97 protein-coding genes and 2 pseudogenes are annotated in these 115,343 nt (G+C 62.5%); 61 read left to right on the top strand and 38 right to left on the bottom strand.

Annotated elements, in window-relative coordinates; translation table 11 throughout:
• Nucleotides 1-132 precede the first annotated feature (132 nt).
• The 8 genes from ABEA18_RS03010 to ABEA18_RS02975 all read left to right on the top strand — a co-directional run bounded on the left by ABEA18_RS03010 (nt 133) and on the right by ABEA18_RS02975 (nt 11,248).
• A complete protein-coding gene (locus tag ABEA18_RS03010; RefSeq protein ID WP_236815879.1) occupies nt 133-1,866 on the top strand; it encodes an ABC transporter ATP-binding protein in 1,734 nt (577 codons plus the stop codon).
• Nucleotides 1,863-3,959 carry an ABC transporter ATP-binding protein gene (locus tag ABEA18_RS03005; RefSeq protein WP_345447851.1) on the top strand — a complete coding sequence of 699 codons (2,097 nt, stop codon included), beginning with the start codon at nt 1,863-1,865 and terminating at the stop codon, nt 3,957-3,959. The genes ABEA18_RS03010 and ABEA18_RS03005 overlap by 4 nt, the downstream gene beginning before the upstream one ends.
• A gap of 26 nt (nt 3,960-3,985) precedes the next feature.
• Complete coding sequence (locus ABEA18_RS03000) at nt 3,986-4,402, top strand: acyl-CoA thioesterase (protein WP_236815881.1); 417 nt, start codon at nt 3,986-3,988, stop codon at nt 4,400-4,402.
• Nucleotides 4,403-4,454: 52 nt separating this feature from the next.
• Nucleotides 4,455-5,195 (top strand): copper homeostasis protein CutC, encoded by a 741-nt coding sequence (locus tag ABEA18_RS02995; protein WP_345447850.1) that lies wholly within the window; start codon nt 4,455-4,457, stop codon nt 5,193-5,195.
• Nucleotides 5,196-5,346: 151 nt separating this feature from the next.
• A complete protein-coding gene (locus tag ABEA18_RS02990; protein WP_345447849.1) occupies nt 5,347-7,278 on the top strand; it encodes a DUF5107 domain-containing protein in 1,932 nt (643 codons plus the stop codon).
• 142 nt (nt 7,279-7,420) lie between these two features.
• A complete protein-coding gene (locus tag ABEA18_RS02985; protein WP_345447848.1) occupies nt 7,421-9,655 on the top strand; it encodes an McrB family protein in 2,235 nt (744 codons plus the stop codon).
• Between the two features lie 91 nt (nt 9,656-9,746).
• Nucleotides 9,747-10,937, top strand: coding sequence for a 5-methylcytosine restriction system specificity protein McrC (locus tag ABEA18_RS02980; RefSeq protein WP_345447905.1), 1,191 nt, complete (start codon nt 9,747-9,749; stop codon nt 10,935-10,937).
• 74 nt (nt 10,938-11,011) lie between these two features.
• Nucleotides 11,012-11,248: a PLDc N-terminal domain-containing protein gene (locus tag ABEA18_RS02975; protein ID WP_284751463.1), complete on the top strand. Its 237-nt coding sequence runs from the start codon at nt 11,012-11,014 to the stop codon at nt 11,246-11,248.
• Here the strand turns inward: ABEA18_RS02975 and ABEA18_RS02970 are convergent.
• Both ABEA18_RS02970 and ABEA18_RS02965 read right to left on the bottom strand, forming a co-directional pair.
• Nucleotides 11,190-11,657 carry a very short patch repair endonuclease gene (locus ABEA18_RS02970; protein WP_284751464.1) on the bottom strand — a complete coding sequence of 156 codons (468 nt, stop codon included), beginning with the start codon at nt 11,655-11,657 and terminating at the stop codon, nt 11,190-11,192. The genes ABEA18_RS02975 and ABEA18_RS02970 overlap by 59 nt on opposite strands.
• Before the next feature lie 215 nt (nt 11,658-11,872).
• The gene (locus ABEA18_RS02965) at nt 11,873-12,613 is read right to left on the bottom strand and encodes a sensor histidine kinase (protein ID WP_345447904.1); all 741 of its coding nucleotides are present in this window, start codon (nt 12,611-12,613) and stop codon (nt 11,873-11,875) included.
• Nucleotides 12,614-12,645: 32 nt separating this feature from the next.
• Here ABEA18_RS02965 and ABEA18_RS02960 point away from each other — a divergent pair.
• Nucleotides 12,646-12,732: pseudogene (locus tag ABEA18_RS02960) on the top strand (DNA-binding response regulator); the annotation flags it as partial.
• A 145-nt stretch (nt 12,733-12,877) separates the two neighbouring features.
• Here the strand turns inward: ABEA18_RS02960 and ABEA18_RS02955 are convergent.
• The 6 genes from ABEA18_RS02955 to bioB form a co-directional block, all read right to left on the bottom strand.
• Complete coding sequence (locus tag ABEA18_RS02955) at nt 12,878-13,981, bottom strand: cytochrome P450 (protein ID WP_345447847.1); 1,104 nt, start codon at nt 13,979-13,981, stop codon at nt 12,878-12,880.
• Nucleotides 13,978-14,694 carry a dethiobiotin synthase gene (gene bioD / locus ABEA18_RS02950; protein ID WP_345447846.1) on the bottom strand — a complete coding sequence of 239 codons (717 nt, stop codon included), beginning with the start codon at nt 14,692-14,694 and terminating at the stop codon, nt 13,978-13,980. The genes ABEA18_RS02955 and bioD overlap by 4 nt, the downstream gene beginning before the upstream one ends.
• Nucleotides 14,691-15,881: an 8-amino-7-oxononanoate synthase gene (locus ABEA18_RS02945; protein WP_425550467.1), complete on the bottom strand. Its 1,191-nt coding sequence runs from the start codon at nt 15,879-15,881 to the stop codon at nt 14,691-14,693. The genes bioD and ABEA18_RS02945 overlap by 4 nt, the downstream gene beginning before the upstream one ends.
• An 8-nt stretch (nt 15,882-15,889) precedes the next feature.
• Nucleotides 15,890-17,200, bottom strand: a complete 1,311-nt coding sequence (locus ABEA18_RS02940) for an adenosylmethionine--8-amino-7-oxononanoate transaminase (RefSeq protein WP_345447844.1) — start codon at nt 17,198-17,200, stop codon at nt 15,890-15,892.
• Nucleotides 17,197-17,304, bottom strand: coding sequence for a biotin synthase auxiliary protein BsaP (bsaP, locus tag ABEA18_RS24775; RefSeq protein ID WP_486303807.1), 108 nt, complete (start codon nt 17,302-17,304; stop codon nt 17,197-17,199). Before bsaP ends, ABEA18_RS02940 begins: the two co-directional genes overlap by 4 nt.
• Nucleotides 17,305-17,423: 119 nt before the next feature.
• Nucleotides 17,424-18,452, bottom strand: a complete 1,029-nt coding sequence (bioB, locus tag ABEA18_RS02935; RefSeq protein ID WP_345447843.1) for a biotin synthase BioB — start codon at nt 18,450-18,452, stop codon at nt 17,424-17,426.
• 234 nt (nt 18,453-18,686) lie between these two features.
• On the opposite strand from bioB, the gene ABEA18_RS02930 reads away from it, so the two are divergent.
• The 3 genes from ABEA18_RS02930 (at nt 18,687) to ABEA18_RS02920 (ending at nt 22,255) form a co-directional block, all read left to right on the top strand.
• Nucleotides 18,687-20,438 carry a purine-cytosine permease family protein gene (locus ABEA18_RS02930; RefSeq protein ID WP_345447842.1) on the top strand — a complete coding sequence of 584 codons (1,752 nt, stop codon included), beginning with the start codon at nt 18,687-18,689 and terminating at the stop codon, nt 20,436-20,438.
• Between the two features lie 242 nt (nt 20,439-20,680).
• Nucleotides 20,681-21,313, top strand: coding sequence for a DUF6318 family protein (locus tag ABEA18_RS02925; protein ID WP_345447841.1), 633 nt, complete (start codon nt 20,681-20,683; stop codon nt 21,311-21,313).
• 21 nt (nt 21,314-21,334) lie between these two features.
• The gene (locus tag ABEA18_RS02920; protein ID WP_345447840.1) at nt 21,335-22,255 is read left to right on the top strand and encodes a hypothetical protein; all 921 of its coding nucleotides are present in this window, start codon (nt 21,335-21,337) and stop codon (nt 22,253-22,255) included.
• Between the two features lie 10 nt (nt 22,256-22,265).
• Here the strand turns inward: ABEA18_RS02920 and ABEA18_RS02915 are convergent, their stop codons facing one another.
• A complete protein-coding gene (locus ABEA18_RS02915) occupies nt 22,266-23,582 on the bottom strand; it encodes a GAF domain-containing protein (RefSeq protein ID WP_345447839.1) in 1,317 nt (438 codons plus the stop codon).
• A gap of 186 nt (nt 23,583-23,768) precedes the next feature.
• On the opposite strand from ABEA18_RS02915, the gene ABEA18_RS02910 reads away from it, so the two are divergent.
• From ABEA18_RS02910 to ABEA18_RS02855, 12 genes are all read left to right on the top strand, one after another.
• The gene (locus tag ABEA18_RS02910) at nt 23,769-25,559 is read left to right on the top strand and encodes an NAD(P)-binding domain-containing protein (RefSeq protein ID WP_345447838.1); all 1,791 of its coding nucleotides are present in this window, start codon (nt 23,769-23,771) and stop codon (nt 25,557-25,559) included.
• Between the two features lie 13 nt (nt 25,560-25,572).
• Nucleotides 25,573-26,628, top strand: a complete 1,056-nt coding sequence (locus ABEA18_RS02905; RefSeq protein ID WP_345447837.1) for a 2,3-butanediol dehydrogenase — start codon at nt 25,573-25,575, stop codon at nt 26,626-26,628.
• 148 nt (nt 26,629-26,776) lie between these two features.
• Entirely contained in the window at nt 26,777-27,847 is a 1,071-nt protein-coding gene (locus ABEA18_RS02900; RefSeq protein WP_345447836.1) for an alkene reductase, read from the top strand.
• Nucleotides 27,848-28,126: 279 nt separating this feature from the next.
• Nucleotides 28,127-28,825 (top strand): GntR family transcriptional regulator, encoded by a 699-nt coding sequence (locus ABEA18_RS02895; RefSeq protein ID WP_345447835.1) that lies wholly within the window; start codon nt 28,127-28,129, stop codon nt 28,823-28,825.
• A 137-nt stretch (nt 28,826-28,962) separates the two neighbouring features.
• Complete coding sequence (locus tag ABEA18_RS02890; protein WP_345447834.1) at nt 28,963-30,672, top strand: MFS transporter; 1,710 nt, start codon at nt 28,963-28,965, stop codon at nt 30,670-30,672.
• A gap of 190 nt (nt 30,673-30,862) precedes the next feature.
• Nucleotides 30,863-31,894 (top strand): sugar phosphate isomerase/epimerase family protein, encoded by a 1,032-nt coding sequence (locus ABEA18_RS02885; RefSeq protein ID WP_345447833.1) that lies wholly within the window; start codon nt 30,863-30,865, stop codon nt 31,892-31,894.
• A 4-nt stretch (nt 31,895-31,898) separates the two neighbouring features.
• Nucleotides 31,899-33,638, top strand: coding sequence for a dihydroxyacetone kinase subunit DhaL (dhaL, locus tag ABEA18_RS02880; RefSeq protein ID WP_345447832.1), 1,740 nt, complete (start codon nt 31,899-31,901; stop codon nt 33,636-33,638).
• Nucleotides 33,635-34,117, top strand: a complete 483-nt coding sequence (locus tag ABEA18_RS02875; protein ID WP_345447831.1) for a ribose-5-phosphate isomerase — start codon at nt 33,635-33,637, stop codon at nt 34,115-34,117. The genes dhaL and ABEA18_RS02875 overlap by 4 nt, the downstream gene beginning before the upstream one ends.
• Nucleotide 34,118: 1 nt before the next feature.
• Nucleotides 34,119-35,108, top strand: coding sequence for a 3-hydroxyacyl-CoA dehydrogenase family protein (locus ABEA18_RS02870; RefSeq protein WP_345447830.1), 990 nt, complete (start codon nt 34,119-34,121; stop codon nt 35,106-35,108).
• Nucleotides 35,109-35,133: 25 nt separating this feature from the next.
• Nucleotides 35,134-35,901, top strand: a complete 768-nt coding sequence (locus ABEA18_RS02865) for an SDR family NAD(P)-dependent oxidoreductase (RefSeq protein ID WP_345447829.1) — start codon at nt 35,134-35,136, stop codon at nt 35,899-35,901.
• 62 nt (nt 35,902-35,963) lie between these two features.
• A complete protein-coding gene (locus ABEA18_RS02860; protein WP_345447828.1) occupies nt 35,964-37,313 on the top strand; it encodes an MFS transporter in 1,350 nt (449 codons plus the stop codon).
• The gene (locus ABEA18_RS02855; RefSeq protein ID WP_345447903.1) at nt 37,297-38,061 is read left to right on the top strand and encodes a triose-phosphate isomerase family protein; all 765 of its coding nucleotides are present in this window, start codon (nt 37,297-37,299) and stop codon (nt 38,059-38,061) included. Before ABEA18_RS02860 ends, ABEA18_RS02855 begins: the two co-directional genes overlap by 17 nt.
• Nucleotides 38,062-38,099: 38 nt before the next feature.
• Here the strand turns inward: ABEA18_RS02855 and ABEA18_RS02850 are convergent, their stop codons facing one another.
• From ABEA18_RS02850 to ABEA18_RS02840, 3 genes are all read right to left on the bottom strand, one after another.
• Entirely contained in the window at nt 38,100-41,762 is a 3,663-nt protein-coding gene (locus ABEA18_RS02850; RefSeq protein WP_345447827.1) for a TM0106 family RecB-like putative nuclease, read from the bottom strand.
• Between the two features lie 83 nt (nt 41,763-41,845).
• On the bottom strand, nt 41,846-42,712 hold the full coding sequence (locus tag ABEA18_RS02845; protein ID WP_345447826.1) for a DUF1648 domain-containing protein: 867 nt from the start codon (nt 42,710-42,712) through the stop codon (nt 41,846-41,848).
• Between the two features lie 216 nt (nt 42,713-42,928).
• Nucleotides 42,929-43,321 (bottom strand): GntR family transcriptional regulator, encoded by a 393-nt coding sequence (locus ABEA18_RS02840; protein WP_345447825.1) that lies wholly within the window; start codon nt 43,319-43,321, stop codon nt 42,929-42,931.
• A gap of 77 nt (nt 43,322-43,398) precedes the next feature.
• Here ABEA18_RS02840 and ABEA18_RS02835 point away from each other — a divergent pair, with 77 nt between their 5' ends.
• The 5 genes from ABEA18_RS02835 to ABEA18_RS02815 all read left to right on the top strand — a co-directional run bounded on the left by ABEA18_RS02835 (nt 43,399) and on the right by ABEA18_RS02815 (nt 49,038).
• Nucleotides 43,399-43,857, top strand: a complete 459-nt coding sequence (locus ABEA18_RS02835) for a nucleoside deaminase (RefSeq protein WP_345447824.1) — start codon at nt 43,399-43,401, stop codon at nt 43,855-43,857.
• 132 nt (nt 43,858-43,989) lie between these two features.
• Nucleotides 43,990-44,427 (top strand): CBS domain-containing protein, encoded by a 438-nt coding sequence (locus tag ABEA18_RS02830; protein WP_284989722.1) that lies wholly within the window; start codon nt 43,990-43,992, stop codon nt 44,425-44,427.
• Nucleotides 44,428-44,535: 108 nt separating this feature from the next.
• Nucleotides 44,536-46,983 (top strand): Tex family protein, encoded by a 2,448-nt coding sequence (locus tag ABEA18_RS02825; RefSeq protein WP_345447823.1) that lies wholly within the window; start codon nt 44,536-44,538, stop codon nt 46,981-46,983.
• 201 nt (nt 46,984-47,184) lie between these two features.
• Nucleotides 47,185-48,522 carry a sensor domain-containing phosphodiesterase gene (locus ABEA18_RS02820; protein WP_345447822.1) on the top strand — a complete coding sequence of 446 codons (1,338 nt, stop codon included), beginning with the start codon at nt 47,185-47,187 and terminating at the stop codon, nt 48,520-48,522.
• A gap of 342 nt (nt 48,523-48,864) precedes the next feature.
• Nucleotides 48,865-49,038: a hypothetical protein gene (locus tag ABEA18_RS02815; RefSeq protein ID WP_345447821.1), complete on the top strand. Its 174-nt coding sequence runs from the start codon at nt 48,865-48,867 to the stop codon at nt 49,036-49,038.
• 127 nt (nt 49,039-49,165) lie between these two features.
• Here ABEA18_RS02815 and ABEA18_RS02810 read toward each other — a convergent pair whose 3' ends face one another.
• Together ABEA18_RS02810 and ABEA18_RS02805 are read right to left on the bottom strand one after the other, a co-directional pair.
• Nucleotides 49,166-49,570 (bottom strand): DUF1622 domain-containing protein, encoded by a 405-nt coding sequence (locus tag ABEA18_RS02810; protein WP_345447820.1) that lies wholly within the window; start codon nt 49,568-49,570, stop codon nt 49,166-49,168.
• A gap of 18 nt (nt 49,571-49,588) precedes the next feature.
• Nucleotides 49,589-50,494, bottom strand: coding sequence for an MSMEG_6728 family protein (locus ABEA18_RS02805; protein ID WP_345447819.1), 906 nt, complete (start codon nt 50,492-50,494; stop codon nt 49,589-49,591).
• A gap of 476 nt (nt 50,495-50,970) precedes the next feature.
• Between ABEA18_RS02805 and ABEA18_RS02800 the strand changes: the two genes are divergently transcribed.
• A complete protein-coding gene (locus ABEA18_RS02800) occupies nt 50,971-51,996 on the top strand; it encodes an adenosine deaminase (protein ID WP_345447818.1) in 1,026 nt (341 codons plus the stop codon).
• On the opposite strand, the gene ABEA18_RS02795 is transcribed toward ABEA18_RS02800, so the two are convergent.
• Nucleotides 51,989-52,147: a hypothetical protein gene (locus ABEA18_RS02795; protein ID WP_345447817.1), complete on the bottom strand. Its 159-nt coding sequence runs from the start codon at nt 52,145-52,147 to the stop codon at nt 51,989-51,991. The two genes, ABEA18_RS02800 and ABEA18_RS02795, sit on opposite strands and share 8 nt — an antisense overlap.
• A 74-nt stretch (nt 52,148-52,221) precedes the next feature.
• The gene (locus ABEA18_RS02790; RefSeq protein WP_345447816.1) at nt 52,222-52,644 is read right to left on the bottom strand and encodes a YybH family protein; all 423 of its coding nucleotides are present in this window, start codon (nt 52,642-52,644) and stop codon (nt 52,222-52,224) included.
• A 331-nt stretch (nt 52,645-52,975) separates the two neighbouring features.
• On the opposite strand from ABEA18_RS02790, the gene ABEA18_RS02785 reads away from it, so the two are divergent.
• On the top strand, nt 52,976-53,782 hold the full coding sequence (locus ABEA18_RS02785) for a pullulanase X25 domain-containing protein (RefSeq protein ID WP_345447815.1): 807 nt from the start codon (nt 52,976-52,978) through the stop codon (nt 53,780-53,782).
• A 115-nt stretch (nt 53,783-53,897) separates the two neighbouring features.
• The gene (locus ABEA18_RS02780) at nt 53,898-54,251 is read left to right on the top strand and encodes a GNAT family N-acetyltransferase (RefSeq protein ID WP_345447814.1); all 354 of its coding nucleotides are present in this window, start codon (nt 53,898-53,900) and stop codon (nt 54,249-54,251) included.
• Between the two features lie 28 nt (nt 54,252-54,279).
• Here the strand turns inward: ABEA18_RS02780 and ABEA18_RS02775 are convergent, their stop codons facing one another.
• From ABEA18_RS02775 to ABEA18_RS02765, 3 genes are all read right to left on the bottom strand, one after another.
• Nucleotides 54,280-55,035, bottom strand: coding sequence for an ArsR/SmtB family transcription factor (locus ABEA18_RS02775; RefSeq protein WP_078106162.1), 756 nt, complete (start codon nt 55,033-55,035; stop codon nt 54,280-54,282).
• Between the two features lie 66 nt (nt 55,036-55,101).
• The gene (locus tag ABEA18_RS02770) at nt 55,102-56,859 is read right to left on the bottom strand and encodes a DUF222 domain-containing protein (protein ID WP_345447813.1); all 1,758 of its coding nucleotides are present in this window, start codon (nt 56,857-56,859) and stop codon (nt 55,102-55,104) included.
• Between the two features lie 93 nt (nt 56,860-56,952).
• Nucleotides 56,953-57,276 (bottom strand): hypothetical protein, encoded by a 324-nt coding sequence (locus ABEA18_RS02765; RefSeq protein WP_345447812.1) that lies wholly within the window; start codon nt 57,274-57,276, stop codon nt 56,953-56,955.
• A 132-nt stretch (nt 57,277-57,408) separates the two neighbouring features.
• On the opposite strand from ABEA18_RS02765, the gene ABEA18_RS02760 reads away from it, so the two are divergent.
• On the top strand, nt 57,409-57,936 hold the full coding sequence (locus ABEA18_RS02760) for an AAA family ATPase (protein WP_345447811.1): 528 nt from the start codon (nt 57,409-57,411) through the stop codon (nt 57,934-57,936).
• A 30-nt stretch (nt 57,937-57,966) separates the two neighbouring features.
• Entirely contained in the window at nt 57,967-58,470 is a 504-nt protein-coding gene (locus ABEA18_RS02755) for a mycothiol transferase (RefSeq protein ID WP_345447810.1), read from the top strand.
• A 9-nt stretch (nt 58,471-58,479) separates the two neighbouring features.
• Here ABEA18_RS02755 and ABEA18_RS02750 read toward each other — a convergent pair whose 3' ends face one another.
• Complete coding sequence (locus ABEA18_RS02750) at nt 58,480-59,901, bottom strand: MFS transporter (protein ID WP_345447809.1); 1,422 nt, start codon at nt 59,899-59,901, stop codon at nt 58,480-58,482.
• A gap of 115 nt (nt 59,902-60,016) precedes the next feature.
• On the opposite strand from ABEA18_RS02750, the gene ABEA18_RS02745 reads away from it, so the two are divergent.
• From ABEA18_RS02745 to ABEA18_RS02685, 13 genes are all read left to right on the top strand, one after another.
• The gene (locus ABEA18_RS02745) at nt 60,017-60,565 is read left to right on the top strand and encodes a TetR/AcrR family transcriptional regulator (protein ID WP_345447808.1); all 549 of its coding nucleotides are present in this window, start codon (nt 60,017-60,019) and stop codon (nt 60,563-60,565) included.
• Between the two features lie 234 nt (nt 60,566-60,799).
• Entirely contained in the window at nt 60,800-61,714 is a 915-nt protein-coding gene (locus tag ABEA18_RS02740) for a glycoside hydrolase family 25 domain-containing protein (RefSeq protein WP_345447807.1), read from the top strand.
• Nucleotides 61,715-61,915: 201 nt separating this feature from the next.
• Nucleotides 61,916-62,227, top strand: a complete 312-nt coding sequence (locus ABEA18_RS02735) for a hypothetical protein (RefSeq protein ID WP_345447806.1) — start codon at nt 61,916-61,918, stop codon at nt 62,225-62,227.
• Between the two features lie 83 nt (nt 62,228-62,310).
• Complete coding sequence (locus ABEA18_RS02730; RefSeq protein WP_345447805.1) at nt 62,311-63,678, top strand: MFS transporter; 1,368 nt, start codon at nt 62,311-62,313, stop codon at nt 63,676-63,678.
• 245 nt (nt 63,679-63,923) lie between these two features.
• Nucleotides 63,924-66,485: a LuxR C-terminal-related transcriptional regulator gene (locus tag ABEA18_RS02725; protein ID WP_345447804.1), complete on the top strand. Its 2,562-nt coding sequence runs from the start codon at nt 63,924-63,926 to the stop codon at nt 66,483-66,485.
• A gap of 353 nt (nt 66,486-66,838) precedes the next feature.
• Nucleotides 66,839-67,114, top strand: coding sequence for a DUF6355 family natural product biosynthesis protein (locus tag ABEA18_RS02720; RefSeq protein WP_345447803.1), 276 nt, complete (start codon nt 66,839-66,841; stop codon nt 67,112-67,114).
• A gap of 191 nt (nt 67,115-67,305) precedes the next feature.
• Nucleotides 67,306-68,493 (top strand): glycosyltransferase 87 family protein, encoded by a 1,188-nt coding sequence (locus ABEA18_RS02715; protein WP_345447802.1) that lies wholly within the window; start codon nt 67,306-67,308, stop codon nt 68,491-68,493.
• Nucleotides 68,494-68,721: 228 nt separating this feature from the next.
• Entirely contained in the window at nt 68,722-69,162 is a 441-nt protein-coding gene (locus tag ABEA18_RS02710) for a hypothetical protein (RefSeq protein WP_345447801.1), read from the top strand.
• 252 nt (nt 69,163-69,414) lie between these two features.
• Entirely contained in the window at nt 69,415-69,969 is a 555-nt protein-coding gene (locus ABEA18_RS02705) for a hypothetical protein (RefSeq protein WP_345447800.1), read from the top strand.
• 222 nt (nt 69,970-70,191) lie between these two features.
• Nucleotides 70,192-70,809: a DUF1326 domain-containing protein gene (locus ABEA18_RS02700; protein WP_345447799.1), complete on the top strand. Its 618-nt coding sequence runs from the start codon at nt 70,192-70,194 to the stop codon at nt 70,807-70,809.
• A complete protein-coding gene (locus tag ABEA18_RS02695; RefSeq protein ID WP_345447798.1) occupies nt 70,806-71,636 on the top strand; it encodes a DUF2182 domain-containing protein in 831 nt (276 codons plus the stop codon). Before ABEA18_RS02700 ends, ABEA18_RS02695 begins: the two co-directional genes overlap by 4 nt.
• Before the next feature lie 30 nt (nt 71,637-71,666).
• A complete protein-coding gene (locus tag ABEA18_RS02690; RefSeq protein WP_345447797.1) occupies nt 71,667-72,095 on the top strand; it encodes an ester cyclase in 429 nt (142 codons plus the stop codon).
• 117 nt (nt 72,096-72,212) lie between these two features.
• The gene (locus ABEA18_RS02685; RefSeq protein WP_345447796.1) at nt 72,213-73,604 is read left to right on the top strand and encodes an APC family permease; all 1,392 of its coding nucleotides are present in this window, start codon (nt 72,213-72,215) and stop codon (nt 73,602-73,604) included.
• Between the two features lie 13 nt (nt 73,605-73,617).
• Here ABEA18_RS02685 and ABEA18_RS02680 read toward each other — a convergent pair whose 3' ends face one another.
• Nucleotides 73,618-74,961, bottom strand: coding sequence for a DUF2254 domain-containing protein (locus ABEA18_RS02680; RefSeq protein ID WP_345447795.1), 1,344 nt, complete (start codon nt 74,959-74,961; stop codon nt 73,618-73,620).
• A gap of 108 nt (nt 74,962-75,069) precedes the next feature.
• Between ABEA18_RS02680 and ABEA18_RS02675 the strand changes: the two genes are divergently transcribed.
• The gene (locus ABEA18_RS02675; RefSeq protein ID WP_345447794.1) at nt 75,070-75,609 is read left to right on the top strand and encodes a flavodoxin domain-containing protein; all 540 of its coding nucleotides are present in this window, start codon (nt 75,070-75,072) and stop codon (nt 75,607-75,609) included.
• 104 nt (nt 75,610-75,713) lie between these two features.
• Nucleotides 75,714-76,274 carry a YceI family protein gene (locus tag ABEA18_RS02670; RefSeq protein ID WP_345447793.1) on the top strand — a complete coding sequence of 187 codons (561 nt, stop codon included), beginning with the start codon at nt 75,714-75,716 and terminating at the stop codon, nt 76,272-76,274.
• Between the two features lie 37 nt (nt 76,275-76,311).
• On the opposite strand, the gene ABEA18_RS02665 is transcribed toward ABEA18_RS02670, so the two are convergent.
• Nucleotides 76,312-76,980 carry a response regulator gene (locus ABEA18_RS02665; protein WP_345447792.1) on the bottom strand — a complete coding sequence of 223 codons (669 nt, stop codon included), beginning with the start codon at nt 76,978-76,980 and terminating at the stop codon, nt 76,312-76,314.
• 213 nt (nt 76,981-77,193) lie between these two features.
• Between ABEA18_RS02665 and ABEA18_RS02660 the strand changes: the two genes are divergently transcribed.
• The 3 genes from ABEA18_RS02660 (at nt 77,194) to ABEA18_RS02650 (ending at nt 80,105) form a co-directional block, all read left to right on the top strand.
• Nucleotides 77,194-78,051 (top strand): ABC transporter ATP-binding protein, encoded by an 858-nt coding sequence (locus ABEA18_RS02660; RefSeq protein WP_345447791.1) that lies wholly within the window; start codon nt 77,194-77,196, stop codon nt 78,049-78,051.
• A gap of 26 nt (nt 78,052-78,077) precedes the next feature.
• Entirely contained in the window at nt 78,078-78,932 is an 855-nt protein-coding gene (locus tag ABEA18_RS02655) for an ABC transporter permease (protein WP_284991788.1), read from the top strand.
• A 66-nt stretch (nt 78,933-78,998) separates the two neighbouring features.
• Entirely contained in the window at nt 78,999-80,105 is a 1,107-nt protein-coding gene (locus tag ABEA18_RS02650) for an ABC transporter substrate-binding protein (RefSeq protein ID WP_345447790.1), read from the top strand.
• A gap of 490 nt (nt 80,106-80,595) precedes the next feature.
• On the opposite strand, the gene ABEA18_RS02645 is transcribed toward ABEA18_RS02650, so the two are convergent.
• Together ABEA18_RS02645 and ABEA18_RS02640 are read right to left on the bottom strand one after the other, a co-directional pair.
• Nucleotides 80,596-81,570, bottom strand: a complete 975-nt coding sequence (locus ABEA18_RS02645) for an aldo/keto reductase (RefSeq protein ID WP_345447789.1) — start codon at nt 81,568-81,570, stop codon at nt 80,596-80,598.
• A gap of 128 nt (nt 81,571-81,698) precedes the next feature.
• Nucleotides 81,699-82,262 (bottom strand): hypothetical protein, encoded by a 564-nt coding sequence (locus ABEA18_RS02640; protein WP_345447788.1) that lies wholly within the window; start codon nt 82,260-82,262, stop codon nt 81,699-81,701.
• Between the two features lie 208 nt (nt 82,263-82,470).
• Here ABEA18_RS02640 and ABEA18_RS02635 point away from each other — a divergent pair, with 208 nt between their 5' ends.
• Complete coding sequence (locus ABEA18_RS02635; protein WP_345447787.1) at nt 82,471-83,406, top strand: 2-hydroxyacid dehydrogenase; 936 nt, start codon at nt 82,471-82,473, stop codon at nt 83,404-83,406.
• 457 nt (nt 83,407-83,863) lie between these two features.
• Here the strand turns inward: ABEA18_RS02635 and ABEA18_RS02630 are convergent, their stop codons facing one another.
• Nucleotides 83,864-84,646, bottom strand: coding sequence for a hypothetical protein (locus ABEA18_RS02630; RefSeq protein WP_345447786.1), 783 nt, complete (start codon nt 84,644-84,646; stop codon nt 83,864-83,866).
• Nucleotides 84,647-84,925: 279 nt separating this feature from the next.
• Entirely contained in the window at nt 84,926-86,599 is a 1,674-nt protein-coding gene (locus ABEA18_RS02625) for a nuclease-related domain-containing DEAD/DEAH box helicase (protein WP_345447785.1), read from the bottom strand.
• A 512-nt stretch (nt 86,600-87,111) separates the two neighbouring features.
• Between ABEA18_RS02625 and ABEA18_RS02620 the strand changes: the two genes are divergently transcribed.
• The 4 genes from ABEA18_RS02620 (at nt 87,112) to ABEA18_RS02605 (ending at nt 98,783) form a co-directional block, all read left to right on the top strand.
• Nucleotides 87,112-89,397, top strand: coding sequence for a hypothetical protein (locus ABEA18_RS02620; RefSeq protein WP_345447784.1), 2,286 nt, complete (start codon nt 87,112-87,114; stop codon nt 89,395-89,397).
• Nucleotides 89,398-89,464: 67 nt separating this feature from the next.
• Nucleotides 89,465-90,175 (top strand): hypothetical protein, encoded by a 711-nt coding sequence (locus ABEA18_RS02615; RefSeq protein WP_345447783.1) that lies wholly within the window; start codon nt 89,465-89,467, stop codon nt 90,173-90,175.
• A complete protein-coding gene (locus ABEA18_RS02610) occupies nt 90,172-95,520 on the top strand; it encodes a DEAD/DEAH box helicase (RefSeq protein ID WP_345447782.1) in 5,349 nt (1,782 codons plus the stop codon). The genes ABEA18_RS02615 and ABEA18_RS02610 overlap by 4 nt, the downstream gene beginning before the upstream one ends.
• Before the next feature lie 185 nt (nt 95,521-95,705).
• On the top strand, nt 95,706-98,783 hold the full coding sequence (locus tag ABEA18_RS02605) for a DEAD/DEAH box helicase (RefSeq protein WP_345447902.1): 3,078 nt from the start codon (nt 95,706-95,708) through the stop codon (nt 98,781-98,783).
• A gap of 362 nt (nt 98,784-99,145) precedes the next feature.
• On the opposite strand, the gene ABEA18_RS02600 is transcribed toward ABEA18_RS02605, so the two are convergent.
• Nucleotides 99,146-99,787 (bottom strand): DUF6308 family protein, encoded by a 642-nt coding sequence (locus tag ABEA18_RS02600; RefSeq protein WP_345447781.1) that lies wholly within the window; start codon nt 99,785-99,787, stop codon nt 99,146-99,148.
• Nucleotides 99,788-99,939: 152 nt separating this feature from the next.
• Between ABEA18_RS02600 and ABEA18_RS02595 the strand changes: the two genes are divergently transcribed.
• The 3 genes from ABEA18_RS02595 to ABEA18_RS02585 are packed head-to-tail and all read left to right on the top strand — an operon-like array spanning nt 99,940 to nt 104,452.
• Nucleotides 99,940-100,206, top strand: a complete 267-nt coding sequence (locus ABEA18_RS02595) for a hypothetical protein (RefSeq protein ID WP_345447780.1) — start codon at nt 99,940-99,942, stop codon at nt 100,204-100,206.
• A complete protein-coding gene (locus ABEA18_RS02590) occupies nt 100,203-103,217 on the top strand; it encodes an McrB family protein (protein WP_345447779.1) in 3,015 nt (1,004 codons plus the stop codon). The genes ABEA18_RS02595 and ABEA18_RS02590 overlap by 4 nt, the downstream gene beginning before the upstream one ends.
• Complete coding sequence (locus ABEA18_RS02585) at nt 103,217-104,452, top strand: McrC family protein (RefSeq protein ID WP_345447778.1); 1,236 nt, start codon at nt 103,217-103,219, stop codon at nt 104,450-104,452. Before ABEA18_RS02590 ends, ABEA18_RS02585 begins: the two co-directional genes overlap by 1 nt.
• Nucleotides 104,453-104,719: 267 nt before the next feature.
• On the opposite strand, the gene ABEA18_RS02580 is transcribed toward ABEA18_RS02585, so the two are convergent.
• The 3 genes from ABEA18_RS02580 to ABEA18_RS02570 all read right to left on the bottom strand — a co-directional run bounded on the left by ABEA18_RS02580 (nt 104,720) and on the right by ABEA18_RS02570 (nt 107,559).
• The gene (locus ABEA18_RS02580; protein WP_345447777.1) at nt 104,720-105,460 is read right to left on the bottom strand and encodes an Rv1352/Rv1906c domain-containing protein; all 741 of its coding nucleotides are present in this window, start codon (nt 105,458-105,460) and stop codon (nt 104,720-104,722) included.
• Between the two features lie 103 nt (nt 105,461-105,563).
• Nucleotides 105,564-106,154: a hypothetical protein gene (locus ABEA18_RS02575; protein ID WP_345447776.1), complete on the bottom strand. Its 591-nt coding sequence runs from the start codon at nt 106,152-106,154 to the stop codon at nt 105,564-105,566.
• A 757-nt stretch (nt 106,155-106,911) separates the two neighbouring features.
• Nucleotides 106,912-107,559: a hypothetical protein gene (locus ABEA18_RS02570; protein WP_345447775.1), complete on the bottom strand. Its 648-nt coding sequence runs from the start codon at nt 107,557-107,559 to the stop codon at nt 106,912-106,914.
• A gap of 902 nt (nt 107,560-108,461) precedes the next feature.
• Here ABEA18_RS02570 and ABEA18_RS02565 point away from each other — a divergent pair.
• Entirely contained in the window at nt 108,462-108,668 is a 207-nt protein-coding gene (locus ABEA18_RS02565) for a DUF2283 domain-containing protein (protein ID WP_345447774.1), read from the top strand.
• Between the two features lie 293 nt (nt 108,669-108,961).
• Here ABEA18_RS02565 and ABEA18_RS02560 read toward each other — a convergent pair whose 3' ends face one another.
• From ABEA18_RS02560 to ABEA18_RS02525, 8 genes and pseudogenes are all read right to left on the bottom strand, one after another.
• The gene (locus ABEA18_RS02560) at nt 108,962-110,503 is read right to left on the bottom strand and encodes an LGFP repeat-containing protein (RefSeq protein WP_345447773.1); all 1,542 of its coding nucleotides are present in this window, start codon (nt 110,501-110,503) and stop codon (nt 108,962-108,964) included.
• Nucleotides 110,504-111,212: 709 nt separating this feature from the next.
• On the bottom strand, nt 111,213-111,374 hold the full coding sequence (locus ABEA18_RS02555; protein ID WP_345447772.1) for a hypothetical protein: 162 nt from the start codon (nt 111,372-111,374) through the stop codon (nt 111,213-111,215).
• Between the two features lie 103 nt (nt 111,375-111,477).
• Nucleotides 111,478-111,660, bottom strand: coding sequence for a hypothetical protein (locus ABEA18_RS02550; protein ID WP_345447771.1), 183 nt, complete (start codon nt 111,658-111,660; stop codon nt 111,478-111,480).
• A gap of 893 nt (nt 111,661-112,553) precedes the next feature.
• Entirely contained in the window at nt 112,554-112,784 is a 231-nt protein-coding gene (locus ABEA18_RS02545; protein ID WP_345447770.1) for a hypothetical protein, read from the bottom strand.
• A gap of 34 nt (nt 112,785-112,818) precedes the next feature.
• A complete protein-coding gene (locus ABEA18_RS02540) occupies nt 112,819-113,268 on the bottom strand; it encodes a hypothetical protein (RefSeq protein ID WP_345447769.1) in 450 nt (149 codons plus the stop codon).
• A gap of 63 nt (nt 113,269-113,331) precedes the next feature.
• Nucleotides 113,332-113,589: a hypothetical protein gene (locus ABEA18_RS02535; protein ID WP_345447768.1), complete on the bottom strand. Its 258-nt coding sequence runs from the start codon at nt 113,587-113,589 to the stop codon at nt 113,332-113,334.
• A gap of 28 nt (nt 113,590-113,617) precedes the next feature.
• Nucleotides 113,618-114,420: pseudogene (locus ABEA18_RS02530) on the bottom strand (ISL3 family transposase); the annotation flags it as partial.
• A 117-nt stretch (nt 114,421-114,537) separates the two neighbouring features.
• Nucleotides 114,538-115,272, bottom strand: coding sequence for a group II intron maturase-specific domain-containing protein (locus ABEA18_RS02525; protein ID WP_345447767.1), 735 nt, complete (start codon nt 115,270-115,272; stop codon nt 114,538-114,540).
• Nucleotides 115,273-115,343 lie beyond the last annotated feature (71 nt).

Genomic DNA, 115,343 nt, shown 5'->3' with positions numbered 1-115,343 from the left:
TAGAGTTGAGGGACTAATACTGTCAGCGCCTGCTGCTACCCATGTATTTGGTCAGCCGCAGTATTAAGTCATTCGCAGTATTAAGTCATTCGCATTAATTCATTCGCGCACTCTCATTAAGGATCCGTGGGCATGCTTGTCACCCTGATACGGCGCTACTCCAAGCCGTATTTGCCGCAGATACTGGCCGTCATCATCTTCCAGTTGGCGTCTACCATTGCCACCCTTTACCTTCCAAGCCTCAACGCAAAAATCATCGATGAAGGGGTATCCCGGGGGGATACCAACTACATCTGGCAAACCGGAGCCCTGATGCTCGCGGTCGCGCTCGGCCAGGTCATCGCGGCCATCGCCGGGGTCTATTTCGGATCCCGCGTGGCAATGGCCATGGGGCGTGACTTGCGCAGGGACGTCTTCCGCAAGGTCAGCAGCTTCTCGGCCAAGGACGTCAACAGCTTCGGCGCTCCCACGTTGATCACCCGCGGCACCAATGACGTCCAGCAAGTCCAGATGCTCATGCTCATGGGCCTGAACTTCATGGTGTCCACGCCCATCATGTGCGTAGGCGGCATCATCATGGCCTTGCGCGAAGACCTCAGCCTCTCGTGGCTCGTCTGGGTCTCCGTGCCCGTCCTCGTGGCCGTGGTTGGTTACCTCGTGGTCAGGCTCATGCCGCTCTTCCGCTCCATGCAGAAGAAGATCGACGCCATCAACGGCGTCCTGCGCGAACAGATCATCGGCATCCGCGTGGTCCGTGCCTTCGTTCGCGAACCGTACGAGGCCAAGCGCTTCGGCGACGCCAACAAGGACCTCACCCTGGTTTCGGTCAAGATCGGCAACCTGTTTGTGTTGATGTTCCCGGCCATCGGAATGATCCTGCACCTTTCCACGGCGGCGGTGCTGTGGTTCGGCGGCCAAAGGGTGGACGCGGGCAACATGCAGGTGGGTTCCTTGACGGCCTTCCTGCAGTACCTCCTGCAGATCCTCATGGCGGTCATGATGGGTACCTTCATGGCCATGATGATCCCGCGCGCTTCCGTGTGCGCGGACCGCATCGGTGAGGTCCTCGACGTCGAACCCTCCATCCACGATCCGAAGGCGCCCGTGGCGCCCGCGGAAAAGAAGGGGCGCGTCGAATTTCGCGATGTCACCTTCAAATACCCCGGCGCTGAAGCTCCCGTGCTGAGCAACATCTCCTTCACCGCGGAGCCGGGCCAGACCCTCGCCATCATCGGCTCCACCGGCGCAGGCAAGACCACTTTGGTGTCGCTCCTTCCGCGCCTGTACGACGTCGCGTCCGGCGATGTATTGCTCGACGGCGTTCCAGTCACCAGCCTGGACCGCGACGAGATCACCAGCCGCGTGGCCACCGTGCCGCAGAAGCCGTACCTATTCTCCGGAACCATCGAGCACAACCTGCGCTTCGGCAAGACCGACGCCACGGACCAGGAACTCTGGGACGCGCTGGAGACCGCACAGGCCAAGGATTTCGTCATGGAAAAGTCCTCCGGCCTCAACCGTCGGGTGGCCCAGGGCGGCACCAACGTCTCCGGTGGCCAGAGGCAGCGCCTCTGCATCGCCCGGGCACTGGTGACGCAGCCCAAGGTCTACCTCTTTGACGACTCCTTCTCGGCCTTGGACGTGGCCACGGACGCCCGCCTTCGCAGGGCGTTGAAGGAAAAGACGCAGGATGCCACGGTCATCATCGTGGCCCAGCGCGTCTCCACCATTGCGGACGCGGACCAGATCCTGGTCCTGGACAACGGCAGAATCGTTGACCGCGGCACGCATGAAGAACTCCTGGAAACGTCACCCACGTACCAGGAGATCGTCGAATCCCAGCTGAGCGCGGAGGAAGTTGCATGAGCGAACAGAATCAGCAAAAGCGCGGCTGGGCCGCGAAGGCCGAAGCAGCGAAGGCTGCCCGCGAAGCTGCGGAAGCAAAGGATGCAGCCGCAGTGGGTGCCGTAACAGCCGTGGAAGATGACGACATCGAGGAAACCGAATACACCCCGGGCGAAGCCGACGGCGGCATGTTCGGCAACCTGCCGGCCAAGAAAGCCAAGGCTTTCGGACCGTCGGCCAAGCGGCTCCTCGGGCTGCTCAAGCCGGAGGCCGCCGGCGTGGTCTTCGTCATCGGCCTCGTGGTGGTCTCGGTCGTCCTGAACGTCATCGCACCGAAGATCCTCGGCAGTGCCATGGACGTCATCTTCGGCGGCGTCATGGGCAAGCAATTGCCTCCCGGAGTGAGCCAAGCGGCCTTCGCCGAAGGTCTCCGCCAAGCAGGCCAGAACAACTTCGCGGACATGGTTTCCAAGATGGAGCTCACCAACGGGATCAACTTCTCCAAGCTCACGTTCCTGATCTCGATCGTGCTCTTGATGTACTTCGTGGCCAACATCTTCCTGTGGGCCCAGGGCTACATCCTGAACAAGATCGTCATGAAGGTCATCAACCGGCTCCGCAACGATGTCCAGGCCAAGCTCAACCGCTTGCCACTGAACTACTTCGACACCCGCCAGCGCGGCGACATCCTCTCCCGCGTAACCAACGACGTCGACAACGTCCAGCAAGGGCTGCAGCAGGCGTTCGCGCAACTGGTCAGCTCGGTGCTGACGGTCTTCGGCATCACCATCATGATGTTCATCGTGTCCTGGCAGCTCGCCCTGATCGCGCTGGTTGCCTTGCCGCTCTCCGGTGTCCTTGCCGGCGTGATCGGCTCGCGCAGCCAGAAGCTCTTCGCCGCCCAGTGGAAGAACACCGGCACGCTCAACGGCCAGATCGAGGAATCGTTCTCCGGCCACGAGCTCGTCAAGGTCTTCGGGCGTGACGCGGACATGCTGGAGCGTTTCGACGAACGCAACGAAGCCCTGTACAAGGCCTCGTTCGGGGCACAGTTTGTTTCGGGCATCATCTTCCCTGCCATGAACTTCGTCTCCTACCTCAGCTACGTGGGCATCGCCGTCGTCGGTGGTTTGCGGGTAGCTTCCGGTTCCATGAGCCTCGGCGACGCCACGGCGTTCATCCAGTACTCGCGTGAATTCACCCAGCCGCTCGGCCAGATCGCCGGCATGGCCAACATGCTCCAGTCCGGTGTGGCTTCCGCTGAGCGCGTTTTCGAGTTCCTGGATGCCGATGAGGAAATGCCCGAGAACGCGGTCCGTCACCTGCCCCCGCGCACGGACGGCCACGTCGAGTTCGAGAACGTGTCCTTCAGCTACGTTGCCGACAAGCCGCTCATCGAGAACCTTTCCCTGAGCGCAGAGCCTGGACACACCGTGGCAATTGTCGGACCAACCGGTGCGGGCAAGACCACCTTGGTCAACCTCGTCATGCGGTTCTACGAGCTCAATTCAGGGCGAATCACCTTGGACGGGGTGGACATCAAGGAGCTGAGCCGTTCCGAGCTTCGTTCCAAGGTGGGAATGGTGCTCCAGGATGCCTGGCTGTTCGGCGGCACCATTTACGACAACATCAAGTACGGCAAGCTCGACGCCACCGAGGAACAGATCATGGAGGCGGCCAAGGCCACGTACGTTGACCGCTTCGTGCGTGCCCTGCCGGATGGCTACCAGACCATCATCGACGAGGAAGGCAACAACGTCAGCGCGGGCGAGAAGCAGCTCATCACCATCGCGCGGGCCTTCGTTTCCGATCCCTCGCTGTTGATCCTCGACGAGGCCACAAGCTCCGTTGACACCCGTACCGAGCTGCTGTTGCAGAAGGCCATGGCTGCCCTCCGCACGGATCGCACCAGCTTTGTCATTGCCCACCGTTTGTCCACCATCCGCGACGCCGACACCATCCTGGTGATGGAAAACGGCAGCATCGTGGAGCAGGGCAACCACAACCAACTGCTTGCATTGCAGGGCGCTTACTACCGCCTCTACATGTCGCAGTTTGCTGGTGAGGATGCCGGGGAAGCCGTTGTGGATGACTCGACGGCGGTGCACAGCTGAGCCAGCGAATTACGGTCCAAGTGCCGATGCGTTGGGGAGACATGGACGCGTACGGGCACATCAACAACGTCCAGATCGTGCGCATGCTCGAAGAGGCCCGCATCGCGGCTTTCGGTCCGCCCCGCGGTGCAGGACTTCCCGGAGTGGAAGCGCCGGTCTCCGTCTTCGACTCGGTTGAAGACGGGGTCATGACCCTTGTAGTGGAGCACAAGGTCCGGTACGTCCGGACCTTGGAATACCGGAACATTCCGGCTGTTGTCGAGATCTGGGTAGGCGCCGTGAAGGGGGCAAGTTTTGACCTCCATTACGTCATCAAGGATCCCGTGACCGGCCAGGACTGCGTCAACGCGAGTACCCATCTGGCGTTCGTCGATGAGTCCACAGGCCGTGTCCGCAGGCTCACTCCCGAGCAGAAGGAGCAGCTGGAGCCCTATCGGGCCTAAGTGAAGCATTGCAGCAGCGCCCTGTGCATCCGGGTGGCCGTAGAGTTTCCCCATGAAACTCGAGATCGTCGCCGTCGGTGCCCAGGGCGCTGCCGTTGCCGCCGAAGAAGGCGCGGACCGGATTGAACTTTGCAGCGCCTTGGAGCTCGGGGGACTGACCCCGAGCCAAGGGCTGATGGAAGCCGCGCAGGAAGCTGCCAAAGGACGGCTGGAGATCCACCCGCTGATCCGCAGCCGGCCAGGAGACTTCTTGTACTCCGACGCAGATGTGGACACCATGGACCGCGAGATCCGGTTTCTCCTCGCCCAAGGGGCTCACGGCGTGGTGATCGGAGTCCTCACGGCCGCCGGTGACATCGACGTCCAAGCCACGCGAAAGCTCGCCGACACGGCTCTAGAGACGAACCCCAACGCCCAACTGACCTTCCACCGGGCCATCGACCAGACCCCGGACCCGGCGTCCGCCGTCGAGCAGCTCGTGGAACTTGGGTTCACGCGTGTGCTCAGCTCTGGCGGCGCCGCGACGGTGGGGGCGGGGATCGCGACGCTCGAGCGCATGGTCCAGCGGGCAGCGGGGCGGCTTGAGGTCATGGCGGGCGGCGGACTCGCCCTGGACGATATCCCCGCCCTGCACGCCGCAGGACTGAGTGCGGTCCACTTATCAGCCAAGGCCACGGTTTCCACGTTGAAGAACCGGGCCGCTGAGCTCGGTTCGCCGGACGCCTCAGACCCGACGGCGTACATGGTCACCAACCGCGACCTGGTGAGGGCCGCACGCGCCGCCTCCCGGTGACATCCCCAACTAGCTAGCAGTTAATGTCGTTCTGGGCGCTCAAAACGACATTAACTGCGAGTCGGTTGGGTGACTCCCTTTACACAGCGGCGACTTGGGTCAAAGATAGGTGAAGCATTGCGATCGAAAATAGCCTCCAGGAGTCACAAAGATGCAAAACCTGAGCTTCTCCACCATCACCCTGAACATGGCGGAGCTGGGCCCCAATAGCCCGTTGCCCGTGGTCACGGCTGAACTGGACCAGCCCTACAGAATCGGCGACGGGGTTCCGGAAGAGCTGCAGGCCGCGGCCCGCTACGGCCAGGTGCCGAACATGTTCCCGTACCTGATGCAGGACGGCTACTCGCGCGAGCGGACCGCCCACGAAGTGCCCGCCGTCGTGCTTGAGAACAGCAAACTGCGCGCCGTTGTCCTCCCCACCTTGGGCGGCCGGCTGTGGGAGCTCTTCGACAAAGGGTCGGGAAAGCAACTCCTCCACACCCACGGGACCCTGCAATTCGCCAACATCGCCCTGCGCAAGGCCTGGTTCGCCGGCGGGCTCGAATGGAACATCGGCACCCGCGGGCACTCGCCCACCACCTGCGATCCGGTGCACACGGCCATCGTCAAGACTCCCGAAGGCCACGACGTCCTGCGCATGTGGGAGTTCGAACGCCTCCGCGAGGTGGTTTTCCAAGTGGACATGTGGCTTCCGGAGGACTCGGACGTCCTCCTCACGGCGGTCCGGATCCGGAACCCCCATGACCACGAGGTCCCCATGTACTGGTGGAGCAACGCAGCCGTTCCCGAGACGCCGGAAACGCGCGTGATCGCGCCCGCGACGGAGGCTTTCGGCAGCGATTACACCACCGACATCGCCCGCGTCCGGCCCACGGAACACCAAGGCTTGGATGCCACATGGCTGGTCAACAGCCCGCACGCGGCGGATTTCTTCTTCGACATCCAGCCTGGGCACCGGCATTGGATCGCCGCGGTAGACCACGACGGCGACGGCCTGGCCATGCTGTCCACGAGCCTCCTGCGGGGGAAGAAGCTGTTCGTCTGGGGCCAGGGCGACGGCGGGAAGCGCTGGCAGGAATGGCTCAGCCCCGGCGCTGGCCCCTACGCGGAGATCCAGGCTGGGCTCGCGCAGACACAGTTCGAGCATGTGGCCATGCCTGCCGGCGCCGAGTGGAGTTGGGTAGAGGCCTACGGCAACGCGAAGCTGGATCCCGCAACCTCCCACGGCCAGGATTGGGATGCGGCCGTGACCCACGCCAGCGCCCGACTCGAAGACCTCGTCCCGGACGCGGAGCTCGAAGTCGCCCTTGCCGAAGCCGCGCGGAACTATGCCCTGCCTCCGGACGAGATGCTGGTCCGCGGCAGTGCTTGGGGTGCTTTGGAAAGTGCCCGACGGCGGCACTCAGGCCGCGGGTGGCTGGACGAAATCGGTACTCCCTTCGCGGATGACGCAACCCCTGAGGCCATCGAGGAAACGGGTCCGTGGCACAGCCTGCTGGACGGGGCCAGCTTCCTGGGCGCCGGGACCTTCGTGGCGGGAGCCGATTGGGAAGAACTGCTGGCAAAGGATGGCGGAGCGGAGGCACAGTTCCACCTGGCCACCATGAAGCACGCCCGCCAGGATCTTGGCGGTGCGATCGCCGGATACGGCGCCGCGCTGATTGCGGAGGACCTCTCGCCCCGTTCCAAGGTCCTCGCCACAAGAGGCCACGCCCTAGCGCTGCTTGCCAGCAACAAGACTGACGAGGGCCTGGCTGAGCTTGCTGCAGCGAGCCGGTTGGAGCCCTCCAACCTCCCTTTGCTGAGCGAAGCGATGACCCTCAGTATCCGGCACGGAAACGCCGCCCAAGCACTCGCCCTGGCGAGCGAGGCACCTGCCGGAATGTCCGACGTCGGGCGCGTCCGCTTCCTGACGGCGCTCGCCCTCGCGGGCGTCGGCCAAGGCCAGGAGGCCGCACGGATGTTGCGGGACGGCGTCGAAATACCAGACATCCGGGAAGGCGAGGACGGGATCGCCGAGCTGTGGCAGGAAGTGTGCCCGGAGGAGCCGGTGCCAGCCAATTACCGCTTCGGAATGCACTGACCTTCCGGGGTTCACGAGCTCGGGACGCGTGCGGCGGGAGGCAAGTTGTGGGACGCATGTGGCAGAACGCAAGAGGCGGGACGCATGTGGCGGGGGTGCCGACTTTGCTTGGCCAGCACCAAGACAAACCATGTAAGTTGGCATGGTGACTCCCTCCACCAAAACCCCACTGACCCGTGCCCCCGGTATCTCCAAGGAGATCGAAGATGCGGCCTGGTTCGTGCTGGGCCCGGGGCTGCAAGGCAAAGCTTCGGCGCTCGACGCCAGTACCCGCACTTGGACGGTGGACGCCGCCGGCGAGCTCCTGGAGCGCCTCGAACGCGGCGTCGGAGACTCCAAAGCGCCCATGATGACCAACCTGCGCCAAAACCTGGAAGGGGCCTCGCGCGAGGCCAAGTTGCTCGCCGTCGAGCTCCTCTTCCTCCAGTCCCTGCCCCTGGCACACGAGGTCAAATCGCTCAAGGTGAAGCGCGCCCGCGTCGCCGAAGCCGCGTCCTGGCTCGATCCCGAACTCGAGCTCCCCAAGGAGCTCTACCAGGGGATGACCGATCACGGCGTCATCCGTGACAGGACAGCCGAATTCAACTGGACCATCTGGGACCACCTGACCTGGTTGTGCCGGTTCGTGGCGCACGTCGATGGCCAGTCCAACGCGAGCATCAACAAAGCCCTCAAAGACCCACTGAAATTCCACGAACTCGCGGCCGCAACCCCCGAGGACCAGCCGGCCATCCGGCGCAGCATCGAATACTTGGCGTGGCCCAGCTACTTCGAGCCCGTGGTCGCGGACGTTGAGCGGCGCGAAATCCGGGACGCCTTCGCCTCGCTCGTGGGCGGGGCCCATGGCGAAACGGAAACCGACATCACCGCGGACGTCCACCGCATCCGGCTGCACTTGGACGAACAGGCCGGCCAGCGCATCGATTGGTACGACCGCCAGCTCGTCAGCCAGTGGCGCAAAGTGGGAGATCCCGGCCGCCGGGCGTGGCTGCTGCGCACGCACCAGGACTCCGCCGAGCTCCTCGCCGCGTGGCGGGACGAGGAAAAGGCGACGCTCGACGTCGAACACCTCCGCGAACTCGCCCCCGGCGTGACAGCAGGCCTGGTCCAGCATGCCGTGGACGAGGACTACAAGCACCTCGGCTACGTGGAGCGGGAAGACACCAAGACCGCTGTTTTCGCGTTCCTGACCGTGATGAAGCCCGGCGACCTCGCACTGTTCCAGAACTCAGGAGCTATCAGGATCGGCGTGGTCCTGGGCGAACCGGAACACAATGAGGACAACCGCAGGCTTCGCCGCAAGGTGCGTTGGTTCGATGAAACCCACCCGATTGCCGAAGCCCCGCGGCACGTCCAGCGCCAGCTCTCCACTTCGGGGATCGTCGTGGACGTCACCAGGGTCATCCAGTCACTGCAGTCCCTCCTGCCAGCCGAAGCCGAATCCGACGGCGAGGAAACCGCCGCCCCGGACACCGTCGTCGAGCCCGTGATTGAAGGGTTCCGCCCCCTCACTGAAGAGTTCGCAGCTTCCCTCCACATGGAGCTCGAGCCACTCACCGAGATCGCAGAACTCCTTGAGGAGAACCGCCAACTAGTGCTCTACGGCCCTCCGGGAACGGGAAAGACCTACCTCGCCAAACACTTGGCGGCCCAGCTCGCCGGCGACAGTACCGACGAGCGCGTCAAGCTGGTCCAGTTCCACCCGTCCTACGCGTACGAGGACTTCTTCGAGGGGTACCGGCCGGACAAGACCGACGACGGGCAGGTGTCGTTCAAGCTCGTGGCCGGACCGCTGCGTCGCCTCGCCGAAGAAGCTGCGAAGCCCGGGAACTCCAACAAGCCGTACTTCCTCATCATCGACGAGATGAACCGGGCCAACCTGGCGAAGGTATTCGGTGAGCTGTACTTCCTGCTGGAATACCGCGACGACCGCATCTACCTCCAGTACAGCCCCAACGAACCGTTCAGCCTGCCGGACAACCTCTACATCATCGGCACCATGAACACGGCGGACCGCTCTATCGCCATGATGGATGCGGCCATCCGCCGTCGCTTCGCGTTCGTGGAGCTGCATCCGAAGGTGGAACCGATCCGCGGTTCCCTCCGACGGTTCCTCACGGCCCGCGGCCTGGACACCCTCAACGCGGACCTGCTTGACGCCCTGAACGACTCCATCGACGACTGGGACCGGGACCTGATGATCGGCCCCTCCTACTTCATGAAGAACGCGGCCCAGAACCCTGCCGGGCTGCGCAGGATCTGGAAGTACGAACTCATGCCACTCCTGGAGGAGCATTACCATGGTCAATTGAACCGGGCCCAGCTGGAGGAGCGCTTCGGTCTGGACCAGTTGTTGGGTCGACTTGCGGTCCGCTAAGACCGCGCCACCGCGGCCGGCCCGCGCGCCGGGCATCGGAAAGCCAACGGTCCGCGCTTCCACGAAGGCTCCGGCTGTGCGGCACATCGTCATGGACGAGCTCTCCGGTGGCATCGTGGACAAGCTTGATCCAGACGCCGCCGCCCTCCTCAACTCGAGCGGGCTCGCGAAGGCCTCGCCCATGGGAATGGGCCTCTACCGCATCGAGCCTGCGGGCAAGGTCGGGTCTGTGCGGACGCCGACCGTCCAGTTCGAGGTACGGCCCAAGGACCGCTTGGGGTTGAACCGGCTGCTCTTTCTGCTCAGCTACGCCGGGGACCAGGGATTCCGCGAGGATTCCGTGGCCGCCGTCGAGCACAAGGATCTGTGGAGCGCCCTCGCGGAGTCCCTCGCCCAGTTGGCGGAACGGGCCCTCAGCCGCGGTCCGCTGCAGGGGTACCTCACCGTGGACGAGTCCCTCAGGACGGTCAAGGGCCGCATCCGGATCTCGGACCAGATCTCCCGCCGCCCGGGGATGCTGGTTCCGCTGGAAGTCTCTTATGACGAATTCACCGAGGACATTGCCGAGAACCGCATCCTGCGTGCCGCGCTTGAGCGGATGGGCAAGGTTCCCGGAGTGCGGCAGAACGTCCTGAGCCGCTTGCGGCAGCTCAAGGGAAAGCTCGACGCCGTCACGCGGCTCCAGTCCGGAGCGCCCCTCCCGCGGTGGCAGGCCAACCGGATGAACCTCCGCTACCATCCCGTCCTCCGCTTGGCCGAGCTCATCCTGCGGAACGCCTCCGCCGAAGCGGGCGAGGGCAAGCAACAGACGGCCTCGTTTGTAGTGGACATGTCCACTGTGTTTGAGGAATTCGTGGGCGTGGCATTGCGGGCGGCCATGCGGGCACATCCGGGTGAAATGCGGCTCCAATACGGCGCCACCCTCAACGAAGCTGTGCGGGATTCGGACCGGCTCACAGTGCGCCCCGACGCCGTGCATTTCCTGGGAGGCAGGCCCGTAGTTGTCTACGACTCCAAATACGCCTCGGCCACGGATTCCGGGGCCTCGCTCAACGCGGACCACTACCAACTCCTGGCCTACTGCACCGCGCTGCAAGTGCCCACGGCGTGGCTGGTCTATGCAGGCAAGGGAGAGATGAAGCTGCGACGGATCCTCAACACGGATATCGACATTGTGGAGTACCCGCTGGACTTGTCGCGGCCACCGGCGGAGATCCTTGCCGCCGTCACGGACCTGGCCCAGCAGTCCTGGGGAGAAGTGGTGCGCCAGGCCCGACTATGAGGTGCTGGTTCTAGTTCCGTCCGGGCGGCAGGCGGACTAGCCTGAGAGAGCAAGTCACTGCAGATGGAGGCATCATGCACGGCAAGAAAAAGAAGAAGTCCTGGAAGGACATGACCCCTGGGCAACGGGTAGGCGTGCTTGTGGTGGGTGCGGGACAGATGGCGTTGCTCATCGCGGCACAACGCAGCATTTCCAAGACACCTGCGGCCCAAATCAGGGGAAACAAAGCTGTATGGCGGGCCGCGAGCTTCATCAATTTCTTCGGGCCGCTGAGCTACTTCCTGTTCGGCCGCCGTCGAGGAACTGCGTAAGCTGATTCTCCAAAGCCGAACGGTCCCGCAGTTCGCATTCCCACACGGTGAGAACCTCCCATCCTGAGGCTCTCAGCAGTTCGCGCTGTCCGGCGTCGCGCTCCCGGGTCCGGTTGCGCTTGGCTGCCCAGAAATCGGCGTTGCCCGTCGGCGCGTGCTGGCCGGCCTTGCAATCGTGGAAGTGCCAGAAGCATCCGTTCACGAAAATCACCTTGCGACGGCCGGCAAACACGAGATCCGGGCTGCCGGGCAACTTCCCGCCCGAGGCCCGGCCATGGAGCCGGTACCGGTAACCCTTGGCATGCAGGAGCCGACGGACCAAGAGCTCGGGCTTGGTGTTCTTGCCCCGGATCTTGGACATGTTCAGGCTGCGTTGCTCAGGCGTCAGCAGGTCGCGGCTCTCGCCCATATCCTCAGTCTACGCAGCGCACCCTGCAACGCTCGCTCAGGTATGTGGGCACTTCCTTGGACGCTCGCTCACGTATGTGAGCGGGGGTTGGCCGGAAAGGGCCCATAGGTGAGCGGGGGTTGGCCGGGGGTGGCTTGTTTGTGAGCGAGCGTTGGCCGGGGGTGGCTTGTTTGTGAGCGGGCGTTGGCGGGAAAGGGCCCATAGGTGAGCGAGGGTCAAGCCGGAACGCGGAATGTGAAGGTTGTTCCTTCGCCGGGGATACTCTCGAGGCCGATGGTCCCGCCGTGGGCATCGACGATTGCCTTGCAGATGGAAAGCCCCAATCCGACGCCGTTAAGGGCCGAATTGCGCACGCTTCCGGCCCTGAAGTACCGGGTGAAGGCATCGGCTTGGTCCCGCTTGTCCATACCCATTCCGGTGTCTTTGACGTGGCACACCACCGCGTCCTCCTCCTGCAGCAGCGTGACGCGGACGTCGCCGCCGTCGGGGGAGTATTTGATGGCGTTGGAGATGAGGTTGTCCAGCACCTGGGAAATACGGTTGGCATCCACGTGCGCCTCGAGGCGTTCGGGGGCGTCGATGTGAAGCCGCACGCCGCCGTCGTTCGCTTTCGGCTCGGCCGAGGCGACGCTCGACTTGACCAGCTCGGATACGTCCACCGCGTGTGGCTGGACGATCATGCGGCCCAAACGGACTGCCAACAGGTCGGAGACGAGGGAGAGGAGCCGGTCAGCGTTTCGTTGCACAATCTCAAGTTGCTGCACCGCCCACGCCGGGAGGTTTTCAGCCTCCTCCAGCACAAGGTCCACGTACCCTGTGATGGACGTCAGCGGGGTGCGGAACTCATGGGAAACGTTCGAGACGAAGTCGTCACTCGCAGCGAGAGCGTCCACAAGTGCCGTGACCTCGCCGAAAACGACCACTGAACCCAGATAGCTGCCGTCGCAGTCCTTCATGGACCGCGCGCTGGTGGTGAACGCGCGCTGTTCGCAAGCTCGGCGACGACGCGCAGAACCCGCGCTGGCTGCAAACAGTGCGCGGCGTCGGCTATCGGTTGGCTCCGGCAAGAACGTGAATTTCTCGCGTGGCGGGCCTGGGTCACGGTCTCCGGGTCACGCCCCAAAGTACGGACTGAGGTCTGTGGCGGACGTTTGCTCACATGATGTGAGCGAGCGTCCGGGATTTTGGGGTCATATGTGAGCGAGCGTCTGGGGTTTGGGTCAGCGGCCGACCACCACCGTCCGCGGCGCTTGGAAGGACAACAGGCGGAGCCACTCGGGGTTCGGCTCTGCCAAACGGACGCCTTGCAGCGCTGCCGCTGTTTCCTGCACGACGACGGCGGCCTCCAGTTCCGCGAGCTTCGCACCAAGGCAACGGTGAATCCCTGAGCCGAACGCCAGCCCGTAGGCCGTTGCGCCCTGTTCAGATGGCTCGTGGTTCCCCGTGAGCTCCAAGACGATTTCGGCACCGGCCGGGATGTGCTTGCCGTCGAGCACGGTGTCCTCTGCAGCGACCCGACGCCAAGTCGGAACCGAAGATTCCGTGGCCAAAATGTGCCGGATGAGATCCCGGGCCGTGGTGCCGGAAGGTGCGTCTCTCCAGGCAATGCCTGTGGATCCTTCGGCAAGCCGGAATAGTGCCGTGCTGATGAGCTGAGTGGTGGTTTCCTGCCCCGCGATGAGCAGGAAGTAGCCGAGGGAGCAGATCTCTGGAGTGCTGAGACCGTGTTCCGCTAAGGAGTTGAAGAGATTCCGCCCGGGTGAGGCCACCGACTCGAGGACGAGTTCCCGCAGCCAGCCGTAGAACTGTGCTGCGCTGTGTGCCAGCTCCAGTTGCCGTTCGGGATCCGGCCAGCCCCAGAAGAGTTCCAGGGAGTCCAGGCTCCAGGCTTTGAGCTCCGGAAGGTCGCGCACGGGGAGACCCAGAAGTTCCAACATCACGATCGCCGGCGGGTATGCGGCTACGGCCTGCACGAGGTCCACCTGCCCTCCCGCATTCAAAAGTTCGGCCGCCGTCCCTGCAGCATCCCGCGCGATGCCACGAATACGTGGCTCGAAAGCATTCACCGTTGCGGGGGTAAAGTACCCGGCCACCACTTTGCGGATGCTTGCATGGGAATCGCTGTGGTTGCTGGCCAGCACGGGCGGCAGGGCGAAGCGGGCACGCTGCAGGACGCGTAATGACGGTCCGGACAACGGCGTTACAGCGATTAGGGCGTTCGCCGGGCTGAAGTCTTCGGGCCGGTGCAGGACCTCCCGCACCGCAGCAGGCTCCCGCAGCACCATATACGGGCACGTCTGGACGCCGGCAGGAGCGGCGCTCATGACCAGGCCCCGTCCAAGAAGTCCGAACCGTCCAGGAAGTCCAAACCGCTCAACCAGTGCACACTCGCCGCCCGGAACGTCACCGGCGGGAGGTCCGCGGCGCGCTCGGGGAGCACCCCAAGGAGCGGCCGCAATGCACCGAGGGTCGCCCGATTGCCGTGTTCCAGTACGCCCGGGTTGTCCGGCCAGGTTCCCAGGACCACGCCATGGATGGCCAGGTCCCTGCGGTCAAGGGCCTCGAGAGTCAGTGCCGTGTGGTTGAGGGTTCCCAAGGCGGGACGGGCAACCACCACAAAAGTCGCATCGTTCCCAAGGTGACTGCCCAGATCTGCCAGCGTTCCGCCGTCGGGGGCCAACTCCACGAGGAGGCCGCCGGAACCCTCCACGAGGACATGGTCATGCGTGCTGGCCAGTTCGCGGACGCGCGCTGCATGCGCCGACAGCGGCGGCAACGTGACTCCGTCCAGCGCCGCTGCGGGCACAGGGGCGAGGGGTTCTCGGAGCACGACGCCGGCCTCGGACGTGAGCGGTCCGGCCAGGCGGGTGATTTCGGCACAGTCGGAGTCGCCCGCCCCGGCGCCGCTCTGGCACGGTTTGTACACGGCCACCGAGCGGCCGTCCGCTTGCAGTGCGGACGCAAGCGCCGCCGTCGTGACGGTCTTGCCGACGCTGGTGTCCGTTCCGGTGACCAGCACGATGTGTGGCAGTTTCATGGCGTTTCCTCCAGGATGCGTCGCAACGTTGCGCACGCGTAGTCGATGTCGTCGGGCGTGAGGGTGGCGCGGGCCGTCAGCCGGAGGCGCGAGACGCCGTCGGGAACCGATGGCGGCCGGAAGCAGCCGACGCGGACACCCGCCACGTGTGCCGCCTGGCTCGCCGCAAGCGCGGCAGCGGCCGAGGACATGGGGATGGATTGCACGGCACCGGCTGTTTCAAGCGACGCGCCAGCGGGCCCGACGGCGGGGCCCCGCCGCTGTAGTGTTGGCGCGTGTAGCGCGGGTGCCAGTCCCGCTGTGAGGCTGGCCGCGTTCCGATGGACGGCCGCCGCACGCCAAGGTTCAGCGCGGATGATTCCGGCGGCGGCCAGCGCTGCGGCAGCCGAGGCTGGTGCGAGCCCGGTGTCGAAAATAAAACTGCGGGCCCTGTTGAGGAGGTGTTCGCGGAGCAGGAAACTGCCAAGCACGGCACCACCCTGGCTGCCGAGGGACTTGGAAAGGGTCGCGGTCAGCACCACGTTGGGGTGGCCCGAGAGGTCCGTTCCCGCCACCGAGCCGTGGCCCTCGAACGCGGCGTGGCCCGCAACGCCGAGGCTGTGGGCCTCGTCCACGATGAGCGTCGCGTCGTGCTCTTCGGCCAGTGCCAACAGCTGGGGGAGCGGGGCGGCGTCGCCGAAGACGCTGTAGATGGACTCGACCACGACCAGGGCCCGGGGTTCCGCGCGGGTCCGCAGATGGTGCTCGGTTGCGCCGAGATCGTTGTGCGGGACCGTTTCCACCCTCGATCGGCTCAAGCGGAAACCGTCAATCAGCGAAGCGTGGCAATGTTCGTCGGCCACGATGAGGGTCCCGGGGCCGCCGAGCGCGGTGATGACGCCCAGATTGGCCAGGTATCCGGACGAGAAGACCAACGCCGATTCCATGCCGGTGAGGCCCGCAAGCTCGGATTCGAGCTCCAGGTGCAGCGCAGTGGTACCGGCAACCAGTCGCGAGGACGTGGCACCGGTTCCCCAACGGCCGATCGCTTCGCGGGCGGCCTCTGCCAGTCTCGGGTCCGTCGCGAGTCCAAGATAGTCGTTGCTCGCCAGGTCCACCGCGGAGTCCTCGCCGATGCGCGTCACGGGAGTGCGGACGAGGCCCCGGCGCTCGCGGACCGCGGCCTGCTGTTCCAACCACGCAGTCATGGAGCTGCTCATGGGCCGTGTACCTCGGCCACGGCCGCCACCATGCCTTCGGCCATCCGCCGGACCTCCTCGGCGGAGCTGATGTAGGGCGGCATCGCGTAAACAAGGTTCCGGAACGGCCGCACCCAAACGCCGTGCCCGACGGCGGCACTCGTCACTGCGGCGACGTCCACTTCCGTATTCAACTCGATGACGCCCACCGCACCGATCGTGCGGACCTCCTTGACGGCGTCGAACGCGTTGGCGGCTTCGAGACCGGCCGCGAGCCCCGAGCCGATCCGGGCCACATCGCTGCGCCAGGTGCCGTCGTCGAGAATTCCCAGGCTCGCGTTGGCAACTGAGCACGCAAGCGGATTGCCCATGAACGTCGGGCCGTGCAGCAAGGCACCCGCGCCGCCGCTCGAAACGCGGGCCGCCACCTCGCCCGTGCAGAGCGTCGCGGCGAGCGTGAGGTAACCACCGGTGAGGGCTTTGCCGACGCACATGATGTCCGGTACCACGCCGGCATGTTGCGCGGCGAACAGCTCACCCGTGCGGCCGAAGCCGGTGGCAATCTCGTCGAGGATCAGGAGGATCCCGTGTCTGTCGGCGATGTCGCGGAGGATGCGCAGGCATTCGGCGGCATAGATGAACATGCCGCCGGCGCCTTGAAGCACCGGCTCCACGATGATCGCGGCGAGTTCGTTGGCATGTTGCGCCGCGAGGTCCTCGACGTGCGCACACCACTCCGCGATTTCCTCGGGTGGCGCGCCCGCGGCGGGTGGCCTCGCTGCGAACACATTGGCGGCCAGCAGCCCGGGGAACGTCGAATGCATGCCGTCCACGGGGTCGCAGACGCCCATCGCCGCGAAGGTGTCGCCATGGTAGCCGCCGCGGATGCTGAGGAACCGTTGCCTGTTGGGGAACCCCGAAGCGGTCTGGAACTGCACCGCGAGCTTGAGCGCCACCTCGACGGACACCGATCCCGAATCCGCGAGGAAAACCCGCTCCAGCCGTGGCCGGTCCGCCGCGGAAGGGGCCATGGCGACCAGCCGTTCGGCCAGTTCGACGGCGGGCTCATGGGTGAGGCCGCCGAACATCACATGGCTGAATGTAGCTAGTTGGCGCTTCGCCGCGGCATCCAGGGCGGGGTTCCGGTACCCGTGGATGACTGCCCACCAGGAGGACATGGCATCGAGCACCTCATGGCGCTGGCCGGTTTCGTCGCGGAGCCGCAGCGTCACGCCGTCGGCGTCTTCGACTTCCCACAACGGCAGCGTTCCCGACGCCGGAGCGTACGGATGCCAGAGGCTCTCCCGGTCTCGCTGGATGAGGCTCATGTTGTCAGCCTTCCGTGGCGCGAGCATTCGGCGGTCCAGCCGAGTGGCGTGACCTGGACTTTCATGCGGCGGCGGCATTGGGCGCAATAGCGGGGAGGCTCCATCGCGAGGCGCTGCTGGCAGCCCTGGTGAGCGTCCGACGTCGGGCGCTCACCTTGACGGGTTCCGCCTTCTGAGGCGGGCTCACCGCAGTGGCCGCAGAAGCTTGCCGTCTCAATCGTGCTCACAGCGACTTCTGGAGTTCCTTGATGGGCATGTTCAGCTCCACGAGGAGGTTGAGGTCGGCGTCGGCGGGACGGCCCAGGGTGGTGAGGTAGTTGCCGACGATCACGGCGTTGATGCCGCCCATGAGGCCTTCGCGCGTGCCGAGGTCGCCCAGGGTCAGTTCCCGTCCGCCCGCGTAACGCAGCACGGTCCGCGGCATGGCGAGGCGGAACGCCGCGATCGCGCGGAGGGCGTCCTTGCCGTCCATGATTCCTTGGTTTTCGAGGGGAGTCCCGGGGCGCGGATTGAGGAAGTTCAGCGGGACTTCGTGGGGTTCGAGGGCCGCGAGCTGGCTCGCGAGTTCTGCCCGCTGGGCGGTGGTTTCACCCATGCCGATCAGGGCACCGCAGCAAAGTTCCATGCCGGCCGCCTTGACCATGTTGCAGGTTTCGAGGCGTTCCTCGTAGGTATGGGTGGTGACGACTTCGGGGAAGTAGCTGCGCGCGGTTTCGAGGTTGTGGTTGTAGCGGTGCACGCCCCACTCGGCGAGTTGGTCCACTTGGCGCTGGGTGAGCATGCCCAAGGAACAGGCGATGTTGATGTCCACTTCCGCGTTGATGCGGTCGATCGCGAACTTGATCTGGTTCATGAGTTTGATGTCCGGTCCACGGACGGCTGCGACGATGCAGAACTCCGTGGCCCCGGTGGCGGCGGTTTCCTTGGCGGCCTTCACCAGCTCGGGGATGTCGAGCCAGACGCCGCGGACCGGACTGTCGAACAAGCCCGATTGGCTGCAGAAATGGCAGTCCTCGGGGCATCCTCCGGTCTTGATGGAGATGATTCCCTCTACTTCCACGTCCTCCCCGCAATGCTCGAGTCGGACTTCGTGGGCAAGCTGCAGGGCCTCCGGGATTGCTGCGTCCGGAAGCTCCAGGATCTCGAGCAGTTGGGATTCGCTGAGGCCTTCGCCTTTCGCGAGGACCTGCTCGCGCGCTGTTTCCAGGATCGGATATGTGGACGTACGCCTTGGGTTTGGCTGGGTGGTCATGATGCTCCTCGGCCGTTACTTGCGGGGGATGGTGCGTTCCTTCATGACGGTAGTGGGCTTGTGTGGACGTGATTTTGTTGGACGTCCACAAACCCGACGCTGCAATCTTGGCGGCCAGCTCGCTGGATAAGTTACAGCCCGGAAACATCGTGGAGACTCCGTGGTTTCATCCCGCCGATAGCGTCAAGGCCATGTTCAGAGGGGAAACATGTCCAGACAAAGGAAGTTGCGGGGATGACTGACGATTCGAAGACAACTCAAGTGCTTGAACCCCCGACGGCGGGTGGCTCCCCGGTGGGGGTCGCCGTCGTCGAACCTTCCGAGGCGCTAGGCGCAGGGGGCCGCGCGACGGGTAATGCCGATGCGATGAGCGCAGCGAAGGAGAGCCTCGAGGACTACACCCTCAGGTTCGCGCCACGGTCTTACCGCAAGTGGGGTGCGGGCGTGGTGGCGACGAGTGCGCTCGGTGGAATCGCCTATTTGGCTGATTTCTCGATCGGCGCGAACATCGGTATTTCGTACGGCACCGTGAACGCTATTTTCGGAATTGTGGTGGCGGCTGTGGTCATTTTCGCCACCGGATTTCCCTTGGCCTATTACGCGGCGCGCTACAACATCGACCTTGACCTCATCACCAGGGGCTCCGGATTCGGTTATTACGGCTCGGTGGTCACGAACGTTATTTTCGCGACCTTCACGTTCATCTTCTTCGCGCTCGAGGGTTCCATCATGGCGCAAGGGCTGGAACTTGGGCTGGGGATTCCGCAGTGGCTCGGTTATGCGGCGTCTACGCTTATTGTCATTCCCCTGGTGATTTACGGGATGAAGGCCCTGTCCAAGCTGCAGGTGTGGACCACCCCGTTGTGGCTCCTGCTCATGGTGGTTCCCGTGGGGTATTTGGTGATTTCGCACCCGGACAGCATCGGGGACTTCTTCGCTTTCACGGGCAAGTCCGGCGCTGAAGGCACCAATCTGGCCTCCGTGATGCTGGCCGCCGGTGTTTGTTTGTCACTCATGGCGCAGATCGCCGAACAGATCGATTACTTGCGCTTCATGCCGCCCAAGACAGCCGAGAACCGCGGTGCCTGGTGGCGGGCCGTGATCCTGGCCGGTCCGGGCTGGGTGATCTTCGGCGCGATCAAGCAGATCGTGGGCATGTTCATTGCCATCTATCTCATTGCGACGCTGGATCCGGCGGCGTCCGTCCACGCAAATGAGCCCGTGCATCAATTCCTTGGCGTGTACCAGGAAATGATGCCGGCCTGGTTGGCGATGGCTTTGGCCGTGGTGCTCGTGGTCATTTCGCAAATCAAGATCAACGTGACCAACGCCTACTCCGGCTCGCTCGCGTGGACCAACAGCTTCACGCGCATCACCAAGAGCTACCCGGGCCGGATGGTGTTTGTGGTGGTCAACCTGGTGATTGCGCTGGTGCTGATGGAAGCAAACATGTTCGAATTCCTCAATACGATCCTTGGCTTCTACGCGAATTGCGCCATGGCCTGGGTGGTTACCGTTGCGTCCGATATTGCAATCAATAAGTACTTGCTCAAAATTTCGCCCAAGGTTCCCGAATTCCGCCGCGGCATGCTTTACGCCGTCAACCCGGTCGGCTTCATCTCGATGCTGGTTTCGGCCGTTGTCTCGATTGCGGTGTTCTTCGGCGCTTTCGGCTTCGCTGTGCAGCCATATTCGCCGATCTTCGCTGTCGGGCTGGCGCTTGTGCTGCCGCCCGCGCTGGCCTTGTTGACTCGCGGGAAGTACTACCTGCGCCGCTCCGACGACGGAATCGATCTGCCCATGTTCGACGCCGACGGCAACCCGAGCGACGCCAAGCTCTTGTGTCACGTCACGGGACTGGAGTTCGAGCGTCCGGACATGATCCGCTCGGCTCAAGACGGGCCCGACGGCGAACCGCAGTTCATCTCTTCGCTCGCTTTGTCGACGGATAAGACGGGGGAGTTGGTCCTGCCGGCTAATAAGTAGGCGGGAGTTCGACAGGTTCCATAGGCCTCGACGACGGATGGGCGGCCTGGCCGCGGTCCCGTCGTCGGGGCCTTTGGCTTGTGTTTGTTGTGTTGGGCCGCGCTGGTTGTGCTGAGCCGCGCTGGTTATGCGATGCGGGGTAGTCAATGGGAACCTGTGGATAACTTTCCCGCCAAGATGGGCGATTAAGCTACCATTTTTGGAAACGTTTAGTCTTGAAGCCTATTTGGGGATAGCAAACCATGACTCCACGCACCTCGGTTTCTGCTCGCTTTTTCATGATTGTCAGCCTTGCGATGGCGTTGACGCTGACCGCCTGCGTGAACACTACCCAGCCGCAGTCTGCGTCACCTACTGTCTCGGTTTCAGCCAGCGTCACTGCTACTCCCTCTCCGCCCCCGACGGCTGTTTATAAACCCGCGGACGCCAAGGGCAAAGCGGAGAACGTGCCGGTTCCCGTGTTGCCGGAGGCGGCAAAAGCGAACAGCAAGGAAGGCGTGGAGGCGTTTGCGAGGTACTGGTTCCAGGCGCTTTCATACGCTTATGAGACTGGGGACCTGTCCGCTTGGTCAGCCATGACATCCGCGGAGTGCGTCTTCTGTAATCGAATCAAACAGGGTCTCGAATCCGCATATGTAAAAGGACGATGGGTTGTCGGTGGCAATATGACAACTCCGTCAGTTGAAGCAAACTTCAAATCCGAGGCGCTTTCTCAGCAAGTGACGATTCAGACGATCCAAAGCCAGATTGACTACTACGATGCGGATGGAAGCGTGGGGCAGACTCCAACGCCGCCATCGAACAGCGCATCAGGCATGATTGCCGCTTTCGAGTCAGGTTCTTGGAAGGTCAAAGACCTCGGACTGATTCGGTAGAGCGGAATGAATCCGCGGAAGTTGATAATTTTGGCAATCGCGCTGTCTGGCATACTGGTCAGTCCTGCCGAGCCCGCAACAGCGAATGGCGACGACCGCATATCTTCGGGCTACCAACAAGGTGGAATCGAAGTCACGGCAAACTGGATCCGTGACCCCCAAACCGGCGAATTTATCCCGTCCCCTCCAAACTTCGTCAGCGACGACCCGAACCAATACAAGGCAGAGCTCCAATGCCAGGTTGACGAGGATGCCTTAGATAAGAAGTGCCTTCCCGGACAGGTGCAATGCCCGCCCCGCGAGCCCGATGGGAAGTCTGGAACCCCGGTTATCTGGAAGGTAGCACCTAAGGCGATTTCAAATCCCACGTGGATTGATTGGAAATCGGGCAACAGCGGTCCGTCTTGCCTGTACGACGAAAAGCCCGAAGATGTCTTGAAGCGGATTTCGGCGAGAATTGAGAGCGACTTCCGCAACCTTCCCATCAAGCCGGCGGAGCTAACGGCCCAGCCAAGCCCTCACACACTCAAGGGCGCTGAAACCAACATCTTCGCGGACGCCGTTGAGCAGCAATTCGATGTGACACTCCTCGGCCAGCGAGTCCACATAGTCGCAACCCCCGTGGAGTACATCTACGCCTACGGGGACGGCAACAGTCTCGGGCCAACACCGTTTGCTGGCGGCCCGCTTCCGGAGGCGGAATGGGGCCAAAAGACGAGAACAAGCCACGTGTATCAACAGACCGGTGACTTTCAGATCTCCGTGACCACAACCTTCCGCGGCACCTATTCCGTGAACGGTGGCCCGAACATGCCGATTCCTGGCACAGGACAGTTTGCGTCGCCGTCCCAGAAGGTGAGCGTCTGGCGGTCGATCACGCGCAACTACGCCGACAATTGCATCGTGAATCCACGCGGCGAGGGCTGCCCGGGCGGTCCCTAAAGCGAAGTGCCTACGTCCGAAGTTCCCTGTCGATCCTGTCCATTCGTGCCCGCACCAGCTGGAACCGTGAATCGTCCGTAGTCATGAGCCTCGCCAACGCCATCGCGGCTTCGGAATCGTCCGAGCCCATGTCTGTGGAACACCAACGGCTGATCAGCTCCGCGTCGCCGCTTGCCCGAACCGACGCGGCGACGGCCTGGTCCAACTCGTCGCGCATCAGCTCTATGGCCATGGTCGCTGAACGGTTCAGGATGCGCCCGGAGTAGGCGGCCACTGCATCGTGCACGCGCCCGGCCCGCAAATGCTGGGCGACCAGCATGGCGTCGGTCAGCACTGTCACGCCAGGGGCAAAACGGTACGGATTCGCCTCCACCACGTTGCCGAGCAACGCACGGATCCGGTGCATCTCCGTCCGGATGGCCGTGGCGGCACCATCTTCGCCATGCAGCTGATAGGCGAGCTCGTCGGCGCTCCACCCCTGCGTCCTGGAAGCGAGCAACGCCAAGATCTCTGCACGGCGCAGGGTCACCGGGAGCGCACCGCAGCCGTCGAGCTCTGCTGTCGGCTTGTCGCCGAGCAGCCGCAAGAACAGCGTTGAAGTTGAGCCGGGACAGGGGTGCCCGACGGCGGCGCGCCGACTCGGGTCCGCCGTCGCGCCTTCCGAACGCAAAAGTTCCTCCGCGAGGCGGACGCCGCAACGCACCATCCGCAGGCTGTCCGGCGTCACCGAATCGATCGGCCCCGAAACATCAAGGATCCCGACAATGTCCCCGGTGAAGGGGTCGCGGATGGGTGCTGCGGTGCATGCCCAATCGTGGTGGCTCCGGACGAGGTGCTCGGCGGAGAAGAGTTGGGCGGCGTTCCCCGAGATGAGGGCCTCGCTGATGGCGTTGGTGCCGACGCCCGCCTCGGACCAATCGGCACCCTCCACGAATTCGAGTGAATCGGCCTGCCGCAGCGCCGAACCGCTGCCGATTCTCCAGAGCACCTCGCCGTAGTGGTCGGTGACGATCAGCAGGTGCCGGCCCGCGGCGGACTCATCGGCTAGTAGCTGCGAGAGCGCCGGAACCACGCTGGCCAAGCGGTGCCCTGCCCCGAGCGAGCGGGCTTCGGCAACTTCGTGGCGGTGGGCCGGGCTGTGCCGATCGGGGTTGATGCCCAGTGCGATGGACCGCTGCCAAGACTCCACGAGTGAGGCAGGCAGGAGGGGGTGCGGGGCGCCGGACAACGTAGCTTCGTGGGCTGTGCGTAGCGTCTTGGCGTACTCCAGCGGAGAGGAGAAGCGCAGTCCCGGATCCGGGATCAGCGCGCTCGGGCCATGACGCATGCGCAAACTCCCAACTCACCATTGAATTGCTGGATCGAACGGCCCTCACCCGCGTGGGAACAAGGAGAGGAGCCCGTGTCACCCGATTGTAACCCCCTGAGACATCTACTTGTGATGCGAGTCACTCACCGGACAGCTGCCATGGAACCGGGAATTGGCTCATCGTCAGCGATGGAAAGAGGAGAAATGCCTGAGACCGCAAACGGCATAGCCGAGGCTTGGCTGGCGCAGTTCGATGAAGCGCTGCGCAGCAACAACCCCGAGGCTGCGCTGGAACTGTTCGAGGACGAATCGTATTGGCGCGACTTCGTTTCCTTCACGTGGAACTTGAAGACCCTAGAGGGCAAGCCCGAGATCAAGCGCATGCTGGACGCCACGCTCCCGGACGTGCGGCCAAGCAACTGGAAGCTCGCCGAAGATGCCACTGGCGATGCCGCCAACACGGAAGCCTGGGTCGACTTTGAAACCGCCCAGGCCCGTGGCCACGCGCACCTCCGGCTGCGCAACGGCAAGTGCTGGACCCTTCTCACCACCATGCAGGAACTCAAGGGTTTCGAGGAAAAGAAGGGCCCCAACCGGGACCAAGGAGTGGCCCACCACATCAGCAAGGGCCGCAAGTCCTGGCTCGAACTCAAGGAAGAGCGGGAAGCCAAGCTTGGCTACGAGGAGCAGCCGAACACTGTCATCATCGGCGGTGGCCAAGGGGGGATCGGCCTCGGAGCGCGGCTGCGCAGGCTCGGAGTGTCCACCATCATCGTCGAGAAGAACGAGCGGCCGGGCGACTCTTGGCGAAATCGCTACAAGTCGCTGCACCTGCACGACCCCGTCTGGTACGACCACCTGCCCTACATGAAGTTCCCGGACGACTGGCCCGTCTTCGCGGCTAAGGACAAGATCGGCGATTGGTTGGAGCACTACACCCGGATCATGGAACTGAACTACTGGTCCAAGACCGAGTGCACCAACGCCCGCTGGGACGAGGATCGCGGCCAGTGGGAAGTCAGCGTCGTGCGCGACGGCGAACCGGTCACCTTGCGTCCTAAGCAACTGGTGTTCGCCTTGGGCGTCTCGGGCTACCCGAACGTCCCCGTGTTCGACGGCGCCGAGAGCTTCCTGGGGCAGCAGTACCATTCCTCCAAGCATCCGGGCGGGGGAGACTGGACAGGTAAAAAGGCCGTGGTTGTCGGCTCGAACAACTCGGCCCACGATATCTGCGCGGACCTCTGGGAACACGGTGCCGATGTCACGATGGTCCAGCGCTCGTCCACGCACATCGCCCGCAGTGAGTCCCTGATGGACCTGGCACTCGGCGATCTCTACTCGGAAAAGGCACTCGCCAACGGAGTCACCACCGAGAAAGCCGACCTTCTCTTCGCTTCCTTGCCGTACCGGATCCTGCCAGAGGCCCAGATCCCGGTCTACCAGCAGATGGCGGAGCGCGACGCCGAGTTCTACTCCCAGCTTGAGGCGGCCGGTTTCGATCTCGATTTTGGAGTGGACGGCTCGGGCCTGTTCCTCAAGTACTTGCGACGCGGCTCCGGCTACTACATCGACGTCGGCGCGTCCCAGCTGATCATCGACGGACGCGTGAAACTCGCGAACGGCCAGGTCAGCAAGATCACGGGCAACGCCGTCGTCATGGACAACGGTACGGAACTGGAAGCCGACGTCATCATTTACGCCACCGGCTACGGTTCCATGAACGGCTGGCTCGCCGACCTCGTCTCGCCCGAGGTGGCGGACGCCGTCGGGAAATGCTGGGGATTCGGTTCCGACACACCCAAGGACCCGGGCCCCTGGGAAGGGGAACTGCGCAACATGTGGAAGCCCACCAACGTGCAGAACCTCTGGATCCACGGCGGAAACCTGCACCAAAGCCGGCACTACTCCACATACCTGGCCCTGCAGCTGAAGGCCAGGGCGGAGGGCCTGCCGACCCCCGTGTACGAACTCCAGCCATCGCACCACACTCGCTGAAAGGCCATATCCCATGAAAGCTGCACGATTCCATGGTCAAAAGGACATACGGGTTGAAGACATTCCCGAACCCACCCTCAGGCCCGGCGCGGTAAAGGTCGGCATTGCCTGGTGCGGTATCTGCGGAACAGACCTGCACGAATTCCTGGAGGGTCCCATCTTCATTCCGCACGCGGGCCACCCGCACCCGCTGGCAGGCGAGGACTTGCCCGTGACCATGGGGCACGAGTTCTCCGGCACGGTCGAGGAGTTGGGCGATGGTGTTGTAGGCCTAACGGTCGGGGACGGTGTGGTCGTGGAGCCCTATTTCGTGTGCGATGAGTGTGGACCGTGCAAAGCCGGGAACTACAACCTGTGCACCCGGATGGGATTCATCGGCCTCGCTGGAGGAGGGGGTGGTCTTAGCGAGAAGATCGTCGTGGACGCACGCTGGGTCCACCGAGTGGGAGACATCCCGCTGGACGAAGCCGCACTCATTGAACCCTTGTCGGTGGCCTATCACGCCGTCTCGCGAGCGGAGCTGACGGCGGGTACGGTCGCCGTCGTCGGGGGTGCCGGACCTATCGGGCTGCTGACCGCGGCGGTGCTGAAAGGACTCGGCGTCACCACGATCGTCACGGAACTCTCCGCCGCCCGGAAGGACAAAGCGCTGTCCTCGGGCGTTGCAGACTACCTTGTTGACCCCAGCGAAGAGGACGTCAAAGCGCGCGTACTGGAATTGACTGAGGGGGCCGGTGCGGACGCCGCCTTCGAATGTGCGGGCGTGAACGCCGTCCTGGACACGATGCTGGATGTCGTGAGGCCTGCGGGGGTGGTGGTCAACGTGTCCATCTGGGGCAGGCCGGCCACGGTGGATATGCAGAAGATCGTGCTCAAGGAGATCGACCTTCGGGGAACCATCGCCTATCGCGGAGATCATGCCGCTGCGATCCACCTGGTCCAGGAGGGCAAAGTGGACCTCAAGCCGTTCATCACGGGACGCATTGCGCTTGAAGACCTGGTGGACAAGGGCTTCGACACCCTGATCAATCACAACGACACCGCTGTAAAGATCATCGTGCACCCCTAGGAAAAACGCAGCGTTCGACGGCGGCACCCGGCCTTTCAGCGGAAGGCGGGTGCCGCCGTCGTCGTGTGATCCGCGTCTCAACAGGAATAGTTGCAGGCGCGCGGCAGTTGGCGCCAGTGGACCTGTTCCCGTTTGAAAGGCACTGCCCATGTTGTTTTCCCCTTTGACTCTCGGCGAGATTGAAATTCCCAACCGCTTGGTCATGGCGCCGCTGACCCGCCTCCGTTCGGGCGTCGAAGGCGTTCCGGGCCCGCTGGTCGCGGAGCACTATCGGCAGCGTGCTTCCCTCGGGCTGATCGTCAGCGAGGGCACCTACCCCACGCCCGCAGGGCAGTCCTACCCGGGACAGCCCGGCCTCGTCACCGAGGAACAGATCGCCGGCTGGAAGAAAGTGACGGATGCCGTCCATGCCGAGGGTGGCCGGATTTTTGCCCAGGTCATGCACGGTGGCCGCGTTTCCCACTCGGACATCACCGGCGGTCACGAGATCGTGGCACCTAGCGCCGTAGCCATCGACGGCGAAGTCCGCACCCCGAACGGCAAGAAGCCCTACCCGGTTCCCCGCGAACTGAGCACCGATGAACTTCCCTCGGTCATTCAGGAAATCGTCACGGCATCCCGGAACGCCGTCGAGGCAGGATTCGACGGCGTCGAGCTCCACTCGGCGAATGGCTACCTGCTGCACGAGTTCCTGGCACCCAACACCAACGTCCGCAATGACAGCTACGGCGGTTCCCCGGAAAACCGTGCGCGCTTCGTGATCGAGACCGTCAACGCGGTGGTTGAAGCCTTGGGCGCCAACCGGGTCGGCATCCGGATTTCCCCGGAGCACTCGGTCCAGGGAATCGCCGAGACCGACCCCGCCGATGTCCGCGCCACTTATGAAGTCCTGGTGGACACCATCGCCTCGCTCAACCTTGCCTACCTCAGCATCCTCCACCATGATCCCAAGGGTGAGCTTGTCAAGGACCTGCGGGAGCGCTTCAACGGCACGTTCCTCGTGAACACAGGCTTCGGTGTCGTGACCACGCGGGATGAAGCCCTGGCGCTCGTGGCCGACGGTCACGCCGACGCCGTGGTGGTCGGCCGCCCGGCCATCGCCAACCCGGACCTCGCGCGCAGGTGGCGTGAAGGCCTCCCGCTCAACGAACCGGATCCGTCCACGTTCTACGGCGAAGGCGCGAAGGGGTACACCGACTACCCGTTCTACGCCAACTAGAACCCCCGAACCCCGACGGCGGCACCTGCGAAAGGTGCCGCCGTCGCGGTTTAATCCCCACTCGGCCACCGTCCTGCCGGATTTCCGTGCCGCGGCGACGGATTCTGCTGGATCATTCGAGGTTGCACCCTCCCGAGACCCCGGAAACACGGGGAATTCGCATCGAGCGGGAGGAATGATCCAGCAGAATCCGACACATCGAGCAAGCGGGAGAGGCTTCAGAGTCTGTCCAGGGCATCCGAAGCCGCCACAAAGTGACCATTCCTATAGGATTTGTCTATGAAACTCGCTTCCTCACGGGACCGCGCGCCCGGTCGACCCGTCAGCCGCCAGGTTCTCGCCGACCACGTCTACGAGGAACTTCTCGCGTGGCTCATGGACGGCCGGCTCGAACCGGGAGCCGCGGTCAGCATCGACGGGACGGCGCGGGAATTGGACGTTTCGCCGACCCCCGTGCGCGAGGCACTGGCGCGGCTGGAGCACACAGGCATGGTCCGCCGGGTTGCGCTCAAGGGATACAGGGTGGCCCCGGTTTTCACCCGCGAGGATTTTGCCGAACTCATGGAGGCCAGGCTCGCGATTGAGCCAGTGAATGCCCGCTTGGCGTGCAGCCGCATCACTCCGGAGGATTTGGCGGATTTGCGAGAGGCTGTGAAGGACCTGGAGACGGCTCCTCGAGGCCCGTCTTTCGTCGAATTCCGGGACTATCTCGACGCCGATGAGCGCTTCCACAAGCTGATCGCCGAGCAGTCCGGCAACCAATTCATGCTTGCCGCCTACACCGCGCTGGGCGGCCAGGTCCAGCGGTTCCGGTTGTTCGGGGGAGTGGGCATCACCGACGCAGAACAGGCCATCGCGGAACACCAGGCTGTACTCGAAGCGCTGGCGAGCGGTGACCCGGAACAGGCCGCGGCCGCCATGGCCGACCATGTGCACAAGGTCCGGGCCCGGGCTATCGCCGACGCACCCGCTGAGTAAGCTGCCGCCCGGCACCCGGCGCCCCGGGAGAAACAAAGTTGTCACCCGGGGTGGTTCCCAGTGCTGCCTCCGGGTTTAGGGTTTTTAGTGAAGTAACAATCCCGAAGCGACCCCCGGGCCGGGAAGGGGTGGTTGTCATGGAAACAAAGACCCAAATCGCCAAGGGCAAACGCCAGGCCCGCATGGAGCGGGCGATTGCCAGCCCGCACTACAAGTGGACGGTCCTGGTCAACGCCACGCTGGGTGTGCTGATGGCGACCATCAATTCCTCCATCATGCTGATCGCCCTGCCCGACATTTTCCGCGGCATCCAGGTGGACCCGCTTGCTCCCGGCAACACGAGCATGCTGCTGTGGCTGGTCATGGGCTACATGGTGGTCACGGCGGTGCTGGTGGTTACCTTTGGCCGGCTGGGCGATATGTACGGCAGGGTGAAAATGTACAACGCCGGCTTCGCTATCTTCACCGTGTTCTCCGTGCTGCTGTCCCTCACGTGGCTATCCGGCACGTCGGGCGTCCTCTGGCTGATCATCATGCGGGTCCTGCAGGGCGTCGGCGGCGCCATGCTGATGGCCAATTCCACGGCCATCATCACCGACGTCTTCGAGGTCAATCAGCGCGGACTGGCATTGGGCCTGAACCAGGTTGCCGGCATCGCAGGGTCCTTCCTGGGCCTGATCATCGGCGGGCTCCTGGGTCCGCTGGACTGGAGGCTCGTGTTCCTTGTCTCCGTGCCGGTGGGGCTGGCGGGCACCGTCTGGGCCTACCTGAGCCTGCATGACACGGGGATCAGGCAGCCGGCCAAACTGGATTGGTGGGGCAACGCAACCTTCGCGGTGGGTCTGGTCGCCGTGCTGGTCGGCATCACCTATGGCATCCAACCGTACGGCGGGAACACCATGGGTTGGACCAGCCCATGGGTGCTCACGGCGCTGATAGGAGGCGTCGCGGTGCTGGCAGTGTTCTGCTGGGTGGAGATGAGGATAGACGAGCCCATGTTCCATCTGGCGCTGTTCCGTAGCCGTGCCTTCACCGCCGGAAACCTGGCCTCCCTGATGTCCGGCATCGGCCGGGGCGGCCTGATGTTCATCCTGATTATCTGGTTGCAAGGGATCTGGCTACCGCAGCACGGTTACAGCTTCGAAATCACGCCGCTCTGGGCCGGGATCTACATGCTGCCCCTTACCGCGGGGTTCCTCATTGCGGGCCCCATATCCGGTTGGCTCTCCGACCGCCACGGGGCCAGGTTCCTGGCCACCTTGGGCATGGTGGTGGCAGCGGCCAGCTTCCTGTGGCTGCTGGTGCTGCCGGTGAACTTCAGCTATGTGCCGTTCTCGCTGGCATTGTTGGTCAACGGCCTGGGCATGGGGCTGTTCGCCGCGCCTAACCGGGCCGGCATCATGAACGCGCTGCCACCCAACCGTCGCGGCGTGGGCGCGGGCATGAGCACCACATTCCAAAACTCGGCCATGGTGCTCTCCATCGGAATCTTCTTTTCGCTCATGATCACCGGGCTGGCCAGGACGCTGCCGCAGACACTGACTTCAGGACTGATGGCCCACGGGGTCACCGCCGCCGACGCCGCCAAGGTCGCCCATTTGCCCCCGGTGTCTGTGCTGTTCTCGTCTTTGCTGGGCTACAACCCCGTGCAGACACTCCTCGGGCCGAAAGTGCTGAACACCCTCCCGGCCAAGGACGCCGCCTTCCTCACAGGCCGATCCTTTTTCCCGAGCCTGATTTCCGGGCCGTTCGCCGAAGGGCTGGCTGTGGCGTTCGCCTTTGCCATTGCAGCGTGCCTCGTGGCCGCCTTTGCCTCGGCCCTGCGGGGCGGCAAGTCTCTTTCCTAGGCCCCTCAAACTCCCGCCGAATCGCTGACCCTCTTCACAAACATATGTAAGACATATAGGATCTTCGATGACGCGGGGCAAGGGTGCGGAAAGCCGGGGCCAGCCTGCGGAAGTCCGAATAAATATGTTGACAGCCTTGCTCGGATAGTGAATCCTATAGGAAACAGGATTCCACGAAGGAGTGAAAACTATGGCTTACACCGCCGAAACCTGGCCCATCACCGCGGCCCTGCTCCAGTTCCCCGGCACTGACGCCACGGGACAGCACATCAACGACGCCGATGCTTCCGCTTGGGCCGAGGTCCTGCAGGAAGTCAAAGACGCAGGATTTGCCAACGCAGACCTCACGGACAGCTGGGTCCGTCCGGGCGACCTCAGCAAGGAACGCCTTGCCGAGTTCAAACAGACCGCGGAGCACGTTGGCATTGGCATCCCGGTCATCTCGGCCATCCGCCGCAGCATCATCCACACCCGCGACTGGGCCGAGAACCTGGCATACAGCCACCGAACCATCGATGCCGCAGCCGAACTCGGCTGCGAGGTCGTCTCGTTCGGACTACACCAGGCCATCACCGCCGAGCAGCAAAAGCAGTTGTGGTTCTGGACGGTGGAAGGCTACAAGGATCCAGTGGGGGACAAGGAAGCCTGGGGCAACGCCGTCGCACGCTTGCGGGAACTTGGTGAGCACGCCGCGGATGCCGGCATTCTCGTCTCCCTGGAAATGTATGAGGACACCTACCTCGGCGCCGCCGATTCCTCGGTCCAGCTGGTCCAGGACATCGGGCTGGACAACGTGGGCCTCAACCCGGACCTTGGCAACCTCATCCGCCTCCACCGTCCCATCGAGGACTGGCGCGAGATGGTGGCCAAGACCCTGCCGTACTCCAACTACTGGCACATGAAGAACTACATCCGCGACGAAGACGTGGCCCGCGACAGCTACATCACCATGCCCGCACCGATGGAGAGCGGCCTCATCAACTACCGCGAAGCCTTCAAACTCGCGCTCTCGGTAGGCTTCCAAGGCATCCTGTGCACCGAGCACTACGGCGGCGACGGGCTCAGCATCACGGCGAGCAACCAGGAATACCTCCGGCGGCAGGTTCTTCCGAAGACCGAGAACTACGTCCTCGGCCAGAGCCAGGTAGCCCAGGGCAGGCAGCAGCCTTCCGGCCGGACCGGCTCCAACCAGCCAGTACCCTCCCAACTGGCTGGCGTCTAGAACCATGACAAGGATTTTCGATAACCCCGCAGACTTCGCGGACGATGCCCTGGACGGATTCGTCGCCGCCAACCGCGGCTATGTAGCCCGGGTGGACGGCGGAGTGGTCCGTTCCACCGAAGTCCCCACCGGGCAGGTCGCCTTGGTGGTGGGCGGCGGTTCGGGACACTACCCTGCTTTCGCCGGACTGGTCGGGCCAGGCCTGGCAACTGCATCGGCCTGCGGGAACATGTTCGCTTCCCCGGCGGCGGGCCAGGTTTATCGCGTGGCCAAAGCAGCCAACGCGGGCGGCGGAGTCCTGCTTAGCTACGGCAACTACGCCGGCGACGTGCTCCACTTCGGCCAGGCCCAGTTGCGCCTCAACGCCGAAGGCATCGAGACCCGCACCGTGACTGTTACCGACGACATCGCGAGCGCACCGCTGGACCAGATCGAAAAGCGCAGGGGGATCGCGGGCGACCTCACGGTCTTCAAGATCGCCGGCGCCGCGGCCGAAGCGGGACTGGACCTCGACGCCGTCGAGCGCTTGGCCATCAAGACGAACTACCGCACGCGCTCGCTGGGGGTGGCCTTCGACGGTTGCACCCTTCCGGGCGCCTCGGATCCGCTGTTCCACGTTCCCGCGGGCCAGATGTCCCTCGGCCTGGGCATCCACGGTGAGCCAGGGATTTCCGAGCACAAAATGCCCACGGCTTCCGAGCTCGCCGAACTGCTCGTCTCCAAGCTCCTCAACGACAAACCGGACGACGCCGGAAACCGAGTGGTGGCCATCGTCAACGGCCTCGGCACCGTCAAGTACGACGAACTCTTCCTGCTCTTCGGCAAGATCGAAAAGCTCCTCGGCAAGGCAGGACTGACGGTGGTCGAGCCCGAGTGCGGCGAGCTCGTGACAAGCCTGGACATGTCCGGTCTTTCGCTCACGCTGCTGTGGCTGGACGAGGAGCTCGAACAGTATTGGGCAGCACCCGCGGACACCCCGGCGTTCCGCAAGGGCAACCTCGCGCCGCGCCGGCCCCGCGAGCGAGGGACCGTCACCGCGGTGGACGCGTCCGACGTCGAGCAGCCCACCGCTGCTGCTGCCGAACTCGGCCGGCAGGCCGTAGCCGTGCTCGCCCAGGTGCGGGACGTCGTCGTCGAGCATGAAGAAGAACTCGGCAAGCTGGACGCGATTGCCGGCGACGGCGACCACGGCATCGGCATGCGACGCGGCGTTGAAGCGGCCTTCGCCGCCGCCGAAACGGCAAGCGGAGCCTCGGTGGGTCGGATCCTGACGGCGGCGGGGGAGGCCTGGAGCGAACGCGCCGGCGGAACCTCGGGCGCGCTGTGGGGCTCGGCGATCATTGCGGCCGGACAGGCACTCGGCAACAAAGCGGGCTACTCGAGCGAGGATGCCGCGGCCGCCGTCACTGGTTTTGTGGACGCGATCACCGAGCTTGGCAAGGCCGAGCCCGGCGACAAGACCATGGTGGACGCGCTGCTGCCGTTCCGGGATGCGTTCCTCACAGAGTTCGACGCCGGAGCCCCGGTTGACCGGGCCCTGGCGGCCGCTGCTGCGGCGGCCGAGTCCGCAGCGGCTGAGACTGCGCGGTTGCGTCCGCTGAAGGGCAGAGCCCGTCCGCTCGCTGAGAAGAGCCTGGGCCACCCTGATCCTGGCGCGGTCTCCTTCGGGCTGATCACGGCAAGGATCTCACAACATATCGACGCGCAGCTGGCGTCCCCGGCAGGAAACGGAGTTCAAGCATGAGCACATCAGAGGGCTGGCGGATCATCGTCGGCAATGACGAAGCGGGCGTCGAATACAAGCAGGCACTCATGGCGCTGCTTGAGGCCGATCCCCGGGTGGCGTCCGTCACCGACGTGGGCGTCGGCGCCAACGACTCCACGGCCTACCCGCACGTTGCCGTGGATGCAGCGCGCAAAGTTGCCGAGGGCGAGGCAGATCGCGCCCTCCTGATCTGCGGCACGGGCCTGGGCGTGGCCATCGCGGCCAACAAAGTCCCCGGAATCCGGGCCGTCACCGCGCACGACAGCTACTCCGTGGAGCGCTCGGTCCTCAGCAACAACGCCCAGGTCCTGACCTTGGGACAACGGGTGATCGGCTTGGAACTGGCCAAGAAACTAGTGGGCGAATGGCTGGGCCACCACTTCGACGAAACATCATCTTCCGCCGCCAAGGTGGACGCCATTTGCTCCTACGAGCCCGATTACACAAAGGCAATGTGACATGACTGAATCAACAAGCAGCGCCGCAGGCGATGGAAGCGCGGCCCGGAAGATCGCCGTCGTCGGCTCCGGTTACATGGGCGGCGGGATCGCGCAGGTCCTGGCCCTCGGCGGAGCACGTGTGGCGTTGGCGGATGTGTCCGCGGAAATCGCGCAGAAGAATTACGACCGCCTACTCGTCGAGTCGGACGAATTCGTGGCCGCGGGCCTCTTTCCTGAAGGTTCCACGGCAATCCTGAAGGCCAATCTGTGGGCTGCCAAGGACATTGAAGAGGCCGTGGCGGACGCCGACTTCATCGAAGAAGCCGTCCCGGAGATCCTCGACATCAAGCACCAGACCCTGGCCCGGATCAGTGCCGCTGCCCGTCCGGACGCGCTGATCGGCTCCAACACTTCCACCATTTCCATTGCCGATCTCGCCGAAGCCGTGGTTGGTCCGGAGCGATTCCTGGGCGTGCACTTCTCCAACCCGTCACCGTTCATCCCGGGCGTCGAGGTCATTCCCCACGCCGGCACCACGCCGGAGACCGTGGCTGCGGCCCGCGAACTGGTCCACGCCGCCGGCAAGCAGACCGCCGTCGTCAAGGACGTCACCGGTTTCGTGCTCAACCGGCTGCAGTACGCGCTTTTCCACGAGGCCGCGCAGCTGGTGGAGCAAGGGATCGCAACAGCCGACGACGTCGACACCCTGGTCCGTACGACGTTCGGCTTCCGCTTGCCGTTCTTCGGCCCGTTCGCGATCGCGGACATGGCCGGACTGGACGTCTACAACTTCTGCTACAAGTCGCTGCAGACCGGATTCCCGGAACGCTTTGCGACGCCGAAGATCCTGAGCGACCTCGTGGAGGCGGGAAAGCTGGGCACCAAGACCGGGGCAGGCTTCCTCAACGTCCCGGCGGAACGGACGCCTGAACTCATCGCTTACCGGAACAAGGCCTACGTGGCCATGCAGAAGCTCCTCGACGAGCTCGGCCCGGCCCCCATCAACTAGTCCCGACATTCACAGGAGAATACCCATGAGCACCTTCCCCGCAGAACGCACCGCAATCGCCACCGGCGCCGTCTCCGAACGCGGCATCGGCCGGGCTACCGTCAACTACCTCGCAGCACAGGGCTGGAACATCGGCATCATCGACCTCGACGACGCCCTCTGCAAGAGCACCGCCAAGGAAATCGCCGCCGAATACGGCGTGCAGGCCTATGGCGTGGGCGCCAACGTGGCCGATGAAGCTTCCGTGCGCTCGGCGATCGACACGCTCGAGGCCGAGTTGCCGCAAATCGTAGCCTTGGCCAACGTCGCAGGCGTCAGCTCACCGATTCCGTACCTGGAACTCGAGCCCGCCGAATGGAACCGTGTCCTGAGCATCAACCTCAACGGCGTCCACTACGCCACCCGCCGCGTGGCCGAATCCATGGTCAAGAACCGGATCGGACGCATCGTGAACATCTCCTCGGTGTCCGCACAGCGCGGCGGCGGGACGTTCTCCAAAACCCCGTACTCGGTAGCCAAAGCCGGAGTCATCGGGCTGACCCGCGCCACCGCCCGTGAACTGGGGGAGTACGACATCACCGTCAACGCCATTTCTCCCGGCCCCATCGACACCGACATCATGGGCGGCACCCTCAGCGAGGAACGCAAGGACGAACTCACCAAGGACCTCGTGGTGAACCGCGTGGGCTCCACCCGGGACATCGCTGCCGCCATCGCTTTCCTCATCAGCGAAGACTCCGGCTACATCTCGGGCCAGACGCTGAATGTCGACGGCGGCCTGTACATGCACTAATGCCTGAAACCTGACTACTCAACACTGATTTCTCAATTCTGATTACTCAACGAGGAGTTTCGATGTCCGCTGTAACAACGTCCACGAAGGAGATGCTGGATTCGCCGGTCCTGAAATCGGCGATCCGCAAGGCTGCCTTCCGGCTCATGCCGATGCTGGTCATCCTCTATGTGGTCTCCTTCCTCGACCGCACCAATGTCGGTTTCGCCGAAGCTGCGCTCGGCGCTGACAAAGGCGTCTCGGCCGGGGCGTTCGCGCTCGGTGCCGGTATTTTCTTCATCGGTTACGCGATCTTTGAAATCCCCAGCAACTTGCTGCTCAAGAAGGTCGGCGCGAAGATCTGGCTCGCCCGAATTGCGATCACCTGGGGCATCGTCTCGGCCTGCTTTGCATTCGTGCAGGGCGAGACGTCCTTCGTGATCCTGCGGTTCCTGCTCGGCGTGACCGAGGCGGGCCTGTTCCCGGGCGTCATCATGTACCTGGCCGAGTGGTTCCCGAACAAGGTGCGCGTGCAGATGTTCGCGATCTTCTACCTCGCGCAGCCGTTCTCCCAAATGATCGGCAACCCGCTCTCGGGCTGGCTCATCAACATCGGCGATCAGCTTCCCGGCGTCCGCGGCTGGCAGGTCATGTTTTTCACCGAGGGCATCCTGGCCGTGCTCGCTGGCATTGCGGCTTTCTTCTTCCTGATCAACGGCCCGGAGAAGGCCAAGTTCCTTAACCTCGACGAGAAGTTCGCGCTCAAGGAGATCATGACGGAGGAAGACACTGTCAAGGATGAAACCGGGCCGCGGGGCGTGTTCGCGGCGATGCGCAACGGCCGGGTTTGGTACTTCACCCTCATCTACTTCTGCCTGCAGATCGCCGTTTACGGCGTCACCTTCTTCCTCCCGCAGCAGGTTTCTTCGCTGACGGGCCAGAAGGTGGGCCTCGCCGTCGGCCTCCTGATCGCGGTTCCGTGGTTCTTCGGAATCTTCTCCTGCTACCTGATCGGCCGGGCAGCCAACACGGTTGCCAAACGACGCATGTTCGGCACGGTGCTGTTTGTATCGACAGGTCTGTGCATCCTTGGTTCGGCGTGGGCCGGCACCAACCACCAGCCGGTGCTGGGGATGATCTTCATTACCCTCGCGGTATGCAGCTTCCTCGCCGTCGGGCCGGTCGTCTGGGCCTACCCCACGGCATTCCTCGCCGGTTCCGCAGCCGCGGCCGGCATCGGCCTCATCAACTCGCTGGGCAACCTGGGCGGTTTCGTGGCTCCGATCCTTCGGACCGCGGTCAACAGCGCTACGGCGGACCCCACCGGATCGGCCGGGGTCTACGCGCTGGGAATCCTGCCCTTCCTGGCGGCCGCCATGATGTACGGCACCCGGGCATTCAGGAACAAGGCCGACGATCTCCTCGGCAAGTAGCCCGTTGTACATCGGGGTCAGCACCAAGATGTACATGGGCTACCGGCATAGCATGTCTTGGCTGGAGCAAGTGCGAAGTGAAGTGGACGCCCGTCCGGCCCTTGTGGCCGGGCGGGTGGTCCCGTTTGTGATCCCGTCGTTCCCCATGTTGCCCGACGCCGTCCGGATTCTGGAAGGCTCTTCGCTGCGCCTGGGCGCCCAGAACTGTGGCTGGGCTGAGGGTCCGTGGACCGGTGAAGTGTCACCGTCCCTGCTGGCGGAGCTCGGTGTGCGGCTCGTGGAGATCGGACACGCGGAACGACGCCGGCACTTCGCCGAGGACGACGCCGTCGTCGCATTGAAGGTCCGGGCCGCAGTGGATGCGGGTTTGATCCCGCTACTGTGCGTGGGCGAGGAGGCCGTCGCCGATCCGGCGGTGTCGGCGTCGTTCGTGTTCCGGCAGATCTCGGCCGCCGTCCGGGACGACTGGACGACGGCGGCCCGCTTGGTTATTGCGTACGAACCGGTGTGGGCCATCGGCGCTGCCGAGCCAGCCGGCGCGGCTTACGTGTCCGACGTCGTCGCTCACCTCCGGGGCTTGCTCGCCGAACATGGCCTCGCCAAGCTGCCGATCATCTACGGTGGCTCCGCCAAACCGGGGCTCCTGCCTGAACTGCGGGGCGTGTCTGGACTTTTCCTAGGCCGCTTCGTCCACGACGCCGCGAATTTCGGGGCTGTACTCGACGAAGCGCTGGGCTTGCCCAACTGAGTGGCATTTAATGTCGTTTTCAGCCCTCAAAACGACAACTAATGCGAGTTAGTTGGGCTGCCGCGCTGGCACAGGCCCACAAAGCCGCCCAGCTGCTCCAGACCCTCCGGCCGGGTCGGCAGGTAGTTTGTCAGCTCCGGTGAGCGAACGACGACGGCGCGCCACTGACCGCGCGACACCGCCACATTGATCCGGTTGCGCGAGAGTAGGAACTCCATGCCGCGGGGCACCTCGGCGGCAGCGGATGCAGCCATCGAGACGATCACCACGGGAGCTTCCTGGCCCTGGAACTTGTCCACGGTCCCGACCCGCACGCCGCGAAGTCCGGCCGCCCTCAGTGCGTGCTGGATGAGCTGCACTTGGGCGTTGTAGGCAGCCACCACGAGGATGTCCTTTTCGGCCAGTGGCCGCTCCTCGGATGATTCCCGTGGGTCCAGCCAAGCCAGGCCAAGGTGTGCCCTGACGTGGCGGACTACCTCCGCGGCTTCTTCGGGAGACTGCGTGGAGTTGCCGCTGTGCTGGACGTAGACGCATTCGACGCCGGCCCGAACTCCGGAGAGCCGCCGCGTCGAAGCAGCCGGTGCTGAATGCAGCCGGCCATCGTAGGACAGTTCTGACACGGCAGCGCACAGATCCGGGTGCATGCGCCACGACGTCGCCAGGAAGTAGCCGAGCTCCGCGGGCAGCGTGTGCATGCCGTTGGCCAGCCAGCCGAGAGCTGATTCATCAACGGGTTCGGGGTGCTTGCCCTGGGTGACTTGGGGAAGTTGCTGCGGGTCGCCGAGGAGCAGCAGTCTCTTCGTTGCCCGGCTCACGGCGAGGGTGTTGGCGAGCGAGAACTGACCGGCTTCGTCGATCACGAGCAGGTCCAGGGACTGCGCCGAGACGGTCTTTCCTGTCATCGTCCACGCCGTGCCGCCGACCAAGCAACCTCCTGGCGAGGCAAGCAGTCGCTCAATGTCGTCCTTGGCCTGCTGGTCCCAGGGAACGGGATCATCGTGCTTCATTTCCTTGGCGATGAGGGCAGGGTCCACCCCGGCCTTCACCGCGGCGTGGAGCATGTGCTCGACGACGGCGTGGGACTGCGCAACAACCCCTACCTTCCAACCTTCACGCACCAGCCGAGCGATAACCTGCGAGCCAACGTAGGTCTTGCCCGTTCCCGGCGGCCCTTGAACAGCCAGGTATGACTGGTCCAGATCCGATACTGCGGCGGTGATGGCGTCCACATATGCATCGTCCCCGGACCCGACGGCGGGCAGTTCCGGGAGCGTTGCCAGCCTCGGGGGGTTCCGGCGCAACAGGTCCAACGCCGGATCCTTGGGCCACGACGGCAGGCTGGAACGAAGTTTGATGGCCAGTTCGCTCAAGGCCTTCCGTTGCCCGTCCGTAGTGACCGGAGCATCGGGCGTCAGGGCCATGGGAAGCTGCGAGTATTCCTCGGCACCCTTGGGCAGTCGCTCCGAAATCGTCACGACATCCGAAGCGCCGTCGTCGGGCCCCGAAAGCGCGCCGCCGTCATCAAGGCCCTCGGGATCGCCAACCTCGATCACCTCGGTGCCGGACATTCCCGACCTGCCGAGGGTGCTTTCGTTCTTGCCAAGGAAGGCCCCCGGGAGCGGAGGACCGTACAGCCGGAAGTACTTCTTGCCGGGCGCAAAGCCGGAGCCGTCGGCGGCGTGGCCGAACAGCCGTACCTTCCGTGCCGGGTTGCTGCGCGGAGTTGGTTTGGCCCAGTCCTCCAGCACTTCGCCGCTTTCCACGATGAAGCAGTCCCTGGTGTCTTCCCACTCGGAGACTGGCCGGTCCAGGCGGTCGAAGTGTCCCCACCAGAATTGCTTGTCCTCACGCCGGTGAAAGCCGACCGCTGCCGCCACCATGGCCACCGCCCGGTTGTCGTTGGAGCGGAGGGAATCGTCCGGCAATTCGGCCAGGTAGTCGAGGAGGGCCGTTTCCTCGGGCGCGGCCTCGTACTTGTCCGGCTCGGTCTCCGCGGGCAGCTCGGGTCCCGAAGCGGCCGGAAGACCGGGTTCAATGGAGCGTTCCGCTGCCAAGCCCAGCAGCCAATTCCGCAGTTCCAGGGTGGAGAGGCAGTCGTATTCGTTGTAGTCGGAGATGCCCGCCAGGATGGTTGCCGCTTCGTTGTCGCGGTGCGCGTCCCGGGCCGTGCAGTAGTTGGCGTAGGCAACCACGGAGGCTCCGGCGTCGGTCACGTCGCCCGAACGCAAATGTTCGCCCATGTACAGGGGCTCGAGTTTCTTGATGCTGTAGGAGTCTTCAGAGATGCGGATGCTGTGCCGCACGGTGTCGTAGAGGTCCACCAACACGCCTTCGCGGAGGAGGTTGTCCACGGCGGCTTCGCCCACGGTGTGGATGACCGACAGGTTCCGAAGCGCGGTTTTCTCATAGGCCGCGTAGTGATAGATCCGCATGTCCGGATACTTCATGCGGCGTTCTTCCACGTAGTCGAGGAAATCGATGAACGCCTGCCGTTCCTCTGCCCGGGAATGTGCCCAGAACGGCTTGAACACCGGAGATCCGCCCGGCTCCGTCGGATTTTCCACGACCCCGAACAAGTACTCCAGCCCCCAGCGGCCGGTTACCGGGTCCTGCCACAGGGGGTCTCCCTCGAAGTCGAAGAAGATGTCTCCCGCGTCGGGCCGGGGGAGACGGGCCAGGGAGTTGGACTCCAGGACGGAATAGCTGATGCTCTTCGCGGTACCCGCCTTGTCGGTGTAATTGACGGTGCCATCGGGTGTGGCCGTTCCGGTTTGCAGTCGGGCCTGTTCCTGCAGTCGCCGCGTGGCGGAATCCGCGGCGTCGGGCATCCCGGCAAGGGCATCGATGGTGGAGATGCCGTTTTCCATGAGCTTCTTGCGCCGGGTGATCCTCATCCCCGCCACCATCAGCAGATCCCGGCGGAGGCGCACTTGTTCTTTGCAGTAGTCGCAGCGCCCGCACGCGGTGACTCCGGGCGCGCCCCATTGGATAGGCTCCAGCCGCGAACGGTGCGCGTCCGTCAATGTGAGGAAACGGTCCCGGCGTTCACGGAACACCGGCAGGATATCGGCGAGCCGGTGGTCGCTGTGCACGTAGTCGAAGCCGCCAGCGTCCGATCCGGCAGCGTCCCGCTGGATGGTAGCCCCGAGGACAAGGGTCAGATCCGGGGCCGGAGTGATTCCTGCCTTGAGCAGCTGGTCGCCGTAGGCAGCCAGTTGCAACAGCGCTGTGACCTTGGCGTGGCGGGCGAGCTTGGTGTCGTACACCGCGTAGCTGCCGTCCGGCTGCTTGACGAGGAAATCGGACCGTCCGTGAAACTGGCCGTCGAAGAACGCCGCCTGGAAGACCACATCCGCGCCCGACCGCAGCGGCTCAATCGATTCCGCATGCTTGGCTTGCAGGGTGGCGCGGTCCATGGCATCGGCGGGAACGACGTCGAACACGCCCTTGCGCGTCAGCGGATCCCAGGTGCCGAACTCGGCCACGAAACGGTCCAGCACCCTGTGCTCGTGAACGTCGCCTAGCGCGGCGGTCCGTTCCAGCATTTCGTCGACGGCGAAGGCCGGCTTCTGCGAAAGGCCGAGCTTCTCATCCAACTTGCGCAGCAACTGGTACTCGCAGGTGGAGGCGGTGACGAGGTCGCTGGCGGAAAACACCAAGTCCTGCGCTTGCCCTGCATCTACTGAATCGAGAAAAAACACCGTGCCCCCAGACCGTTGAGCTGATGAAGCCAAGCTATCAGTGCGGTCCGACAGTAAGGCAGCCCTGGGTCAGCGCGGTGGCGTCAGCTGGCGAAGCGGAGGGTGATCACCAAGCCGATGAGTGCGACCACGCCGGCCAGGATCATGGCTGTCCTCGGATTGCCGAAGTTGAGGGTCCATCCCAGGCCGAAGCGCCGCGGAACCATCAGTGCGTGGTCTTCGCGGTTGACGTAGAACAAACCGCTCCGCCAGTATTTGTCGTCCTCCCGGTGGGTTAGCCCGGTGTCCTCCTCGCCCTCGTCACTCGCGCGGTTGTTCCCGGCGAAGACAACGACGGCGACCGCGACGGCGGCCAGGATCGGGAGCGCGACCATCAGCGGCGCCCATGGCGTGACCGTGCCCGTCCACATCAGCAATGATGACCCCAGCATTGCCAGGTCGATCATGGCGAGCAATCCGAGGAGTGCCTTGGCGCCCAGCAGCATGTACCGGCGGTGCCATTGGGCGGAGCCTGCCGGGTGCGCCGGGTCGATGTCGGGCCGGCTGCGGAAGAGGATCGCAGCCGCGATGCCCACGAGCAGCGCGGTCACGCCGACTTGCACGAATACCAGTGAGAAGGCGGTGCCGATCGATTTGGCGGCCAATCGATTGGGCATGCCTTTCGCGCCGTAGTGCACCGCGAGCACGTCCGGCATGGACGGGTAGCTGATCACGCCGATCACCACAGTGGCGATAGTGATGATCAATGCCGGCGCCAGCCAGAGCCAGGGAAAACGGGGTGGATCGGTCCGCAATTCGGTGTCCACCGCGATGACTTGGCGGACGCCCTCATACCAACCTCCGGCGGCTTTGGCGGCCCGGATTTCGTGGTTGGCCAGGAAGAAGCAGCCGTACCAGAAGCCGACGAGCACCAGCACCGACAGCGGCAATAGCAAGGTTTCGCCTGTCATTCCGTAAATGGCAAGGCAGACCCCTATGGCGTACGATCCCGCTCAGAAGAACCCGCCAACGATAGATGCGGGTCTGCCTGACCACGGTCGGGTCGTCGGCACGCTGGGACGGTACCCGGACCCCGAAAGGCACCGTCGGACTGTTGATCGCGGGCAGGACCAGCGCGATGGCGAGCACCAGTGCCGCCAATGCGGAGCTCAGGACAATGGCAACGGTCATGGTGTTTCCTCAGGCTGCGTGGTTCCAAATGAATCGAGTATCGACCGGCAGGACTCAAGGACTTCGTCGGCCGATAGTCCCCGGGCGACGGCATCGGCGAGCAGGGTCCGTGCCCTCGCGGTCCATTCCGCGCCGAACGGCGGGTCCGCGACCGCCGGGGTCACCACCGCGCCGGTCTTGCGGTTGAGCTGGATCAGGCCTTGCTGGCGCAACAGGTCGTAGGCTTTGTTCACGGTGTGGAAATTGATCCCGAAGTCCGCAGCGAGGGTCCTGGTGGCCGGCAACGAACTGCCTTCGACCAGCACGCCGTCGGCGATTGCCTCCACGATCTGATCCCGCAGCTGCTGGTAGATCGGTATGTCGCTGGCTAGGTCTACGTTGAGGATCATGGCTCACACCTCCGTCTTTATTATATAAGTTATAGAACAAGTAGCGGAATCCTCACTACCCGGAAAGCAGGCTCCGAATGACCACGTCTGACGCCCAAGCCGCCCAAGATCCGGCCTTCGAAGCCGCATACCAGGCAGCCCAAAAGAGCCTTCGCGAAGGCGGCATTCCCATCGGCGCAGCGCTCGCCCGCGGCGGGGTGGTGATCGCGAGCGGGCACAACGAACGGGTCCAGAACGGCGATCCCATCGCGCACGGGGAAATGTCGGCCCTCCGAGCCGCCGGCCGGCAGAAGAGCTACCGGGACACCACCCTCTATACGACCCTCGCGCCGTGTGCCATGTGCACGGGCACCATCATCCAGTTCAAAATCCCGCGCGTGGTGGTGGGGGAGGCCCGCACCTTCGGCGGCGAATTCGAGCTGCTGCGGTCCCGGGGCGTAGAGGTGATTGTCCTCGATGACCAGCGGTGCGTGGACATGATGCGCACGTTCCAGGAAGAGAATCCGGAACTGTGGGCCGAGGACATCGCCGAGTAAGACCGGCGCGAGCAACGGGAAATCCGGCGAGGCAAAAAGCATCTGGCCACAGCCAAACCCCAAGCGTAGGCTGACAGCATCGGCGTCGGTGCCGGGGGTCCGCGTCGATACCCAATCGATCAAGGAGGACTCATGAGTGTTGTGCGCGAATTCATGACCACCAATGCCCAGTGCGTCAAAGAAGAGCAGTCGCTGCGTGACGCGGCTGTCCTGATGCGCGATCTGGACGTCGGTTCGCTGCCCATTTGCGGCAACGATGGAAGACTCAAAGGATTCATCACTGACCGCGACATTGTGGTCAGGTGCGTTGCTGAGGGACTGGATGCTGACCGGCTCACTGCGGCGGATCTCGCCCAGGGCACGCCGATCTGGATCGATGCAGATGCCAGCATCGACGCCGCCATCGACCTGATGGAAAAGCACCAGATCCGGCGCCTTCCGGTCATCACCGACCACAAGTTGGTGGGAATCATCAGCCAGGGCGATATTGCCCGCAACTACACCGAGGAGCGCGTAGGCGAATTGGTGGAGCACATCTCCGCTAAGACCCCCATGGCGCAACTGGGCTAACCGCAACTTTCGCACCCATCAAGCGTCACGGCCCGCCGGCCGTGGCGCTTCCGTGTGCGGTAATCCGCGCCGTCTTTAGCCACGGCGAACCCCGTAAGGCAAAATGTCATGGTGACCCATCTTCCCCAAAGCCAGTCAGCACAGTCCCAGTCAGCAGACGCCGCCATCCACACCGTGATCGCCGACGAGCTCGGTGTGAAGGCCTGGCAGGTCAAGGCCGCGGTTGACTTGCTCGACGCCGGATCGACCGTCCCGTTCATCGCCCGGTACCGCAAGGAAGTCACCGGGACGCTCGATGACACCCAGTTGCGCGAGCTCGAGGAACGGCTCAGGTACTTGCGGGACCTTGAGGACCGCCGTCGAACTGTGCTTGAGGCGATTGCCGCCCAAGGCAAGCTGACTCCGGAACTGGAGGCCGCCGTCGTCGGCGCGGATACCAAGTCGCGGCTGGAAGACATCTACCTGCCCTTCAAGTCGAAGCGTCGCACCAAAGCACAGATCGCCCGCGAAGCCGGTCTGGAACCGCTCGCCGATGTGCTGCTCGGGAACCCGCAGCTCGAACCTGAGCGTGAGGCCGCCAAGTACCTCAACGCCGAGCACTCCATCGACGATGCCTCCGCGGCGCTTGCCGGTGCCCGCTCGATCCTCGTGGAACGGGTCTCCCAGGACCCCGATCTCGCCGAGACGCTGCGCGAGCGCTTGTGGACGCAGGGGCGGATGGTTTCGCGTGTGAAGAAGGGAAAGGAACTCGAGGGGCAGAAGTTCAAGGACTACTTCGAGTTCTCCCAAGTGCCTTCCGGCATGCCCGGCCACCGCGTGCTCGCCCTCTTGCGTGGCGAGAACGACGGCGTCCTGGAGCTTGATCTCGCCGAGGCAGAACCAGCCGACGACGACGCCCTGGCCGCCGCACGCGGCCGGTTCGAGAACGCCGTGGCCAAGTGCCTCGGGGTCGCCGAGCGTGGCCGGCCCGCCGATGCGTGGCTTGTGCAGACGGCACAGATCGCCTGGCGCTCGCGCATCCTGGACCGTTTGAGCAACGACTTGCGCGGCCGCATGTTCGCGCAAGCCGAGGATGAAGCCGTACGGGTCTTCGCCGCCAACCTGCGCGATGTGCTCCTTGCAGCCCCGGCCGGAAACCGTGCCACTCTGGGCCTGGACCCGGGATTGCGTACGGGCGTGAAGGTGGCGGTCGTCGATGGCACCGGCAAAGTCGTAGCCACCGACACCGTTTATCCCCACGCCCCGGCCAAGAAGTGGGACGAGGCCTTGGTGACGCTGGAGCGTTTGGCGCGGCAGCACGGCGTCGAGCTCGTCGCGATCGGCAACGGCACGGCGTCGCGCGAAACCGACAAGCTCGCCGTGCAGCTCATCAAGTCGCTGGCGGCATCCGGCGGGCCGACGTTGCAAAAACTCGTGGTCTCCGAGGCAGGGGCGTCCGTGTATTCGGCATCTGCGCTCGCGGCCGCGGAACTGCCCGGCATGGACGTGTCCTTGCGGGGGGCCGTTTCGATCGCCCGACGCTTGCAGGATCCGCTGGCTGAACTGGTGAAGATCGAACCGAAGTCGATCGGCGTGGGGCAGTACCAGCACGATGTCACGGCTGCCAAGCTCGACCGTTCGCTGGACGCCGTCGTCGAGGACTGCGTGAATGCGGTGGGCGTGGACGTGAACACGGCGTCGCCCGCGCTGCTGGCCCGCGTGGCCGGCGTCGGGCCGCTTCTCAGCGAGAACATCGTGGCGTACCGCAACGAGAACGGCCCCTTCGCTAAGCGGGCCGACCTCAAGAAGGTGCCGCGACTGGGTGCCAAGGCCTTTGAGCAGTGCGCGGGCTTCCTGCGCATCACCGGGGGAGCGGAACCGCTCGACGCGTCCAGCGTGCACCCGGAAGCGTATTCGGTGGCCCGAAAGATCGTTGCCGCCGCGCGTGGGGCTGCCGTGTCCTCGCTCGATCCTCAGGCGTTCGTGGACGGGACCTTCGGCCTGCCCACGGTGCGCGACATCATGTCCGAGCTCGAAAAGCCGGGCCGCGACCCCCGCCCGGCATTCGCGGCGGCGACGTTCTCCGAGGGCATCGAGAAGATTTCCGACCTCAAGCCCGGCATGATCCTGGAAGGCACGGTCACCAATGTGGCAGCGTTCGGGGCTTTCGTGGATGTCGGAGTACACCAGGACGGTCTGGTCCACGTGTCCGCATTGTCTAACAAGTTCGTGTCCGATCCCCGCGAGATTGTGAAGTCCGGACAGGTCGTCCGCGTGAAGGTCCTAGAGGCGGACCCGGAGCGGAAACGGATTTCGCTCACCCTCAGGCTCGACGACGAACCTGGCACGGCGGGCGGGTCCGGTTCCCGGGGCGGCGGGCGTGGCGGCGAGCGCGAGCGGCGCCAAGGCGAGCGGGGTCAGCGCGGCCCGGCCCAGCAGCTTGGGCAGGGTGCGAAGGCTGTTCTTGCTAAGGGTGCGCCTGCTCGCAAGGCGGTTCCTGCGAAGGTGGCCGCCCCTCAAGCGCCGGTCAACACGGCCATGGCCGAAGCGTTGCGGCGGGCCGGGTTGGGGAAGTAGCCGCACACCCGTCGTCCGGCCCCGACACTCGAATGCTGATATTTCTGAAGGGATGCTGCTGATTCCCGACGTATAAGTGGCATCATGTAGGAGATCAGCAGCGTTAGCTTGTGCCAGGGGGGGGCCATGATTCGAACGCGCGGGCAAGGGAAGAGGACGCGGACGTTCAGGCCTAGATGGTGGTTGTATGCCATCTTCGCCATGGAGTTGTGTGTTGCCTTGGCGGTGGGGCTGCCCTACCTCTTCGGCGATGATTCTTGGGAAGCCTGGGGATGGCCGGTCTGGATTGCGGATGCTTTTTCGTTGCTCGTGGTGCCGGCAGTGGTTTTCGCAACATTTTCTTTGGTGCGCCAGCAGCTCCGGGAGCGGGCTGAAGCCTCCCGGACCACCCGCTTGATGGACACGGTGCTGAGCACCAGCCGGGAGTGGTTGTGGGCCATAGGACCTGACGGGCGCTTCACCTTCTCCAGTCCGGCGGGCGTGGATTTGATCGGCTACGAGCCTTCAGAGCTACTAGGCAGGCATTTCCGTCTGATCATTGACCCTGATGATCTGGCCGACGCCCTGCAGGGAAGGGCTTCCACTCAGGATGCTGCCGACGGGTGGTCCGGACTTCACGTCGTGTGCCGCCACAAGGACGGCAGCAGGGTTCTGGTCGAGGTGTCGGGAAGAGCACTTCGCGACGCCGCTGGACGCCCAAGTGGTTTTGAGGGGACCAGCAGGGCCCTTGATCCCGGGACACGGGACTCGCTGGCTACCGGCGAAATCAGGAGCCGGATCGAGGCGGTGCTCGCCAGGCGTTCCTTGATGACGGCATTCCAACCCGTCCGCTCCCTGGAATCCGACTCAATCGTTGGGGCCGAAGCCTTGACCCGGTTCCCGGGATCTCCGGGCATTTCCCCCGAGATGATGTTCGCTGAGGCTACCACCGTCGGACTGGATGTTGAGCTGGAGATACTTGCCCTCGAGACCGCACTCGCGGCGGCGAAGGGACTGCCGCTTGCCTTGTCGGTTTCCGTGAATCTCTCACCCCGGGCATGCCTTGACGCGCGACTCTCCGATATTGTTGCGCACTCTGGAATATCGACGGGCCGGATCGTGCTCGAGGTGACGGAACGCCACCACGTTGTTGACTATGGTCCCCTCGCTGCGGCGCTTGCACCTTTGCGCTGCCGCGGTTTGAGGATCGCCGTTGATGACGCAGGTGCTGGCTTTGCGTCCATGCGCCACATCCTGTTGCTCAAGCCCGACGTGATCAAGCTGGACAGGGAGATCATCGCCGGCATCGACACGGACCCGGGCCAGCGGGCACTGGGGGCGGCCATGGTCGGCTTCGCGAAGGAAATCGGGGCAGCCCTCGTCGCCGAAGGGATCGAAACCGAAGCCGAGCTAAGTGCGGTAGTCGAGCTCGGCATGACCGCAGGGCAGGGCTACCTGCTGGGCCGGCCTTCGGTGCGGCCGGAGGAATGGGCACAGTGGGATGAGGCGTTCCAGCACCGGGGAAGACCAAAGACATCGATGAAGCCCGGGCCTAACTAGTCCCCACCGGCTCCCAGCCTTCGCAGGCCCCCGGCTCAGGCCGGGTCCCTCGCCGGCGTGGGCCCACGCAGTAGGTGTCGTTTTGAGGCTTGAGAACGACACCTACTGCGAGTTAGTTGCGTTAGAGATGGCCTGAGCTGGCACTCATTTTGCCGCCAAACAACACTCAATTCTGCACAATCAGCACCTAGTCCCGACTTTCCTCTAACAATGCAACTTACGATGGTCACTCACTTGCTACAACTCAAAGGGGAGAGAAATGGGCATTGGGAAGAAAATACGAAGCGTCATTACTGTCGCGGTGACGAGCGCCGCTCTGTTGCGTGGTGGGATGAACGGCCGGTGAAAACCACGCCTTGGTTGCCCATCGTCACGACCCAACTGGTTGCAGCGCTAGGGCTGCTGGCGTTGCTCGTTCGATTCGACGCCCGCTGGTATGACTACATTTGGGTTGTCGCCTTGGTGGCATACGAGATCTTGGTTATGCGGGCGCTCGTCCGTCGGGAGAACAAGTAGCCGCAACGACTAAAACGACCGCGGCGCCCGCGAAGGCGGCCCCTCAGCCGCCGGTCAACACGGCCATGGCGTAAGCGCTGCGCCGGGCCGGGTTGGGGAAGTAGCTTCTCCGGCGCCTACTCGTGTGTCACGAAGCCGGTGATGTCGGATGGGCTCCCGAGTCCGGGGTGGGAGCGGGAGCCTTCTGCCACGGCCAACGCCCGGTGATCTCAAGCTCGATGGAGAAGCTCAAGAACGTCCGGATCAGCACGATGACCGCCAGCACCCCCACGCTCTCAAAAGTGGGGGTGACTGCGACAGTACGAATGATGTCCGCGGCCACCAGGAATTCGAGGCCAAGCAGGATGGAGCGTCCCAGAAGCTGCCTGTAGGAGCGGTAGACCGAAAGCGGCGCCGAGCTTGCCGGCAGGCGTTTGGGCTTGTAACCGCGCAGGGCAAGGGGTATCGAGGCGACGGCTCCCACAACCATCACTGCCACACCCGCAAAGTCCATGTACCGGCCGACGGCCTCGATGATTTGCTGGAAATCCATCAGTCCCCTTGTCCCAGGCTACGGTGCCGGGATCGGGAAGAACGCGCGCGGATCCTGCAACAAGGCCGGGTAATCGAAGTCCGCGCGGTCGATGATCTTGGTGACCTCGAAGTTGCGGCCGAAACGTCCGTCTTCCAAGGTGATCGGGCGGCCGTGGATCTTGCCCAGGGCAAACTTGGCGCCGCCCTCGATGGGGACGAGGACAGGCGTGTTCCCGGGGAGGGTCCGGAAGGCCTCGTCCTGGCGCTGGCGGTTGCGGGTGGGCTTCTTCACCAGTTGCTTCGGGGCCTTGCGGGCGGTCTTGCCCGGGCGACGGGACGTTTCCGAAGCGTAGACGAATTGGTAACCGTCGCCGTCGGTGTTCGCTGCCTTGGCCTTGCCCGCTGCCGGCATCCCCACCTTGTCGATCTTCTCGGGTTCGACGTCGCCCACCGGAGCGCGAAGCACCCAGATGAAGTCGTCGTAGGGGTCTTCGGGGATGAACTCGTGACTGGGCTCGGGCCAGAGGTACTCAAGGTCGTTCGGAGTGTCCGGAAAGAGCTCGGCGTAGAAGCGGGGCTCTTTCTGGAGCAGCTTGGAGCGGTGGCTCAGGTGGAAATCGGCGTCGCCGAGCCACGGCGGCATCGGAATCTTGGAGGCGTAGTCCGGGTGGGCTGCCTGGGGCGCGAACTCCGTGATGCTGGCGCGGGTGTTGTCCGGGTTGCCGCGGGCGACCCATTCGTCCACCATGGCCAGGCCGTAGAGAGTGAGTGCGGGAACGTAGCCCATCCACATGCGGATAGCGGGGTGGGAGGGCCGGCCGAACTCGGGGATCACCAGTGCGCGAAGGATCTGCAGTGCTTCGACACGCTGCTTGCCTAGCCTTGCGGTGTCCAAGACGGCAGCACTTTGCTTGAAATCGGGGAACGGGAGGAAGGTCTGCATCCTTTCAGTTTGGGGGCCGAACGGCGTAGATCCAAGTTGGCGCGGTGTGGCCTTCCCCTCGCTCGTGGTATCGGGGCCCTGAAGATCGCTTTGGCGGCGATACTTGTCCCATGGAAGCTGCGCCGGAATTCGGCCATGAAGTACCTAGCGGTTTTGCTTGCTGGTGTTGCGGCACCGAGTATCCCGAAGCCAAGATCGTCCGGCTTGGAGCACATCCGGAGGCGGGAGTATGCCTGTCTTGTACTGTCTCGCTCCGAAGCGCCGCGCGTCGGCGGGAGACTCGTGCCGGAAACTGGCCCGCGCGGGCAGTTCTGGGGTCGGTTGATCGAGCCCGCGGCGCGGTAATGGCCCGGCGCTGGCAGCACCATCCGGTGTTTGGGTCCCTGTTGCGGAGAATCAACCGCTTCCTGCCCTGAAGCCCGCTTTGAGGTCCCGCTCGAATGGGGTGCATTCAGTATTCGTCCTACTCTTGTCGGGTGGAAACTTTTGGTGAATCGACGACGACGGCGGCACCTCCGGTTGCCGAACTGCACCTACACATCGAGGGGACGCTTCAGCCCGAGCTGATTTTCGCGCTCGCGGAACGGAACGGGATTGAGCTTCCGTACGCGGATCTGGACGAGTTGCGCGCCCGGTACGAGTTCACGGATCTGCAGTCATTCCTGGATCTGTACTACGCCAACATGGCCGTTTTGCGCACCGAACAGGATTTCGCGGACATGACCAGGGCCTATTTGGCACGCGCCGCGGCCGGTGGCGTGCGGCACGTAGAGGTCATGATGGATCCGCAGGCGCACATCTCGCGCGGAGTGGCACTGGAGACGTGCGTGAACGGTGTGGCGTCCGCACTCGCGACGTCGGAAGAGGAGTTCGGCGTCTCCACGCTCCTGATTGCCGCGTTCCTGAGGGACATGTCCGAGGAATCTGCGCTGGAGGTTTTGGAGCAGCTCCTTGCCATGAAGGCGCCCATTGCCGGCATCGGCCTGGATTCGGCCGAGGTGGGCAATCCGCCGTCGAAGTTCGAACGCCTGTACCGTCGCGCGGCGGAGGCCGGACTGCGTAGGATAGCGCACGCCGGTGAGGAAGGCCCCGCTTCGTATGTGTACGAGGCTCTCGACCTGCTTGGCGCGGAGAGGATCGACCACGGCATCCGCTGCATGGACGATCCGGCCCTGGTGGAACGGCTGGTGGCCGAGCAGATTCCGTTGACCGTGTGCCCCCTGTCCAACGTCCGGCTGCGCGCCGTGGATACCCTGGCCGATCACCCTTTGCCCGCGATGTTGGCGGCCGGGCTGAATGTCAGCGTGAACTCGGACGATCCCGCCTACTTCGGCGGCTACGTGGACGACAACTTCGAGCAACTGGTCGCGGTGCACGGCTTGTCCGTTGCTGACCGGGCCCGCCTGGCCGCGAACTCTGTGCGTTCGTCGTTCGCGGGCGAGTCCCGGAAGGCGGAACTTTTGGCCGAGGTTTCGCATTGGGAGAAGGCTTCCGTTAAATAGTCCGCTCGGGTCGCTGACCGCGCCGCGCGATTGCCTCGATGATTTGCTGTTCGGGTGAGCCCTCGCTGCTTGCAGCGGCAACCGGGGTGGCTTCGTCCAGATGCTCGCTGTAGTAGAGCGCCCTGTCCGGATCCAGATGTGGTCCGATCACTCGAATCGAAGCCAGAACTGTGCGCCGCCGGGCTCCGGGCTCGGTGTGGAAACGGGCGGCGTGAGTCCCGGGTCTTATTTTGGCAGCACCGCGTCCGGAGGCTGAGGTGTGGTGATCGGGTCCGCGTGTCTATGCACGAGTGCCCAAGTGCCGCCTTCCGGGCGATAGATGCTCGTTACCCGCAATTCAAAGGGCGATATTTCAGATCCCCCACCGACCTTGGCCTGCCAGTGTTCCAAGTCCAGGAAGCAAGCAAGACCGGAAGTGACGTGCTTTGTGAGCGCATCAACAGCAGTGACGTGTCCATCTTCGAACCGTGCTGCGGCTGAATCGAGGGCCGCTGATACTTGCTCCCAGCCCACCACCGGAGGACCCCAAGGGTTAGCAAGGGACACATCCTCGCCGTGGGAAAAAACGGCCTTGGCGGGTTCCGGATCGCCTTTGGCAAACTGATCTAACGCTTGATGAAACTGGTCAATGACCTCGTCAAGCTGCATTTGTTCCACCTTCTGACTCATAGGGCATCTGGAGTAGTAGGCGAATCTTAGCGTCTCCGCGCCGGGCCGTCACCGGCTTCTTGAACCTTCCCAAGGGGCAGGGCTCCAGCCGCACCGTCATCAGCGGGTACATCACGATCCAGGGTTCCCGGGGCCTTCGAGGGTACCCCAACCGCCGGCTACTGACCGGTACCCGAGAGTCTTCAATCACTTGCCGACCGTTTGGGCGTAATAGTGGGTCACGACACACGGTGTTTACCAAGAACAGTCGCCAGAATTTACAGAACATTGGCAGACTGCTGAAGGAATGTTCGCCGTTGAAGGAGACCCAGTGGCCAAGTCCACCGTCGAAAAAAGCAGTGCCCGTCTCAAGACCGTCCTGGACGTCTTGGCTGAGGGAACGTGGTCCGAGAAGTCGTTGAATGCCGGCGAGATCCTGGCAGAAGCGATTGTCCGTGTCCCGCTGGATGAGCGCGAGAGTGAGCTGCTTAGTGGAGGCATTCCACGCGGCCATAAGAGCCTGACGACGGAGACCGCGAAGCTGGTCAAAGCTGGCTGGCTGGTCAAGGGCCGTTCGGGCTGGACCATAACCGACGACGGGCTTCGTGCCACAGTCGCTTTCGCCAAGCCGGACGAGTTCGCCAGTGCCCTGGCTGAGGGCACCCCCGTCCCTGCAGACACTCCGCTTCCCACGGCCCCCGCCAAGAAGGCCGCCGCCAGGAAGCCCGCAGCCAAGAAGGCTCCCGCCGCTAAAGCAGCCGCGGAAAAGGCACCGGCCGCCAAGGCCGCGCCTAAGAAAGCTGCCGCACCCAAAGCGGCCCCCGCCGTCGAGAAGCTCGACCAGCCGTCCGCCGTCGCGATCGCCGGTGACTTCAACACGATTCTCGGCGCTCCGGAGGACTGGGCTCCGCAGTACGACGAGGTGCAGATGAAGTTCAATTCCCGTCGTAAGGTGTGGACCCTCGCCGCCACGCTGCCTGCCGGTTTCTACACCTACAAGATCGCGCTGAACCGCTCGTGGGACGAGAACTACGGCGCGTTCGGCGCGCGTGATGGTGCCAATCACGAACTGCAGCACGACGGCGGCAAGATCACCTTCACGTACGACCACGCCACGCGAGACATCGTCACGGCCTAGCCGTAACTCCAAAGTTTTCTCCAAGTCCAAATGTGGACTTGGAGAAAACTTGGGAACAAAGCGCCCGGGCTCCGAGGTTAGGGTAGGTCAAAAGGACCTAACCGAGGAGCCAGCGATGACCGATGCCACCTTCCGCCACAACGTTGACCGCGAACGCTTTGAAGTGCTCGCTGATGGCCATGTGATTGGTAAGGCCGCGTACAAAGCGTACGACGACGGCGGGTCCCCGCAGCGGATTTTCTACCACACCGTGATCAACGAGGAGTTCGGCGGCCAAGGGCTGGCGGGCAGGCTCGCTGATGTTGCCTTGGACGAGACTGTGAGCGAGGGACTCGGGATTGTGCCGGTGTGCCCTTTCATCAAGAAGTTCCTCACCAAGCACTCGGAATACGCGGCGAACGTGACTGCCCCGACGCTGGCGCACTTGGAGTACCTCAACGCGGCCCTGGTCCCCGCCGCCAGGGCCTAACAGCGGCGGGTCGCGCCGCCGTCGAGCCTCACGAATACATCAGTGAACCCGGAGTCGTGAGGACCTCGCCGGTCTCCAGCCAGGTCTTGAGGCCGGAGAGGATCATCGGCCAACCGCCGTAGATCTGGTCGTTGCCGCCTTCGCGAAGGTCGCTGTGGGTGACGGTCAAGTGGCAGGAGTCGCCGACGGGTTCGATCTCCCAGGTGACGCGTGATGTGCCCTCGGCTTTGACGTCCTCGCCCCAGAGCGCGCGCATGGTCTGGACGAGCCGGCGCGGGGGATCGACCTCCACGTTTTCGCCTTCGCCGAGGACCATTCCGTTGGCCTTGGGGTTGTGCATCTCGTAGTGCCCGCCCGGTGTCCAGTCCGCGGTGTGGGTGTTGCCGAACTGATACTTGCTGCGGGTGTCGCTGTCCGTGATGGCTTCCCAAAGCCGCTCAGGGGTGGTCTTGATGTAGATTTCGAAGATCTTTTCCACGGGACTTTCCAATCTGGTCTTGAGGTCGCTCAACGCAGCGGCCCATGGTTCTGCATATTTGCTCACCCAGCGGTCGTGGACGAGCCTGATGGGTACCGGATTCAGGTAGTGGAGCTTTTCGCGACCACGACGGCGGGTCACAACGAGCCCGGCTTCCTCAAGGATCTTGAGGTGCTTCATGATCCCGAAACGGGTCATGTCGAACCGTGCTTCAAGCGCGCTGAGTGTCTGCCCGTCCTCGCGGAAGAGCTCGTCGAGCAGATCCCTGCGGGTGGGGTCGGAGAGTGCCTTGAAGACGGCGTCCATGCATTCAGAATAGGTGACCATTTGGTCACATGTCAACGGATTCGGGTGGACTTCAACTGGGCAGGTTTATGTCCGGGTGGGTCTGAAGTGGTGGTTGCGTCGGGGTGTTTGGCGGGGGTCGACGTGGGGTGGTGGTTTGAACCATGGCACGCCGGTGTCCAGGGTGATGGTCCAGTGTTCTTTGTGGATGACGTGGTGGTGGTGGCTGCACAGGAGGGTGCCGTTGTCGGTGCCGGTGGTGCCGCCGTTGGACCAGTAGGTGATGTGGTGGGCTTCGCACCAGGGTGCGGGGATGGTGCAGTCGGGGAAGGCGCAGCCTTGGTCCCGGGCGATGATGGCTTTGCGGATGTGGGGCGGGAAGATGCGGGTGGTGCGGCCGATGTCCAGGACGCGGCTATCGCTGCCGAGCAGGACGGGGATGATGTCCGCGTCGCAGGCGATCTTGCGGATGACCGAGGGGTGGAGCGGGCCCTGGAAGGTGGACGCGCCGCTGCCGGGGCGGGGGCCGGCGGCGGCGGGCGTTTCGCGGTCGAGGCGGTTGACGTGGTCGAGGCGGTCGAGGAGGTCTCGGTAGTCGATGGTGACCATTACCTGGGGCCGGAGGCCGCCGTTGGCGGGCAGTTCGCCGGTGGAGAGGGCCACTGCGCAGGCGCCGGTGAGCCCGTCGAGGAGTTTCTGTGCCCGGGAGCGGCGGTCCAGGGCGGGGCCGGAGCCGGTGCCGGTGCCGGCGGCGTCGTCAGCTGCGCCGCCGTCAGCTGCGTCGTTGTCGGTGGTGTGCTGGAGGCGGGGGTTGGTGGCGGTGTTCATGGCGGTGGCGAGGGTTTCGTATTGTTCGGCGGTGGCGAAGATTTCCAGGTGGTGCAGGCCGCGGCGGGGTTTGCGGATGAACGCTCCTTGGCGGTGGCGCAGTTCTTCCTCGCCGGGTTCGGGCCCGTCCTGGTCGATGGCGTCGACCCAGCGCCTGGCCATCCGGGAGACGAAATCGGGATCGCTCTCAATGGCGGTGCGGGTCAGGGCGTGTTCCATCTGCCGGGCGGTGTCCGTGTCGGCGAGGTGGCGTACCTGGTCCAGGGCCGTGCTGATGATCGTGGCCGAGCGGGAGGGCAGGGCTGCCGTGGCAAGGGCCGCGGCGAGGACTTCGTGGCGCGCGGGGAGGTCCTGTCCGGCGATTCCGGTCTGCGGGAGCACGCCGGAGGCCAGGGCGAGCCGGCGCCTGGCTTCGCCGATGCCGATCCGCAGCCTGGCGCGCAGGAATTCGGCGGCGTTCCGGTAGCCGTCGTCGGCCGCGGCGGCGGCTGCCGTGAGGCCGGGCGCTGCCGCAAGGCCGGCCGCATAACCTTCTGAGCCGGCCGCGGTTGCCCCCGCGGCGTCCGCGGCTGCCGCATCGGCTTCAGTTCCCGCGTCCGATGCGGTTGCCGTGGGTTCGGTCCAGCCGGTCCTCCAGCCCGGCGCCGGGGACGGCTGCCGGGAGGCCTGGGCTTCGCTGCGGGTCCGTTCCACGGCCTGGGCCGCGACGAGCTGTAAGAACTCGACCGTCCGGGAGATCTCCTCGACCGTGCCGGCGAAATCAGCGGCCTCGGGGAAACCGAACGAGCGGGCGTCGGCGACGGCGGTTGAGCGCAGTGCATCCATCGCCGCGACCGCCAGGTCAAGGCCACCCGCCGGGGACGGCGCGGTGGCCGGGTTTTGGAGCCGGGCCGGGTTTTGGAACTGGGCGTGCCGGGCGGGGACGGGCTTCAGGCGGCGGGAAAGGCGTCCCAACGACGCGATCCCGACCTCGGGCGGGGCTGCCCGACGTGCCACGAGTTGACCGATGCCTTCCATGAATAAACCCTGTCACGGGGGTCTGACATTTAAGGCCCCCGCGCTGCCAATCGGCGTCGCGAAAAGCGAAACAAGGAAAACACGTCCCAAATATCAGGTGCTGAGCTCCCAATGAATCCGGATCGCCTCGGCGACCGGGCCGGTGCTGACGTCAACCTGGAAGGCCACGGGCGCGGTCCCTGTCGCCTCAATGACGGTGTCGTGGTAAACCCGGCCGCAGGACGGACACAAGGTGTAGAGGTCCTCGTCGTCGGGCCACCGGGCGAGTCCGGCAGGCACGGGCTTGTCGGCCCCGGCGAAAACCGGGAGGCCTTGAGAGTTGGCCTGAATCAATCCCTCTTTACTGACGGTGTTTCCGCACAGGCAAGTGATCGTCGTGACATCATGACCGATGACATCAGCGAATTCAGTGTCCATTTGAGCTCCCCGGAGTCGGAAGAGACGTTCTGCTTGTAGCTTATGCCCGCTGATCGCCTCCCGTCGCTGCCTACGTGTCCACTTTGAATACCCGGGCGGGGGTGGGCCCGATCTACCGCCTAGACTCCTTGGATGGCTATGGACCTTGAGAGTGTTTTCCTCAACGGCACGGTTGGTGCCGGCAAGACGACCACCGGCGAAGCCTTGCACTGGCTCCTCGCCGACGACGGAATCAGCAACGCCGTAATCGACCTCGACGAGTTGCGGCGGAGCTGGCCCGCACCGGCCACGGACCGGTTCAACCACGAGCTTGAACTGCGGAACCTCCAAGCTGTCGCGGGAAATTATCGCGACGTCGGCGTTCGGCGGTTCATTGTGGCAGGTGTGATTGAGCAACCCTCGGAGGTGGATCGCTACCGTGCGGCCCTCGGCGGCGGGAAACTCACGGTTATCCGGCTGGATGCGTCCATCGAGGCGATTCACGAGCGGCTCAGAAACCGACACGAGCCGAACAGCCACGAGCTGACCTGGCACCTGGATCGCAGCGTGGAGCTCGATGAAATCCTGAGCGAGACTCGACTCGAAACTCATGTGGTGGCGACGGGACCACGAACCCCACAACAGGTTGCCGAGGCAGTTCGGGCTCTGATTGGGTGGTAGGCGTAGCCAACGCACCACTGAAGGGACGCGATGAAATCCAACGAACTGCTGCAGGATGCCTTTGGCCGGATCCGTGACACCGTGGCCGCCACCCTTGAAGGGCTCGACGACGGCTCTCTGGTCCGTCGGCCCGCCAGCACCGGAAATTCGATTGCGTGGTTGATCTGGCACCTCAGTAGGGTGGAGGACGTCCAAGTCGCCTCCGCCGCCGGCGTCGAACAGGTGTGGACTTCGCAGGACTATGCTGGCCGCTTCAAGCTGCCGCTGCCCGAGCGTGACACCGGCTACGGCCACTCGAGCGATAAAGTCGATGCGGTTCAGGCCCCGCCGGAGCTGTTGCTCGAATACTACGAAGCCGTCCACCGGCAGACGGTTGTGTTCCTGGAAACGCTCGGCGACGAGGACTTTGATCGCATCGTCGACACCCGCTGGGACCCGCCCGTCACCCTCGGCGTGCGCTTGGTCAGCACTATCGCCGATTGCCTTCAACACGTGGGGCAGGCCGCCTATGCCAAGGGCTTAGGCGGCCTGTGAGCGCATTCCTCATACCGCTTTCCGAGGTTTGAAGACCAACCCCAGGACGGCTGCCAGCGCGAGTGCGGAAAGGACGGTTGCCGACCAGAACCCGGCCCGTCCGCCGGTCAGGAAGTCGCCGGGGATGGCGAAGGCCGCGTAGATCGAAGCCACAATGGCCAGCCCGACGGCGCCGCCCAGTTGCTGCATTGTCTGGAAGAGACCCGACGCGGACCCTGCGTGCTCGGGTTCGACATTGCGAAGCGCGAGCGTCGTCAGTGGCATGAACGTCATGCCGGCGGAGATTCCAGTGCCCAGAAGTGCGAGCAAAACAAGGGCGAACGGGGTGTCCGTTTTCAGTTGTGTGAGCGGCAAGAAGGCGACGACGCGAAGGGCGGTGCCGAAGATGACCAGCCGGACGGCCCCGAAGCGCTCGAGTAGACGCGGGACGATCCTCGACATCGCGAAGATGCTCAGCGGCATCGGCAGGAACGCGAGCCCGGTCACCATGGGCGTGAGGTGCAAATCGTCTTCGAGGTACTGGACCATGAGGAAGAACATCGCCAGCATCCCGCCGTAGGTGGCCGCCATCGCGGCCAGCGCCGCCACTCGGCTCGGGCTGCGCAGCAGCTGTGGACGCAGCAGCGGGTGGGCGACCCTCCGCTCGGTGACGGCGAGCACTGCGATAAGCGCTGCCCCGACAACCAAGCCGCCGATCGTGCGCGGGCTGGACCAGCCGACGTCGCCCGCTTGGATGAGGCCCCACACGATGGCGACGGCGCCGCCCGTCGCGGTCACCGCTCCGAGGATGTCGAAGCGCCCGGGCCGCCGGGGAGTTTCCGCGACGAGGCGCGGCACCGCAATGAGGACGACGACGCCGATCGGCACGTTGATGAAGAGGGTCCACCGCCAGCTGGTGGTATCGGTGAGGAGCCCGCCGAGGATGAGCCCGAGGGCGCCTCCCATGGAGGCAATGGCGGAGAACAGGGCGAGCGCCCGGTTCCGCGCGCCGTCGTCCTTCGCGCTGGTGGTGATGAGCGCGAGGACGCTCGGGGCGGCGAATGCGGCGCCGAGGCCCTGGAGCGCGCGCGCGATTACGAGGAGTAGGGGTGAGGTGGCCAGGCCACCAAGCAATGAGAAGAGCGTGAAGGCCGCGACGCCCACCAAGAAGGTGCGACGGCGGCCGACGACGTCCCCGATCCGTCCGCCGAGCAGCAGGAGGCCGCCAAAGGCGACCGCGTAGCCGTTCAGGACCCAGCTAAGCTCGGCCCGGTCGAAGTGGAGGTCGGTGGCGATGTGGGGGAGCGCGACGTTCACGACAGTCGCGTCGAGGACAAGCATGAGTTGGGCCAGCATGACCAGCCAGAGGCCAATGCTGCCGGCGCGGCCGCGCGGATTTTCGCTTGTCAGGTTGATCCCGACGGGTGCGCGTGTGGCGATTGTGGGTGTCATGGGAGGTGTCCTGTTCTAGCCGAGAGGGCTGACGTACACTAAGAGGAGAGATGCTCCGTTTAGAACTATACGGAGACACTCTCCGTTTTGCAATAGTGTATTGAAAGGTGTTTCTGTGCGCGCTGACGCTCAACGCAACCGCGATCGGATTGTGGAGGTTGCACGTGCGCTCTTCCGTGTCAAAGGCTACGAAGCCGTCTCGATGGACGAAGTCGCCAAGGCGGCCGAGGTGGGACCCGGTACGCTCTATCGGCACTTCCCGACCAAGGAGTCGCTGTACGACGCGGTCCTCGAAGCGTGGGCAGAGAAGGTCAACACCGCCGTCGACCGTGCCCTCACGCTCGACGCCTCCGCGCGCGAGCGCCTGCTGACTTGGCTGACCGACTATGCGTCGATGCTGACAGAACACAAGGGCGCCGCCGCGCGGATCACCGCCGCTCTCGGGGACCCTGGTTCCCCCTTCGCAGCAAAGTGCCAGACCTACCTGGGCGCCAATCGGCGCGTGATCGAAGCGTTGGACTCGGCATTGCGCCCCGGAGTCGATGCAATGCAGATCAGCCGGCTCGTCGGTGGTGTGGCTGCAGTGGTAGATAACAGCGAACTTCCCGCCGACACCGCAGCATCCATGCTCGCGGTAGTCGCTGACGGACTTATCGCTTCTTGACGCGGTTCAGCGCTGGGCTGAGTACTCCAGCATCTGAGCTGTACTCCAAGTGCGCCACGTCACTTACTCGCAAATTCGTTAACCAAGTCCAGTAGAGATCACTCAAGGCTGCCCAGAAGCCCGTCCGTAGGATCCGTAGTGAGCCGAAGATGGCTCACTGCCATTGCTTTTGGGATGCAATGTGCGGCAGTACCAACCCCGGCAGGGCCCTGAACCATGCCAAGGACGCACATCATGAAAACTGCAAAACTCATGGCCGTCGCTTGCCTTTTGCTTGCTTGGACAGCCACACCATTATCCGCCGCAAATGCCGCACCGATGGATGCTTCGGGCATTGCCTTGGGCAGCGACATTTCCTGGCCCCAATGCGGCGGCGGACTTCCTGTGGGCCAGGTGTTCGGGATTGTCGGCGTGAACGACGGCCGTCCGGGCACCGCGAATCCCTGTTTCGCCGAGCAGCTGGGCTGGGCCAGCGGCTCGGCGGGCGGGACAAGCCAACCGGCGGCCGCCTTGTACGTCAACACCGCCAATCCCGCGGAGTACGGCGGCTGGTGGCCGGCATCCGATGCGGACGTGGGCATGAGCCGTCCAAACCCGTATGGGAGCTGCGACGGGACGGCTTCGCCGGCGTGCGCTTACCTCTACGGTTACGCCATCGCGTTCGACGACGTTAATAATTACGGGGTACCCGACCCCGCCAAGCACATGTGGTGGCTGGACGTGGAGATCGGGAACGCGTGGTCCTGGGACACCATGGCCAACGCCGCGGATATTGAAGGCATGGCCATCTACCTGCAAAGCATTGGCGCGGAGGTTGGCATCTATTCAACCTCGTACCAGTTCGGAGTAATCGCCGGTCAGCTTCATCCCGACAGCAATCTGAACGGGCTCAAGAGCTGGCTTGCCGGAGCAACGTCTCCGGAGTCGGCAGCGGAACTCTGCTCGGCCCCGCCCCTGACGGCAGGCGGCGTGGTTGCACTCACCCAATTCACCACTGACTTCGATTACAACTACTCCTGCATTCCGCCGGCACCGCCACCACCCCCGCCACCTGCTCCGGTAGTGGCCCCGCCGAAGCCCCCGGCCCCGACGCTGACTACAGACGCCAGCGGCAAGCGGAAGCCGGTGCTGTCGATAGCGCAGAACTGACGGCACCTCGCCGAGGTTCCCGGCCTGGTCTAGCGCAGCTCCGCTGCAAGATTTCCCCAAGATTGACCTAGTTTGCCCCGTCGGGAGCTGTAGCTAAGTAATTTCGATCCGGGGGGACGAACGGCATGGCCGATAACTGAGGTTGGCGGGCGACTCCCGAAATTGCTATTCGCAGCGACAATGCCGTCGAAAGGTCTCAAAATGTCCCAGCCAAACCATAACCAGCCGTATCAGTACCCGAACTACCCGAACGTCCAGCAGAACAACTCCCTCGAGCACTTTCAGGGGAGTAAGTTCAAGGAAAAGTCAATAATCTTTGGGGTCATCGGTTTCTTTTTCCTGGGCATTGTTTTCGGGCCTCTGGCGATTGCCAATGCAAGGAAGGCCGAGGCCCTGCACCACTCGGCAACCCTGGGGAAGGTCCTTGGGTGGATCGACACCATCGCTTCGGTATTGGGGCTTTTGGCCTTCCTTCTCATTTTCCTTCCGGCGGCGTTCGGCGGGGGACACTAACGCGGCGGCCCTGACGGTTCCCAGCCGAGGTTCGTGACGCGTCGTTTCGTGACCTCAGGCAACGATGGACCAGACTTAGGGACGTGACCAACAAACCCCGCCCCGGCCTGGCTATCGCTGCACTGAGTCTCGGGACGGCGCTGAATCCGTTGAACTCGTCGATGATCGCGGTCGCGCTGGTGGTCCTGCGCCAGGACTTTGCGCTCGACGTCGCCACGGTCACCTGGGTGATCACGTCCTTCTACCTCGCCTCGGCCGCTGGCCAGCCGCTCATGGGCAGGCTCGCAGACCGCTTCGGTCCGCGGAGGTTGTTCACCTTCGGTATGGCGGTGGTCGCCATTTCCTGCCTTTTGGCACCGTTCTCGCCGAACTTCGCATTGGTCTGCGTGGCTCGAGCGCTCATGGCGGTGGGGACCGCGACGGCGTACCCGTGCGCCGTCGTGATGGTCTCGACGCTCAGCCGGCAGGCGCACATCAGCTCAACCCGACCCCTGGGGCGGATCCAGATGGCGAACACCTCGGCCGCCGCGGTGGGTCCCGTCGTCGGCGGCCTTCTGGTGAGCTTGGTCGGCTGGCAGGCGCTGTTCGCGATCAACGTGCCGATCTCGCTCCTGGCCCTGATCGTGGTGCGGCAGGTGGCACCGCCCGACGTCGGACGCGAAAGCGGCAAGCTCTCGGCCCTCCTGCGCGATTCCGACATTCCGGGCATCCTGGCGTTCATCGCGTCACTGACGCTGGCGATGATGGCGCTGCTCAACGTGATGCCGTCCTACCGATGGTGGTTCATCGCCGTCGCTGTGGTCCTGGCGGGGCTGTTCGCATGGCGCGAGTTCCGGTTCAGTCCGCCGTTCCTGGATTTGCGGCTGCTCGGCCGGAACCGGCCGCTGTTGCTGTTGTACTTGGGTTTCGCGGTGTTCAGCGCGGTTTACTATTTTGCCTTCTTCGGGCTTCCGCAGTTGCTTCAGCAGGCTGGAAAGTACGACGCCGGCGTGGTCGGCCTGCTGATGCTGCCCCTGGCTGCCATGTCGGTTTTCATGACGCCGGTGACGGTGCGGTTCATTGAGCGGTTCGGGGTGCGGTCCGTGATGATCGCCGGGGTCGTGCTTTTGGCGCTGGCTTCCGGTGCGCTCGGGGCGCTGACGTTGTCCTTCTGGCCGCCGCTGGTGCTCATGCTCACGGCGTTGATGGGTGTTCCGTATGGCGTGGTCAGTACGGCATCGAACCAAGGTTTGTATGTGTCCGCGCGGCCTGAGGACAGGGGAGTAGCCGCGGGGATTTTTCAGACGTGCAGATACCTAGGGGCCATCACGGCGACAGTTCTCATTGGTGTGCTATACGGTCCCGGGGTGAACCAGGCAAACTGGGGGCTCATGGTGTTGGTGATGCTGGGGCTGAGCGCAGCGGTGTTTGTGCTGGCGTTGGCTTGGCGGAAGCCGGGTGTCGTGGCTTAGGTCCGATCGCACGGCTCTGAGACCCGCTGTGAATGGATAAGCCCTTCCACCTACTCCGAGGCACCTCGACCACTCATTTTCAGTGCGATGCCCACTCAATTTCAGTGCAATGCACACTCAGTGATCATTTTCGCCCGTAGCGTTGGATAGATTGTCAGGCTAGGGCACTGGGGCGCTCTCCTCAGATTTGGAAGGCCACTAGGCTCACATTTCAAAGTTGGGGTGTCTGCGTTAGGAGTTGGGAAGTGTTCGAAGAGGAAGTCCGGCGGGCACTCGACTACGTGGCTCGAGGTGTGAATGTTCGGATCGTCGGCGGCCCCGGAAGTGGAAAATCAACGGTCCTGCAGTCGATCGCAGCTGGACTCGAAAAGGCCGGGTTCACGGTCTACAGCATCTCGGGTTCGCGGTTCCTGAATGAGACCCCGTTCGCAGGGATTGGCTCACTCGGACTGGAAGGACGCGGGCAAGAAAATGGGCCGCTAGGAGTCGCGAATGTGTTCGCCGAACAGTTGGCCCAGCGAGGCGCCCGGGCAATAGTTGTTGACGATATCGAAGAGCTCGACAAGGAATCAGCGGCAGTCATTGACATTGTTCAGAGGCGGACCGAACGGCCGCTGGTGGTGACGATGGACGATCACCCACTGGACCCAGGGGCCTCCGTGTTCACGCCTGCCCGATGGCCGGAGACAACGATACGACTTAGTCCTCTTCACTACGATCAAGTCAACAAACTCCTGGCGCAGACACTCGGGTCGCCGCCGGACGTGGATTTGACCACGGCCGTGCTCATGAAATCCGGAGGCAACCCGCGACTCGTGGTCAGGATCGCCCAAAGCGCGGAGCTGAGCAAGCAACTTATCCTCCATGACGGACAGTGGAGCATGGGTGGGCACACACTCTGGAACGAATATCTCCAGAGCACCGTCCAGGAACTCCTTCACGGACTAAGCGCGGATGAGCGGACGGCTTTGCATACCCTGTCCGTGGTGGGAGCCCGGACGCTGGGGTCCCTGAAGCCAGTAGTTGAGGTAGATATCCTGGACAGGCTCGAAATGCGGGGGCTGGTTGCGCTCACCGAAGACAGCGCTGGAGCCATGTGGGTAAGCGTCAGCCCTCACATTGTTGTCGACCATTTCCGCGACCATCACGTCCGATCCTCCCGCAGGGTGCTGGCGGATCGGAGTAACCGGGAGATCGCTACCCATGACCCGCCGGTAAAGAGGTCCTCGCCTGAGCTTCTGGCCGAACTGATCGGAGACCTGCGGAGTGAAGCCCGCGGCGGCACAGCTGCGACGCAGCACTTCCAAGAACAGCTACGGGAACTGGAGGAATCACAATTCAGCGTCTGGGAGTCCGAAAAGACCATGGCCAGCGCAGCAGCGTTCCTCAAGTTCTACTGGGGCGGCCCGATCGATCCCTCACGCATCGAACAAGTCTTCAGCGAAACTCAGGCGGTAGGAGCTGATTCCGGCGATCACTTCTTCTTCGCCATGACCCGGGCGCTGTGGGCCATCGTCAGCGGCGGGGAAGCATCTGTCGCGAAGGGCATACTCCAGGCGATCGGCCAAGCTCACCCCGATTGGGAGGCAGAAGCCCAAGCGTTCGCGCTCTACCTCGAGGCGTCCTTCGACCGAATGCCCTCAAACCTCGACGAAACCCTGGACAGGCTCCGCAGCCGCCACCACGAGAGCGGCGTTCTGCCAGTCATCCGGGGCATTCTGGAGCTCTACCGCTTCGACGCCCAGGCTGCCCTCCGGGCCCTTGATTCAGCAGACGGCTTCGGCCTTGCCGCAGGCATGGAACCCTTCGTCCGCGGACTCGCGCTCCATATTGCCGGCCACGGCGAAGAAGCAGTGATCTTCTCCCTCAGTCAACGTGCCGCAGCGCGGCGCCGCCTTGATCAGTTCGGCTTCGTCGCGAGCAGCTACGTTGCGGTACTGGCCATGACACAACAAGGACTCAGCAAGGAAGCTGACTGTGTAATGACTAGCGTTTTCGCGCTCGGCCGGCCCGGCTTCCTGGTGAGCTTCCTCCACGACGCGATGCTCAGAATCGCCGGGCTTCGCGCACTGGCCGGCCCCGGCAAGAATGCCGCCTCCCTCGGGATCCAAGCACGCAAAGACGTCGCTGACATTGGGCCCCTGCCCGGTACCGGCAAAGCGGTCTATGAGCTCGTTACCCGGAAATACGCCGATCCAGCCGACTTTGACGAAAAGGCTGCGGACCTTCTGGAACAACAATTGGATCGCGGTTACATCACCGAAGCCGTGTACGCCTCATTGTTCATGTTGTCCCTTTACCCCGGACACAAGATCCTGGAGACCACGCAACGGCTACTGCAGGAAAACGGCGTGAGCACCCATGCCCAGTTCCTCGCCATCGCCGGTGCCATTCGTGACCGCGACCACCAACTGCTAAAAATCCTGTTGGACCAATACGAAGCCGACTCCGACCTTCCCGCGATCACAAGGCTCCTGAAAGGCGTGGTGAAGGGTCACCTCCTCAAACGCCACCGGGGGTTGGCCAAGACTTTTCATCAGATCATCTCAACCTTCGAAAACCGCTTCCCGCCACAAGGGGTACAACTGACCCTCGACACAGGAGGGCATTCCCAGGGTTTGACTCCTCGGGAGAGGGAAATCGCCATTCTGGCAGGCAGCCAACGCACCCCCGAAATCGCTGCCCTCCTGGGGATCAGTCCCCGGACCGTGGAAAACCACATCTCCAGAGCCCTTGCCAAGACCGGAACCACCACGCGCCAGTCCCTTCATGAGCACGCGCGAAACTCCCAAACAGATGGCGGGTAACTGGGCAACCGGCTGCAGATCCTCGGCCGCAATTCAGCTGGGAGTATGAGTGCACTCCCTATCTACCAGTGTCAAGTGTTTTGCTCATATTGAATGTTGAATACTCGAAATTGAGTATGCATGGGCGTCAAATTGAGTGGTGCCAAGGTCGTAATTGAGTAATATCGAGGCCTGCACGGATGCATCAATCAATTCTGGTTTTGACCTTGGAATTAAAGTCCTCCGACCTGTTATTGAAATGTCTTGACTAATTTATCTGGCCTGCATATTTTCGTTCGTGAAGCACCTGCCTCACCGGGCGCCCTACCCACGATCACCTCCAGGAGGACAGTGTGAATTCGAAGTCAAGAACCTTGAAGAGAGCCAGTGCCGTTGGCGCCGCCGCCATTCTGGGAGTCGCCGCTCTCGCGTTAGCGGCACCGGCTGCATCCGCCGCGCCGTGTGGCTACTACAAGACGGCAGACTACGACATGTACAACCATTGCGGACCAGGGAACGCCTATCTGCAGATTGACCAGGTTGTCGGCAACTACTTTCAGTGCGTAGGACCAGGCAACACCATCCTCCGGCCTCCTGGAGACTATGGCATTTGGGAGATTACAAATGCCTTCTACTTGCGACGCTGCTAACCATCAGCAAGACAACCAGAATTGACGGGCCGCCGTCGGCGCCTCCGGGAGATGCTGGCCACGTAGTCTTCTGTAAAGCACCTGAACGGATTGGCAGAATGCTTACTAAGTCGTATCGGAAGCGTCATTTCGAATTAGCCGACACCTTGAGCAGCGCTGTTCGGATGTGGCCAGTGATGACAATTGTCCCGGTGCTCGGGATCGTCTTTGCCAACCTGTATCAGCTCAATATCGGCGTCTACCCTCCGGTGGACTTCTTGATTTATCGGTACGCTTCCGTAGCGTCTTGGCTCGGGGAAGACATTTATGCCCGCAACATTTTTGGGGAACTTCTGCCGTCCGAGGGTCTGCCTTTCGTCTACACGCCGTTTGCAGCTTCGCTCCTATCTGTCACGAGTTTGTTTCCTACCCAGGTGTCCTTCATGCTGTGGACCACGGGTTGCGTAGCAATTTTGGCGTTCATCATTGGTGTTTGCCTGCCGCAGTCTTTGCCTAGGCGCCGGACGATTTGGCTCGCGCTTCTTTTGCTGGGCTGTTGTTCCACCGTCGTCGCCCAGCACTTGGTGTGGGGTCAGATCAACTTGTTCCTCGCCGGACTCTGTCTCGCGGATTTCGTTCGTCACACCAATGGAAGGTGGTCCCGGTTCGTTCCGAAAGGGGTGTTGATCGGGGTCGCTGCCGGTATCAAGCTGACTCCCGCCATCTTCATTCCATATCTCTTGATGACAAGGCAATGGCATATGGCGGTCTCCGCCATTGCCGGTTTCGCCGGGACAGTAATTATCGGGGGGATCATGTTTCCCACCATGTCATTCAGCTATTGGTTCTCAAATGTGTGGCAGCTCAGCTCAAAGGTTGATCTGGGCACCCAGTTCGCCAGCGCGGGCAACAACTCCATACAGGGGGCGGCCGGGGCGATAGGGCATTGGGCGGTCTCGCCCTCCAAGGTCATCGTTATCGTTGTGGCCATTCTCGGCTTGTTGGCTGCTGCGGCGGTCTTCCGTGCGGGACAAACGCTGGCGGCGGTTCTGACCGTCGGAATGACTGCCAATCTTGTCTCACCTGTGAGTTGGGTGCATCACTGGGTGTATCTGATCCCGGCCCTTATCGTGCTTTGGTTCCTGGGACGGACGCGCACCCGGATCTTCGTAGCCGCCGCCGCGCTGGTTCTGCTGATCCATGGAACGGATCTGGGTGAACACATGCTGCAGAACGGTACGATCATGCTCGCCCCCCTGGGCATACTCCTACGTGAGTCTTTGCTGCTTATTTCAATCGCAACGATAGGGACGTTCTTCGCGCTAAGGAGCCGCACCTCGCCACTCGCGGCGGCAACACTTTCCCAGGGCCGCTTGGAAGGACGCCCGGCCAGGCTCTAGAAATTCTGCGCTCCGGCAATACCGGTGCCGGACAATTCCAATGAGAGGTCAGTACATCCTATGGATAGAAATAGTGCATCAAGCCGACGCCCGCTCTTACTTCCTGTCCGAGACGGAAGCTTGGTCGAAGCGCGGGGTTGCCTGTTCACGGGAGCCGACGGACATGCTTATGTACGGCCGAGAATGCACCCTGATGAACCGCGTCTCGGATTGCCCGAGCAGGCTCAAATGGACACAACAACACTAAGAATCAGGGTCACAGGCCCTGAGTTGGGTGACTCGGGGCTTGGGAGGCTGGAGAGTTCCTGGCACACAATTCGTGGCATCTTAAGAGGTACGACCATCGAAGTTGACGCTGTGCTCGATGCGCCTGCGGAATGGCTCGACTCGTGGGAGGAAACGGACCCGAGATACGCAGAGGCGAAGGCTGATGCCCCGTCGGAGTGGTTCCTTAGTCCGGACCGCGAGAAGCTTCTGGAAGGAATCTTTGCCAGCTTTGATGGGCACAAGGACTTCTATCCTCTTATTTCATTGGGACTTAACGGCACCTACGAAGGCACCTTCCGCGCCACGTTGTACATGCTTGCGATCAACGAAAGTTTTGCATCGTGGGCAGGCAACTTCAGCGCCGATGACCTCCTAGTTCAATCATTCGTGAGGGCCTTGTAGCTGGGGGTTTCTAGGTATTTACCGGCATAAGAGTCGCCTTCTGACTGCGACGTCGCATTTGTCCCGGCCCGGGTGACGCCCCGAGTCGGGAAGCAGGTTCTTGACACCATCGCCTGGCGACGTTCCCCGCAGCTTGAGTATCCAGCGGCAGAGCACGCCTAGCTTCGATCCGATCACGCGGCGTAGTTCGGTCACGGCGCTAGAATCGCAGGAACAATTATCCGAGATTAATTTATCACTTACATTAGCGAGATGATCTCCTTGAGCCGCATGACCTTCCTTAGGTACTCGGGCGCTCTGCTGATGCTGCTCTCCGGAGCCGCGTTGACTGCCTGCGACGGAGGCGTCCAACGTCATGCCGGCTCAATACAAGCTACCGATCCGGTCCAGAATACCGAAGCGGCACCGCAAGACGGGGCACTGTCATCAGCGGCAAGCCTCATCACGAAGGAGTTAAGCGGCGACCCCAACTTCGGGTCGGTCGCCCTTGAACAGGGGAAGCTGGTCATCACGTGGCACGGTCCCGAGAACGACCGGATCTCACGCTTGCGCGGCCAACTCCCCGGCGTTGACATCTCGCTCCGTTCTGCAGCCTGTGTTCCGGGAATTGTCATGGATCGTGCGAGAACTCTTTTGAAGGAAGAAGCGCGGGTCCGTGTCGTCGGGATGTCCAATGACGGATCCCGTGTGGTGGTCACGGTTTCAGATGGCGCAGACAGCAGTGCCCTGGCCGCCGCCTACGAAGCGCGGCTCGGCTGCCCGGTCCGCCTCGAGCTTGGGGACGTGGTCCCGGCCACGGGAAACTGAAGATCGGAGACTTCCCCCTGACCTGCGGTTTTGTCAAGCCGCCAGTCGCCCTGAAGTGCTTCTTCGGGGCGCTCGCACTTTGCATTAGCAGAGCTTGTTGACACCCCTATCCTGTGGGAATAATCTCGGCCTTACGAGGTTCGTGGGTCTCAAAGTGAGTGTTTTCGGCGCTGCCTCTGGGGGAGCTCCGCTAGTCGAATGAACTAGCGAGGAGAGTCCTCAATGTCTTGGGAAATGTCCGGAAAATATGTTGCCAATTGCAGTTGCGCTTTGATCTGTCCCTGTCCGGTGGACAGTCGGCCCAACAGTGCCAACGGCGAGTGCCGCGGCGTGGCAGTGTTCCATGTTGCGAACGGGAAGCTCGATGACACCGACCTTTCGGGTGTCGACTTCGCCTTCGTCAATTTCTTCCCGTCGAACCTGACCGCGGGCGGTTGGAAGATCGGCGTCGTCGTCGATGAAGGCGCTTCCGACGGGCAGGCGACCGCCCTCGAAAGCATCCTGCACGGCGAAGTCGGCGGACCGTTCGGGGATCTGGCTGCCCTGTACGGCGAATGGCTGGGCGTTCAGCGGGCCGCCGTCGCGTTCTCGGATGGCGACAACCCGTCGGCCTCGGTGGGAGACAGTGTGAACTACACACTGGAAACGCTGCCCGGCCCGGGTGGCAGCGTCACCACCGTCAAGAACGCGATGTACGCCTTCGCGTCCGACTACATGATCGGGAAGGCGCCAGGCCACTCGGATCTCTTCGGCCTGGACTTCGATGGGATCTACGGCGAGAGCGGAGAGTTCGCCTACGCAAGCGAAATGGCTGAAGGCGCCCCCAAGGGCAGGGCATGACAGCCGGGAACCTGCCTCGTAGAAAGTTGAATCGGGGAGCTGTGGCGGGCGGTACGCCGCGCGCCACAGCTTTCAACTTGGATCCACGCGAGGCCGGCCTGGTTGCTGTATTGCTGATCCTCGCGGCGGTGAGCTGGATCGTTTCTGCCGTGCAAACGGCGGGGATGGACATGGGGCGTTGGACAGATCCGGGGCCGCTCGGCTTCTTCCTCACCACCTGGGTGGTGATGCTCGCGGCGATGATGTTTCCGTCGGTGGCGCCCATGGTGGTTGCTTACGCCAGGATCACCCACCACCGTCGGGAGAGCGGTCGCTATGCCCCGCAGGGTTCCACGGCGGTGTTCGTGGCCGGCTACCTCATCTCCTGGACGATCTTTGGCCTCGCCGCGTACGCGCTCTACGCGATGGTCGCGTCCCTCATCCCCGGTTTGTTTGTCTCCGATCCGGGTGGTCGCTACCTGGCGGCCGGAGTGATTTTTGTGGCGGCCGTTTACCAACTGACGCCCGCCAAGAACGTCTCCTTGATGAAATGCCGGACGCCGATGGACTTCATCTTGCGCCGCATCCGCTATGGACGCCTTGGCGCGCTGCGCCTCGGACTCGAGCACGGCGCGTGGTGCGTTGCCTGCTGCTGGGCGCTGATGGTGGCACTCTTCGCGCTCGGCGTGATGAGCGTCGGCTGGATGGCTGTAGTGGGGGCGTTCATTGCCTTGGAGAAGATGCTTCCGTGGAAGCGGATCGCCAACCGATTGGTCGCCGTCGCGCTCGCCCTGATCGCCGTGGCGATCGCCTTTGCGCCCGCGATGGTACCCGGCGTCGGGATGTAAGTGCGGGGGAAAAATGGGACGGTCTCATTCATGAAGGAGTCGGAAATGGCTGGCAGTAAACTGATCGAGCGCTTTTACAAAGAAATCCTCGAGGGTGGAAATCTCGATCTCATTGATGAACTGGCTACGGATAACTTGATCGATCACGAACAGGCGCTTCCTGGGCAACCGCCCGGCAAGGAGGGCGCCCGGTTCTTCGTCAACGCCATCCGAGCCGCGTTCCCGGATATCAAGGTCAAAACGATCGAGCCGGCGCTGGCTGACGGAAACCTGGAGGCGTGCCACGTAGTTCTCACGGGCACGCACAGTGGGGAAATGGCGGGCGTTCCAGCATCGGGCAACAGCGTCGAATTCGACAGCACCGACATTATTCGCGTCGAGGACGGCAAAGTGGCTGAGCACTGGGGAACCACGAACAACCTGAGCCTCATGCAGCAGATCGGCGTCGTACCCCAGTAGCGATTCCCCAATAGCGTCTCCCGCCCGCGCTCCTAGCTGCGGGCGGGAGGCATTCGGAGGTGAGCCGGGAAGTCTGGTCGGCAGCTCGATAGGGCTGTCATGGAACCGGAGATCCCAGTGAAAATTCCGAGCGGAACGTCCCCCGGAGGTGGACTGGGAAGAGGCCTGCGTTCCCGCACCGCACTGCTCTTGGCGTTTGCCTTCGCGGTCATGGCCGACCCCGTCTCCTCCGTCGCGTACGCCATCGAAGCGGCCCTGCGCGCCCTGGACGGCGATTTGGCGTTGCTGGTCCCGGCGATGGTCCTGGTGGTAGCCATCGTCGCCTTGGTGATCGTGAACTACCGGCAACTCGTCGCGCGCTACCCGAGAGGTGGCGGGGCGCCGGCCGCGGTGGGTGAGGCCTTCGGAGACGGCTGGTCCTTCATCCCGATCGGCGCGCTGGTGGTGGATTTCCTGCTCACTATCGCGATCAGCGTCTCGGCGGGGTCCTCGGCGGTGATCGCCTATTTCCCCGCCCTTGCTCCCTGGCGTTTGTTGCTCGGACTCGGCTTGGTGGTCCTCGTCGGTGCGGCGACGTGGTTCGGTCACCTTGGCAGGTTGGTCTTCGCAGCGATGACAATGGCCTTCATCGTCGTTTCCGTTGTCGTCCTTCTCTACGGCCTGGGCGCAGCACCTAAACCGCTCAGTACGATCGCCGGCGCTCCCGGGCATCCACCGGTCCTTGCCGTGGTGCTTGCGTTCCCGGTCGCCATGGCCATGGCGACCGGTGTGGAAGCGGCGACCTCGGCGGTTGCCCAGCTCGGGCAGCTCGACACTGACGGGAAGCGACGCTTCGGGCAGCTCACTCTCTGGCTGACCCTCGGCATCGTCGGCTCCATCACGCTGGGCCTCGCCGTGGAGGCCGCGCAGCTGCACATCGGCATTCCGCCGAAGGACAGCACACAGATCGCCGAACTCGCCCGCCTCGCTGCCCCGGCGCCCGTGTTCGCCGCCTTCCAACTCGTCACTGCCCTGCTGCTCCTCGCGGCCGCTTCCTCGGGTTTCCAGGCGGGACCGGGATTGCTCAAAGCCCTGGCGCGCCACAGCAACCCCCACGGTGAGACCATCGGCGTCCTTCCGCTCTTCCTGGGCCGTACCAACCACCACCACACGCCCTATTGGGGCGTGGCGGTATTCATCGTCCTGGCCGGTGCAGTGACAGCCATCGCCGGCGGCGACGACCAGGAGCTTGTCCTGTTCTACGCCGTCGCGGTCTTCCTCAGCTTCCTCGGCGGCCTGGTTTCCATGGCACTCTTGGCCCGGAGGGACCGCCAGCCGCGAGCCGTCATCCTCAACACCGTCGGAGCCTTCGCTGTGGCCTTCACCCTGATCGCCAATCTCTCCCGCGGCTTCCCGATCGTCAGCCTCGCCGCCGCCCTCGCCGTCGCAGGCCTCCTCTACCGGCTCTGGACCAAAGCGGGACGCCCCCGCGGCATCCGCAATGTAGCCGCGGAAGCAGAAATCGAGTGATGCTCGCACCGAGCTAGCTGCCGGCGTCCCCCGCGTCGCTCGTGCCGTCCGCGACGTCGAACGCTTGGAGCAGCGCCGCGCCCTCCGCGAGGAGGGGTTCGCGATCGGCCGGCTGGGCCACGAGCCGGGTCACGTCGCTCATGAGGGTCTCGACGTAGCGCCGCACGACGGCGTGGTGGGCCGCGTCGCCGAACCACACGAGCTCACGGCACACGCGCAACAGGGCCCTGACGACGCGAGGCTCGTTCGCGCCGTACCGGCGCACCTGTCCGAGGGCCAGATCCACGAGATAGGCGAAATCGCGGCCCGGGACGTGCAGCCTGACCGTGCCTTGCGCGTCCGCCACGGCCTGCGGCCCGTGCTGCCGGAGTGAGAGGGCGGCGAGGATCGAGCCGAGGTGGTCCACCGCTTGGTTCGCGGTGTAGGGATCGTTGATGGCGGGCGAGAGCGCTTTGGACGCGACGTCGGCGAGTTGCCGGATCCCGAAGGCGACGTCCTGCTCGAGGGTCCGCTCGTAACCAATCCGTACGCTCTGGGCGAGCGCCCGGCGCAGTTCAGTGCCGTCGTCGGGCGCTAGAGGACGCGCGCCCTCGCCGGTGGTCTCCCATACCCAGGCGAGCGGGGAACCGGCGACGACGTGTCGGCCGATCATGGGCACCATCCGGGCAGTGAGGCCCCGGCTCGCGAGCACCCCGACGAACGCCTCGACATGGAAGGCCTGGACATATCCGGACTGCGGTACCAGCAAGGCCGTGGCGCCGGGCGGCGGGTTCGGCATGCGGATTCCGGGATCACCAGGGACGAAGGACCGCGCGATCACCTTGAGCGTGGCCTTCTCAACCCCCTTCATGACTTGGTCCACCTGGATCGAGTGGGACAGGTGGTGGGCGAAGAAGACGAGCATGACCATGCTCACGAACAGCAGCAGGAGTGCGCCGCTTACCGCGAGGCGAGGGTAGTCCTGGGTGCGCTGTCCGGCGGCGATGCCGACCGTGTAGAGGCCCGCCGTGCTGTAGGCGAACGTGGCGACGAAAGCGCTGAGGGTTACCTGGTTGGGGATGTCGCGCAGGAAGTTCCGCAGCAGCCGTGGGCTGAACTGCGTCGACGCGAGCTGCAGTGCCACGACGGTGAGGCCGAGCACGACGGCGATGACCGTCACCATGGTGCTCGCGATACCGATGAGCAGGTTCCGTGCGTCGTCGGATGTCCCTTGGAAGAGGAGGACGGCGAACGGTGACGTAGCGTCGAGCTGCACCGCTGAAAGGCCCGCGCCCGCGATGATCGCGACGACGACGGCGCAGGTCGGCATCGCCCACAGGGCACTCGCCAGATACTCCCGAACGGCATCACGCCTCACATGTGACACTCTCTGCCGACGGTCCTCGCCAGTCAAGGGGAGACCTGTTGAATTCCCGGAGGACCTTGGACCCTATAACGGCCGCCCGGAGCCGGGACAGACTGGCATATGGCCAACATCTATATTGCTTACGGGACCGTTGAAGGACAGACGGCCAAGATCGCTGAATATATTGCCGACGTCGCTCGTGGCCATGGCCACGAGGTGCAGACGGCGGACATCAAGAAGTCCTGGGATACGCTGGCGGACGGTTACGACGCCGTCGTGGTGGGTGCATCCGTCCATGTGGGCAAGCATGAGGGCTATATCCGGGACTTTGTACGGAAAAACACCGCCGCGCTTCAGCGCCTCCCCTCCGCGTTCTTCTCAGTCAGCCTTGCTTCCCAGGGCGATGAAGTGAACGCCGAGGGTTATGTGGAGAAGTTCGAGGCTGAGACCGGGTGGCGTCCGGCCCATGTGGGGCTCTTCAGCGGTGCCCTCCTCTACACCCATTACGGTTTCATCAAACGCGCCATGATGAAGAAGATCGCCCGCGACAAGGGCAGCCTGGACATCGATACCTCGCGCGACTACGTCTACACCGAGTGGGACGGGGTGAGGCGGTTCACGGAGGACTTCCTGGCTGGACTGGCAGCCCCCGCCGCTTAGGCAAGGGCCGGATCGCACCAGAATCCTTGACTTCATGCCGAGGCTCAACAAGGGTGGAAGGGATCGATCCAAGCGAAATTCTTTCGAATCAGGAGATCCAAAAAATGACTCTTCCCAAAGGTTTGACCTCCGGCACCTGGTTGCTGGACATGTCCCACAGCGAGATCGGCTTCAGCGTCCGGCACGCCGGCATCAGCAAGGTCCGCGGCCGCTTCACGGACGCGAGCGCCGAGGCCCGTGTCCGCGAGTCCCTGGCCGACGCGTCCCTGCATGCAACCGTCAAGACCGCGAGCTTCGACTCCGGAGACGCCAACCGTGACGGCCACGTCCGCGGCGCCGACTTCTTCGACGTCGAGAAGTTCCCGGAGATGACCTTCCGGGCCACCAGCGTAGAGGGCGACGGCGACGACTACACTCTCACGGGCGACCTCACCATCCGGGGAATCACCAAGCCGGTGGAGCTGGAAGTGGAGTTCACCGGCGTCGCGGTTGATCCTTTCGGCGCGACCCGCGCCGGGTTCTCCGCCGAAACCGAAATCAGCCGCAAGGACTTCGGGCTGACGTGGAACGCAGCTTTGGAGACCGGCGGTTTCCTGGTGAGCGACAAAGTGAAGATCAACCTCGAGGCTGCCCTCGTGAAGCAAGGCGAGCCCGCAGCCGAGTAGTCAGCGCCGAGTATTCAAAAGGTAGCCGGCCGTCCGCTCAACTCACAGTGTAGGAGTTGAGCGGGCGGCCGGTGCCGCCATACGTGAGGTCCAAGACGAGAAGGCCTTTTTGCTCCAGGACACTGAGGTAACGCTGGGCCGTCGGGCGGCTGACACCTAGCTGTCCGGCGATCTCAGCAGCACTGACGGGACCCCCGGCGGCGCGGACGGCGTCGAGCGCTTTTTGCATGGTGGGTTGCAGGCGCGGCGCCGGTGCCGCGGGCCTGACCCCGGCAGAGCGCGCGTTGTAGAGGCTATCAATAGTTGCCTGGTCGGCAGTTGAAGCGGAATCCAGCTCCTGCCGCCAGTTCCGGTACGCCTCCAACTGCGTTCGGAGCCGGTCAAAGCTGAAGGGCTTGACCATGTAGTAGACCGCGCCGCTTGTCATCGCTGACTTGACGGTGGCCAGGTCCTGGGCCGCTGTAATGACGATGCAATCGACGTCGGTTCCGGCCGCCTGCAGGGACCGCAGCATCGAGATCCCGTCCTCGTCCGGCAGGTGTACATCCAGCAAGAGCAAGTCGGGGTTGAGGCGCTCGATCGCCTCCCGCGCGGCTGCAGCGGTGTACACCTGACCGACGCATTCGAAACCGTCCACCCTGGCCACGCGGGCAGCGTGGATTCCGGCGACCCGGAAATCGTCGTCAACCACCAATGTCCTAATCAACGTTTCGGGCTCCTTCCCCGTGCATTTCCTCAGTAGGTGAGGCGACAGCAGAAAACGCACAAAACGTGCACTTTTGCGGCTAAGGCGCACAACTTACTGAAGACTTCTGGGCCTGATGATCGCTTCCTAAGCTTGACACAGTTGCCGTGATCCACATCACGAATTCAAGGAAATCCCAATGAAGGGATTCCAAAGACAGAGAGGTCTTAGCAAATGAATGCTATCCACCCCAACCGGCCGCCCGGGGCCCCCGAGAGGGCTGACGACGCCGCGGGCATCGACATCGTCGGGTTGACCAAGCGTTACCTCACTCCCAAGAACGAGACATTCACTGCCATCCGCGATGTGACGCTGAGGGTCGAACCCGGCGAGTTCTGCGCAATCGTCGGGCCCACGGGCTGCGGCAAATCCACCACCCTGGCCCAGGTTTCCGGCCTGGAGCGGCCAAGCGCCGGCTCGGTGCGGGTCCACGATCAGCTCGTTGACGGCATCACCAACGGCGTCAGCTACATGTTCCAAGCGGACGCGCTCTTCCCTTGGAAGACCGTTCTCGGAAACGTGTTGATCGGCCCGGTCCTGCTCGGGACGCCCAAGAAGGAAGCCACCCTGCTCGCAAGAGATTGGCTGCGCCGCGTGGGCCTGGCGGGCTTCGAAGACCGTTACCCGCACCAGTTGTCCGGCGGTATGCGCAAGCGCGTCGCCATGGCGGCGGCGCTGATCAACAACCCGCGCATCCTCTTGATGGATGAGCCGTTCGGCGCACTCGACGTGCAGACCAAGGCCATCATGCAGAACGAACTGCTGCAGCTCTGGGAGGAACTGCGCCCCTCGGTCCTGTTCATCACGCACGACCTCGACGAGGCAGTGGCGCTCGCCGACAAGGTGGTCATCATGACCAGCAGCCCGGGCACCATCAAGGATGTCTTCGACATCGATCTGCCCAGGCCGCGTGGAGATGTCCAGAAGATCCGGCACGAGGAGCGATTCCTGGAGCTGCAGGGCCAGATCTGGGAGTCCTTGAAGGACGAAGTCACCCGCGCCTACAAGCAATCGGCGGGTGTAGCAGCATGACAACCACAATCAGTAGAGGTGCTCCCGTGCAAGAGCAAGAAAAAGCACAAGCGAGTGAACTTAAGAATTCCGCCCGGCGTGCCATGAACCGCCGCACCACATGGGTTTGGGCCGGCCGGGCCATCCTCGCGGTCATCGTGATCGGCGGCTGGCAGTGGTTCACGACCGCCGGCTGGGTGGACAAGTTCTTCTTCGGCCAGCCTTCCGAAATCTGGAACAGCCTGGTGGATCTCTTCACCAAGGGCACGGCATTCGGCACCATCTGGGAGAACCTCTGGGTCACCATGCAGGAGGCGATTTACGGCTTCGCGCTCGGTACGCTCGTCGGCGTCGTGCTCGGAATCCTGCTTGGCTCGAACAAGTACCTGTCCGAAGTTGTCGGCCCGTACATCCGGATTGTGAACTCCATCCCCAGAATCGTCCTCGGGTCCATCTTCATCGTGGCGTTCGGCCTCGGCGTCTTCCCGAAGGTGCTGCTCGCAGCGGTCCTGGTCTTCTTCGTCGTCTTCTTCAACGCCTTCCAGGGCGTCCGCGAAGTGGACCAGAACCTGGTCGGTAACGTTCGCGTCCTGGGTGCATCGCCGCTTCAGGTAGCGATCCACGTGACCATTCCTTCGGCAATGACCTGGATCATCGCGAGCTTGCACACGGCATTCGGTTTCGCGATCATCGGTGCGCTTGTTGCTGAAGTGCTCGGCGCCCAGCAGGGAATCGGCCTCATCATCAGCCAGGCACAGGGGACCTTCGATCCCAACACGGTCTTCGCCTGCATGGTGATCATCGCGGTCATCACGCTCGGCGCGGAATACCTCATCGCCCTGCTAGAGCACACGCTCCTCAAATGGCGGCCACCAAACCGTTCCGAAGCACAGGCGATCTGACGCTCGCCGTCTTCCATTCCACTTACCCAACGCTCGAATCCTCAAAATAGAAGGAAAAGCACAACCATGATGAAGAACAAGATCTACGCCGTCGGCGCTGCCGGAGTGATCGCCCTGAGCCTCGCGGCTTGCGGCACCAGCACCGCAAGCAGCAACAGCACGGCAAGCGGCAGTGCTGCCGCGGACACCGCCTCGATGCCCACCGTGAAGCTCATGGTCGGCGGTATCGACAAGCAGATCTACCTGCCGTACCAGCTCGCAGAGCAGCTCGGCTTCTACCAGAAGTACGGCGTCAAGATGGAGCTTTCCACCGAGTCCCAGGGTGGCGTCGGCGCCGAAGACGCAATGGCATCCGGGCAGGTGGACATGGCCGGTGCTTGGTACGTCCACACGGTCGACTTCCAGTCCAAGGGCAAGAACGTCATCAACCTCGTGCAGCTCTCGAGCGCTCCGGGCGAACGCATCATGTGCAACCCCAAGGCGAACGTAAAGACGGGCGCAGACCTCAAGGGCAAGACCGTAGGCGTCACCGACCTCGGCTCGGGAACCGATGAGCTCACCCAGTTCATCGCTGCGAAGGCCGGCCTCGCGAAGAGTGATTACCACACGATCGCCGTCGGCGCCGGTGCGACCGCAATCGCAGCGATCCAGCGCGGGTCCGCTGACTGCGTCATGACCACCCAGCCGACCGTTGGCGCCCTTGAGAACAAGAACCTCGCCGTTTCCGCGATCGACCTGGCTACCTCTGACGGAGCCAAGGCAGCTCTTGGCGGCACCTTGCCGTCGGCCGGCCTTCTGGCCCAGTCTGACTGGGTCAAGACCCACGAGGACGCAGCTCAGAAGGTCGTCAACGCCCTTGTGGACACGATGCACTGGATCAGCACCCACTCCGCCCAGGAGATCGCCGATAAGCTGCCCCAGTCCTACGTCCAGAACAGCACCATCTCCAAGGACCAGTACGTTGCCGCACTGAACCAGGACAAGGGTCAGTTCCTCCCGGACGGCATCATGCCTGCAGGTGGCCCGAAGACGATCTTCGACGAAGAGAAGACCATCGGCGTTGACACCTCCAAGGTCAACATCGCCGACACCTTCACCCAGAAGTACGCCCAGGCCGCGCTCAAGCTGGAGGGCTACACCGCCACCAGCACCCCTGCTGGCAACGACGGCTAATCCCATCTAGCTCCCAGACGATCGGCCTGCGTGGTAATCCACGCAGGCCGATTGTTTTGTTTTCTCAGGCGATCTTCATCTTGGTTGGGACCTTGTTCTGTTGACCGTCCAGACAGTGACCCAGAGTAGAACGACGGCGATCAACGTCTCGGTCCCGTTGGGAGCAACACCGAACAGTCCCCAGATAACGTATGGAACGACGAACACAAGTAAGCCTGTTGCTACAGCGGCAAATACAACAGCACGACCAGACATCTTGCAGACCTCCCTCACGGCCCTCATAGAGTCTCCGGCATATGGCTGGAGGCTGATCAAATTGAGTACCGGTCGGCCCCGGAAGTGAACGACCCGGCGTGTGAGAAGTCTAGAACCCGATTCCCTAGATAGGCGGCCGGACCGTCTAAATTGAGTGTGCTTTGGGGCGCAATTGAGTGGTCGCGCTCGCTAAATTGAGTGCGGCTCGGAAGCGCTCATAAGTGGGCGTCTGGGCTCAGGTGTCTATGCTCGCCATGTTGGGGTAGCGGGATCCCGCAGCGGACCCTGCCGGGGCCAGTTCGTCGAGGCGCTTCCGGTCATCTTCGGAGAGTACGACGGCGGTGGCCCCCAGGTTTTCTGCCAGGCGTTCGCGCTTCTTGGTGCCGGGGATCGGGACGATGTGCTCGCCCTGAGCCAGCAGCCACGCGAGGGCCAGCTGCCCCGGGGTGCATTGCTTCTGGTCGGCGAGTTCTTTCACCCGGTCCACGAGCTCGAGGTTGCGCTTGAAGTTGTCTCCTTGGAACCTGGGGGAGTGCCGGCGGTAGTCGTTCTCGGCGAAGTCCGCCTCGCTGCGCAGTTGGCCCGTCAGGAACCCGCGGCCGAGAGGGCTGTACGGAACGAATCCGATACCCAGCTCGGCCAACACCGGGAAGACCTTCGTTTCGGGCTCCCGTTCCCAGAGGGAGTACTCGGTCTGCAAAGCGGTGATGGGATGGACGGCGTGGGCGCGTCGGATGGTGTCCGGCGCGGCCTCGGAGAGTCCCAGGTGCCGGACCTTTCCGGCCTGGACCAGTTCGGCCATGGCGCCGACGGTGTCTTCGATGGGGACGGTCTTGTCCACGCGGTGCTGGTAGTACAGGTCGATGTAATCGACGCCGAGGCGTTGCAGGCTGGCGTCGCAGGCGGAGCGGACGTATTCGGGCCTGCCGTTGACGCGCAGGAAGGATCCGTCTTCGCGGCGTTCGTTTCCGAACTTCGTGGCCAGAACGACGTCGTCACGCCGGCCGGCGATGGCCTTGCCCACGAGCTTTTCGTTGGTGAAGGGGCCGTACATGTCGGCGGTGTCCAACAGGCTGCCGCCGGCGTCGAGGAAGGCGTTGATGGTGGCGAGGGACTCGCGGTCGTCCCCTTCGCCGTAGAACTCACTCATGCCCATGCAGCCGAGGCCGAGGGCAGAAACGGTCAATGAACCAAGCGTGCGGTTTTCCATGGGGTTCTCTCCTGTAGGTGGCAGAACGTGCTGGACAGCAGGACGGTGCTCAGGGAGGGGTGCGGGTAGGGCCACTATAGGCAGGTTGGGGGAGGAGGGACAACGTTGGGGCAGGGAGAGCGGAGAAGCTACCGACTGGCAACTCCGGATTGGCCGAACAGTTCCGCATCGAGTTGGTCGATGGCCTCGGGATACCCGGCCACATCGATGGGTCCCCGTGTGGTCTGGAGTGAGACAACTCGGAAACCCGGTCCGAAATTGACTTCCGCGAACTCCGACAGCTCCAAGTGTCCGCGGTCCGGGGGGATGCGCCCATTGACGAGGAAAGTAGCTGGATTGACCCATGAACCATCCCGAGACTCATTTGTCACGAAGTCAACAAGCGGCGCGCGGACGGAAAGCAGGCCCCGCACCCAGCCGTTGGCCAGGCCGCCGGGCAATGGTTCTGGCGAACGAACCCAAACTTCGGTCCACCCGCGCCGTCGCCATAGCTTGAACCTGAGTCGGTCAATCACGCGGGTTGCCACTGGCGAAACAAGCCAAGCGGCCACCAAAGTGATGAAGAAAATGGGAAGTGAGTTGGGTTTTTCCCAACCGAGCGACAGAAAGACGATCGAAGCAAAAGCCGCGCCAAAGGCATAGCCAAGGGCGATCGCCAGCAGACGCTTTATCCTCGCTTGCTTCCCGGTCATGCCACACTATAGGCCCGGGTCCCACGCGTTGTCCCAGACATGGACTCACGTGCCGATGTCCGAAACGGGCCGCGGACCGCGGCGGAAAGTAAGTTGGTGTTGGAACACGACATGCCGTCCGGCTAAGTCGACCGGCAAAGGGAAGCAGGAAAAGGGAAATGAGCGAAACCGCGCTGTGTGCTGCGAGCGTCAATCTGGTGTCGGCCCGGTGACCGCTCGGTTGCGGGTGTGCTTGCCCGACCAGAAACTCCTGGAAGCCATGGAACCCTCCGCCGACGTCGAGTTCCTGGTGTGGGACTTGACTGGTCCCGCCCCGGCGGACGGCTTCGATCTCCTGGTGCCGCCCTACATGGGCCGGCCAGACGCGCTCACGGCGCTGGATGGCGTGACGGTCAGGCTCGTGCAGAGCCAGTCGATAGGGTACGACGGCGTCGCTGACGTCTTGCCGTCGGGATGCGTTTTCGCCAACGCGGCCGGCGTCCATGAGACGTCGACGGCGGAACTCGCCTTGGGGATGATGATCGCCAGCCAGCGCGGGATTCCGGACTTTGTGCGTAACCAGGCGTCCGGAACGTGGGGCTACGGCCAGCGACCCAGCCTGGCGGACCGCCGCGTTCTCCTGGTTGGCTACGGCGGAGTAGGCAAAGCCATTGGAGCCAGGCTGCTTTCGTTCGAAGCACTGGTGATGCGGATGGCAAGCCGCGAACGGGACGATGAACATGGCCGGATCTACGGCATCGACTCGCTGTACGAACAATTGCCGCTCAACGAGATCGTCGTGGTTAGCGTGCCTTTGTCCGAGCAAACCCGTGGGCTGGTGGATGCTCGGTTCCTGGAGGCTATGCCGGACGGCGCATTGTTGGTGAACGTGGCGCGGGGTCCGGTGGTAGACACGGACGCCTTGCTGCGCGAGACGTCCTCGGGACGGTTACGTGCTGCCTTGGACGTGACCGACCCGGAGCCCCTGCCGGCGGACCATCCCTTGTGGGCGGTGCCCGGTGTGCTGATCACGCCCCATGTGGGCGGGGCAAGCTCGGCGATGTTCCCCCGGATGGTCCGGCTGATCCAGAAGCAGATCTCGTTGCTCATGGCTGGTGAGGAGCCGGTGAACGTGGTGCTGGGTCGGGAGTCAATGGCTGGATAGTGGGGTGAGGGGCAGCGGCGCTTGCGGCTGAGCGAACGACGGTGCTGAGGGCTGAGTGCATTGATGGCTGCTACAGACTCGTTGGTGGAGGGACAACGGGTTCGTGGTGGAGTGGCGGCTCAGTTACAAAAATTAAAAGCGGCATTGAATTTTTTGTCATTTCCGTCGAATATCCGTGGGCCGGCATCATTTCACGCATAACTAACGAGACGAAACCCGCAAAGAAGACTGTAACTATCCCCACGTGCCCGGTTTGCGCCAATGAGGCCTATCCGATCGCGTTTGGCACGATCCTGCCTGATGTGCGCGAATCCATGCCGAAGACTGAGTTCGAGGGTTGTTGCATTGACGAGGAAATTCGGATTTATCCCACGACCGGCAAGGTTGAACAGGTACGCCCAAATGGGCCTGCCAGAACGCCGAGTGCTGCCTCGGTGGTAGTGCGAACGGCTACTGGTTAGCTCCCCAGATGCCAAGAATAGCTGGAGGCGTTCCAGTTGACGGTTGCGGAGAAACGATAGCCGGACGAGGACCCGTCTGCATTGGTTTTGTTGACTGCAATGCATTGGAACGTACCCGTAATTGCCGTCAGGTCATCCGATGAGCCACCGCCCAACGCAGTGCACGACGCAAGCGTAATGGGCCCAGTGAGAATGCCATCAGTGACGCGCGACTGTGCATCCTTTAGCACGGAATCCTCGAGGGCCGTGACTATTGCCTGGCGCCGCTTCCGCTCGGAGGCATCGGCTGCTTGTTTTGCGGCTGCCGCTGATGCCGATGCCTGTGCTGCCGCTGATGCCGATGCCTGTGCTGCCGCTGATGCCGATGCCTGTGCTGCATCAGATTCACGCTTCTTCTCGGCTTCGGCGGCTGCTGTTGCCGCGGCCTGCTCCGCGTTCACCTGATTCGTGTGCTGAACGTTAAGGGCGATTCCGATTCCAACAATCACCGCGATCAGAACAGCCGCGACAATGAACGCGGCACGCTTGTTGATTTTTGCAAAACGGCGCTGAGTGTCATAGCCAGAACCGCAATTCGGGCAAAAGCTGCCGAAGGTCTTGGTTTGAACGCTACATTTCGGACAAACCTTCGTCGGCGGATCTGTGGGGTTCCCCGTGGTCGCAGCTTCCTCACTCCCGGACGGATCGGTATCTTGGAGGAGGCCATCATTGGGCATCGAGGGTTCACTGCTCTGCCTGAGGTTGTCCTCGGGCGAACCATCCGATTGGGGGTTATTCACGGGCCGGCTCCTTGCGACATTTCACAAACGCTCACCTTCTGTTCATTCCTAAACGACAAGAATCCTGAGCGTCCACTTGGGGGTTGATGAGTAAATAAAGCGCTAGCCGACTACAAAATGAATCATACCGTGACGCCCTGCAATTTGGGTCCACGTTGGTTCAAAGTTAAGAATTCATGCACGCTCGAATGGGCTAATGACGCATACCCAGAAAAGCGCCCTGAACTTATTCCAAGTCTCCTGCACTGTGCAAACTGCGGCTAACTGTCATCGTTTCGCTCACCCAGGCACCCAGCTCTCCGCCCGCGCTAACGCAAGCTTCAGCTCCCGACCACCCGCCTCTTCCAGCAGGCCGGAATCACCCACTACCACCAGCAGGCTCCGCGCCCGAGACAATCCCACGTAGAGCTGTTCGGCCGCCCGGTCCATGTCCTTGAACCCGTTGACGCAGAGGACTACAACGGATCGTTCCAGGCCCTTGAATCCCAAAACGTGGCCATAGAACTCTGCATCTCCTGCGTGGAACTCACGCCAGTAGTCTTCAGTGGCGCCCCGTTCGAAGTAGTCCAGATGAACCGGGTGCCGTTTCTTTGTGGTGAGGAGCGCAATCTGGTTGTTGGCCCAGCCTTCAGCGATGAGAGCGTCCACGCAGTCCCCGCCGATGTCGAGCGCCTCGTCAGCGGGGCAATTTACGAAGCGGACAGGCAGGCCAGTGCTGCCACGGGGAGTGAAGTGTTCCCCTGCGAAGGGTCTGAACGTTTCGGCGATTTTGCGGGTGTTGCGGAGGTTCTCATCAATGTGGATGGGCACAAAGGTTGCCGTGGGTCCGTAGGTCAGGTCCGCCGTCGCGCCGCTCCATCTGCGGTAGACGTCTTGGCGGTCATCCATGAACGCGAAGACCTCGCCGCCGTCGGGGTCTTTGGTGCAGGCCAGCAGCGCTTCCCACCACAGCGGGGCAAAGTCCTGCGCCTCATCGACGACGATGGCGTCCAGCCGCTCGTGCGGCTCCAGCCCGGCCGCGAGCTTCTTAAGGAGGCGCGGCATCTCCTCGTCAAAGTAGGCCTGCCCGGAACCGTCGGGAACGCCAAGCCCGCGCACGTATTCGTGGAATTCGCCGGTGAAGACGGGCTTGGCTTGACGCCAAGTGGCAACCCGGTCCTGCAGGTATTGTCCGAGGCCCTTGTTGTAGCAGAAGAGGCCGACGCGTTTGCCCTGTTTGCTGAGCAGGCGGGCCTTCTCCACTGCCAGCCAAGTCTTCCCGCTGCCCGCACCACCTGTAAACCGGATCCGGGGGAGTGACCGTGTTGCTTGGAGCAACACTGCCTGACGTTCGGTGAGATGGTCTTGCGCGTCTTCATTCTCCTTGGGATTTCGGGAGGTCCCGACGGCCGTGTCCAAGTCTCCGCTCAGCTGACGAACGATGCGTTCCAGGAAAGCCGGGGCCAAGGGGGAGGCCCCGCCACCTTCGTTCTCTATCGCCCGGCGCACCAGCTCGGCGGGGGACTTGCTGTCGGTCTGGTCAAGGATGAGCGAGCGGGGGCAGCCGGCCATAGCCCAGTCGTTGCGTACAGCCGTGTAGGGCAGGCTCACCATGTATGCGCACCGGCTACTTAGACGCGAACCAAGTTGTTTCTCAAGCCAGTTCTTGAAAGCGTGCAGGGAGCTCTGTGATTGCGCCACCGGACTCTGGATCTTGTGTTTTCCGCTCCGATCGGACTGGTACCACTGCCCATCGGCAATGGTGACCTGCCCGCCCTTCACCTCGATGGCCCCTAACCCGACGCCTGGCCAGAGGACAAGCAGGTCGATCTCGTGCTCGGCCCGGCCGTCACGCACTTGGACCGAGTGGGCCAGGACAACGTCGTCTGGGAGGCTCGTCCTCAGTGCGTCCCAGACAGCCTTTTCCGCCAGCTGACCGTCGCCGAATTCCGGTTCCTCCGGTATGCACCTCATTACTGCCCCCTGCTCGTCGCCCTGTCAGGGGCGTGATCCTGCGCCTATCCTATGGTCAGCTCCCCAGCAGCCCCATTGTTCAGCAGGCGCATGAACAGTTCACGACCCCGATTACGTGGCAAGAACATGAATGGCGAGGGCAGCTTGTATCACGCGAGGACTTGGTCTTGTTGAGCCTCAGCCGGCCTTAGCGGATTGGGTGCCTCTCCTCGTTCCAAGCGGCGCTCAATAGGCAGAGTTCCAAATAGTCGTGGATGCGCACGCTAACTGACATTGGCCAGTCAATGGAATGCCGCTTTCTGGAGATTAGCAAGCCAACCGGGGCGCCCTCACTTCGAACTCACTGCAGAGCAAAGGATCCGCCGAGTGGCAGCAGGACACCTGCACTGAGCTGGTCGCTAGGTGGGGTGAAGTGCCGTCGGCCGTGTTCTTGCGTGCCGTGGTGTCGAATTGTCTATGGCACCGGCTAATCTTGCGCGCAATAGGTTTGTTTTATTAGGGGGTAGTCGCCAGTGGTAGAAATAGCCGACAAGGATGTCTCGAAAGCGGCAATCACGAGCTATGCGGACTGGAATGCGGCCCTGGCGCGTGCGTTCTTCGGCCGAGACAAGGCCGGTGAGCTCGTCTATTTGGACAAGGATGACGACCCATTTGAGCAGGCTTGCCGTGATGTCGGGGTTGGGCTGAATGACGCCGATGAATCCTTGGCGCGAGCTGTTGGCGAGAAGCTTTGCTGGAAGCAATCGGGCCGGGCATTCTTTGCCGACTTCGACCTGATGACGAAGTCCTGGGTGGCAAGAAGGCGCAATGCGATTAGGGACTCGATTGAGATACCTCCGCCTCCTCACATCGCGCTTTTAGTCTTGTTCTCATCGGCGGCTGAACGTATGGGAAGCGCAAACATTGACACCGGCGCCGCCGAATCGAGCTATTACTCGAGCCTCGAGGGTCTCCTGGGAATACCCCGCGAGGAATCCGGCAGGTTTCGCGTTTCGTTCACCAAGTCGAGCGAGGCTTATTGGGAATCACTGAGCCTGTGGCTTGAGGACCAGGATGGCCAGAGGGGGCTACCTAGTGCTTATGCGCTGATGCACCGCTATGTCGGCCTGCCGATTTCTCAAGCCCTGGTTCGCGAACGCGAGCGCCGCAATTTGAAGAAGATGTTCGAGGAACAGGGGTTTCTCCCGGGAACAGCCGTGTCGCACATCGACATGCACGGCGCCATTGACGTCTGGATCGCATCTGCTCGAACGACGGCCAACGCGGTTCTCCGAAAGATGTGGGCTTCAACGGAGTTGCAAAACCGGATCGTCGAGATTGCGCTCGGCGAGCTTGCGACTTGGGATGGTGCTGGGCAGCTCGGCGGCAGCGGCCAGACCCTCCCTGGACAAAAGAACCAGCGGGCGCTCCTGACGTTGAGGGACGCCAGGGTAGCGCTCCGATCGGAGATGCGGTTTGGACTGATGGCTGGGCCTAACGTATCCCCGGGAGACATGTGCCGAATAGAAGGGCTTGACGGGGCAGCCCGCGAATTCCCTCTAGACCTAATCGGCGTAGGTTCCGCTGGCTTTGATTTCCGGGCCGTGGGGCTGGACGTCGGCTCCGCTGTCAGCGGTGATCTTCAGATCCATTTGAGTTCCGGCCTTAAGCTGGGGCGATTCCCCAAGAAGGTCGTCATCTTGACTCGAGATGCCTTTTCGGCGGCTTATGTTGAATCGGATCGAATCAATGCAGCCGTCCTTTCTCGCCTCCTCGTTCGGGATGAACCTCAGCTGGTTGCTGCGGTTCAGAAGATCCTTTCCGACGCAGCCCAGCCGGGATTTGCTGCAGTTCCAGGCGGTACCGGGGGTGTGCCGCGAGGATGGACAGTCTTCAAGGACGTCGTACTCTTGCGCGCGCCGGAGCCCGCGCTGGTGACGGGAAGTGATCTTTCTGCCTTTCAGCCGAGACTCTCAACTCAAATGACTATCTCGGGTGGTCTCAAGCTGCCCGGACGGCTGCCGCGCTGGAGCGCGTTTAGCCCAATTCACGTAATCATCGCTTCCGAAACGGACGACCCGGTTGACCTTGCGATTCTGACTCGCAACGCCGAGACCCTCCAAACGGAAGAGACCGTTATCAGCCGTGGACTGTCCGTCCCTGCGGTGGTGAACTTGACCGACATCCTGGAAGGGGTCGACGACTTCACACTTTCTTTGAGGCGAGGCAAGACGACCCTTCAGACGCTGGCTGTGAAACTCAGGAGCTCGTGGGTTCCCAGCCCGGATTGCTCACAACGTTTCAGGTCGCTTTGCCACGATCTGGGGGATCCGTTGTGGCCAATCCAAGCTGTTCCCAGCGAAGATGCGGCAACGCCAGGGGTCGATGGTATTGCGGTTTCGGGCGCCGTAGTTCGTTATACGCCTCGCAAGGTGGCCAGCCGACCGGACTGGAACAGCCAAGGGCGGGTGGATCCGAAGTCTCCGCCTTTGCTTGTGGCAGGTCCACCGGCGGACTCCTGCATCGTGACGGGGCGCCACCGTTGGAACCTCCCGCTCTTCGATGGAAAGTGGCCAAAATCGAGGTGGATGTATGGGGTCTGCACACAGTGCGGAATGAGCAAACGCCATCCAACGCGGATTCCGAAGGACCAAACTAGTCGGGATCTGGCCGCCCCGCGTAAGAACTGCGCTCCCCGCCGTCGGGTCTGCCACTGCCCCGTGGACAGCGCTCATCGATGCACTGTTTTACCTCGGAGCCGGATCCCGCCACGAATTCTCAACTCTCGCGCGCCAACTCGAGGACTCAGCAATCTTTGAGAATCAGCTCCTTCACGATCTTGAGGCGCTAGGCCTCATCGAATTGGAAAGAAATGCCGAGTTGGAAGTGACCCAATGGGAAGCAGCAGCAACTTGCATTGGGGAACTGTCAGATGGGACCTGGCTGCTCACAGGCTATTGGGCCAAGCAGTTAGATTGCGACGTAATCGGGGCCCTTGAAGACCTTGGAGCAACGGTGACAACCAAGGCGCCGCAACGCCAGGGATTGAGGATCATAGCTGGTATTTCAGACCAGGATTTGGCCACGGTTGCTGAGCAGTTTGACCTGGATTTGGTGCCGCATGCATCACAGTCCATCGCGATGGCGCTACCGATCCTTTCTTCCGTCGGTGCAGGCTTGAACCGTCGCGACATGCCGTTTGCGAGTAGATATGAATATTTTGATACGCGCTCCGCCACTTGGATTGAGCTCGAGACCGCAGTACTGACGGGTCTTTATCGCGTATCTCACAGCTTCAGCTCGCGTTACTACTACAGGAATGCCCAAGACGTGGCTGACGAGACGGCATCCATCGTAACCATGCAGCTAGGAAAGCATCTTGCCGCCCTAGAAGCGAAACGTCCGCTGATCGCATACGATCCAGTCGAAAGCTCGCTGTCGGTCCCACTCGGGGCTGAACTCCCTGGCATGTATGGCCGCGCTGCCGTTATGGGCGATGGCGATCTACCCGAAATTCGGCGTTCAGACCGGTCGGTCAACTACCTCAATGTTCCTCCTGCCGCCGCGGCAGCGATTATCGGAAAGCTCACGTCATGACCCGGCACCCCAACCCAATCAGCATTAGCAACGACCTCAAAGAGGCCTTTTCACGATACTTTTCGACAAACTATCGACTCCGATCCTCCGGGCTGGCCGCGGACAGGGATGACCTCCTCGCCTTGCCAGGACAAGTCTTCCAGGAACCCCTGGTTGAACCCGTCATTCCCTATCCGGCCACAGACGACCTCATAGATACGGCCATGGCAGCTGGCTACTCGGAATCAGTTGGACGTACTGTCGGGGACGCATTTTTTCGTCAATACGTGAATCCCGGCGAAAGAGTACGAGTTCGACGGCACCAAGCGACAAGCATCCTGACGAATAAGGGTAGTGGAGAGGCGGGCAAAATAAACGTCGTCCTGACCTCGGGCACCGGATCCGGCAAGACTGAAGCGATCCTCTTGCCCATCTTGCTGCGGCTAGTGGAGGAATCGGAAGGGTGGAGTAGGCCTGGGCCCGTCAACAAATGGTGGACCGGGGACACTTTCAGCCCGATGCGGAAGAATGAGAAGCGCAAGGCCGCAGTTCGAGCGATGATCCTGTACCCCACGAACGCACTTGTGGAAGATCAGCTGAGTCGTCTCCGACTTGCCTTCAGGAGGATTTCTGAGACCCGTCCGGAGGCGCGCCTCTGGTTTGGGAGGTACACCGGTGCAACACCCGGAAACAACGTACTCCCAACCCCCTCCGCGAAGTCGGGTGTTGTTTCTCGTGTAATCCAAGAACTTCGGGAGATGGCCGATGAGTACAAGAGCCTTGTGTCTTCTGGGACAGTGGAAGAGAGCGATTTGTCACTCTTCACTGACCCAACGATTCATGAGATGGTCGCCCGGTGGGATATGGTTCAGGACCCGCCAGACGTGATGGTCTCTAACTTTGCAATGATCAACGCGATTCTAATGCGGGATTTCGAAGCACCGCTATTTCGGCAGACACGGGAATGGCTCGCTGAATCGCCGGATCACGTGTTCACATTGGCAGTCGACGAACTCCACTCATACAGGGGTTCCGCCGGGAGCGAAGTTGCACTGCTTTTGCGCCGGCTCATGAGCCGGCTTGGCCTCGAACCGGACAACCCTCAGCTGCGTATCATCGCCGCCAGCGCGTCGCTAAATCAGGACGACCAAGGCTTGAACTTCTTAGAGGAGTTCTTCGGGGCGTCGAAGAACAGCTTCCTCGTCACAGCCGGGCAGCCCCGTGCAATTGTGAACCCGCTGCCAATTAGCCGAGTTCAGGCGCTGACAGAACACGCGGCCGGGACGCTGGTAAATCGATCTGCTGAACTCTCTGAGGCTATTGCAGCGGCTTGCTTTGTGGAGGAGGAAGGCCGGTACCGGGCTCAATTCCTTCAGACTATTTCGCAACGGTTGTTCGGCAGCGACGATCCTGACCTGACGGCACTTCAGGCAGTTTTCCAAGCTGTGGCACTCGGGCGACAAGTTGGCATCCCTCTGCGGGGCCACATATTTGCCCGCGTATTGTCGGGGTTGTGGGCCTGTAGTAGCGTCCTTTGCTCGGGCGTATCTCCCAGCAGACGCGACATACACCGTAACGTGGGCAAGCTCTTCGGACAACCCGTGTCCGTCTGCGACGACTGTGGCAGCCGAGTCCTGGAGCTCATCTTATGTGGCGAGTGCGGCGATACAAGCCTCGGCGGCTACGTATTGCCCTTCAGCGACGGAACAGAGAGCCTGAGCGCAACGCCGGCGGGGATCCTGTCCGAAGCGCCGGGGTTGGTGACGCGTCGAAACAGGGGTATCTACAGATGGTTTTGGCCTGCGCACGGCGACCAGACGCCCGTTGGCGCCGGTAGTAAGTGGTCAAGTCAATCATTCGATGTTGCCTGGGTCCGGGCACGATTGGAAACTAGCGGACGCATTGAAGTCGGCGCTCCCGAAGGGGCAAATGGTTGGGTGCTTCAGATCAGCGGCAAGGGCGACGCCAACGCAACACCCGCCATCCCCGGTAAGTGTCCTCAATGTGGGCAACAGGGACGCCAGACGGCTGAATTTGTCCAAGGCCAAGTGGCTTCATCTCTGCAAGGCCACGCGACATCGCCGGCCCAGACGACTTCTGTGTACCTCCGTCAGCTCCCTCGGACCCTTGGCGAGCGCCCGGCGGACTACCGAACCATAGTGTTCACAGACAATCGAGATTCCGCGGCCCGGACAGCCGCTTCCCTCGCAACCCGACAGTACAGCGACATTCTGGTTCAGATGCTTCGAAGAGGCCTCACTGAGGCAGCGGACACAGATGTTGTGGATATCCTTCGACGCTTTACCTCCGACCCATCGAGTCTGAAGCCTGCTGAGCTCGCCCAAGCACAGCACTTACTGCAGACGAATCCGGGGGCGATCACAGCAGTCGTGCGTGTAACCGCTGGTGTGGCCACCCCGGCGGACTACCAGGTACTGTCCGACCTGAACTCAGCTGGTTCCGAGTCCATCGCATGGAATGACCTCCGAGTTCGGATCGAAACACAGATGGTCGACTTGGGAATCAGCCCGGGTGGCCCGTCGCCCTTTGCACAGAGCTTCAATAAGGAGCCTTGGTACACTTTCTATGCGCCCCCGGAGCCGGGACTTTGGACAAAGGCCGATGCTGCATCCTCGGCTGTTGCGCAAGAGAAGCTTGGCAACATGCTGGACATGGAATTGGCACGACAAGTGTTCGACTCCGGCCGGCGCGATGTTGAATCGACGGGGCTGGCCTGGGTCCGCGCAGACGTATCGGGGACTGGATCCAGCCTCGACGGTGGTCTGGCGAGTGAGGTTGCGGCAAGCTGCGTGCGGCTATTAGGTCTGGACTTGAACTACGAAGGATCTTTCGCCGCCAGTGCGGACGGGATCAAGACCCCTACAGCTGTCCGGGACTACTTGAAACGAGTTTCGGTCTTACACCGTGTCGACGGCGGAACTCTCGAGGCGTGGGCATACGGCGTTCTCAAGAGCCAGGGGCTGACACACGACGGTTGGATCCTAAAAATACACGGAGCTACGAATCACATACGTTTCGCCCCTCCATCCGGCCAAGTGTGGACTTGCGACCGCTGTGGTTTTGTCCACCTGCACGGCTCTGCCGGAGTCTGCGCCAACAAGGGCTGTGACTCCTCGACACTGTCGCAACACGATGGAGCGGCCGCCGGAGGGGACTACTACGGTTGGCTTGCGAGTCAGGACCTGAGACGAATAGCGGTTGCTGAGCTCACCGCCCAGACGAAGCCAGCCAGTGAACAGCGCAAGCGTCAGCGCTGGTTCAAAGGCATCCAGCTGCCAGCCCCGAAAGAGAACCCCCGGACCTGCCAGCTCGATGTACTAAGCGTCACGACGACCATGGAGGTCGGCGTCGACATTGGCGCTCTGAACGCTACGTTGATGGCCAACATGCCTCCCCAGCGATTCAACTACCAACAACGAGTCGGCCGCGCCGGCCGCGCCGGACAAGCGTTCTCATTCGCCGTCACGTCGTGCCGCGACTCGGCCCACGATGAGTACTATTTCAATAATGCCTACCGCATGACGGGCGATCTTCCCCCACAACCGTTCCTTGACCTGGGACGCCCCCGAATCGTACAGCGGGTCGCCGCATCTGAGCTCCTTAAGCAGGCCTTCTCATCTGTGCCTGGGAGTCCAGGATGGACACCCGACAGCCTGCACGGGTCGTTCGGAAAGGTTGAATCATGGACCGGGTACCGTTCCGATGTCGCCAACTGGCTCAGTTCGCATCCGAACGTTGGTGAAGTCGTTCGGCAGCTGAGCCACTACACGAAGCTCACCGAGATGCAGGTCCTGGAGATCGAGCGTTGGGCGCGCATCGAACTCGTCCCAGAAGTCGATCGCATCATTGCGCTGCCTGAACGAAGCGAGGAGGAACTTAGCTTAGTCTTGGCGCTGGGCGGGCTGCTCCCGCTCTTCGGATTTCCTACGAGAGTTCGCAATCTCTACGACGGTGAAGTCATGGGCAGGGTGCTGGACCACAACGTGGTTGCTGACCGTCCTCTGGCGATGGCTGTCACGAATTACGCACCCGGCGCCGAAGTCGTCAGGGACGGACTCGTTCACACGGCAGCAGGATTTGCCCACTACGAGAAGACGGGCAGATCATGGTCGCCTGCTGACCCGATGGGATCTTCCCACGAGGTCGTCTCGTGCCCGGATTGCGCAACGACCTTCATTGACCGGACAGTCGATGACGTTTGTGAGAACTGCGGCTCCGAAGTGGTGCGGTTCTCCATGTTTGAGCCGCGCGGGTTTAGAACTACCTACAAGCCACGTCCCTACCGTATCGACGGTTCGCGGGCACAGTCGAAAAGCCTCCCAACATTCGTGTCCGCCCAAAAGGAGACGGCGCTGGAAGAAGTCCTGGGTGTCGACGTGCGGTTGTACGAGCAGGGCAAGTTGCTGCAGTACAACGACAATAGGGGGCGCCTGTTCGACCTTAAGCGGCAGGGCGATGGTTCTGTGGTGGCCGTGGACAAGTTGATCTATACACGTGGTTGGAAGGATATGCCCACATCGGGGATCGACATCGGAAGGAGCGCTATTGGGGAAATCCGCACGACGGACGCTGTGACAGTCGCGTTCACACGGCTGAGAACGCCCACCGGAGGCCTTCCTACCTCCGCAGGGGTACTCCCAGCAGGAATGTCGGCCCTCTGGTCGCTCGCTGAGGTGATGCGCGCTGGGGTGAAGACACAGCTAGACATCGACCCACAGGAGATGCAGGCAGGTCTTCAGCATTTGACCACTGCCGGCGAGCCGACCGCGAGAGTGTTTTTGGCCGACAGCCTGGATAACGGAGCCGGTTTCGCCGTGGAGATCGCCAAACCGGAAAATTTCCAGGCCCTGCTGTGTTCCACCCGCGAGACATTGCGGGTCATGTACGAAGACAACGGCCATGCCGGCTGTTCTACGTCGTGCCCCGATTGTCTTAGGTCGTGGGACAACCAACGCCTCCACGGCGTTCTCGACTGGAGACTAGCGCTCGACATGCTCGATTTGTGCGCGGGAGACGAATTGAGACTCTCTCGGTGGTTCGGTCGCAAGCAGGAGCTTCAGTCGGCTGCAAAGTCGATCGACACCAGTTGCGAGGTCGTAGAGGCAGGGTCCCTGGATGTCCCTGTTGTGCTCATGCCGAATGAGAAGGTCGGCGTTGTTGTGGGTCATCCCCTGTGGTTCCGAGGTGCCTCCGGTTGTCCAGACGTACAGCGGGAAACAGCCATCGCCGAGGCAAAACAAGACCTGCCAGGATACCGACTTTCGATGAGCGATCACTTTGAGTTTGACCGGCGCGCACTCCAGGTGCTCGTCTCGGCGTTAGAGGGCGAGGCTTCAGCTCTCTGAGACTGGCTTTCGCCACCGGATCCGTTGTGTTGGCTTGCTCTCCGCCAGTTCCTGGGCAAGCCGACAGAATGAGGTTGGTTGTCGGTGATGACTAGTACGCTGACGCAGTGACTAATTTCATTGGGGGAGGGGCAGCTGACCACCTGCCTGAGGGCTTGTATGAACTGCTCAAGACCGAAAGGCTGATGACAAGCCTCTCAAAGGTTCCCCAGCTACAACCCCATTTTGGATCGGTCGAAGATGAAGAAAGCGCGGACGTACTGTCCCGCCACGTCGCCGACGCCGTCCGCCAAGCGCTCGCTGCCGTCGAACCCACCGAGCGCGTGGCCCTCGCAAACAAACTCCTTCAGGAAGTGCAGAGCGCGGACCGCATCTCACAGGGTCCCACCCAGCTCCGCTCCCTCCACCGCCCGGATACTCTAAAGCGCCGCAGTCTGCGCCGCCCCACCACGCCGCTATCAGACTCGGCCCTCCTCACCAACAGCAAAGACGATCCGAACCTCGCAGCCGAGCTCCGAACCGAGATTGAATCCGCCGATACCGTTGATCTTCTCTGCGCCTTTGTCCGCTGGACCGGTCTCCGGTTGCTCCAGCCCGCACTCGAGCAACTGAAAGAACGCGGTGCCCGCCTAAGAGTCATCACCACCACGTACATGGGTGCCACCGAACGCCGGGCCATCGACGAGCTCGTGACCCGGTACGGGGCCGAGGTGAAGATCAGCTACGAAACCCAGGCCACGCGCCTCCATGCGAAGGCCTGGCTATTTCGCAGGAACTCAGGATTCGACACCGCCTATGTCGGCAGTTCCAACCTCAGCCAAGCGGCCCTCCTCGACGGACTCGAATGGAACGTCCGCCTCAGCTCCATCGGCACGCCAGCACTCCTGAACAAGTTCGAGGTCACCTTCGACAGCTACTGGGCACAGCGGGCTTTTCAAAGCTACGACCCGGAACGTGACGGCGAAAAACTCGACGCCGCACTGGAGCGCAATGGCGGACGACGCACGGCAGCCCCGGACGCACTCACGGGTCTGGAGGTCCAGCCCTTCCTTCACCAGGAGGAGATGCTTGAAGACCTCGAAGCCGAGCGGCTCAAGGGCTTCAACCACAACCTCGTCGTTGCAGCAACGGGCACCGGAAAGACGGTGATCGCCGCACTCGACTACAAAAGATTGTGCGAGGCCGCCGGCCGTGATCTGAAGCTGCTCTTCGTTGCGCATCGCCAGGAAATCCTCAAACAGGCGATGCGCACCTACCGTGACGTTATGCAGGACGGTGCTTTCGGTGAACTCTACGTCGGGGCACATAAACCGGAGGAGTGGAAGCACCTCTTCGCATCGGTACAGTCCCTTTCGTCCCTCGGCATCGAACAGCTGGAACCGGACTTCTTCGGCGTCGTGGTTATCGACGAATTCCACCACGCCATGGCGCCCACCTACCGCCGGTTACTGGACCACCTCCGGCCGCAGCAGCTCCTCGGACTGACCGCGACGCCGGAACGTGGCGACGGAGTCGACGTCGCGAAACAGTTCTTCGACGGGCGAACCGCCTCGGAGCTGCGACTCTGGGACGCTCTCGACGCGGACCTGCTTGTGCCTTTCCACTATTTTGGCGTCTCCGACGACGTCGACCTGAGCCAACTGGAATGGAAGCGCGGCAATTACGACACTGCCCAGCTGAACAACCTCTACACCGGCAACGACGCCCGCGCCGCCAAGGTGATCCGCGAACTTCGAGACAAAGTCACCAGCACCGATCAGATGCGAGCAATTGGCTTCTGCGTCTCGGTTCAGCACGCCCACTACATGGCGGAGGTCTTCAACCGCGCCGGGATCGCCTCCGTTGCGGTCGACGGGAGCACCGACGACGCCGACCGCGCCGCGGCGCTGGAACGGCTCAGCCGGCAGGAGATCAACTGTATCTTCGCTGTCGACCTTTTCAACGAAGGCCTGGACCTGCCGCAGGTGGACACTATCCTGATGCTCCGGCCCACGCAGAGCGCCACAATCTTCCTCCAACAGTTGGGACGTGGGCTGCGCCGTGCCGAGGGTAAAGCGGTGCTGACCGTCATGGATTTCATCGGCCAGCAACGCCGTGAGTTCCGCTTTGATCTGCGCTACCGGGCGCTCACCGGCTACGGGCGCAAGGAGCTGGAGAAGGCTGTCGAGGATGAGTTCCCATACCTTCCCTCGGGGTCGCAAATCGTGTTGGACAGGGTGGCTCAGAAGGTAGTGCTGGACAACATCAAGGCGCAGCTGCGGTTCAACCGGGCGCAGCTGGTTCGGGACATTGCATCGTATGCGGAGACCGAGCTGGAGACCTATCTGGAGCAGTCCGGGAACGATGTGAAGTCGATTTACCGTTCGACAAGGGACTCCTGGACAGGGTACCTCCGCCAGGCGGGGCTGATCGAGGGATTCTCGCCGCTGGAGGCAGTTCTCAGCGGGAGGATACACGAACTCTCAGATGCCGACGAGAGAAGGCTCCTCGGACGTATGGCAGCGCTCATCCACGTGGACGATCCGGAACGTGCAGAGGCCTACTCGATGCTGGTAAGCCCCGACGCTCCCCGCTACGCAAAGCTCGGCATTCGCGAACAGACATTCGCCCGCATGCTGTTCTACACAATTTGGGACGACGGCGGCGGGTTCCAGTCGTACGACGCCGGCCTGGACTACTTGCGCGGCTACCAGTTTGTTTGCAGCGAGATCCGCCAAATCGTGAAGCTCGGGGTTTTGGCGTCCAAACATGCCGCTAAGGGTCTCGGAGCAGGGCTGCAGCACGTTCCGCTGCTCTCGCACGCGACCTACCGACGGGAGGAAATTCTGGCGGCGTTGCAGTACGGGTCATTGGAACTCGGAAAGAATGTGCAGCACCGGGAGGGGGTGGCCTGGTGCGCGGCAACGTCCACCGATGCCTTCTTTGTCACCCTCAATAAGGACGACAAGAAACACTCAGCGACAACGATGTATAAGGACTACGCGATCAGCCCGGAGCTGTTCCACTGGGAGTCGCAGAACGCGACCTCGCCGGGGAGCCCGACGGGAAGGCGGTATCTGGACCGGGATTCGCATGGCTCGAAGGTCCTTATTTTCACTCGGGATACGGCGGACGACGAGACTGGTCTGACAGTTCCCTACACGTGCCTTGGCCAGGGGGACTACGTCCAGCACTCCGGGGAGAAGCCGATCGCAATCACCTGGAAACTGCATCGGCCGATGCCGGCGGATGTGTTCGCGACCGCAGCTGCGGTGGCTCAGTAACAGCCGGGTGAGGAAGCCGCTTCCTCGGAGCACAACCTTTGCAGAAGTCGGAAAGTCGCCTCGCCTACAGCTGAGATTTTCTTGCTGCGCCGTCGATTCCCGTTCCCAGGTGCGCAAGACCGCACAATTCTAGATATTTTCGAAGAAACGCTGGTCAATCTTCTTCACCGCGATACTTCGCTCAACTTACACTCCGAAGCCATTGGGGCGGCGTCATTGCTGAATGACTCCATTTCAAAGTTTAATCCCGCCGGCACACGGCCACGGAAATGAGGGTGGAAAGCTCTCCGAAGTATGTCGATCAGCGCGTTCCGTTGACTCGTGCGATTAACAGCGCGGAGCACCTTGAATTCGGAGAATCGTTAATTCCGTCGGTTCCCCAGCTCCCAGCCTATGATGTCCAGCGCGCGTAGGGGCGTGATCTTCGGCCCAGGAGCCATAGCGGCGATCTCTTCCCAGTACGGCAGTTGTGTCGCCAAATCTCTCTGAAGCGCTATGAGCCACGCCCGCCGGTAGTCGGCGTGACTTCGGTCGTCTTCGTACGGTACTGGCGCGCCCTCACATTCGCTATAGCAAAAGCGAATGTTGTCGTCGAACAGTGGGAGTAGATCCGGGCGCTTCCGGTGAAGAACTTTGGAAAGCGTTGTAAGTCTGACGTACTTTACAGGAGTGCTTTCGAGCACTCCGAAGAGGCGGACGATCGCCTCAAGCGTTTTCTCGTCGGCGGTCGCCAGATCACCAGCGATTGATGGGTCCATCAGTCGCTCGTTCATCGACGCCATGAGCCGCTCAAGGCCGTAGTAGACAGGAATGGGATTATTGGAGACGTTGAGCAGCGAAACCGCAAGAAGGTCCTGTGGCTCAACCGAATCACCCGGCGAGCCCGGGTATCCATCGTAGGCCGGGTAAGCAGAGGTTTGCGGTCTCTCCACCAGGTACGTTCGTGCCCAAACCTTTGCATCATCGAGGCCAACCGTTGCCCCGCCAACTTTCAATGTCGTCATCTTGCAAACACTAATCCGTGAGTGGCGCACCCGGACGCGGAAGAGAATCGTGTCTCCCGAAGATGAAGGGAGGGGCGCTGAGCAAGTTGGAGCGACTCCCCAGATAAGCTTCCCCTGTAGCTATCGAAGGTCATGTATACAGGGGAGCAGGCATGGATGCGTTCGGGATTCGTGAAACGCTGATCGCAGGCTATAGATCCTCCACTGAGGGTTCTGTGGACATTCAAGATCAGCCGATCACGGATGCCGGCGATCGGGGCTCGGTGCCCATCACGCTACACAAATACCGGACGAAGCGGCTGATTCTGGGGGCTTGCGACGCCATCAAACAGGCCATCGACACAGGCATCGCTTACAAATCCGCTTTCAACCCGCCGCCCCAGGGCGCCCGCCATCCTGCCAAGGAGCTCTCCGCATGACCAAGAACTTGAACTGGACTCGGTTCATCGAGTTTGCCGGCAAATTTATCGAAACTGTCGACCTTCACGCGGAAGAGAATGACTACAAGAAAGAGCTGGCGGCAAAGCTCACGGCAGTCCGAACCGAATTGCTGGCGGGAGATCCCGTTTGGCACCCACACTTCATTCGGGCTCTGCGGACGACGAACCTCGTCAACTACAGAACCATCGGTGCCATGGACAAGCTGGATGATGCTTCGTCGAAGAACCTGGAAACTCTCTTGACGCTGTTTTGGTCGGGGGAGTCCCAAACAGAGAAGCTGAATGCCTTGGTCGGCGGTCTTAAGGAGCTGAACTCTCGAGAACTTTCCGACGGTATTGCCACCGGAGTGGGTTCTGTTCTGCTTATGGCTGTGGATCCGACCGAGTACCCGCCTTACCGCCCCGAAGCGGTCCGTCAGTTCTGGAACATCATTGGCTTTGACTACAAGGAGGCGGTCCGGACAGCTCAAGGCCGATACGAGGCGTTCTTGGAAACCGTGGACGAACTGCGCGCGGAGCTGGCGGCTGCGGAGCTTGGCGAATTCAATCGGTTGGAGGCCCAAGGAGTGATGTGGTCGGTCATGAACACCTCTCCAACCGAGGAATGGAGTCTCGATCAAGCAGCGAGCCTCCGGAAATGGCGGGGAGAGAAGGCCCCGGCCGTTGAGGTTGATCTGAGCATTGCTGCTGTTACCCCAGCTCCCAAGCTTGAGGCCGCGGCGAGGAGGATCATCGAATCCGGATTCGGCGGGGAGCCCTCGCTTATAGATGGCGTTACCTCGACCTGGACTGTCGAGAACGCGCGCGACCTCGCGGGTCGGGGTGAGACTGACGTTGGAACAGGCACATTCATGGCCAAGTTCGAACGCCAACTCAGAGGTGCGCCACCGGCCACGATCCTGTTGGCAGCTGAACTGGCGTACTTACAAGTACTGCCATTGAGCAATGTCGGCGCGGCAACCAAGGTGGCCCGCGTGAACAAGATCCTCTCTTGGATCAAGGGGGGCGCGGTAGCCCTTCCTGCCCCGCTTCGTGAGGGGCTGGAAACGGAAGGCTCGTTCAACGGCGGCATGGGGTTTAACATCCAGGTTGCAGACCACATGAAATGGCTGTGCAGGCTCGTCGAGCATATCGCCGCTCAACCCATGAGCCTTATCTCCGCCGGGCTGGAAGATCCCTGGACGTTCCGGGATATTACCCAGTCGGTCCCGGACGACAGGCCAATGATCCGGTTCAGCATCGATTACCTGGCCTGGCCGGGCTACCTTCCACCCGTCGTCACGCGCGACCACCGCGTAGAGATCTGGCACGCCTTCGCAGGCATCGTCGGTGGGACGACCGGCCGGCACATCAATGACGACGGTGCTATTGCCAAGGACCTGCATTACATTCGCCTTGTTCAACAGGGCAACACCAATCAGTTCGTCGAGTGGTACGACGAACCGTACCTGAGCCAGTGGCGGACAGGCTCCGAAGATTCCGGCCAGCGCGCTTGGTTGGTGCGGCAGAGCCAAGCCGGATCCGCGATGCTTCATCCCTGGCTGGCGGACGGCTTTGTATCCACTCCGGCGCAGCACCTGGGATCGCCAGCGCCGGGCTCGACGCTGAGCCAGATCCAGACGGTCGTAAACAAGGGCTACCAGCACATCGAATACTCAGAGCGGAAACTCCGGGCGACGGAGTACCACCGATTCCTCAGCATCATGAAGGTAGACGACTTCGTGGTCACCGCCTTCGAAGACTCCCTCTACCTCGGCATCGTGACCGGGGAGGCTCACTACGCGGACGATGCTACGTCGCGTCTGCGACGCTCCGTGGCATGGCAGAAGACGCCCATCAGTAATGAGGATGTTCCCGCGCCGTTGCCCCGACTCTTGGCCGAGCAGGGGGCGGTGGTTGACCTCACGGAAGCCTTTTCCATCATTGCGTCTTGGTATGGCTCGGAATCTGATGTGGACGAAACTGAAGATGCGGCACTCTCGCCGCAGATCGCCGTTGTGCCTCAGCTGAGGCCGGCGACACCGGAACTTGCCCGGAAACTGAACGTGGGGCAGGGGCACTTGCAGGAAGTGATCCGACTCCTTCAGACGCGGCAACAGGTTGTCTTTTACGGCCCTCCCGGTACAGGCAAGACCTATCTGGGAACGGCGATCGCCAAGTTCCTCGCGGGGGAGGAGCACGCCGACCACGTCAAGACGGTCCAGTTCCATCCCTCCTATGCCTATGAGGATTTCTTTGAGGGGTATCGTCCAGCGAAGAGCCAAGACGGAAACGTGGCATTCAGCCTCGAAGCCGGGCCGCTGCGGCGTATCGCCGACGAGGCGGCATCTGACGGCAATCGTGATAAGCCGTACTTCCTCGTCATCGACGAGATGAATCGCGGAAATTTGGCCAAGATCTTTGGCGAGTTGTATTACCTGCTGGAGTACCGGAATGAGGGGATCAATCTCCAATACAACCCGGAAAAGGTCTTTGCGCTCCCGCCCAACCTGTTCATTATCGGAACGATGAACACTTCGGACAGGTCAATTGCCATGCTGGACGCGGCCATTCGGCGTCGATTTGCGTTCATTGAGTTGCACCCGCAGGACGGCATGATTTCAGGGCTGCTGGAACGCTTCCTCAAGGCAAACGGAAAGCCTACTTTGCGGGCAGAACTGCTGAATGCCTTGAACAGCGAGATTGAGGAGACGAACCGTGATCTCATGATCGGGCCGTCCTACTTCATGAAGCCCCATGCTGAGACGGACGAGGGACTCGAGGAGATCTGGAAATACGAGCTGCTGCCGCTTCTCGAAGAACAGTATTTTGGACGGCTGAAGCGGAACCAAGTCCGGGAGAAGTTTGGGCTGGCGGCCATGCGCCGGAAGGCGGCGAACGGGGGCGGACCGGTGGATCTTTCCTTGGCGTCTGCTGAGCAAGCCCTAGATGGTGAGGGCGCCGATGAGCTCGAGCAGCTGTTGACGGATTCGGAAGACACGTCCACCTGATGCTCAGGTCGATCGTCCTCGACGAGCTGCAAAGTTCGGCGCATCCAGTTGAACTGGATCCGGAGTTGGCCGCGACACTCCGGGACACCGGGCTCGTGACGGTACTACCTGCTCACGGCGGATTATGGACGGTGCTCCCGGCGGGAACCGTGGGGGCGGTACAGGTGGGGGATCTTCTGGTCGAGGTCACGCCAAAACAGAAGGTTGGTCTCAGCCGGCTGCTGTTCCTGCTCGGCTACGCCGCGAACCCGGGCTTCCGTCCGGAAGACGTTGCGGGCATCGAAGACACTGACTTGTTCGCCGCCCTTGGCGAATCCCTGGCCCGCCAGGGGTTGCGGGCGCTGGAAGGCGGCGCGCTCAATGGTTACGTCCATGTTGAGGACGCCTTGCGGACAGTCCGAGGACGGATCCGTGTCGGCGACCAGATGACCCGCCGCCCCGGCATGCTCCTGCCATTAGAGGTCGCATACGACGACTTCACCGTAGACATCCCTGAGAATCGTATTTTGAGGGCGGCCATACGCTTGATGATGCAGGTCCCGAGGCTTTCCGGCGAAGTGCGCTGGAAGCTCGCCCACTTGGATTCGAAGCTGGACGGAGTCTCGGAGGTACGGTTCGGGGCCACTCTGCCTATCTGGACGGAATCGCGTCTCAACGAGCGCTATGTTCCGGCACTCCGCTTGGCGGAGATCATACTTCGGAACATGTCGGCCGAGGCCGGCATCGGACGCCATTCTGTCGCCTCTTTCGTTGTGAACATGGCCAAAGTGTTCGAGGACTTCGTGACAACTTCGCTTCGCGAGGCGCTTGATGGCTATCCCGGCGAAACGAGCGGGCAATATGAGACGTTCCTGGACGAGTCTGAAGTTGGCCAGACTGGGAACCGTGTCCGCATGTCAGTGGACATCGTTCATTTGGTGCGCGGAGTTCCCGCGATGCTGTTCGACGCGAAGTACAAAGCAGCGTCTGTGGCCGACGGGTATCCCAATGCTGACTACTATCAAATGCTCGCCTATTGCACGGCGCTGGAGGTTTCGAGAGGCTGGCTCATCTACGCGGGACCTGGAAATCCTCGCCTCCGCCAAGTCAGGAACACAGAGATTTCAGTCGTGGAGTTTCCACTTGATCTTTCGCAAGCGCCAAATGACTTGTTAGCCCGGGTGAAAAGCCTGGCGGAATCGGCATTCAGCGAATGGCGGCTCACTGCTGGCGCAGGCCTTTGCAGCGCGTCTTAGGTACTCGGCTGTCGCCGATGGGCATTAATTGTCGAGGGTGACAGCTACATTATTTGCGGTTACGTAGTGAACAGCCATAGCTTGCTGAATACCATTGAGACTGGCCATTCCGTGCTGAGTAGAACACACGTCAGCGATTGCCCCGGCCATCGTGTGCGCAGACTGCACGGGATTCGGGACGACCGGCTCATGGTTTGCTTAACTTTCCTGCCCGACCTGGAGGAAGCAGGTGGGGAGCCGAGCTAGTTCGCCGCCTGCCCTCATCTGCTACCCGATCTTTGTCCAAGCGGTGCAGCTGGTTGATTCGAATACCTCGCCATTCGCGAGGGTTACAGTGGCCGCACCTTTGACGATGTTGTTGTCCTTGATGCTGGCATCGCTGCCAGTGCCCGTCTTCCAGGCGTAGTAGCAGCCGACCGAGTTGGTTCCGTCGGGACCCGTTGTTGTGTAGGTGCCGGGCTGCACGTCACCACCAACAACGTGAAGGCCGCTCTTGATCTGACTGGCCGCAACCTGCTTCGTCGCATCGCTGAGCTTTTGTTCCCTGGAGGCCAAGTCCGCTTCTTTGCTAGCTAAGGTTTTCTCCTTGTCAGCCAACTGTTGCTGCAGGGTCTTCACACCGGCGGCTGCTGATTGCAGCGTGCTGATCTGGGCGTCCTTGTCCGACGCCCACGCGCGCAGCTTGCTGATGGTTGCGTCTTCGCTGGTGATTTTGGCGGTGAGTTCGTCGTTCAGTGCCGCGTATTCTTTTGTCGAACTGACGGCTGGCCGCGTCGCGAAACCGAGTGCTGTTCCGCCGATCACCCCGGCGACAATCGCGATCGGCACTACCACCCGGGCCCATCTGGGCACCCGTTTGAACGGTGCGGTAAAGAAGGCACTTTGGCGCCCAGCCGGCGTCGTGCCCTCCGCGGGGGTGCCGACCTGCGGCGCCCGCGTTGGCATTTCCGGTGCTGCGGATGGTTCGCGTTGGTCCGGACCAGGCCCGGGTTCAGATGGTGTGTTCATTTATCATTCATCCCCATTCATGATTCTTGAGTCAGTGCGCTATGCGGGATCCGGTGCCCTAGCCGTTGGGGCTAGTGCACCGGATCCTGCGATCAAACAGGTGCTACTTGCTGCTGCCGGTGCAGGAAGCCATGGCAGTGGTTCCAGAGCCGCTGTTCTTTGACACGCTCTGACCGTCGACAAGGATTTCGCAGGTGACGTTGGTCGGGGTCGTGTAATCACCGGTGACGGTCAAAGTGCTGAGGTTGAAGCCCTTGGCAGTGACATCCTTCTTCCAGTTCGCCGTAATGTCTTCGTTGGAGGTGCCTCCATCGGTCCAGTAGGAGACATGAGCCTTGCCGCTAACTGTGACGACGTACTCGATCTTGTGTTCCTTGTTCACCGAGTCGCTGACGCTCTGAGCCGCAGCGCCGATGATGGCCGTGACGATGATGGCGACGATCACGGACAGAACGCCCAAGATAAGTCCGGCAGCAGAGGTTCCCTTCTTGGAGAACTTGCGGGTCAACCCAATGACACCGAAGATGATAGCAAGCGGGCCGAGCAGGAAGGCAACGAAGCCGACGATCGGAATGATCGAGAAGACGATGGCGAGAATACCCAGAACGATAGCGGCGGTGCCGAAGCCGCTGCCCTTCGAGGGCGCGGGGGCGGCCGGTGCCGGCTGGGCGTACGGTGCGAGTGGTTCGGTCATGATAGGTCCTTCGGGTTGAGCGATTCGGAGACAATGCAGGGCCGCGAGTGCGAAAGCGTTGAAATTACCCCTGCTCTTACTCTCGGCAGCCTGCTGCGCTCACGTTAGGATCCGGGTCGGACATTTTAGGGGAGATTTTGGAAAACGCCAGTCAACTCCCTGCGCTCGCCCACCCGCACGAGTTTGTGGGCGCGGGAGTATTCAAGCCTTCGATGTTTCAATCTCTGTGATGGCCGGTGAGGGGATTCGGGCATTGACTGCTTCCAGGTGCCCGTGCAGCCGGATGCCCTTACGACCGAGCTCGCGGACCTGGGTGTCGCGGCCGTGGTCGATGCCGCAGGGCAGGGGGGGTCACCTTGCGAACCGAATTCGCAAGGTGACCCCCGGTCGGCCGAGTGCGGATACTCGAATCCACACGCGATTCACCGGTCCGTGACTATCAGCACAGACGGTCGAGCGACCGCATCCAATGCCAAGTCCAGGACTTACTGACCCGACCGGCCTTATCCGCCTACTTCCTTCTTGTCGGGAACCAAGGAACTCCTGGTTTGATGGAAACGACGAAGAACAGGAAGATGATGCTGAACATCACCAAGCTGGCTAGAGTCGGCTTGGGTGTCCAACCAGAAGTGGCCCAGAAAAGCAACCATTGCGCTGCCCACATACCGCCCACCGAAACGAGGTAGACACAAAGTCGTCCCCACACGGTCTTCGGGGTCAATAACTTAGGTCTGACCGACATTGTTCTGTTCCTGTCTTACCTGCAAGCGTCATTCCAGTTTATTCCCGCGCCAAATGCTCCGAACCCGGCACAAGTTACCCATCCAATGCCGAGACTGAACGCCCCGACGGCTCCGCAGATCGCCCCAGTCGCAGCCGAATAGCCTCCCATCGCGAACCACCCTTGCCAGCAGGACGGGCCCGACCAGCCCGCGGTGGTGATCGTTGCCCGGGAATTAGCGGTAGAGGCAAGGGTGGCCGCCCCGGTTTGAGCAGGCTGTTTCTTGGTGCTCAGAGCAACGGCCGGTTTGCCGTCTTTGCCGGTAATGACTTCGAACGTTTTCCCCTTGATGCTCGCGACGAAGGTGTTGACCTGCTGCTGCGTAAGGACAGCCGCAAGTCCTTCCCCACCTCCCGCCTCAACGGAACCGGCCCGCGAGATGAGGAAGCTGGAGAACTCCGGGCTAGATTTCAACGTATGTAGTCGGGCGGCAAATCCTCCGGGATCGGTGTCCTTCACCTTTTGGATGATCACAGAAATCGGCACCCCGTTGGGGTTGCTCACTTTTGCAGCGCCGGCCTCGCCGTCTGTGTACTTTGTCGCGGCGTTGCTTACCAACGGCGAATTGATGTGAATGTCGCCGTGAGCAGACGGCCCTGTGGTTGAACTGGTGGCTGCGCCCAAGGAATACGACGAGACACCAATTGCGAGTGCAGCCCCGATTCCAAGCACCGTCCTGAAGGTCTTCTTCGGCCCAAACGCTCTCATAATTCTCCCCAATCTTTGAGTATGACTTCATTTCCGTCGGGGTCAGGGATACGGCAGTTGGATCCTGCCGCACCCGATTCCCGGGAACAAAATAAGCCGAAGATTTCCCATCTACGTGTGGAGGTGGTCCCGTCTACGTGCGTTTTGGCCGGTTTTCGAGCCGATCTCAGTGTGAAATCCGCAAAAATCAGTGTGGAGCAGCTTGCTCCTACGTGTTGGACTGGGTTCTTCTGGGGCAGCGAGGTGCGTCCTTGGACCACGGGTAGAACCTTCACGGCGTTGTTGTCGGATGAAACGACGGAAAGGGTCGCGACGCCGTAATTTCCGTGGCCCAAATTACGGCGGCGCCCACAACAAGGACGCCGAAAAGCAGGACGGGCCCGACCGCAGCCAGCACGTCATCGAGCCTCGGAATCAGGATGTCGCTAAGTGATTTGGGTCGCTCGCTTATTGCGGAGGGCGGGACAACAAGCGCACTTGTTCACTTAGCCGCAATTTGATCCTGGATTGTTGATACAACCTCTTCTGGACGGGCGGTTGAGACGATCCATCGGCGGGCCTTCGTTTCCAAAGCGACCGCAGACCCTCCCACAATCAAGCCTCGGGTGTTCCTACCCATGACCCGGAAGCCATATCCGTCAGGGGTAATGTGTCCGGGGCCGTGGTTGCCCCGCACTGGAACCGTTTCAGGATTTCCAACAAGGTGCACAGAGAGCGGGCTACTATGACTCGACGTCACGCATCTTCCGTGGCACTCCGCGTCACTACGGTCAAGACCGTATCCGTTTCTACATTCAAATCCTGAAGGCGGCGTCATAATGAGAATCGAATATGACCCTGGCGCCGATGCGGCCTACATCTGCATAGCAGATGAGATCGACGCGGGCGGCGTGGCCCGGACCTGTCCGTGTGACCCTGCCGAAGTCGGACGGATGATCAATCTCGACTTCGATGCCAACGCCTGGTTTATTGGCATTGAGATCATGGATGCGACGGGACCGTTGCCTGAGGATGTGTTGGCCTGAAACAAGCGATGACGTTTCCTCGAATGGCGGTATTGGATCGGCAGTTCCGCAGTCGAAACCTCTGCTAATCATCATGGGCAGCGTCGGCTCGGGCAATGAGTTCTGCGTCGAATGAAGGGTATGAGCGGCGCCCAATCGTGGTCGATCTCGAAGAGCTCTGGCCTGCGCTACCAGCACCCCTCGAGTGAGTGGCTTTGACCGGCTTTGCCTGGCCTGCCACGACGAATCGAGCGGAATCAAGAAAGAGGTACGCAAATGCTGGGCACGGGTATTCAGTCGAACAGCGTGAAGGCTTACTGCGCATTCCAGTGGTAGTGACCATTGGCGTCAGCGCCATTACCTCCGCAAATGTAGTACCGTCCATTCGACGCGGGGGCGCTAGTCCACAAGGCCGAGTCAGGGCAAAAGGCACCAGGGATGATTAGTCCGCCAACAGTAGGTGACCCTGGCTGAGAGGGATCTGAGGCTCCGTCAAAAACGGACCCACCTGCGGCGGTCCATGTGATCCTGCCTCCTTGGAAGTCCTGCGCTACTCCCGAACCCATGCTGTACTCGTCCCCGGTGGGGTAACCGAGGTAGCCGTTTTCCCAGCCCTGGGCCGCGTAGGCGGATCGGATGGCGCCGGTGTTTTCGTGGGCTCCGGTGGGCGGTGACCAGTAGATTGTGCCGCCCTGGAAGGACTGGTACACACCCCCGTCGCGGAGCCCCCCGACCTCGTCAGTGGTGGGGTAGCCCAAGGATCCGTTTTCCCAGCCTTGAGCCGCGTAGGTGGAGCGGATGGCGCCGGTGTTTTCGTGGGCTCCGGTGGGCGGTGACCAGTAGATGGTGCCGCCTTGGAAGGACTGGTAGGTGCCCCCGTCGCGGAGACCACGGACTTCCTCAGTGGTGGGATAGCCCAGGGATCCGTTTTCCCAGCCTTGAGCCGCGTAGGTGGAGCGGATGGCGCCGGTGTTTACGTGGGCTCCGGTGGATGGTGACCAGTAGATGGTGCCGCCCTGGAAGGACTGGTAGGCGCCCCCGTCGCGGAGCCCTCCGATCTCGTCGGTGGTGGGGTAGCCCAAGGATCCGTTTTCCCAGCCCTGAGCGCCGTAGACAGACCGGATGGCACCCGCGTTAACTTGTGCACCAGTGGCAGGTGACCAGTAAATGGTTCCACCTTCGAAGGACTGGTAAGCGCCGCCGCCACGAAGCCCGACCACCTCGTTAGTGGTGGGGTAGCCCAGCGCCCCGTTGAGTCCAGCATGGGCTTCGTAAGCGCTCCGGATCCCTCCAGTGTTTACACGTGCACCCGTTTGCGGAGACCAGTAGATCGTCCCGCCTTGGAATGACTGGTAGACGCCGTAGCGGGGGCCTCCGATCTCGTCGGTGGTCGGGTACCCCAGCGCTCCCAGCTCCCAGCCGTGAGCGGCGTAAGCGCCTCGGATTGCACCGGAATTTACATGTGCGCCGGTCAGCGTAGTCCAGTAGATCGTCCCTCGGCTGAAGTCACGGTGGGAACCGCCGTCCTTACCGTTGCTGGACTCGAGTCCAATGGGACTGCCGAGGACTGCGGCGCCCCCAAAAGCCTCGTATTTAGCGTCAATGGCGGTCGGAGCCGAGGTGGCCGTGAACGTCGTGGTCCAAGACGCGGCTGCGCTCGGATCCAAGACGTAGCCTGACTGCGCCTGAGCCGTGAGGGTGATGGTCCCGGTGCCCGGATACGTGCCAGCCGAGATGACGGTCCCGGAGAGGAGATAATCAACGCCTGCCGTGGCGGGAACCGTGAAAGAGTCCGCGGCTGTGCCGTAGTTGTCCGTGAAGATGATCCCCGTCGGCGAAACCAGAGCTCCTACCACCGTTCTGACATTGAATGTCTTTACCGGGGAAGCTTCTTGAGCAGACGATGCGACCGCAGATGCCGCGGCCGTAGCCGTAGCTAGTGCCGGGAGGTTGCCGGTGAACAAGAGCGCGGCGGATATGGCGGCACCAATAACGGTGACACGCCTGACTTTAAGCATACGAACGTGCACTTAGGGCCCCCAATTTGCGTGTGACGGACATTGCGACAAAGCGATGTCCAAGAAAATAGACTTTTTATACTATAACGGACCGAATCTCCCAAATTCGACACGAATCACGCCCATTTCATCCGGTGTTGATTTAAAACGGCGAGACGGGTTTCATGGCCACTGCCGCCACGTACTCAGTCGGATGAAGTCTTCGAAAAGCTGCGTCTAGCTCGGCCGCGCTGACGGGAGCCTCGGAACTCGTTGAGTAAATGAATCCGAACGCCCTAGCCTGGCCAAAGAATGGCCGGATTGGACGGGCAGCTCGCCAGCCCCTCCTTCTGATCTTCACGGCATATCCCTCCCATTTCTTGACCAATCCCACGCATTCGATCGGGATCGGCGTGATCCTCGTCGTCAGCGTAGGGTGGGCTTTACCAACGAATTCCGCGCCGAATGTAGGACGAGACCACCCAAAAACGCCTAACCACGGGGCCAATAAGAGGCACACCAGGAATCCGAGGGAGGTGATGCGTCAATAATCATGCGGGCCGATGCCCTAGCAGCTGAGTCCGAAGGGCAGCGCGAACGTTCCGATTGCGGCACCGATGCGGCTGACGGCGGTGGTGATGCCGACGGCGCGGACGTGGGTGGGGAAGATTTCGCTCGGGCAGGCCCATTCCAGGATGCTGGGTCCTCGGGAGAAGACGGCGTAAGTCACCAAGCAGCCCACAATGATGGCCAAGAGGCCGGCGGGACAAGCCCAGGATGAAGGGCAGGATGGCCAAGATGGCGAAGCACCAGATGATCAGCGGACGGCGGCCTCAGGTTTCGATCAGCTTCAGCGCCGGAATGCAATCGGCAAGGAAGACAAGGTCGATGATGACTGAGTCGAGGTTGGAGAGGTTGCCTTCGCTTATTCCGAATGCTTTCAGGATGCTCGGGCCGAAGGTGAAGATCGCGAACAGCGGACCGACCTGAAAAGGATAGAACCGGAAACGTGCCATCCGAGCGGTGACGATGCTAGCTGCAGCGGGATGGCAGCCGTCTACGTGTTTCGGTCTTGAACACGTAGGCGCTCCTTTTGTGACACGTAGATGGAGCCTTTATTACACGTAGATTGGCCGTTTTTGCACGTATTTTTCGTTGTTTCACCACTTAGATGGCAAATCCAGACATAGCCTTTTTACGGCGAACTGGGCGGCCCTTGCGCCTCACAATTGCCGGAATGAAGTGATTGCTACAGCAAGCTCGCACCTGAAGGGGCGCGAACCGGACATTCCCGCCGCGCAACAAAATCTGGAGGAAACGTGAAAATTAGTTCAGTATCCTTAGTTTTTTCGGTCTCAGCCGCTGCAATACTTACCGGTGCATTTGGTAGCACGTAAAGTAAGGACGAAATGAGTAACCGAACAGCCCCCATCATCATAGGTGCCCTTGGTCTCGTAGTCTTTTCAGTCGTAACAGTGATCTGGACAGTGCGGACATTTGAGATTGACGCTGCCAATCTGACAGAGGCCACCCCACCACTGCAGGCGGCCCTCTGGCTGGGGAGCATCCTCGTGGTTGCGGGATCTATTACTTGGCTCATTGTGCTCAGAAGACGGGGACCTAAGGAGTAGCAGCCACTCGATCATTTCATCGACGAGCGCGGGTTCGCGGATTTCGCTCGCGGAGGCAATGCAGGCGTCGAACTCACACCCCATGCGCTTGCTGAAGGCGGCCTCGACTTTTGTCAGGCGTCCGGGGAGGTCGTCCGTTACGAATAGCTCCGATGGCGAACTATCCTTGTCAGCAGGATTGGCTCGGCCAGCCTGCGGTGATGGTCCTCGCCCGGTGGAGCAGGCTGTTGGTGGTGCTCAGAGCGACGGCGGGTTTGCCACTTTGCCAGTCGATAGCCCTAAAGAGAGCGGCTGGGATCGGATTTTCCTAACCGGTAACGGTGAATCGCCGGGACACCAAGGAAGATGTATCCGAGCGCTATCGCCGGGTATCCGGTCCACAGCGGTCCAAGCACCTCGCGAAGAGGACTGATGAAAATCATGGCCACGCCCAAGAGCGCGATTGCGAGCGTCAGCAAGCCGCTCCAACCATGAAGCATCACATGACGGGCTTGTTCTGCGGGGATCATTCAACGGCTCCTGTTTCTTTCGATAGTGCAGTATTCACCTTGTTGCCATTTGATCTCGAATTGCCGACGTGACCTCCTGGGGATGGGCGGTTGAGACGATCCATCGGCGGGTCTTCGTTTCCAAAGCCACCGCACGCCCTCCCACCAGCAAGCCTCGGGTGTTCTTGCCCATGAGCCGGAAGCCATATCCGTCAGCGAGGGATGTATCCGGCGCCGGGCCTACGGCCACGACGTCTGAGGTCGAGATTTTGGTTGAATAGAACGGCGCGCAACGGAGGACGATTTTCTCCTCAGCTATTGCGATGGAAACGGTCAGCCGAACAATCGCACAGGTGATGGCGAGGATGCCGGCGGCCATGAGGAGCCCGGGCAACAGGATGCCCGATACCAGAGCAGACACGACTAACACGATGACTGAAGCGCCGACAATTCCCCAGATCAAGACTTTGGAACGTCCTGCCAGGCGGGCCTCTGATATCACCATGTCTTCCTCAATTCCGCGGCGTACTTACTTAGAGCGGCCTCACTACGATCGTCTGGACGGTCTTCAGAGCCTCCGCTGGCCCGCCTGTGAGTAGACAATCCAGGCAACTGAGGCTGCAAACGGCACCACAAAGATCGCGACGGCAATCGCTACTTTGACTGGGGCGGGAATCCACTTTGATGCCATCAGCGATGCAAGAGCGACGACTACCAACACGAAATAGACGATGCCCAAAACAAGCGTAGCCCAGGCGTCGCTGACGACTGGGTTATCCGGATCAGTTGGGCGCACCACGACCGACAGGTTCATGTATATGTTCATTTTGCTTGCTTCCTGTAGACAAACCGGCTCATCGCATTTGAGGGTGTAATCGCGGTCTGAATCCGCCGGTTTCGAGGAGTGATCGGGCGATGTAGTTGGCAAAGTTCCGGAAGCCGAGCGCGGAGCCGCGGAGGTGTTCGAGCCTGCCATTGAGTGCTTCCGTGGGGCCGTTGCTGGTGCCGGGCCGGTCGAAGTACGCGAGCACGTCCCCTGCACGGCGTTTCAGCGTCCGGCCCAGCGTAATGACCTCGCTCAGCGCAGCGGGAACACCGGCACTGATCGCGCCGATCAGTGCTTGCATGAGCTCTTTGCCTCGGGTGCCGTCAGGTTCTCGGTACGCGGCGATGACGCGCTGGTAGATGCCCCAGGTCGCGCTTCGACTTCGGCGTGGTTGTCCGCAACGAACAGGGCCTCCAACCTGTCCTTCTGCTTCTCGGTAAGCAGATCGTGCCCGGTGTGCAGGGTCCGGCGGGCGGCGTAGAGCGGGTCCCCGGACCGTCCACGGTGACCAATGGTCTGCTGCTGCACGCGCTGGCGGCACCTGTCCAGGGCATCGCCGGCAAGCCGGACGACGTGGAACGGATCCATGACCTCGACCGCGTCCGGGAGCTCCTCGGCGGCTGCGGTCTTGAACCCGGTGAACCCGTCCATCGCAACGACATCGATCCCGTCCCGCCACGCTTTCGGCCGCCCGGCAAGCCAGGCCTTGAAGACCTGTTTCGAGCGGCCCTCGACCATGTCCAACAACCGCGCCGGACCCGTCCTGTCACGGACCGGAGTGAGGTCGATGATCACGGTGACGTACTTGTCCCCGCGCCGGGTGTGCCGCCAGTTGGGTCGGCCCGGGGCGCGGTGACGGCATTGCTGCCGTTCCGTTTCCCCGGACCGCCCGCCGAACCCGGCGTGCGATTCTCACCGCACCGGGCTCTCCACGTGAGGATTTGTCGCTCAGCCGGTGGGGGCTGCGGGTGTCCACGGGGTCGAAATCCGGTAGCCGCGGTAGCGGTACCGGATCACCGTGACGCTGGCTGCGCCCTTGAACCTCGTCCCGTCGACGGCGAGCCGCCAGGTTCCGGGCAGGCAGAACCTGCGCCGCATTTCTGGCCATCCGATGCGGTGCTTCTTCCTTAGCCATGCCGTGATCCGCTCCCACGCATAGGAGTCGATCGCGGAGAACGTGGCCTTGGATACTCCGTGCCGGAAGTAGTTGGCCCACCCTCGCAGCACCCGCCCCAGATAGTCCATCAGGTATCCGGGCTCTTTGTGCAGGGTCGATCTGTACGTCATGGTCTTCACCCGGCTCTTGATCGAGGCGATCGCCTTCTTCGAGGGCCGGGTGTACACGAACCACTTGTTGCTTCCCCGTTTGCGCATCCTGCGGATGTTAAAGCCGAGAAAGTCGAACCCGTCGTCGATGTGGACCACTTGGGTCTTCTCCGGCGACAGCCGCAGGCCCATCGGGGCCAGCACGGTTGCCACCTCCCGCCGCAACCATTCGGCGTGCTCCCGCTGCCCGGTAACGAGAACGACAAAGTCGTCGGCGTACCGGACCAGACGGTAGTTCGCCTGACCGTGTCGTTTGCGGCGCTGCCGTTGGGGCTCAGTCGCCATCTGCTGCTCCCACGCCCGGATGAAATGGTCATCGAGCGCGGACAGTGCGATGTTGGCCAACAGCGGGGACAAGATCCCGCCCTATGAACAGCGATGGGTTATGCGTAGCGGCCGGTGTATGCCGCGGGTCGGGACGGCTGTGA

It is taken from the genome of Arthrobacter gyeryongensis (genome assembly GCF_039543785.1).
GTDB classification, from domain to species: domain Bacteria; phylum Actinomycetota; class Actinomycetes; order Actinomycetales; family Micrococcaceae; genus Arthrobacter; species Arthrobacter gyeryongensis.
This window is presented reverse-complemented; position numbering and strand designations above follow the sequence as displayed.

Coding starts and splice junctions, on each gene's coding strand:
- ABEA18_RS02550 (WP_345447771.1), bottom strand. CDS start 111,660: ATGGCACGTTTCCGGTTCTATCCTTTTCAGGTCGGTCCGCTGTTCGCG.
- ABEA18_RS02955 (WP_345447847.1), bottom strand. CDS start 13,981: ATGAGCGCCGCTCCTGCCGGCGTCCAGACGTGCCCGTATATGGTGCTG.
- ABEA18_RS02985 (WP_345447848.1), top strand. CDS start 7,421: ATGGTGACTCCCTCCACCAAAACCCCACTGACCCGTGCCCCCGGTATC.
- ABEA18_RS02825 (WP_345447823.1), top strand. CDS start 44,536: ATGGTGACCCATCTTCCCCAAAGCCAGTCAGCACAGTCCCAGTCAGCA.
- ABEA18_RS02640 (WP_345447788.1), bottom strand. CDS start 82,262: ATGACCGGGAAGCAAGCGAGGATAAAGCGTCTGCTGGCGATCGCCCTT.
- ABEA18_RS02810 (WP_345447820.1), bottom strand. CDS start 49,570: ATGGATTTCCAGCAAATCATCGAGGCCGTCGGCCGGTACATGGACTTT.
- ABEA18_RS02930 (WP_345447842.1), top strand. CDS start 18,687: ATGACTGACGATTCGAAGACAACTCAAGTGCTTGAACCCCCGACGGCG.
- ABEA18_RS02705 (WP_345447800.1), top strand. CDS start 69,415: ATGATCTCCTTGAGCCGCATGACCTTCCTTAGGTACTCGGGCGCTCTG.
- ABEA18_RS02870 (WP_345447830.1), top strand. CDS start 34,119: ATGACTGAATCAACAAGCAGCGCCGCAGGCGATGGAAGCGCGGCCCGG.
- bsaP (WP_486303807.1), bottom strand. CDS start 17,304: ATGGAGCCTCCCCGCTATTGCGCCCAATGCCGCCGCCGCATGAAAGTC.
- ABEA18_RS02750 (WP_345447809.1), bottom strand. CDS start 59,901: ATGACACCCACAATCGCCACACGCGCACCCGTCGGGATCAACCTGACA.
- ABEA18_RS02565 (WP_345447774.1), top strand. CDS start 108,462: ATGAGAATCGAATATGACCCTGGCGCCGATGCGGCCTACATCTGCATA.
- ABEA18_RS02885 (WP_345447833.1), top strand. CDS start 30,863: ATGGCTTACACCGCCGAAACCTGGCCCATCACCGCGGCCCTGCTCCAG.
- ABEA18_RS02925 (WP_345447841.1), top strand. CDS start 20,681: ATGACTCCACGCACCTCGGTTTCTGCTCGCTTTTTCATGATTGTCAGC.
- ABEA18_RS02670 (WP_345447793.1), top strand. CDS start 75,714: ATGACTCTTCCCAAAGGTTTGACCTCCGGCACCTGGTTGCTGGACATG.
- ABEA18_RS02790 (WP_345447816.1), bottom strand. CDS start 52,644: ATGCAGCTTGACGAGGTCATTGACCAGTTTCATCAAGCGTTAGATCAG.
- ABEA18_RS02610 (WP_345447782.1), top strand. CDS start 90,172: ATGACCCGGCACCCCAACCCAATCAGCATTAGCAACGACCTCAAAGAG.
- ABEA18_RS02735 (WP_345447806.1), top strand. CDS start 61,916: ATGTCCCAGCCAAACCATAACCAGCCGTATCAGTACCCGAACTACCCG.
- ABEA18_RS02835 (WP_345447824.1), top strand. CDS start 43,399: ATGACCACGTCTGACGCCCAAGCCGCCCAAGATCCGGCCTTCGAAGCC.
- ABEA18_RS02875 (WP_345447831.1), top strand. CDS start 33,635: ATGAGCACATCAGAGGGCTGGCGGATCATCGTCGGCAATGACGAAGCG.
- ABEA18_RS02600 (WP_345447781.1), bottom strand. CDS start 99,787: ATGACGACATTGAAAGTTGGCGGGGCAACGGTTGGCCTCGATGATGCA.
- ABEA18_RS02865 (WP_345447829.1), top strand. CDS start 35,134: ATGAGCACCTTCCCCGCAGAACGCACCGCAATCGCCACCGGCGCCGTC.
- ABEA18_RS02590 (WP_345447779.1), top strand. CDS start 100,203: ATGACCAAGAACTTGAACTGGACTCGGTTCATCGAGTTTGCCGGCAAA.
- ABEA18_RS02605 (WP_345447902.1), top strand. CDS start 95,706: ATGACAAGCCTCTCAAAGGTTCCCCAGCTACAACCCCATTTTGGATCG.
- ABEA18_RS02760 (WP_345447811.1), top strand. CDS start 57,409: ATGGCTATGGACCTTGAGAGTGTTTTCCTCAACGGCACGGTTGGTGCC.
- ABEA18_RS02580 (WP_345447777.1), bottom strand. CDS start 105,460: ATGAACACACCATCTGAACCCGGGCCTGGTCCGGACCAACGCGAACCA.
- ABEA18_RS02845 (WP_345447826.1), bottom strand. CDS start 42,712: ATGACAGGCGAAACCTTGCTATTGCCGCTGTCGGTGCTGGTGCTCGTC.
- ABEA18_RS02690 (WP_345447797.1), top strand. CDS start 71,667: ATGAAGGAGTCGGAAATGGCTGGCAGTAAACTGATCGAGCGCTTTTAC.
- ABEA18_RS03010 (WP_236815879.1), top strand. CDS start 133: ATGCTTGTCACCCTGATACGGCGCTACTCCAAGCCGTATTTGCCGCAG.
- ABEA18_RS02900 (WP_345447836.1), top strand. CDS start 26,777: ATGTTGTTTTCCCCTTTGACTCTCGGCGAGATTGAAATTCCCAACCGC.
- dhaL (WP_345447832.1), top strand. CDS start 31,899: ATGACAAGGATTTTCGATAACCCCGCAGACTTCGCGGACGATGCCCTG.
- ABEA18_RS02575 (WP_345447776.1), bottom strand. CDS start 106,154: ATGACCGAACCACTCGCACCGTACGCCCAGCCGGCACCGGCCGCCCCC.
- ABEA18_RS02585 (WP_345447778.1), top strand. CDS start 103,217: ATGCTCAGGTCGATCGTCCTCGACGAGCTGCAAAGTTCGGCGCATCCA.
- ABEA18_RS02840 (WP_345447825.1), bottom strand. CDS start 43,321: ATGATCCTCAACGTAGACCTAGCCAGCGACATACCGATCTACCAGCAG.
- ABEA18_RS02695 (WP_345447798.1), top strand. CDS start 70,806: ATGACAGCCGGGAACCTGCCTCGTAGAAAGTTGAATCGGGGAGCTGTG.
- ABEA18_RS02650 (WP_345447790.1), top strand. CDS start 78,999: ATGATGAAGAACAAGATCTACGCCGTCGGCGCTGCCGGAGTGATCGCC.
- ABEA18_RS02860 (WP_345447828.1), top strand. CDS start 35,964: ATGTCCGCTGTAACAACGTCCACGAAGGAGATGCTGGATTCGCCGGTC.
- ABEA18_RS02625 (WP_345447785.1), bottom strand. CDS start 86,599: ATGAGGTGCATACCGGAGGAACCGGAATTCGGCGACGGTCAGCTGGCG.
- ABEA18_RS02770 (WP_345447813.1), bottom strand. CDS start 56,859: ATGGAAGGCATCGGTCAACTCGTGGCACGTCGGGCAGCCCCGCCCGAG.
- ABEA18_RS03005 (WP_345447851.1), top strand. CDS start 1,863: ATGAGCGAACAGAATCAGCAAAAGCGCGGCTGGGCCGCGAAGGCCGAA.
- ABEA18_RS02780 (WP_345447814.1), top strand. CDS start 53,898: ATGACCGATGCCACCTTCCGCCACAACGTTGACCGCGAACGCTTTGAA.
- ABEA18_RS02890 (WP_345447834.1), top strand. CDS start 28,963: ATGGAAACAAAGACCCAAATCGCCAAGGGCAAACGCCAGGCCCGCATG.
- ABEA18_RS02895 (WP_345447835.1), top strand. CDS start 28,127: ATGAAACTCGCTTCCTCACGGGACCGCGCGCCCGGTCGACCCGTCAGC.
- ABEA18_RS02995 (WP_345447850.1), top strand. CDS start 4,455: ATGAAACTCGAGATCGTCGCCGTCGGTGCCCAGGGCGCTGCCGTTGCC.
- ABEA18_RS02755 (WP_345447810.1), top strand. CDS start 57,967: ATGAAATCCAACGAACTGCTGCAGGATGCCTTTGGCCGGATCCGTGAC.
- ABEA18_RS02740 (WP_345447807.1), top strand. CDS start 60,800: ATGAAAACTGCAAAACTCATGGCCGTCGCTTGCCTTTTGCTTGCTTGG.
- ABEA18_RS02535 (WP_345447768.1), bottom strand. CDS start 113,589: ATGAACATATACATGAACCTGTCGGTCGTGGTGCGCCCAACTGATCCG.
- ABEA18_RS02700 (WP_345447799.1), top strand. CDS start 70,192: ATGTCTTGGGAAATGTCCGGAAAATATGTTGCCAATTGCAGTTGCGCT.
- ABEA18_RS02595 (WP_345447780.1), top strand. CDS start 99,940: ATGGATGCGTTCGGGATTCGTGAAACGCTGATCGCAGGCTATAGATCC.
- ABEA18_RS02645 (WP_345447789.1), bottom strand. CDS start 81,570: ATGGAAAACCGCACGCTTGGTTCATTGACCGTTTCTGCCCTCGGCCTC.
- ABEA18_RS02545 (WP_345447770.1), bottom strand. CDS start 112,784: ATGATCCCCGCAGAACAAGCCCGTCATGTGATGCTTCATGGTTGGAGC.
- ABEA18_RS02965 (WP_345447904.1), bottom strand. CDS start 12,613: ATGAAGGACTGCGACGGCAGCTATCTGGGTTCAGTGGTCGTTTTCGGC.
- ABEA18_RS02765 (WP_345447812.1), bottom strand. CDS start 57,276: ATGGACACTGAATTCGCTGATGTCATCGGTCATGATGTCACGACGATC.
- ABEA18_RS02675 (WP_345447794.1), top strand. CDS start 75,070: ATGGCCAACATCTATATTGCTTACGGGACCGTTGAAGGACAGACGGCC.
- ABEA18_RS02830 (WP_284989722.1), top strand. CDS start 43,990: ATGAGTGTTGTGCGCGAATTCATGACCACCAATGCCCAGTGCGTCAAA.
- ABEA18_RS02945 (WP_425550467.1), bottom strand. CDS start 15,881: ATGACTGCGTGGTTGGAACAGCAGGCCGCGGTCCGCGAGCGCCGGGGC.
- ABEA18_RS02805 (WP_345447819.1), bottom strand. CDS start 50,494: ATGCAGACCTTCCTCCCGTTCCCCGATTTCAAGCAAAGTGCTGCCGTC.
- bioB (WP_345447843.1), bottom strand. CDS start 18,452: ATGACCACCCAGCCAAACCCAAGGCGTACGTCCACATATCCGATCCTG.
- bioD (WP_345447846.1), bottom strand. CDS start 14,694: ATGAAACTGCCACACATCGTGCTGGTCACCGGAACGGACACCAGCGTC.
- ABEA18_RS02660 (WP_345447791.1), top strand. CDS start 77,194: ATGAATGCTATCCACCCCAACCGGCCGCCCGGGGCCCCCGAGAGGGCT.
- ABEA18_RS02820 (WP_345447822.1), top strand. CDS start 47,185: ATGGAGTTGTGTGTTGCCTTGGCGGTGGGGCTGCCCTACCTCTTCGGC.
- ABEA18_RS02990 (WP_345447849.1), top strand. CDS start 5,347: ATGCAAAACCTGAGCTTCTCCACCATCACCCTGAACATGGCGGAGCTG.
- ABEA18_RS02975 (WP_284751463.1), top strand. CDS start 11,012: ATGCACGGCAAGAAAAAGAAGAAGTCCTGGAAGGACATGACCCCTGGG.
- ABEA18_RS02970 (WP_284751464.1), bottom strand. CDS start 11,657: ATGGGCGAGAGCCGCGACCTGCTGACGCCTGAGCAACGCAGCCTGAAC.
- ABEA18_RS02940 (WP_345447844.1), bottom strand. CDS start 17,200: ATGAGCCTCATCCAGCGAGACCGGGAGAGCCTCTGGCATCCGTACGCT.
- ABEA18_RS02980 (WP_345447905.1), top strand. CDS start 9,747: ATGGACGAGCTCTCCGGTGGCATCGTGGACAAGCTTGATCCAGACGCC.
- ABEA18_RS03000 (WP_236815881.1), top strand. CDS start 3,986: ATGCGTTGGGGAGACATGGACGCGTACGGGCACATCAACAACGTCCAG.
- ABEA18_RS02910 (WP_345447838.1), top strand. CDS start 23,769: ATGCCTGAGACCGCAAACGGCATAGCCGAGGCTTGGCTGGCGCAGTTC.
- ABEA18_RS02905 (WP_345447837.1), top strand. CDS start 25,573: ATGAAAGCTGCACGATTCCATGGTCAAAAGGACATACGGGTTGAAGAC.
- ABEA18_RS02540 (WP_345447769.1), bottom strand. CDS start 113,268: ATGGTGATATCAGAGGCCCGCCTGGCAGGACGTTCCAAAGTCTTGATC.
- ABEA18_RS02915 (WP_345447839.1), bottom strand. CDS start 23,582: ATGCGTCATGGCCCGAGCGCGCTGATCCCGGATCCGGGACTGCGCTTC.
- ABEA18_RS02710 (WP_345447801.1), top strand. CDS start 68,722: ATGGACACAACAACACTAAGAATCAGGGTCACAGGCCCTGAGTTGGGT.
- ABEA18_RS02775 (WP_078106162.1), bottom strand. CDS start 55,035: ATGGACGCCGTCTTCAAGGCACTCTCCGACCCCACCCGCAGGGATCTG.